This window comes from bacterium (genome assembly GCA_030693425.1).
Lineage (GTDB): Bacteria > Patescibacteriota > Minisyncoccia > Minisyncoccales > GWA2-46-15 > GWA2-46-15.
In genome coordinates this window covers 114,153-226,791 of record JAUYAM010000002.1, presented here as the reverse complement: position 1 = coordinate 226,791, position 112,639 = coordinate 114,153, and the positions used below count along the sequence as shown (strand labels likewise).

At 45.2% G+C, this 112,639-nt stretch carries 112 protein-coding genes and 9 tRNA genes (1 of these 121 running past the window's edge); 83 read left to right on the top strand and 38 right to left on the bottom strand.

Annotated features, from left to right (window positions below; translation table 11 throughout):
• The 3 genes from Q8N16_01605 to Q8N16_01595 all read left to right on the top strand — a co-directional run.
• Positions 1-597, top strand: partial view of a M50 family metallopeptidase gene (locus tag Q8N16_01605; protein MDP3093435.1) — the 3' portion only. The gene continues 474 nt to the left of window position 1, outside the view; 597 of the gene's 1,071 nt are visible here — the last part of the coding sequence; the start codon falls outside the window, past its left edge; it ends in the stop codon at positions 595-597.
• Between the two features lie 851 nt (positions 598-1,448).
• Complete coding sequence (locus tag Q8N16_01600; protein MDP3093434.1) at positions 1,449-3,158, top strand: proline--tRNA ligase; 1,710 nt, start codon at positions 1,449-1,451, stop codon at positions 3,156-3,158.
• Positions 3,155-4,225, top strand: a complete 1,071-nt coding sequence (locus Q8N16_01595; GenBank protein ID MDP3093433.1) for a rod shape-determining protein — start codon at positions 3,155-3,157, stop codon at positions 4,223-4,225. The genes Q8N16_01600 and Q8N16_01595 overlap by 4 nt, the downstream gene beginning before the upstream one ends.
• Before the next feature lie 564 nt (positions 4,226-4,789).
• On the opposite strand, the gene Q8N16_01590 is transcribed toward Q8N16_01595, so the two are convergent.
• The 5 genes from Q8N16_01590 to gatC form a co-directional block, all read right to left on the bottom strand.
• Positions 4,790-4,862: transfer RNA gene (locus tag Q8N16_01590), tRNA-Met, on the bottom strand.
• A gap of 279 nt (positions 4,863-5,141) precedes the next feature.
• Positions 5,142-6,482: an Asp-tRNA(Asn)/Glu-tRNA(Gln) amidotransferase subunit GatB gene (gene gatB, locus Q8N16_01585; GenBank protein ID MDP3093432.1), complete on the bottom strand. Its 1,341-nt coding sequence runs from the start codon at positions 6,480-6,482 to the stop codon at positions 5,142-5,144.
• Between the two features lie 96 nt (positions 6,483-6,578).
• Entirely contained in the window at positions 6,579-7,925 is a 1,347-nt protein-coding gene (gene asnS / locus Q8N16_01580) for an asparagine--tRNA ligase (protein ID MDP3093431.1), read from the bottom strand.
• A 1-nt stretch (position 7,926) separates the two neighbouring features.
• Positions 7,927-9,345 (bottom strand): Asp-tRNA(Asn)/Glu-tRNA(Gln) amidotransferase subunit GatA, encoded by a 1,419-nt coding sequence (gene gatA / locus Q8N16_01575; protein MDP3093430.1) that lies wholly within the window; start codon positions 9,343-9,345, stop codon positions 7,927-7,929.
• Positions 9,338-9,634, bottom strand: coding sequence for an Asp-tRNA(Asn)/Glu-tRNA(Gln) amidotransferase subunit GatC (gene gatC / locus Q8N16_01570; protein ID MDP3093429.1), 297 nt, complete (start codon positions 9,632-9,634; stop codon positions 9,338-9,340). The genes gatA and gatC overlap by 8 nt, the downstream gene beginning before the upstream one ends.
• 59 nt (positions 9,635-9,693) lie before the next feature.
• Between gatC and Q8N16_01565 the strand changes: the two genes are divergently transcribed.
• The 13 genes from Q8N16_01565 to Q8N16_01505 all read left to right on the top strand — a co-directional run bounded on the left by Q8N16_01565 (position 9,694) and on the right by Q8N16_01505 (position 19,243).
• Positions 9,694-10,209 (top strand): hypothetical protein, encoded by a 516-nt coding sequence (locus Q8N16_01565; GenBank protein ID MDP3093428.1) that lies wholly within the window; start codon positions 9,694-9,696, stop codon positions 10,207-10,209.
• A gap of 6 nt (positions 10,210-10,215) precedes the next feature.
• Positions 10,216-10,286: transfer RNA gene (locus tag Q8N16_01560), tRNA-Met, on the top strand.
• Positions 10,287-10,354: 68 nt separating this feature from the next.
• Positions 10,355-10,426, top strand: a tRNA-Met gene (locus Q8N16_01555).
• A 108-nt stretch (positions 10,427-10,534) separates the two neighbouring features.
• Positions 10,535-10,610, top strand: a tRNA-Asp gene (locus Q8N16_01550).
• Positions 10,611-10,707: 97 nt separating this feature from the next.
• On the top strand, positions 10,708-10,893 hold the full coding sequence (locus Q8N16_01545; GenBank protein ID MDP3093427.1) for a hypothetical protein: 186 nt from the start codon (positions 10,708-10,710) through the stop codon (positions 10,891-10,893).
• A gap of 125 nt (positions 10,894-11,018) precedes the next feature.
• Positions 11,019-12,059 carry a phenylalanine--tRNA ligase subunit alpha gene (locus Q8N16_01540; GenBank protein MDP3093426.1) on the top strand — a complete coding sequence of 347 codons (1,041 nt, stop codon included), beginning with the start codon at positions 11,019-11,021 and terminating at the stop codon, positions 12,057-12,059.
• A gap of 30 nt (positions 12,060-12,089) precedes the next feature.
• Positions 12,090-14,135: a phenylalanine--tRNA ligase beta subunit-related protein gene (locus tag Q8N16_01535; GenBank protein MDP3093425.1), complete on the top strand. Its 2,046-nt coding sequence runs from the start codon at positions 12,090-12,092 to the stop codon at positions 14,133-14,135.
• Entirely contained in the window at positions 14,132-16,276 is a 2,145-nt protein-coding gene (gene gyrB / locus Q8N16_01530) for a DNA topoisomerase (ATP-hydrolyzing) subunit B (protein ID MDP3093424.1), read from the top strand. The genes Q8N16_01535 and gyrB overlap by 4 nt, the downstream gene beginning before the upstream one ends.
• Positions 16,277-16,294: 18 nt before the next feature.
• Positions 16,295-16,492: a preprotein translocase subunit SecE gene (secE, locus tag Q8N16_01525; protein ID MDP3093423.1), complete on the top strand. Its 198-nt coding sequence runs from the start codon at positions 16,295-16,297 to the stop codon at positions 16,490-16,492.
• A gap of 95 nt (positions 16,493-16,587) precedes the next feature.
• The gene (gene nusG / locus Q8N16_01520) at positions 16,588-17,133 is read left to right on the top strand and encodes a transcription termination/antitermination protein NusG (protein MDP3093422.1); all 546 of its coding nucleotides are present in this window, start codon (positions 16,588-16,590) and stop codon (positions 17,131-17,133) included.
• Between the two features lie 16 nt (positions 17,134-17,149).
• Positions 17,150-17,572, top strand: coding sequence for a 50S ribosomal protein L11 (gene rplK / locus Q8N16_01515; GenBank protein ID MDP3093421.1), 423 nt, complete (start codon positions 17,150-17,152; stop codon positions 17,570-17,572).
• A 16-nt stretch (positions 17,573-17,588) separates the two neighbouring features.
• Positions 17,589-18,425, top strand: coding sequence for a deaminase (locus Q8N16_01510; GenBank protein ID MDP3093420.1), 837 nt, complete (start codon positions 17,589-17,591; stop codon positions 18,423-18,425).
• Entirely contained in the window at positions 18,422-19,243 is an 822-nt protein-coding gene (locus Q8N16_01505) for a thymidylate synthase (GenBank protein ID MDP3093419.1), read from the top strand. Before Q8N16_01510 ends, Q8N16_01505 begins: the two co-directional genes overlap by 4 nt.
• On the opposite strand, the gene Q8N16_01500 is transcribed toward Q8N16_01505, so the two are convergent.
• Positions 19,244-19,687, bottom strand: coding sequence for an HIT domain-containing protein (locus tag Q8N16_01500; protein ID MDP3093418.1), 444 nt, complete (start codon positions 19,685-19,687; stop codon positions 19,244-19,246).
• A gap of 3 nt (positions 19,688-19,690) precedes the next feature.
• A complete protein-coding gene (locus Q8N16_01495) occupies positions 19,691-20,230 on the bottom strand; it encodes an adenylyltransferase/cytidyltransferase family protein (GenBank protein ID MDP3093417.1) in 540 nt (179 codons plus the stop codon).
• 69 nt (positions 20,231-20,299) lie between these two features.
• Between Q8N16_01495 and Q8N16_01490 the strand changes: the two genes are divergently transcribed.
• From Q8N16_01490 to deoC, 3 genes are read left to right on the top strand one after another with little or no spacing between them, the layout of a single operon-like run.
• Positions 20,300-20,788, top strand: a complete 489-nt coding sequence (locus Q8N16_01490; GenBank protein MDP3093416.1) for a dihydrofolate reductase — start codon at positions 20,300-20,302, stop codon at positions 20,786-20,788.
• Entirely contained in the window at positions 20,785-21,504 is a 720-nt protein-coding gene (locus tag Q8N16_01485; GenBank protein ID MDP3093415.1) for a hypothetical protein, read from the top strand. The genes Q8N16_01490 and Q8N16_01485 overlap by 4 nt, the downstream gene beginning before the upstream one ends.
• A gap of 19 nt (positions 21,505-21,523) precedes the next feature.
• Complete coding sequence (gene deoC, locus Q8N16_01480) at positions 21,524-22,219, top strand: deoxyribose-phosphate aldolase (protein ID MDP3093414.1); 696 nt, start codon at positions 21,524-21,526, stop codon at positions 22,217-22,219.
• Between the two features lie 11 nt (positions 22,220-22,230).
• On the opposite strand, the gene Q8N16_01475 is transcribed toward deoC, so the two are convergent.
• From Q8N16_01475 to thrS, 3 genes are read right to left on the bottom strand one after another with little or no spacing between them, the layout of a single operon-like run.
• Positions 22,231-23,733: a DUF5667 domain-containing protein gene (locus tag Q8N16_01475; GenBank protein MDP3093413.1), complete on the bottom strand. Its 1,503-nt coding sequence runs from the start codon at positions 23,731-23,733 to the stop codon at positions 22,231-22,233.
• Between the two features lie 59 nt (positions 23,734-23,792).
• Positions 23,793-25,370 carry a hypothetical protein gene (locus Q8N16_01470; protein MDP3093412.1) on the bottom strand — a complete coding sequence of 526 codons (1,578 nt, stop codon included), beginning with the start codon at positions 25,368-25,370 and terminating at the stop codon, positions 23,793-23,795.
• A gap of 8 nt (positions 25,371-25,378) precedes the next feature.
• A complete protein-coding gene (thrS, locus tag Q8N16_01465) occupies positions 25,379-27,208 on the bottom strand; it encodes a threonine--tRNA ligase (GenBank protein ID MDP3093411.1) in 1,830 nt (609 codons plus the stop codon).
• A 22-nt stretch (positions 27,209-27,230) separates the two neighbouring features.
• On the opposite strand from thrS, the gene Q8N16_01460 reads away from it, so the two are divergent.
• The gene (locus tag Q8N16_01460; protein ID MDP3093410.1) at positions 27,231-27,401 is read left to right on the top strand and encodes a hypothetical protein; all 171 of its coding nucleotides are present in this window, start codon (positions 27,231-27,233) and stop codon (positions 27,399-27,401) included.
• Between the two features lie 513 nt (positions 27,402-27,914).
• Here Q8N16_01460 and Q8N16_01455 read toward each other — a convergent pair.
• Positions 27,915-31,085 (bottom strand): DNA polymerase III subunit alpha, encoded by a 3,171-nt coding sequence (locus Q8N16_01455; GenBank protein MDP3093409.1) that lies wholly within the window; start codon positions 31,083-31,085, stop codon positions 27,915-27,917.
• Between the two features lie 163 nt (positions 31,086-31,248).
• Between Q8N16_01455 and Q8N16_01450 the strand changes: the two genes are divergently transcribed.
• The 7 genes from Q8N16_01450 (at position 31,249) to trmD (ending at position 36,252) form a co-directional block, all read left to right on the top strand.
• Positions 31,249-31,911, top strand: coding sequence for a ribonuclease HII (locus tag Q8N16_01450; protein ID MDP3093408.1), 663 nt, complete (start codon positions 31,249-31,251; stop codon positions 31,909-31,911).
• 358 nt (positions 31,912-32,269) lie between these two features.
• Positions 32,270-32,515, top strand: a complete 246-nt coding sequence (gene rpmF, locus Q8N16_01445; GenBank protein MDP3093407.1) for a 50S ribosomal protein L32 — start codon at positions 32,270-32,272, stop codon at positions 32,513-32,515.
• An 87-nt stretch (positions 32,516-32,602) separates the two neighbouring features.
• Positions 32,603-33,499, top strand: a complete 897-nt coding sequence (gene nusB, locus Q8N16_01440) for a transcription antitermination factor NusB (GenBank protein MDP3093406.1) — start codon at positions 32,603-32,605, stop codon at positions 33,497-33,499.
• Between the two features lie 5 nt (positions 33,500-33,504).
• Positions 33,505-34,200: a ribonuclease III gene (rnc, locus tag Q8N16_01435; GenBank protein MDP3093405.1), complete on the top strand. Its 696-nt coding sequence runs from the start codon at positions 33,505-33,507 to the stop codon at positions 34,198-34,200.
• Positions 34,201-34,344: 144 nt separating this feature from the next.
• Complete coding sequence (gene rpsP / locus Q8N16_01430; protein ID MDP3093404.1) at positions 34,345-34,881, top strand: 30S ribosomal protein S16; 537 nt, start codon at positions 34,345-34,347, stop codon at positions 34,879-34,881.
• Positions 34,882-34,986: 105 nt separating this feature from the next.
• A complete protein-coding gene (locus Q8N16_01425; GenBank protein ID MDP3093403.1) occupies positions 34,987-35,310 on the top strand; it encodes a KH domain-containing protein in 324 nt (107 codons plus the stop codon).
• Between the two features lie 174 nt (positions 35,311-35,484).
• Positions 35,485-36,252, top strand: coding sequence for a tRNA (guanosine(37)-N1)-methyltransferase TrmD (trmD, locus tag Q8N16_01420; GenBank protein MDP3093402.1), 768 nt, complete (start codon positions 35,485-35,487; stop codon positions 36,250-36,252).
• A 49-nt stretch (positions 36,253-36,301) separates the two neighbouring features.
• On the opposite strand, the gene Q8N16_01415 is transcribed toward trmD, so the two are convergent.
• On the bottom strand, positions 36,302-36,559 hold the full coding sequence (locus tag Q8N16_01415; protein ID MDP3093401.1) for a hypothetical protein: 258 nt from the start codon (positions 36,557-36,559) through the stop codon (positions 36,302-36,304).
• A 184-nt stretch (positions 36,560-36,743) separates the two neighbouring features.
• Between Q8N16_01415 and glmS the strand changes: the two genes are divergently transcribed.
• On the top strand, positions 36,744-38,582 hold the full coding sequence (gene glmS / locus Q8N16_01410; protein ID MDP3093400.1) for a glutamine--fructose-6-phosphate transaminase (isomerizing): 1,839 nt from the start codon (positions 36,744-36,746) through the stop codon (positions 38,580-38,582).
• Here the strand turns inward: glmS and Q8N16_01405 are convergent, their stop codons facing one another.
• The 4 genes from Q8N16_01405 to Q8N16_01390 all read right to left on the bottom strand — a co-directional run bounded on the left by Q8N16_01405 (position 38,583) and on the right by Q8N16_01390 (position 41,616).
• Entirely contained in the window at positions 38,583-39,428 is an 846-nt protein-coding gene (locus Q8N16_01405; protein MDP3093399.1) for an EamA family transporter, read from the bottom strand. It lies immediately after the preceding gene.
• 81 nt (positions 39,429-39,509) lie between these two features.
• A complete protein-coding gene (locus tag Q8N16_01400; GenBank protein MDP3093398.1) occupies positions 39,510-40,010 on the bottom strand; it encodes an iron-sulfur cluster assembly scaffold protein in 501 nt (166 codons plus the stop codon).
• Position 40,011: 1 nt separating this feature from the next.
• Positions 40,012-41,187 carry a cysteine desulfurase family protein gene (locus Q8N16_01395; GenBank protein ID MDP3093397.1) on the bottom strand — a complete coding sequence of 392 codons (1,176 nt, stop codon included), beginning with the start codon at positions 41,185-41,187 and terminating at the stop codon, positions 40,012-40,014.
• A gap of 42 nt (positions 41,188-41,229) precedes the next feature.
• Positions 41,230-41,616 (bottom strand): Rrf2 family transcriptional regulator, encoded by a 387-nt coding sequence (locus Q8N16_01390; GenBank protein ID MDP3093396.1) that lies wholly within the window; start codon positions 41,614-41,616, stop codon positions 41,230-41,232.
• Between the two features lie 138 nt (positions 41,617-41,754).
• Between Q8N16_01390 and Q8N16_01385 the strand changes: the two genes are divergently transcribed.
• The 11 genes from Q8N16_01385 to Q8N16_01335 all read left to right on the top strand — a co-directional run bounded on the left by Q8N16_01385 (position 41,755) and on the right by Q8N16_01335 (position 53,464).
• Positions 41,755-41,973, top strand: coding sequence for a hypothetical protein (locus Q8N16_01385; protein MDP3093395.1), 219 nt, complete (start codon positions 41,755-41,757; stop codon positions 41,971-41,973).
• A 243-nt stretch (positions 41,974-42,216) separates the two neighbouring features.
• Positions 42,217-42,288: transfer RNA gene (locus Q8N16_01380), tRNA-Thr, on the top strand.
• A 50-nt stretch (positions 42,289-42,338) separates the two neighbouring features.
• Positions 42,339-42,500: a 50S ribosomal protein L33 gene (gene rpmG / locus Q8N16_01375; protein ID MDP3093394.1), complete on the top strand. Its 162-nt coding sequence runs from the start codon at positions 42,339-42,341 to the stop codon at positions 42,498-42,500.
• 94 nt (positions 42,501-42,594) lie between these two features.
• Positions 42,595-43,560 (top strand): GTPase ObgE, encoded by a 966-nt coding sequence (gene obgE / locus Q8N16_01370; protein ID MDP3093393.1) that lies wholly within the window; start codon positions 42,595-42,597, stop codon positions 43,558-43,560.
• 35 nt (positions 43,561-43,595) lie between these two features.
• A tRNA-Trp gene (locus Q8N16_01365) sits at positions 43,596-43,667 on the top strand.
• 65 nt (positions 43,668-43,732) lie between these two features.
• A complete protein-coding gene (locus Q8N16_01360) occupies positions 43,733-44,038 on the top strand; it encodes a hypothetical protein (GenBank protein MDP3093392.1) in 306 nt (101 codons plus the stop codon).
• Between the two features lie 62 nt (positions 44,039-44,100).
• A complete protein-coding gene (def, locus tag Q8N16_01355; protein MDP3093391.1) occupies positions 44,101-44,604 on the top strand; it encodes a peptide deformylase in 504 nt (167 codons plus the stop codon).
• Between the two features lie 16 nt (positions 44,605-44,620).
• Positions 44,621-45,346 carry a protein-L-isoaspartate O-methyltransferase gene (locus Q8N16_01350; protein MDP3093390.1) on the top strand — a complete coding sequence of 242 codons (726 nt, stop codon included), beginning with the start codon at positions 44,621-44,623 and terminating at the stop codon, positions 45,344-45,346.
• Complete coding sequence (gene mltG / locus Q8N16_01345) at positions 45,346-46,392, top strand: endolytic transglycosylase MltG (protein ID MDP3093389.1); 1,047 nt, start codon at positions 45,346-45,348, stop codon at positions 46,390-46,392. The genes Q8N16_01350 and mltG overlap by 1 nt, the downstream gene beginning before the upstream one ends.
• A gap of 209 nt (positions 46,393-46,601) precedes the next feature.
• Positions 46,602-46,943, top strand: coding sequence for a peptidoglycan-binding domain-containing protein (locus Q8N16_01340; protein MDP3093388.1), 342 nt, complete (start codon positions 46,602-46,604; stop codon positions 46,941-46,943).
• Between the two features lie 38 nt (positions 46,944-46,981).
• The gene (locus tag Q8N16_01335) at positions 46,982-53,464 is read left to right on the top strand and encodes an alpha-2-macroglobulin family protein (protein MDP3093387.1); all 6,483 of its coding nucleotides are present in this window, start codon (positions 46,982-46,984) and stop codon (positions 53,462-53,464) included.
• Positions 53,465-53,466: 2 nt separating this feature from the next.
• On the opposite strand, the gene Q8N16_01330 is transcribed toward Q8N16_01335, so the two are convergent.
• Positions 53,467-55,602: a transglycosylase domain-containing protein gene (locus Q8N16_01330; protein MDP3093386.1), complete on the bottom strand. Its 2,136-nt coding sequence runs from the start codon at positions 55,600-55,602 to the stop codon at positions 53,467-53,469.
• A gap of 40 nt (positions 55,603-55,642) precedes the next feature.
• On the opposite strand from Q8N16_01330, the gene Q8N16_01325 reads away from it, so the two are divergent.
• From Q8N16_01325 to rplL, 3 genes are all read left to right on the top strand, one after another.
• A complete protein-coding gene (locus tag Q8N16_01325; protein MDP3093385.1) occupies positions 55,643-56,182 on the top strand; it encodes a DJ-1/PfpI family protein in 540 nt (179 codons plus the stop codon).
• Positions 56,183-56,570: 388 nt separating this feature from the next.
• Positions 56,571-57,092, top strand: coding sequence for a 50S ribosomal protein L10 (gene rplJ, locus Q8N16_01320; GenBank protein ID MDP3093384.1), 522 nt, complete (start codon positions 56,571-56,573; stop codon positions 57,090-57,092).
• Between the two features lie 68 nt (positions 57,093-57,160).
• A complete protein-coding gene (gene rplL, locus Q8N16_01315; protein ID MDP3093383.1) occupies positions 57,161-57,574 on the top strand; it encodes a 50S ribosomal protein L7/L12 in 414 nt (137 codons plus the stop codon).
• A gap of 38 nt (positions 57,575-57,612) precedes the next feature.
• Here the strand turns inward: rplL and Q8N16_01310 are convergent, their stop codons facing one another.
• Both Q8N16_01310 and Q8N16_01305 read right to left on the bottom strand, forming a co-directional pair.
• Positions 57,613-57,876 carry a hypothetical protein gene (locus Q8N16_01310; protein ID MDP3093382.1) on the bottom strand — a complete coding sequence of 88 codons (264 nt, stop codon included), beginning with the start codon at positions 57,874-57,876 and terminating at the stop codon, positions 57,613-57,615.
• 132 nt (positions 57,877-58,008) lie between these two features.
• Positions 58,009-60,030 carry a hypothetical protein gene (locus Q8N16_01305; protein ID MDP3093381.1) on the bottom strand — a complete coding sequence of 674 codons (2,022 nt, stop codon included), beginning with the start codon at positions 60,028-60,030 and terminating at the stop codon, positions 58,009-58,011.
• Positions 60,031-60,416: 386 nt separating this feature from the next.
• Here Q8N16_01305 and Q8N16_01300 point away from each other — a divergent pair.
• Positions 60,417-60,488, top strand: a tRNA-Val gene (locus Q8N16_01300).
• Between the two features lie 64 nt (positions 60,489-60,552).
• A complete protein-coding gene (locus tag Q8N16_01295) occupies positions 60,553-60,747 on the top strand; it encodes a hypothetical protein (GenBank protein ID MDP3093380.1) in 195 nt (64 codons plus the stop codon).
• Between the two features lie 127 nt (positions 60,748-60,874).
• Here Q8N16_01295 and Q8N16_01290 read toward each other — a convergent pair whose 3' ends face one another.
• A complete protein-coding gene (locus Q8N16_01290) occupies positions 60,875-63,640 on the bottom strand; it encodes a UPF0182 family protein (protein MDP3093379.1) in 2,766 nt (921 codons plus the stop codon).
• 422 nt (positions 63,641-64,062) lie between these two features.
• On the opposite strand from Q8N16_01290, the gene Q8N16_01285 reads away from it, so the two are divergent.
• From Q8N16_01285 to Q8N16_01255, 7 genes are all read left to right on the top strand, one after another.
• Positions 64,063-64,470 (top strand): hypothetical protein, encoded by a 408-nt coding sequence (locus tag Q8N16_01285; GenBank protein ID MDP3093378.1) that lies wholly within the window; start codon positions 64,063-64,065, stop codon positions 64,468-64,470.
• On the top strand, positions 64,463-67,003 hold the full coding sequence (locus Q8N16_01280; protein MDP3093377.1) for an ATP-dependent Clp protease ATP-binding subunit: 2,541 nt from the start codon (positions 64,463-64,465) through the stop codon (positions 67,001-67,003). The genes Q8N16_01285 and Q8N16_01280 overlap by 8 nt, the downstream gene beginning before the upstream one ends.
• Positions 67,004-67,244: 241 nt before the next feature.
• Complete coding sequence (gene mraZ, locus Q8N16_01275) at positions 67,245-67,691, top strand: division/cell wall cluster transcriptional repressor MraZ (protein MDP3093376.1); 447 nt, start codon at positions 67,245-67,247, stop codon at positions 67,689-67,691.
• 29 nt (positions 67,692-67,720) lie between these two features.
• Positions 67,721-68,662, top strand: a complete 942-nt coding sequence (gene rsmH, locus Q8N16_01270) for a 16S rRNA (cytosine(1402)-N(4))-methyltransferase RsmH (GenBank protein MDP3093375.1) — start codon at positions 67,721-67,723, stop codon at positions 68,660-68,662.
• The gene (locus Q8N16_01265) at positions 68,659-69,000 is read left to right on the top strand and encodes a hypothetical protein (protein MDP3093374.1); all 342 of its coding nucleotides are present in this window, start codon (positions 68,659-68,661) and stop codon (positions 68,998-69,000) included. Before rsmH ends, Q8N16_01265 begins: the two co-directional genes overlap by 4 nt.
• A 14-nt stretch (positions 69,001-69,014) precedes the next feature.
• On the top strand, positions 69,015-70,697 hold the full coding sequence (locus tag Q8N16_01260; GenBank protein ID MDP3093373.1) for a penicillin-binding protein 2: 1,683 nt from the start codon (positions 69,015-69,017) through the stop codon (positions 70,695-70,697).
• Between the two features lie 114 nt (positions 70,698-70,811).
• Positions 70,812-70,884: transfer RNA gene (locus tag Q8N16_01255), tRNA-Glu, on the top strand.
• Positions 70,885-71,678: 794 nt separating this feature from the next.
• Here Q8N16_01255 and Q8N16_01250 read toward each other — a convergent pair.
• On the bottom strand, positions 71,679-72,161 hold the full coding sequence (locus Q8N16_01250) for a hypothetical protein (protein MDP3093372.1): 483 nt from the start codon (positions 72,159-72,161) through the stop codon (positions 71,679-71,681).
• On the opposite strand from Q8N16_01250, the gene Q8N16_01245 reads away from it, so the two are divergent.
• The 13 genes from Q8N16_01245 (at position 72,160) to Q8N16_01185 (ending at position 83,911) form a co-directional block, all read left to right on the top strand.
• A complete protein-coding gene (locus tag Q8N16_01245) occupies positions 72,160-72,843 on the top strand; it encodes a hypothetical protein (GenBank protein ID MDP3093371.1) in 684 nt (227 codons plus the stop codon). The genes Q8N16_01250 and Q8N16_01245 overlap by 2 nt on opposite strands.
• Positions 72,844-72,850: 7 nt before the next feature.
• Positions 72,851-73,594 carry a ZIP family metal transporter gene (locus tag Q8N16_01240; protein ID MDP3093370.1) on the top strand — a complete coding sequence of 248 codons (744 nt, stop codon included), beginning with the start codon at positions 72,851-72,853 and terminating at the stop codon, positions 73,592-73,594.
• A 49-nt stretch (positions 73,595-73,643) separates the two neighbouring features.
• Positions 73,644-74,489 (top strand): radical SAM protein, encoded by an 846-nt coding sequence (locus Q8N16_01235; protein MDP3093369.1) that lies wholly within the window; start codon positions 73,644-73,646, stop codon positions 74,487-74,489.
• 126 nt (positions 74,490-74,615) lie between these two features.
• Positions 74,616-75,833, top strand: coding sequence for an ArgE/DapE family deacylase (locus Q8N16_01230; protein ID MDP3093368.1), 1,218 nt, complete (start codon positions 74,616-74,618; stop codon positions 75,831-75,833).
• Between the two features lies 1 nt (position 75,834).
• Positions 75,835-76,353 carry a hypothetical protein gene (locus Q8N16_01225; GenBank protein ID MDP3093367.1) on the top strand — a complete coding sequence of 173 codons (519 nt, stop codon included), beginning with the start codon at positions 75,835-75,837 and terminating at the stop codon, positions 76,351-76,353.
• A gap of 175 nt (positions 76,354-76,528) precedes the next feature.
• The gene (locus Q8N16_01220) at positions 76,529-78,079 is read left to right on the top strand and encodes an MFS transporter (protein ID MDP3093366.1); all 1,551 of its coding nucleotides are present in this window, start codon (positions 76,529-76,531) and stop codon (positions 78,077-78,079) included.
• Between the two features lie 10 nt (positions 78,080-78,089).
• On the top strand, positions 78,090-78,746 hold the full coding sequence (locus Q8N16_01215; protein MDP3093365.1) for an SdpI family protein: 657 nt from the start codon (positions 78,090-78,092) through the stop codon (positions 78,744-78,746).
• 106 nt (positions 78,747-78,852) lie between these two features.
• Positions 78,853-79,698, top strand: coding sequence for a bifunctional DNA-formamidopyrimidine glycosylase/DNA-(apurinic or apyrimidinic site) lyase (gene mutM / locus Q8N16_01210; GenBank protein ID MDP3093364.1), 846 nt, complete (start codon positions 78,853-78,855; stop codon positions 79,696-79,698).
• 284 nt (positions 79,699-79,982) lie between these two features.
• Positions 79,983-81,095 carry an aromatic amino acid transport family protein gene (locus Q8N16_01205; GenBank protein ID MDP3093363.1) on the top strand — a complete coding sequence of 371 codons (1,113 nt, stop codon included), beginning with the start codon at positions 79,983-79,985 and terminating at the stop codon, positions 81,093-81,095.
• Between the two features lie 9 nt (positions 81,096-81,104).
• Positions 81,105-82,052 (top strand): sodium:calcium antiporter, encoded by a 948-nt coding sequence (locus Q8N16_01200; GenBank protein ID MDP3093362.1) that lies wholly within the window; start codon positions 81,105-81,107, stop codon positions 82,050-82,052.
• Positions 82,053-82,099: 47 nt separating this feature from the next.
• Positions 82,100-83,113 carry a DNA recombination protein RmuC gene (locus tag Q8N16_01195; protein ID MDP3093361.1) on the top strand — a complete coding sequence of 338 codons (1,014 nt, stop codon included), beginning with the start codon at positions 82,100-82,102 and terminating at the stop codon, positions 83,111-83,113.
• Positions 83,114-83,206: 93 nt separating this feature from the next.
• Positions 83,207-83,521 (top strand): 50S ribosomal protein L21, encoded by a 315-nt coding sequence (rplU, locus tag Q8N16_01190; protein MDP3093360.1) that lies wholly within the window; start codon positions 83,207-83,209, stop codon positions 83,519-83,521.
• Between the two features lie 3 nt (positions 83,522-83,524).
• Positions 83,525-83,911 (top strand): methyltransferase domain-containing protein, encoded by a 387-nt coding sequence (locus Q8N16_01185; protein MDP3093359.1) that lies wholly within the window; start codon positions 83,525-83,527, stop codon positions 83,909-83,911.
• A 253-nt stretch (positions 83,912-84,164) separates the two neighbouring features.
• On the opposite strand, the gene Q8N16_01180 is transcribed toward Q8N16_01185, so the two are convergent.
• From Q8N16_01180 to Q8N16_01150, 7 genes are all read right to left on the bottom strand, one after another.
• On the bottom strand, positions 84,165-84,731 hold the full coding sequence (locus tag Q8N16_01180; GenBank protein ID MDP3093358.1) for a hypothetical protein: 567 nt from the start codon (positions 84,729-84,731) through the stop codon (positions 84,165-84,167).
• A gap of 146 nt (positions 84,732-84,877) precedes the next feature.
• Positions 84,878-85,501 (bottom strand): recombination mediator RecR, encoded by a 624-nt coding sequence (gene recR, locus Q8N16_01175; protein ID MDP3093357.1) that lies wholly within the window; start codon positions 85,499-85,501, stop codon positions 84,878-84,880.
• A gap of 2 nt (positions 85,502-85,503) precedes the next feature.
• Positions 85,504-86,865 carry a replicative DNA helicase gene (dnaB, locus tag Q8N16_01170; protein ID MDP3093356.1) on the bottom strand — a complete coding sequence of 454 codons (1,362 nt, stop codon included), beginning with the start codon at positions 86,863-86,865 and terminating at the stop codon, positions 85,504-85,506.
• Positions 86,866-87,176: 311 nt separating this feature from the next.
• Positions 87,177-88,595: a cysteine--tRNA ligase gene (gene cysS / locus Q8N16_01165; protein MDP3093355.1), complete on the bottom strand. Its 1,419-nt coding sequence runs from the start codon at positions 88,593-88,595 to the stop codon at positions 87,177-87,179.
• A gap of 103 nt (positions 88,596-88,698) precedes the next feature.
• Entirely contained in the window at positions 88,699-88,905 is a 207-nt protein-coding gene (locus tag Q8N16_01160; protein ID MDP3093354.1) for a hypothetical protein, read from the bottom strand.
• 144 nt (positions 88,906-89,049) lie between these two features.
• Positions 89,050-89,430: a hypothetical protein gene (locus Q8N16_01155; protein MDP3093353.1), complete on the bottom strand. Its 381-nt coding sequence runs from the start codon at positions 89,428-89,430 to the stop codon at positions 89,050-89,052.
• 129 nt (positions 89,431-89,559) lie between these two features.
• Entirely contained in the window at positions 89,560-89,865 is a 306-nt protein-coding gene (locus Q8N16_01150; protein MDP3093352.1) for a hypothetical protein, read from the bottom strand.
• Between the two features lie 99 nt (positions 89,866-89,964).
• Between Q8N16_01150 and Q8N16_01145 the strand changes: the two genes are divergently transcribed.
• The 7 genes from Q8N16_01145 (at position 89,965) to obgE (Q8N16_01115) (ending at position 94,176) form a co-directional block, all read left to right on the top strand.
• Positions 89,965-90,558, top strand: coding sequence for a GtrA family protein (locus tag Q8N16_01145; GenBank protein MDP3093351.1), 594 nt, complete (start codon positions 89,965-89,967; stop codon positions 90,556-90,558).
• Positions 90,558-91,730: a DNA polymerase III subunit gamma/tau gene (gene dnaX / locus Q8N16_01140; protein ID MDP3093350.1), complete on the top strand. Its 1,173-nt coding sequence runs from the start codon at positions 90,558-90,560 to the stop codon at positions 91,728-91,730. The genes Q8N16_01145 and dnaX overlap by 1 nt, the downstream gene beginning before the upstream one ends.
• A 95-nt stretch (positions 91,731-91,825) precedes the next feature.
• Positions 91,826-92,062: a GIY-YIG nuclease family protein gene (locus tag Q8N16_01135; protein MDP3093349.1), complete on the top strand. Its 237-nt coding sequence runs from the start codon at positions 91,826-91,828 to the stop codon at positions 92,060-92,062.
• Positions 92,063-92,085: 23 nt separating this feature from the next.
• Positions 92,086-92,156 (top strand) — tRNA-Gln (locus Q8N16_01130).
• Between the two features lie 120 nt (positions 92,157-92,276).
• The gene (locus tag Q8N16_01125) at positions 92,277-92,528 is read left to right on the top strand and encodes a GIY-YIG nuclease family protein (GenBank protein MDP3093348.1); all 252 of its coding nucleotides are present in this window, start codon (positions 92,277-92,279) and stop codon (positions 92,526-92,528) included.
• A 77-nt stretch (positions 92,529-92,605) separates the two neighbouring features.
• A complete protein-coding gene (locus tag Q8N16_01120) occupies positions 92,606-92,881 on the top strand; it encodes a hypothetical protein (protein ID MDP3093347.1) in 276 nt (91 codons plus the stop codon).
• Between the two features lie 332 nt (positions 92,882-93,213).
• The gene (gene obgE / locus Q8N16_01115) at positions 93,214-94,176 is read left to right on the top strand and encodes a GTPase ObgE (protein ID MDP3093346.1); all 963 of its coding nucleotides are present in this window, start codon (positions 93,214-93,216) and stop codon (positions 94,174-94,176) included.
• Positions 94,177-94,182: 6 nt separating this feature from the next.
• Here obgE (Q8N16_01115) and Q8N16_01110 read toward each other — a convergent pair whose 3' ends face one another.
• Positions 94,183-95,373 carry a DEAD/DEAH box helicase gene (locus Q8N16_01110; GenBank protein MDP3093345.1) on the bottom strand — a complete coding sequence of 397 codons (1,191 nt, stop codon included), beginning with the start codon at positions 95,371-95,373 and terminating at the stop codon, positions 94,183-94,185.
• Positions 95,374-95,562: 189 nt separating this feature from the next.
• Between Q8N16_01110 and yihA the strand changes: the two genes are divergently transcribed.
• The 9 genes from yihA (at position 95,563) to Q8N16_01065 (ending at position 103,784) form a co-directional block, all read left to right on the top strand.
• Positions 95,563-96,150: a ribosome biogenesis GTP-binding protein YihA/YsxC gene (yihA, locus tag Q8N16_01105; protein ID MDP3093344.1), complete on the top strand. Its 588-nt coding sequence runs from the start codon at positions 95,563-95,565 to the stop codon at positions 96,148-96,150.
• Positions 96,151-96,256: 106 nt separating this feature from the next.
• Positions 96,257-96,772, top strand: a complete 516-nt coding sequence (locus Q8N16_01100) for a VTT domain-containing protein (protein ID MDP3093343.1) — start codon at positions 96,257-96,259, stop codon at positions 96,770-96,772.
• Between the two features lie 441 nt (positions 96,773-97,213).
• Complete coding sequence (locus tag Q8N16_01095; GenBank protein ID MDP3093342.1) at positions 97,214-98,455, top strand: M20/M25/M40 family metallo-hydrolase; 1,242 nt, start codon at positions 97,214-97,216, stop codon at positions 98,453-98,455.
• Between the two features lie 261 nt (positions 98,456-98,716).
• On the top strand, positions 98,717-99,208 hold the full coding sequence (locus Q8N16_01090; GenBank protein MDP3093341.1) for a hypothetical protein: 492 nt from the start codon (positions 98,717-98,719) through the stop codon (positions 99,206-99,208).
• Complete coding sequence (locus Q8N16_01085) at positions 99,190-99,750, top strand: isoprenylcysteine carboxylmethyltransferase family protein (GenBank protein ID MDP3093340.1); 561 nt, start codon at positions 99,190-99,192, stop codon at positions 99,748-99,750. Before Q8N16_01090 ends, Q8N16_01085 begins: the two co-directional genes overlap by 19 nt.
• A 17-nt stretch (positions 99,751-99,767) precedes the next feature.
• Positions 99,768-100,322, top strand: a complete 555-nt coding sequence (locus tag Q8N16_01080) for a non-canonical purine NTP pyrophosphatase (GenBank protein MDP3093339.1) — start codon at positions 99,768-99,770, stop codon at positions 100,320-100,322.
• Between the two features lie 167 nt (positions 100,323-100,489).
• On the top strand, positions 100,490-101,986 hold the full coding sequence (locus tag Q8N16_01075) for a carboxypeptidase M32 (GenBank protein ID MDP3093338.1): 1,497 nt from the start codon (positions 100,490-100,492) through the stop codon (positions 101,984-101,986).
• Between the two features lie 109 nt (positions 101,987-102,095).
• The gene (locus Q8N16_01070) at positions 102,096-102,692 is read left to right on the top strand and encodes a peptidylprolyl isomerase (GenBank protein MDP3093337.1); all 597 of its coding nucleotides are present in this window, start codon (positions 102,096-102,098) and stop codon (positions 102,690-102,692) included.
• Positions 102,693-102,710: 18 nt separating this feature from the next.
• Positions 102,711-103,784 (top strand): PH domain-containing protein, encoded by a 1,074-nt coding sequence (locus tag Q8N16_01065; protein MDP3093336.1) that lies wholly within the window; start codon positions 102,711-102,713, stop codon positions 103,782-103,784.
• 52 nt (positions 103,785-103,836) lie between these two features.
• Here Q8N16_01065 and Q8N16_01060 read toward each other — a convergent pair whose 3' ends face one another.
• From Q8N16_01060 to amrS, 8 genes are all read right to left on the bottom strand, one after another.
• On the bottom strand, positions 103,837-104,403 hold the full coding sequence (locus Q8N16_01060; protein ID MDP3093335.1) for an elongation factor P: 567 nt from the start codon (positions 104,401-104,403) through the stop codon (positions 103,837-103,839).
• Positions 104,404-104,447: 44 nt separating this feature from the next.
• Positions 104,448-105,419 (bottom strand): methionyl-tRNA formyltransferase, encoded by a 972-nt coding sequence (fmt, locus tag Q8N16_01055; protein ID MDP3093334.1) that lies wholly within the window; start codon positions 105,417-105,419, stop codon positions 104,448-104,450.
• 17 nt (positions 105,420-105,436) lie between these two features.
• Complete coding sequence (locus tag Q8N16_01050; GenBank protein MDP3093333.1) at positions 105,437-105,904, bottom strand: hypothetical protein; 468 nt, start codon at positions 105,902-105,904, stop codon at positions 105,437-105,439.
• Positions 105,897-106,463, bottom strand: coding sequence for an AMMECR1 domain-containing protein (locus tag Q8N16_01045; protein MDP3093332.1), 567 nt, complete (start codon positions 106,461-106,463; stop codon positions 105,897-105,899). Before Q8N16_01045 ends, Q8N16_01050 begins: the two co-directional genes overlap by 8 nt.
• Before the next feature lie 149 nt (positions 106,464-106,612).
• Positions 106,613-106,960 carry an MGMT family protein gene (locus tag Q8N16_01040; protein ID MDP3093331.1) on the bottom strand — a complete coding sequence of 116 codons (348 nt, stop codon included), beginning with the start codon at positions 106,958-106,960 and terminating at the stop codon, positions 106,613-106,615.
• 51 nt (positions 106,961-107,011) lie between these two features.
• Positions 107,012-107,530 carry a YerC/YecD family TrpR-related protein gene (locus Q8N16_01035; protein MDP3093330.1) on the bottom strand — a complete coding sequence of 173 codons (519 nt, stop codon included), beginning with the start codon at positions 107,528-107,530 and terminating at the stop codon, positions 107,012-107,014.
• A gap of 140 nt (positions 107,531-107,670) precedes the next feature.
• Entirely contained in the window at positions 107,671-108,306 is a 636-nt protein-coding gene (locus tag Q8N16_01030; protein ID MDP3093329.1) for a class III extradiol dioxygenase subunit B-like domain-containing protein, read from the bottom strand.
• The gene (amrS, locus tag Q8N16_01025) at positions 108,293-109,357 is read right to left on the bottom strand and encodes an AmmeMemoRadiSam system radical SAM enzyme (protein MDP3093328.1); all 1,065 of its coding nucleotides are present in this window, start codon (positions 109,355-109,357) and stop codon (positions 108,293-108,295) included. The genes Q8N16_01030 and amrS overlap by 14 nt, the downstream gene beginning before the upstream one ends.
• A 40-nt stretch (positions 109,358-109,397) precedes the next feature.
• Here amrS and thpR point away from each other — a divergent pair, with 40 nt between their 5' ends.
• The 3 genes from thpR to Q8N16_01010 all read left to right on the top strand — a co-directional run bounded on the left by thpR (position 109,398) and on the right by Q8N16_01010 (position 111,872).
• A complete protein-coding gene (thpR, locus tag Q8N16_01020; protein MDP3093327.1) occupies positions 109,398-109,994 on the top strand; it encodes an RNA 2',3'-cyclic phosphodiesterase in 597 nt (198 codons plus the stop codon).
• Between the two features lie 52 nt (positions 109,995-110,046).
• Positions 110,047-111,525: a Mur ligase domain-containing protein gene (locus Q8N16_01015; protein ID MDP3093326.1), complete on the top strand. Its 1,479-nt coding sequence runs from the start codon at positions 110,047-110,049 to the stop codon at positions 111,523-111,525.
• 71 nt (positions 111,526-111,596) lie between these two features.
• Complete coding sequence (locus Q8N16_01010) at positions 111,597-111,872, top strand: hypothetical protein (GenBank protein MDP3093325.1); 276 nt, start codon at positions 111,597-111,599, stop codon at positions 111,870-111,872.
• Between the two features lie 224 nt (positions 111,873-112,096).
• Here the strand turns inward: Q8N16_01010 and Q8N16_01005 are convergent, their stop codons facing one another.
• Complete coding sequence (locus Q8N16_01005; GenBank protein MDP3093324.1) at positions 112,097-112,519, bottom strand: hypothetical protein; 423 nt, start codon at positions 112,517-112,519, stop codon at positions 112,097-112,099.
• Between the last annotated feature and the right edge of the window lie 120 nt (positions 112,520-112,639).

The following is a 112,639-nucleotide window of genomic DNA, read 5'->3' as shown; positions in this document are numbered from 1 at the left end:
AGCGCAGAGATTACCGTCAATAAGGTAAAAGAGGTTCAGGAATTCATCGACGCCGCCAGAGGTAAGAATATTGTTTTGTCTTTGAAAAGAGGCGGCAAAGTTTTTGAAGCCGAGGCCATTCCAAGAGAATCTCCGCCGTCCGGACAAGGAGCTTTGGGAATCGGCTTGGCCAGGACCGGGCTCAAAAGCTATCCCGTTTTTTCATCCGTATTTGAAGGAATAAAAGCCACTTTCAGGGTGACGGAATTGGTAATCGTCACTTATGCCAAGAGCCTGGGGCAGGTTTTCCGCAGACTTCCGACCGGACTTCAACTGGTCGGTCCGATCGGCATCGTTGGTTTGCTGTCACAGGGGGTTTCCATGGGCGCCAGCTACTTTCTCCAGATGATCGGTTTCCTGTCGATCAATGTCGCCGTCATCAATCTCCTGCCAATACCGGCATTTGACGGCGGCAAGCTTTTCTTTTTAGGGATTGAGGCGATCAGGAAAAAGCCGGTTTCCCAAAAGCTTGAAGAAAAGATAACCTTTGTCTTTTTCAGCCTCTTAATCATTCTGATGGTTTTTGTTAGCATAAAGGATATAAGAAACATATTTTAAATGAGGCAATCGAAACTTTTCCCGAAAACAAAAATTGATTGTCCTGATGGTGTTAGTCGCTTTCAAAGATCTGCAAAAAAATTCTGATTATACGTTTCTGAGATCGTTTCTGAAATCAACGAATTCCGGAGAACAAATTTGTCAGTATGCTGCTACGTAGCAGTGGAGTGACATTGATTCAGTTTTCATTTTAGCGGAACTTAGACCGGGTTTTGATCTGCCAGAGATCTTGACATATTTTGTAGCTTGGGATATAAATAAAACATAATAAAAGGAATGAAGGGGAATAGTATCTGCCGATTGGTGGAGAACCCGCCCCAGACCTGCCAGCGATGAGCTGTGCCGGAAGCCCAACCGTAAAAACAGGGACGCCGATTCAAAGGGAGTCGGTTAACAAGATTCTGCTAGCAATAGCGGGATAAAACAAGGTGGTATCACGGAAGCAAACCGTCCTTGGAAAGTTGTCAATTTGTTTTGACAATTTTCTCGGGGCGGTTTTTTGTTCCCGGCCTCGGGAGAAAGGAGATTGAAATGACCGCCACCCAAAACCATGTCTGCCAAGGAGTTTTCCATGTCTGCTACTATTGCGGCAAACAAGGCTGCGAAAATTGTATGAGCATGGTTACTTTCCCGGTCCGCGACGACCAAGGAAAAGTAAAATCATGGCAGACAGTCTGGGCCCATCATTGGTCCGAGCATCACTGCGTGAAGAAGTGGCTCGAACTAAAGATCCCACCGCCCAGATAAAAAAAAGAAAGGGGTCGGTGTTACCAGTTTGCGCCGGTTACCTGACCCCTTTCCACCCTAACAGGTTTTGCTTTTTTAGTAAAATTAAGGTAAATTAAATAAATATGAGGCAGTCAAACCTTTTTGGAAAAACACTGAGGCAAGCTCCTAAAGAAGCTCAATTTAGCAGCCATCAGTTGTTATTGAGAGCCGGTTTTATTACCGAGAGCTGCGCCGGACGGTATTATTTTTTACCACTTGGTTGGCGAGTTCACGAAAAGATCAAGGAAGTTATCAAGAAAGAAATGGATTCCTCGGACGCCCAGGAGATGATTGCGCCGGTTCTCCATCCGCTTGGATTGTGGAAAGAAACAAACCGGACTACCTCTACGGGTTTTGAGCTTATGAGAGTAAAGGACAGAAATGGAGCAGAATTCGCTCTTGGCGGCACGGCCGAGGAAATGTTTGTTGATCTGGTGAGAAAATTTAAGCTGTCTTACAAGGATCTGCCGTTTAATCTTTACCAGTTTTCAACTAAGTTCAGGGACGAGTTAAGGCCGAGAGGCGGGCTTTTAAGAGTTAAAGAGTTTGTGATGAAAGACGCTTATAGTTTTGACAGGGATGAAGAGAGTTTTAAAAAAACTTATCAGAAGATGTGGAAAGTTTATGAGAAAATTTTTAATCGTTTAGGATTCGAAACCATGGCGATTGAGGCCGATAACGGCTATATCGGCGGGGAATACTGCCACGAATTTGTTGTTCTTTCTAAAATAGGCGAAAGCAAATTCTTAACTTCTGGGGACGGCAAATACGCTGCCCACGAAGAGGTTGCCAAGTTTTATTGCGAAGACAAAAACAGTAAAGAGAAAATACTGCCCTTAAAAGAGGTGGCGGCAAAAAGAGGGCCGACCATGGATGACGGGGTTAAATTTCATCATTTACCTCCTTGGCAGCAGATGAAAGATTTAATGGTTGTCAATGAGAAAGGCGAACTGATTTTGGCAGTGACAAGAGGCGATCTTGAGGTCAATGAAATAAAACTTGCCCGTTTAACTAAATCTTTGACATTGCGCCATGCTACGGAAAAAGAGATAAAAAGCGTTGGTTCCTGGCCGGGGTTTATTTCACCGGTTGGCCTTTCAAAAAAAGTCAAAGTGGTAGCTGATCATTCTTTGAGGACAATCAAAAACGCTTATACCGGCGCCAATAAAAAATACTGCGACTTATTGAATGTTAATATCGGCCGCGATTATAAGCCTTATCTTGAAGGCGACATTGCCATGGCTAAAGAGGGATATTTGGCCCCTGATGGAAAGCAAAAACTCAAAGCGGGAAAGGGGATAGAAGTGGGCAATATTTTCCAGCTGGGTTACCATTATACTCATTTGATGAAAGGAGCTAATTTTACAGACGAGAATGGAAAAGAAAAGCCTTATTATATGGGGTGTTACGGCATCGGCATTGGCCGGACAATGGCAGCGATTGTAGAAAAGTACCACGACGACAAAGGCATTATTTGGCCAAAAGTGGTTTCGCCTTTCCAAGTTCATTTGCTGCAACTGGAGAATGACAACAAGATCAGGAAAGTAGCGGGAAAGCTTTATGAAGAGCTTGAAAAACAAGGCATAGAAGTTCTTTTTGACGATCGGCCCGACAAGACTGCCGGCGAGAAATTCGCCGACGCCGACTTAATCGGCATTCCCTTGAGAATCGTGGTCAGCGAAAGAAGCCTGGCAAAAGATTCTTTTGAGTTCAAGCAAAGAGGCGGAAAAGAAATAGAATTAGTTCCAGTTCTAAAGACTTTAGCCAAGATTAAATCTCTTGAATTATTATGAAGAAGTTCCGGAAAGCCATAGAGAAAATCTTCAGGAGTTTTTCCCAGGACATTGCCATTGATTTGGGAACCGCCAATTCCCTGGTTTATGTCAGGGGAAAGGGGATTGTCATGACCGAGCCCTCGGTGGTAGCCATCAACCAAAAAACCGGCCAGGTTTTAGCTATCGGAGAGGAAGCCAAAAAGATGGTCGGCCGGACTCCGGGCCACATCGTTGCCACTAGGCCTTTGGTCAAAGGGGTGATTTCCGACTTTGAAGTGACCGAACAAATGCTTAGGTATTTTATAGATAAGGCTCAAAAAGACAAGCTTAGGCTTGGCATCAGGCCGAGAGTTATTATAGGAATCCCCTGGGGAGTGACCGAGGTTGAGAAAAAAGCGGTTCAGGATGCGGCTCACAATGCCGGCGCCGGCCAAGTTTTTTTAATTGAAGAGCCCATGGCCGCGGCTATCGGTTCCAGGCTTGAAGTCCAAGAAGCCGGGGGGAACTTTGTTGTTGATATCGGCGGCGGCACCACTGAAGTGGCAGTTATTTCTTTGGGGGGAATTGTCATCGCCAAAAGCCTGAGAATTGCCGGAGACAAACTCAACGAAGACATTATCCACTTTGCCCAAGAGGAATTCAAGCTATTGATTGGCGAACAGACTGCCGAAGAAGTGAAAATCGCCATTGGGTCTGTTTACCCGCAGAAAGAGAAAAGGGAAGCTCCTTTGAGAGGCAGAAACTTGGTCACCGGCCTCCCCGAAGAGATTATGGTTTCTGACGAAGATATCAGGAAAGCAATGGAAAAATCAGTCAAGCAGATTATTAACACGATTAAGATGACTATTGAAGAAACTCCTCCCGAGCTTCTGGCAGACATTATGGCCAAGGGCATCTGGCTATCAGGAGGAGGCTCTTTGTTAAGAGGTTTGGATACCTTAATTACCAAAGAGGCCAAGATCAAGGCCAGGGTGATTGAAGACCCGATGACAGCCGTGGCCAGAGGGGCAGGCATGGTTTTGGAAAACCTGGATGACTTGGCCGAGGTGCTGGTGGAAACAGAAGGCCTGGAACCGCTGAAATAATATAGTATTTAGTATCTAGTAGCTGGTATCTAGTATTCGGACATCGCATGTCCGATTTTTTTGCTAGTGGATATACGATAAACCTACGATCGTGAGTTTATCGTGAGTTTGAATTGTATCTTTAATCAAAAAACATTGTCAAATGAAAAATGCAGTATGTAGAAAGCAGTAAGTAGTAAGGGATAAGTTTTGTGCTTAGCTTGGCTAAGCACAAATTAGCTAAGCATAAATTACAAAAAGCTGTCACCATTACGCACGATCGTAGGTTATATTGACAGCTTTTGTTTTATTTGACAGCTTTTGTTTTATTAACTTCTGGGATTAAATAAAAAATCGGAGAGCGGGTCTCCGATAGGACTTGTTTTGGCAAAATAAAAGCAGCCCGAGGTCTGACCTCGGGATAACCTTTAGGTGACAGTCACCTTTAAATATCACGCCTTATCATTGCTATAGCTTTGGTTAAGCGTTGTTTTTTGGGCACCCAAAAAAATTTCTCTAGGAAAATAAAAAAGGCGGTCAACTCTCCGGAGAGTGTCAATCTGAGAGAGAACCGACCGCCTTAGGTAGCGGGGGCAGGACTCGAACCTGCGACTGGAGGGTTATGAGCCCCTTGCTCTGCCAACTGAGCTACCCCGCGGCGGGCAAGGTAACAATGTTTTACCGTTAAAACAGCCACTGTTGCCTTGCCACAACCAAAGAGAAGGAGCGAAACGCATTTTTAAGATACCTTATTTGCCGTTTTTTGTCAAAGGCTCAATCAGTTTTCTCCGAACAAGGCAAAAATATCCCGAGGTCAGACCTCGGGATAATAATACGATAAACCTACGATCGTAGGTTTATCGATATTTCAATTTAATAGGTTTTATGAGTTATTTCGTATTTTGGTTGCGGGAAGCTAAGCTCCCCATAAGTTGAATCAAATTCTTAGTTTTTCTGCCAGTTTTTGCTGGACAAGTTTTTTGTCTATAGAGGGATTGGTGACTGAAACTACTTTGCCGATTAAAAACCCTAAAACGCTGGTTTTGCCCTTCTTGTAATCTTCAACTGCTTTAGGATTTTCAGCAATGACCTTAGCAATGATTTTTTCCAAGTCGCCATCGCTGATTTCAAACACTTGCCGGGATTCGGCAATGGTTTTTATCAATTCTTCAGGGGAAGTTTTGCTAATATCTAGTTTTTTGTTGATTATCCAGTTGGCAATTTGGGCAGGGGAGAGATCTTTTTTGCCGGCCTTGACGGTTTCTTCGAAGTAATCGGCGATGGGCTTTTCCTGGCATAAAATCTCCACATTATATTCGCTTAAATCGTATTTGGCAATAAACCTTTTGATTTTGTCGTCGGGGAGTTCGCCTATTTGACTTTTGATTTTTAATATTTGATCTTGGCTGAAAGCCATTGGCGGGATGTCAGGTTCGGGGAAATAGCGATAATCATGGGCTTGTTCTTTTTCTCTCTGTAAAACCGTTATTCCCTTGGTTTCATTCCAGCCCCGGGTCTCTTGAACCAATCTCTCGCCCTTTCCCAGTGATTCTATCTGCCTTTTGATTTCGTAGTCGATCGCTTTTCTGACAAACTTGAAAGAGTTGATGTTCTTTACTTCAATCTTGTAAGGAGGCAATTCGTCTTGGACATGCGATGTCCAAAGGACATCGCATGTCCTAACCGAGATGTTCGGTTCCAGCCTCATTGAACCTTTTTCCATGTCCGCTTGGGAAATTCCCAAATACCGGACAATCAATTGGAGTTTTTTCAGGAACTCGTCAACCTGTTCGGCGTTTTCAAAGTCCGGTTCGGTAACAACCTCGACCAGGGGGACGCCTGACCTGTTAAAATCTATTAAGGTTGCTTTTTCGCCCTCGATTTCGGTATGGATTAATTTTCCGGTGTCTTCTTCAAGGTGAACCCTCCTGATGGCGATCACCTTGCCGTCTTTCAAAGCTATTTTGCCTTCGATAGACAATGGCTTGTCGTACTGGCTGATCTGGTAGCCTTTCGGCAAATCCGGGTAAAAATAGTTTTTCCGATCGAACTTGGATTCCTCGGGAACCCGGCAATTCAAAGCCAATCCCAGCATGATTGACCAGTCAACCGCTTTTCTGTTGGGAACAGGCAAAGCCCCGGGCAGCCCCAGGCATACCGGGCAGCAATGGGTATTGGGTTCCACGTTAAAATGAAAGGCATCACAGCCGCAAAACATCTTGCTGGCCGTGGCAAGCTCAATATGAATCTCTAATCCTATTACTGGTTTATACTTCATATTTTGTTTTCGTGTTATTTCGTGTTCTGTTTCGCGTTTTTTTCGTGTGATACGCGAATCTACGCGAATAAGAAAGCGAATCCAGGCGAACTAAAATTAAGGGCTAAAGCGGTACAATGTTCTCGGAAAGGGGATGGCTTCCCTGACGTGTTCCAGTTTGCAAAGCCAGGCAACTAAGCGTTCCAGGCCGAGGCCGAATCCCGAATGGGGAACCGAGCCGTATTTTCTCAAATCCAAATACCATTCATAATCAAGGCTGTTGACGCCGGCCTCTTTGAGCCGTTTTAAAAGCTCTTCATAATCATCTTCCCTTTGGCCGCCGCCGGTAATTTCGCCGTAGCCTTCGGGAACAAGCAAGTCAACAGATAAAGTCAATTCTGGTTTTTGGGCGTCTCTTTTGAAATAAAAAGCTTTGAGGTTAGAGGGAAACTTCATAATAAAGAGAGGCTGTTTGAAATGGGTCATTAACAAGGTTTCGTCGTCATTCCCTAAATCCTGGCCGTATTTGATGTCAGAACCCAGGCTTTTAAGTTTTTCCACAACCTGATCGTAAGTCAGTCGCGCAAAAGGCAATTTTATTGCTTCCAGGAGTTCGGTGTTTCTTTCGAGAATTTTAAACTCATCGGAGCACTTTTCAAGAACTTTCTGAATGACAAAGTGGATCAGCTGCTCCTCAAGTTCCAAAAGCCCGTCGTATTCCATGAAAGCAGCTTCGGCGTCCATCATCCAGAATTCGGTTAAATGTCTTTTGGTCTTTGATTTTTCGGCCCTGAAAGTCGGGCCAAAGTCGTAGACCTTGCCAAAAGAAGCGATAGCAGCTTCTAAATAGAGCTGGCCTGACTGGGAAAGATAGGCATAAGGCCTTTTCTCGTCTTTTTCTAGCCAGGAAACGAAATTCTGGTCGTTTTCTGGCCAGCTGGGCAGATAGGGCAAGGGGAAAAGTGTGGTCGTGCCCTCGCAGGCCGAAGGAGTGATGATCGGAGCGTCAAAGCGCAGATAGCCTTGGCTCTGGAGAAATTCATTGATCGCCAGAGTTGTTTCGTTTCTAATTTTTAAGATTGCCCACTGGCTTTGGCTTCTCAGCCAGAGATGGCGGTTTTCCAAAAGAAAGTCAATTCCGTGCTCTTTAGGGGCAATGGGGAAATCTTGGCTTAGAGAAATAACTTTCAAATCCTTTGCCTGAAGCTCAAAGCCGGAAGGGGATCTTGATTCTTGTTTGACAAGACCTAAGACAGCAACAGAAGATTCTACCGTCACTTTTTGAGCAGTCGCAAAGATTTCCGGTGAAACCTCGTTTTTGGACACGACTGCCTGGATAAAACCAGAGCCGTCTCTGACCTGCAAAAACAGAATTGAGCCAGAAGAACGGATGCTGAAAACCCAGCCCTTGATCTCTACTTCTTTCCCGATAAAGTCTTTGGCGTTTTTTATGAAGAATGGCATTTTAGTTTAGATTCGGTTTTCTTTTGTGCCAATCGGTAACTTGTTGGTAGGCGTGGCCGGCGGCAAACAACAATGATTCTGATAACTGGGGGCCGATCAGTTGGAAACCAATCGGCAGGTTATTTTTGGTAAAACCGCAAGGCATAGCCAGAGAGGGGATGCCGGCTAAGTTTATCGGCCCAGAATAGACGTCGCATAAGTACATTGCCACTGGATCGTCTGTTTTTTCCCCGATTTTAAAAGGAGGCGTCGGAGTGATCGGCGCAATAATTGCGTCAACTTCGGTAAAAGCCTTGTCAAAATCTTTTTTGATAAGGTTTCTGACTTTCATCGCCCGTTTATAATAAGCGTCATAATAGCCGGCAGATAAGGCGTAAGTGCCAAGCATAATCCGCCTCTTGGCCTCGGCTCCGAAAGAGTCGCGAGAGTGGCCGAATCTTATCCCGTCGTATCGCGCCAGATTTGAACTAGTTTCGCTGGGAGCGATAATATAGTAGGTCGGCACGGATCTTGCGGTGGCCGGCAAACTAATTTCAATTGTTCTGGCGCCCAACCCTTCAAAGATCCTGATTGTTTCATCAATAGCTTGGCGAATTTCTTTATCTAAACCGGCTCCATAGTATTCTTTAGGCAAGCCCAGAACGATGTTTTTAAAGCCCTTGGTTAAACAATTGATATAGTCTGGAGGCGCGTCTAAGACGGCGGTAGCGTCAAGGTCATCCGGCCCAGCTATTTTTTGCAAAACAAGAGCGCAATCATCAACGGTTTTAGCTATTGGCCCGACGGTATCTAGGGAACAGGCAAAGGCAATTGCGCCGTAACGCGACACTCTGCCATAAGTCACTTTCAAGCCGGTGACGTTGCAAAAAGCGGACGGTTGCCTGATTGAACCGCCGGTATCTTCAGCGATTGAGAAAAACCCCATACCGCAGGCAACGGCTGCGGCCGATCCCCCGCACGAGCCGCCGGGCACGTAATCTAGGTTCCAGGGATTTCTGGTGGGAAAAAAATCAGAATTTTCGGTTGAGGCGCCGTGCCCCCAAGCATCGCAATTGGTTTTACCGATAAGAATGGCGCCTTCTTGCTTTACCCTTTTGATCGGGGTGGCGTCATAAGGAGGGAGGAAATTTTTAAGGACATTTGATGAAGCCGTAGTTTCAACGCCCTTAGTGCAAAATACGTCTTTGGCCGTAAAGGGAATGCCGCAAAGAATGGGCAGCTCATCGGCCGGGGTCTTGGCGATTAATTTATCGGCTCTATTAGCCGCTTCTAAGGCTTGGTCTGCACAGACGGTGACAAAGGCATTGATTTTAATATCTTCCTTTTGGATCTTATCTAAAGTCGCCAAAACTAATTCTCTGACAGAGAACTCTTTGCTTCTCAACTTTTGGGCAACTTCTCTAATAGTTAGATCAAACATTAAAAACGGCTTTGGTTTTGAAGTAACCTTTAAAGGTCGCCGGAGCGTTGCTCAAAACCTGTTCCTGAGCAAGAGACGGGGAAACCAAATCTTCCCTAAAGATATTTTTCAGGCCGGTCGTCTGGCTCAGAGGCTCAGTTTTGGAAGTGTCGATCTCTTGAAGCTTGCCAATGAAATCTAAGATCGCCGAGAGTTGTTTTTCAAACTTTTTCACCTCTTCATCAGAAAGGCCGATGCGGGCCAGTTCGGCGACGTGCCTTACTTCTTTTGAGCTCAGCTCTTTTGACATATTTTTAAATCTTAACACAATTTATTGATTTTAGTAAATTTCTTTGCTATATTCTAACTATGGACTTAGCCAGCCTTCTTCTGAATCATCCGACAGTTCAATACATAATCGGATTGGCCCAAAACCTCGGTCCTTTTGTCTTTCTGTTATTCTTGTTTTGGGCTATTTTTTCCCTTTTTCAAAAGCCAATGAGTTTCATCAAAATGGGTTTTTGGATAGACTGGACGGAGTTCTTTAGGCAAAGGGGATACGAGAGCGGCAGGATAGAAAAGAAATGGACGATTGTCTCCAGAAGGCTGGAGAATCCCAACATGGCTGATTGGAAGCTGGCCGTCATCGAGGCCGAAAGCCTGCTCGAGGGAGTTCTGATAAGAATGGGGTTCGGCGGAGAAAGCTTTGGCGACAGGTTAAAGAAGATCAGAGAGGACCAGGTGCCAAGCCTCGACGATCTGGTCAGCGCCCACCAGACGCGCAACAACATTGTCCACGACCCAGATTACAGGCTGGACATGGAAGAAGCGACCAAAACTCTGTCTATTTACGAAAAGGCTTTGCGCGAGCTGGACGCTCTCTAGTTACATCGCGGGGTGGAGGAGTAGTACCTCACGAGGCTCATAACCTTGGGACGCCGGTGCAATTCCGGCCCCCGCAAATGGATAGCGACTAGCGGCTAGGAATTAGCGTCTAGTTGATACGTCAGTGTGGTTCAGCGGGGAGTAGGGCTGGGTAGCTCAGTGGTAGAGCACAGGACTCATAAGCCTGGTGTCGTGAGTTCGATCCTCACCCCAGCCACCCTAAATCGACTTCGTCGATCGGGTGCCCGACAGTTCGATTACTGTCTAGGGCATAGGGAAGCGGGCGTGATCCCCGCCCCTGACACCAGAGTTGGGAATTATTATTGGGCCGGTAGCTTAGTCTGACTAAAAGCGCCTCCCTGTCACGGAGGAGACCACGGGTTTAAATCCCGTCCGGCCCGCCCCATATTGTAACTTGCGACGCTAAGGCATCTTGCCAGTTTTTTAGAATTGTGTTAAATAAAATATCCCAGAATTCGTTTCTAGTTATGGAAGGAGGTGATAGCCGTGTGCAATCTCGATACCATTGGCAAGCTTAAGACCCTGCCTGAGGTTCGGCGGGAGATCGCTAGGGCTGAAAAAGAAATAGAAGCCACTGAGAAAGACGATTCGCGCCGCGCCGAGCTTAAGACAGAACTCGAGGCATTGCGCAAAAAACAGGGGGAGCTGGAGGACCCCCAATAAAGATATACGATTAAGGCGGCTCCACGGAGCCGTCTTATCATTGTTGTGTTTAGTTTTCCACACCTGTTTTGCCTTGCCTTTATCTTAATTTTAAGGTAAAATAGAGGTATAGAAGTTAAGGGAATATGCCTGGAATCGACCTAAAATCGCTGAAAAATAAAGCGGAAAAAGAGATTGTTGCGGCAAAAACCGTGGCTGATTTAGATCAGCTTTTCTCAAAATACCTCGGAAGCAAAGGAGAGGTCAAAAAGCTTTTTAAGGGAATAAAAATCCTGCCCGAGACAGAGAGAAAAAGACTCGGAGGGGACATCAATAATCTCCAGAAGGGGATAATCGGCTTAATGGAATCGAAAAAAGGAACTCTGGGCGTCGGCCATTTGCAAGATGCAATGAAAGCTGAAGCCGAAACTCTGGGATATGAACTGCCAAAAATCGGCCATCTCCATCCGATCACCCAGACTATCAGGATGCTCAATAAGATTTTTATTGAGATGGGCTACAGCGTTGTCGACGGGCCGGAGATCGAAACCGACGAATACAATTTCAGAAGGCTGAATGTGCCCAAGGACCATCCGGCCATGGACATGCAAGATACTATTTATATCCAGGAGCCTGATTTTCTTTTAAGAACCCATACTTCTTCGGTTGAGACAAGAACCATGGCTAATTTTAAGCCACCGATGAAATTTGTCTGTCCAGGCAGAGTTTATCGCAATGAAAAGGTCAACAAGAGCAACCATTTTATCTTCCATCACTATCAGGGAGTTGCCATTTTAAACAGGGTCAGCCTGAAAGACCTTTTTGGCACCTTTAGCCTCCTTTTCAAAAAGATGTACGGGCCAAGAGTGGTTGTCAGGTACAGAAACAAATACTACCCAGAGGTAGAGCCAGGGGTTGGCCTTGATATCCTCTGTTTCAACTGCCAGGGCAAAGGCTGTTCTCTTTGCAAAAATGTCGGCTGGATTGAAATGGGAGGCGCTGGCATCATTCATCCCAATGTCATGAAAATGGCAGGCATAGACAGTAAAAAGTGGATGGGTTTTGCTTTTGGCTTGGGATTAGACCGCTGGGTAATGGCCAAATACAAAATTTCCGATATCAGAACTCTGTTGGGCGGAAACCTGGCCTATAAATATCACGAAGGAGAGAATGCTCTAAATAACTAATTGACCTAATTTCTAATTATTCTAATTAAGGTGAAACTATTATACAGCCAATTAAAGAAGTTTGTTCCAGGATTGAAAGCAACGCCAAAGCAGATTGGAGAAAGGTTTACCATGACAGGCTCAATGATGGACGGTTTAAAAGAGGTCAGGTTCCAGGGCAAGAAAGATTATTTGATTAGCCTGGAAGTCAGGCAGAACCGGGCTGACTGTTTGTCAGTCATGGGCTTGGCAAGGGAAACAGCTGCCTTTTACGGTTTAGCTTGTAAGTCCCCAGTCCCTGCCAGTAATGCGTTTTTCACGGCCGTGAAAAACGCGTTGCGTGGTTACGACGGCTCCGAATTCCGAGCGAAGCGAGGAATCAAGGTTCTGCCGAGCGTTAGCGAGGCAGGTTCTTATATTAGAGTTGAAGCAAAAAAACAGGTTAAGCGGGCTTTAGCTTTTGAAATTACCGGAGTGAAAAACAAGGAATCTCCGTCCTGGCTGAAGGAGTTTTTAGTTTTTTACGATATTAACAGCATTAATCTTCTGGTCGATCTTTCAAATTACGCCATGATCATTACCGGATACCCCTCTCATCTTTTAGACAAAGACAAAATGGCAGGCAGTCTCTGCTGGTCTGTTAACAAGATTTTCAAAGAAATTACCACTCTTGACGGAACTCAAGTAAAGCTATCCGGAAGAGAAGTCATCCTCAAAGATGAAAAGAATATCCTGGGCCTGGCTGGGATTGTCGGCGGGAAAATTGCCGCTATTGATAAAAACAGCCGGAATCTGATTGCCGAAATGGCGATCTACGACAGGGTTTCCATAAGGAGAGACGCCAGAAATCTGAAGATCAACACCGAAGCCAGCACTAGATTAGAAAAAGATCTTGATTCTCAAGGACTGGATTTTGCCATGAGGTTTTTAATTTCTCTGATTCTTAAAGAGGCTGGCGGCAAGATTATTGCCAAACCCTTTAGCTTTTATCCGAAAGAGCAGCTTAATTCAAGGATTAAGTTTGATCCAAAGCTTGCCAGTATTTTTGCCGGCATTAACATTCCTGAATCCCAGTCTCTAAAAATCCTCAAAACTTTGAGATTCAAGGTCTTGAGGTCAAAAAATGCCTGGTTCGTTATGCCTCCGCAAGACCGGACCGACATAGTTATTCCAGAAGATGTGGTTGAGGAAGTTATCCGCATCTTTGGCTTTGAAAAGATTCCCTCAGATCAGGCCCCAGCCTTTTCGGTGGTAAGCTCGATTACTCCAAAAACAATCGATATTTCAGAAAAAACCAGGGACATTCTGGCATGCTTAGAGTTTGACGAAATCCTTTCTTGGCCATTGACCAAAAAAGACATTAATCTAGCCACTAATTATCAGGATTGGGAAAACATCTCCACCCAGAATTCTGTCAACGAAGAATTCCCGGATCTCAGGCAGTCAATCGCTCCGAGCCTTCTTTCGCAGTTGGCTGAATACAAAAAGAAGAATGTTGAGAAAATCAGCATATTTGAGATAGGCAGGGTCTTTGGCAAAAAAGGGCAAGACTTTCTTGAAGAAGACAGCCTCGGCATCTTAATTAAAAAAGAAAAAGGCAAAATCGTCCAAGACTTAAGAAGGACGATAGAAGTCTTGTTAAGATCTTTGGGTCTTGGCGACATTGATTACCCTCTGGCTAGAACAAAACCAAGGATTGCCAATCCTTTCTCCTGCTGGGACATTTCTGTCAGAGAAAAAATTGGCATATTATACAAAATCAATTCTTCTGAGCACAAAAACATCGCTTTTGCCGAAATCAGCCTTTCCAAGATAAGCCGTCTTTGCCAAGACTTTTCTTTAAATCCGGTGGTCGAGCTGACCGAAAAATTGGTGGTTTTGGACGCCAATCTCGAACTGGGTCAAAAAGAAAACATCAATGAGCTCTTGAAGACGATAAAAGCCAAGATTGGCAAAAACAATCTTTGGAGTCTTGAGGTGATTGATAGATTCCCTTTGAAGAACAAGATTCGCTATACAATAAAAGTTTCTTATATGGGGCTTACTGACAAACAAGCCAAAGAAAGCCATTTAAAGATATTTGGAATCAAACCATGATAAAGAAGAAAAAAACAAAACCAAAGCAGAAAAAAACAAAGGCGAGACCGAAATCAAAAAAACCAGTCAAAACCGGAAATCCGGCAGTAAAACCGACGGCCGAAAAAGAAGTCCTCCCGGCTAAGGCGGATAAGAAAGACAGCTATACTGCCGCTGATATTTACGTTTTGGAAGGCCTGGAACCGGTCAGAAAAAGACCGGGAATGTACATCGGATCCACCGGGCCCGATGGCCTGCACCATTTAGTGTGGGAATGCGTTGACAATTCACTTGACGAAGCGATGGGAGGTTACGCCAAGAATATAGAAGTGACTCTTTTTCCGGGAAACAAAGTCAGAACCATAGACGACGGCCGGGGAATTCCAGTCGAAATTCATAAACAGACAAAAAAATCCGCTTTGGAAACGGTGATGACGACCCTGCACGCCGGAGCCAAGTTCGGAGGCAAAGCTTATCAGGTGGCCGGCGGACTCCACGGAGTCGGGGTTTCTGTGGTCTGCGCCTTGTCTAGCTGGATGAGGGTCGAGGTCTGCCGCCAGGGCTTCAGATACGCCCAGGAATACCAAAGAGGCAAAGTTAAAACCAGAGTCCAAAAAATCGGCCCTTGCCGAGGCAGCGGCACCACCGTTACTTTCGAGCCCGACCCGGAGATCTTCAAAGAAATCAAGTTTGACTTAAAGAGAATCTTGAACCATCTCCGCCAGCAGGCTTATCTGACCCGGGGAGTGAAAATCGAGGTTTCTGACGAAAGGAACGAGCAAAAACTGAGTTATAATTTCTATTTCGAGGGAGGAGTCAGCTCTTATGTCAAATACCTAGTCCGCGGATCAAGCCTCAGGCACCCGAATATTTTCTACTGCTCGGGCGAGAAAGACGGCGTGATGGTCGAGTCTGCCTTTCAGTACACCGAAGAAGTTGAGGGCTATGAAGAGGCTTTTGCCAACAATATTTTCACCCAGGAAGGCGGTACCCACATTACCGGCTTCAGGGGCGCCTTGACCAGGGGGTTTAACGATTACGCCAGAAAAAACGGCTTCCTGAAAGAAAAAGACGAAAATTTATCCGGCGAGGACATCAGAGAAGGCCTGGTCGGAGTGATTTCGGTGAAGATCAAAGAGCCTCAGTTTGAGGGGCAGACTAAGGCAAAGCTCGGGAACGTCGAGGCCAAAGCCGCAGTCGAAACGATTGTCATCGAAGGCTTGAACGATTTTCTGGAAAGGAATCCCAATGACGCTTCGGCAATTATCGACAAATGCATTTTATCGGCTAAAGCCAGGAAAGCGGCCAAAGCGGCCAGGGAAACCGTCTTGAGAAAAGGCATCTTAGACGGCCTGTCTTTGCCGGGAAAGCTGGCTGACTGCACTTCCAGGGAGCCTCAGGACTCCGAACTTTATATCGTCGAGGGAGAATCAGCCGGAGGCAGTTCTCGCCAGGCAAGAGACCGCCATTTTCAGGCCATTCTGCCCTTGAAAGGCAAGATCCTTAATGTTGAAAGGGCCAGATTGGACAGAATGCTCGATTCTAAGGAAATCAGGGCTTTGATAATTGCCATGGGCACTGCCATTGCCCAGGATTTTGACATTGAGAAATTAAGGTACCACCGGATCGTCATTATGTGTGATGCAGATTCTGACGGAAATCATATTAAAACTCTGCTTTTGACGCTGTTTTACCGCTATTTCAAGGTTTTGATCGATAAAGGCTATATCTACATCGCCCAGCCGCCGCTCTACAGGATTCAGGCGGGCAAAGACATAAAATACGCTTATACCGAGGACCAAAAGGAAAAAGTAATAGCAGAACTTAGGCAGTTTAAAGCGCAAACCGAAAAGCGAAAAAAAGGCGTTAAGAATTTAAAATCAGATGAGTCCGGCGAGATGGCGACTACAGAAGAAGAGTCGGCCAACGAGCAGAAGGTTGCCGGTTTGAACATTCAGCGCTATAAAGGGTTGGGAGAAATGAATCCGGAACAGCTCTGGGAAACGACTATGAGCCCGGAAAACAGGGTGTTAAAGCAGGTGACAATTGAAAACGCCAGAGAAGCGGACAGGATTTTCGACATCCTGATGGGCGATGAAGTTTTCCCGAGAAAGAAATTCATTTTGGCCTATGCCAAAAAAGTTAAAAACCTAGATGTCTAATCGTTAAAACCGCACAATATGAAGATATTTGATCGCATCATAAGCTTCCTAAAGGAGGTTTTAGTAGAAACGAAAAAGGTCAACTGGCCGACCCAGAAAGAAGTTTTGAATTATACCCTGCTGGTCATAATCCTTTCGGTGATTTTGGCCGTATTCTTGGGCGGCATCGACTTTGGGTTTACGAGACTGTTAAATAAGGTTATACTACGGCAATAAATAACGATGTATTTAGTATCGAGTATTTTGTATTCAGTATACGATTTAAGCGTTAGATACCAGATACCAGATACAAGATACCAGATACAAGCATAGTGCCAAAACAAAAACTGCCTCAGCAAAAGAACTGGTACGTCATCCACACCTATTCGGGATATGAGGACGCCGTCGCCAGGAACTTGAAACAAAGGATCGAGTCTTTGGGAATGGAAGACAAGATTTTTAACGTCGTCGTCCCCAAAGAAAAAAAAATCAAGATAAAGAACGGCAAGAGGCGGGTCGTCGAGGAAAAGATTTATCCCGGGTACGTCCTGGTCGAAATGATCGTTACCGATGATTCCTGGTACGTGGTCAGGAATACTCCTAACGTCACCGGCTTTGTCGGCGCCGGCACAACCCCGATTCCGGTTTCACCGCAGGAGATCGAAACGTTGAAAAAACGGATGGGAGTTGAGGAGCCGCGTTTTAAAATCGACGTCAAAATTGGCGACTTGGTAAAAATCACTGATGGGCCCTTTAAGGACTTTGACGGCAAGATCTCCGAGGTTGACGAAGAAAGGGGGAAAGTCAAGGTTTTGATCAATATGTTCGGCCGGGACACGCCGGTAGAGCTGGATTCATTACAAATAAAGAAAGTCTAGGTTAACTGAAATTAAAATGGCTAAAAAAATAAAGGCAGTCCTGAAACTACAAGTGCCGGCCGGCCAGGCAACTCCGGCGCCGCCGGTGGGACCGGCTCTGGCCCAGCAGGGCGTCAATATCGCCGAATTCTGCCAGAAGTTCAACGAACAGACAAAATCGCAGATAGGATCTAAATTGCCGGTCGAAGTCACCGTTTTTGAAGACAGATCTTACATCTTTAAGGCGAAAACGCCTCTGGTGACTGAACTCCTGAAAAAGGCAGCTGCCATAGAAAAAGGTTCTGGCACGCCAAATACTGTCAAAGCTGGCAAGATTACTAAAGCCCAGCTCAGGGAGATCGCCAAGACTAAGTTTCCGGACCTCAATGCCGATACCATAGAAGCAGCCGAGAAGATTATTGAGGGCACGGCCAGAAATATGGGGGTTGATATAGAGTAAATAAATATTCCTCCCGATGGAGAAAAGAATTCTTATTGCTCATGTTCCCGTTCTGCATCAAGGATATTTAGATTTTCTAAAAAAGAACAAAAAAAGGATCTCTTCAATTTTTCTTCTTGGCAACAGATTGGTTAACAGGCTTTCGAGATTTGAACCGGATATCACTTCCATAGAGGCGGCTGACTGCAAGAAATTATTGAGAATCATGGGTTTTGACAAAGTTCAAACCTTTTCTTTAAATACTCTTAAAGAAATCTATGGTAAAAAGATTCTTCTTATCAACGACGAGGTTTCTAGAAACCTGAATGAAAAGTATTTTAAGGGGGGAGACGTGAAATGGGCTTCGGTTTTCCTGCGTTGGGACAAAGAATCTATCGTGGCTGAAATGCCGGTCAAAAACGTACCTTTTTCCAAGAATCCTTTTGACATTGCCATAATGAAAAAGGCCTATGACGAAGCGCAAAAAAGCAGCGATTGGTGGCGCCAGGCGGGGGCGGTGCTCCTGAAGAACGGCGAGATAATACTGCGGACCTATAACCAAGCTCTGCCTACGGACCATTCTATTTATCAGGTCGGCGGCGTCAGGGATTTCTTTGCCGCCGGAGAAAGACAGGATTTAAACAATATCATCCATGCGGAGCAGAGAATTATCGCCGAAGCAGCCAAAAACGGCTTGTCGCTAAACAAAACCGCTCTTTATCTAACGCATTTTCCATGTTCGGTTTGCGCCAAGCTTATTGTTTATTCCGGCATCAGGAAGATTTATTTTTGTGAGGGCGCGTCAACCCTTGACGGCAGAAAAATGTTAAAGTCAGCCGGCATCAAAATAATCCGTTTGCCAATGTTAAAATGAAACAATATCTGGACTTACTGAAATACGTTTTAGAAAACGGAGAAAGAAAAGGCGATCCTCAAGGCATTGGCAACCTTGCTGTTTGCGGCTACCAGATGCGTTTTAAGATGGATGACGGCTTCCCTCTCTTGACTACAAAAAAAATGCCCTTAAAGTCAATTATCTATGAATTGCTCTGGTTTTTGCGGGGGGATACAAACGTGCAATATCTTCACGATCACGGGGTGACTATCTGGGATGAGTGGGCTACGCCCGAAGCTTGTGCCAAGTACAATCTTCCTCCAGGAGAATTGGGACCGATTTACGGCGAGAAGTGGAGGCGCTGGAAAACCAGAGACGGCAAAACGATTGATCAAATCAGCGATGTCATTAAGGAAATAAAGGCTTTTTCAGATTCACGACGACTAGTCGTAACCGCTTGGGATCCGGAAGACGTTGATAAGGTTTTTGTCGCTCCCTGCCACTGTTTTTTCAAGTTCTTCGTGGCCCAGGGCAAATTATCCCTGCATTTATTCCAAAGAAGCGGCGATGTTTTTCTCGGAGTTCCCTTCAATATCGCCTCCTATTCGCTGCTCTTGATGATGGTTGCCCAGGTTACCGATTTAAAACCATACGAATTCATCCACACCATCTCTGATACTCATATCTACCTTAATCATATTAATCAGGCAAAAGAGCAGCTTTTGCGTCAGCCAAGACCGTTGCCAAAAATGATTCTCAACCCCGAAATAAAAAATATCTTCGAGTTTGACTACGAAGACCTCAAATTAGAAGATTACGACCCTCATCCTTCAATAAAGGCCGAAATCGGCATCTAGCTAGCCTATTGGAAAAAAGACCGCTTTGGCACGGCCGGTTTTTTTGTTTTCTTGAGGAGAAACTATGTGAAAATGAAGGTGGGTGACCGAAGTCCCTGATAGCCTTGAGTCACCGAATCTTGCCATCAAGCCGCCCCCTTTTATTCGAAATCTCCTGATTGCCCAGCCGGCCAAAAAGATAACAGATTCCATGTCTGCTTTCGTCAATTCAGAAATAGTTTCCTTATGTTTTTTAGGACAAATGATGAAATGGTAACGGGAATTCTTGTACGGCCAAGAGTTTTCGGTCAAAAACCAGTTGTTCTTCCGTTTAAGGATGGGTTTTTTATGATATCGAAAATTTTCAGGACAGAAAGGACACTTTTTATCCAGTTTTATCCGAGAGATAACTTTCTTGTAATCCTTCCTTTTGGCGTTATTGATGTCAACAAAACTTTTCGCCATAGGCTATTTTTTAGCGGTCATCGCCGAAGCGAGAAATTTTAAGTGCTTTTTGACTGTTTTTTCAATAAATTCGGTGGTGGAAGTCTGGCCGGCCTGACGCGTAAGCTTAAGGACTTTGCCGGCGTATAATCTAAGTTTTTTGATTTGCTCTTTGCTATAGCTGTCAGTGGTAATGAAAAAATCCGGCCTGATTGCCTTGACCAATCCGTACTGCCAGTTTCCCTTTTTATCAATATCGTCAATCAGAGTGGCATAATCAACGCATTGCTGGTATTTAAGCATCTCCAGCCTTTCTTTTTGCGGTATCACCGGCCGCAGGTTGTTCTTTTTGTAAAGCTTGATGCCCCTATCGCTGTCTGCGCCGACGACGAGGACGTCGCCGTGGCTTTTAGCTTTCATCAGATATCTCAAGTGGCCGATGTGAAGCATGTCCCAAGATCCAATAGTGCAGACAATTTTATGGCCAAGGGCTTTATGGGCTTCGACTATTCTTTTAAGTTTGCCGTAATCTAAAATAATCATCTTTTCCTCTTTTTTCTTCATAATGTTTTCCTGGTTATGCTATAATATGTTTATAATAGGATATCATAGACTAAAAACTCTGTAAAATAGATGATTGTTTCGATAATAGCCGCTATCGGCAAAAATCGCGTTATCGGAAATGATAACAATTTGCCTTGGAGGTTGCCGGCAGACATGAAGCGTTTTCGGGAAATAACTTCTGGGAAACCGGTAATTATGGGGCAAAAGACATTTGAGTCGATAGGCAAAGCCTTGTTTGGCCGTACCAACATTGTTCTCAGCAATGACTCTGGTTTTCGGGCAAAAGATTGTCTCGTCGCCCATTCTCTAGAAGAAGCGCTGAATGCGGCTAAAGAAGAAGAAGTGATGATTGTTGGGGGAGAGTCGGTCTATAAGCAGTTTCTGCCTTTGGCCGACAGAATGTATCTAACTTTGATAGATGAAGAGTTTGCCGGCGACGCCTATTTTCCCGAGTATAATTCTGAGGAATGGGAGGAAAAAGAACGCAGAAACTGTCAACCAGACGACAAAAATCCTTATAATTACGCTTTTGTTACTCTCCAAAGGAGAAAAATATGAAAAACAGCCTTTATCCGGGAAAACTCATTATTTTTGACGGCTTAGACGGTTCCGGCAAATCAACCCAAGCGAACCTCTTGATAAGCCACCTGCGAAAGGAGGGATATCCGGTGGCCTTTTTTGATTTTCCTCAGCATGGCGAAAGATCGGCAACCCTGGTAGATGACTATCTAAACGGCAAATACGGCACCGCTCTTGAAGTCGGCCCCTGGCGAGCTTCTATTTTTTACGCCTGCGACCGGTATGACGCCAGCTTTAAAATTAAAAGATGGCTGGCTGAAGGAAAAATTGTCGTCTGCGACCGCTATGTGGGGTCTAATATCGGCCACCAGGCGGGCCAAATAGAAGACTTGGCGGAAAGAAAGAAAATTATAGAATGGATTTTTGACCTGGAATACGGGATTTTTAAGATCCCCGAGCCCGACATAAACTTTATTTTAAAAGTAACCCCGGAAATAGCAGTGGAACTGTCTGATTCGCGTAAAATAAAAGACCAACAGAAACTCTTCAAGAAGCAATCTTATTTAGGCGAAAAACCTAGAGACATGCTGGAAAAAGACATAAATCATCAAAAAAACGCCCTTGATTCTTATTTATGGAGCGCCAAAATATACCCCGGACTTTTCACGGTCATAGAATGCGTTGAAAGCGAAAAACTGCTGCCACCCGAATCAATTCACGAAAAAATCTGGGCTGAGATTAAAAAGGTTATCTAAAGAATAAAACAATAATCATATGCTCATAGAAAAAGAGGTGTTAAAAGAGGTTTCCAAGACTATTGACTATACCAATATCGGCAAAGAGGCGAAGGAAGAGGATATCAAAAAGACCTGCGAAGAGGCCAAGCTTTACAATTTCCGGGGAGTCTGCGTCAACCCCCAGTGGATAAGAATGATCAACCAAGAGCTCTTGGGGACCGACATCAAAGTCATCTGCCTGATCGACCCGCCGATGGGCACCAGCCCGCATAAGTTGAGAATCCAAGAGTGCGAAAGGGCCAGGCTCGACGGCACAGACGAGCTAGACGTTGTCATGAACGTTGTCGATCTGAAATACGGACGCTACCTGAATATTCTTGGCGATTTAAAGGTCATCACTCAAATCCTGCCCACCAAAGTCATTATTGGCTCGGGTTATCTGACGGATGCCGAAGTCAGAAAAGCTTCAGAACTGGTGAAAAGCTCCGGAGCCATCTGCGTCAAAACAGCTACCGAAAAAGACCCTTTAGGGCATTCGGAGCTCGCCGAAAAAGCCAAGCATTTGAAAATCATGAAAGAAGCCGCTCCCGGCCTTTTGATTAAAGCTGCCGGCGGCATCAGAAATTATGCCGACTGGCAGATGATGAGAGAAGCCGGAGCCGACATTATCGGCACCAGCTTCGGGGTTGAGATTATGGAGGAAGTCAAGGCTGAGAGACGAACTTCTGAATAAGCCTGCTTGCCTTACTCAATCTCTTGGCCGCAAGTTTCCCGCTTAATCAGTCTGTCTTCGCAAGAACTGTACCAGCCCTCTAGTTTTGTGCCAATGTTTTTGCAAACAGGCTGGCAATCTTTGCAGTTGTCCCATTTAAGAAAATTTCCATTACAATCGTGCCAGCCTTCTGACCTTGTGCCGATTGCAAAGCAAACAGGTTTGCATTCTTTTTCAATAAGAACGCATTTGCCTGTGGCGTCTGGATAGTCACCTTCATACTGGCAGCGGTAACCTTGTTTACAAATGATTCCCTGAATGCCGCCGCATTCAGGAAGGTTGGTTTCCGAGTTCAGCGATTTCAAACACTCTGCTTTTGTCTTGAAAGTCCGCAGACCCAGATACATATAAGCGCCGCAGAAACTCTTTACTTGGCATGTTTTCTGATTGTCATCATACCACCAGAGATTCTGGCAGCCGGGCTTGACTAATCCTTCGCACTCTCCCTTATAGGCGACATCGACTCCTGCGGCCTTGGCAAAACAATCGTTGGAATAGGTCTTATTATCTGTGCCGCAAACCGGGTCCCAAAGAGTAATGCACATAATGCCCTTTTTGACCCGCTCTAATCTTTTTTGAGTGTCTTCGGACTTAACTTCTTGCTTTAAGTTTTCAATGATTTCCAGCTGTTGTTCCTTGTCTCTGCCGATAACCTGAAGGTAATTGCCGATTTTTTCCTGCTTTTCGGGGGGCATATTTTCAAAAACGTCTTTAAAAAGCTCCATCTTTTTTTCGGCGGCTTTCCTGATAGCCTCCCGGGCTTCCAAGGGAAGTTTCTCTTCAAGCTTTCTCAAAAGCTGAAAGTCTTCCAGGGATTTGAAATCGGTGGCTGTCTGCTTTTCCAGGGCTTGACTGATTCTCTCTGCGATTTTTTCTTTATTGTTCTCCAGTTTAGCCATAACCTGACCGAATTTTTCGATGTGCTGCTCGCGGGCAACCTCGATTTTTTCAAAAACCTGGGGCGGAACCTGATTTTCCAGCTTTCCCAAGATTTTTTGCTGCAAAAGATTCTGCTCCGTAAATTTCTCGAGGAATTGATTAACCTTGGGGTTGGTTTGGGCCGTATCTTTAATCTTTTGGATCTGGCTGTTTAACCTCTCAATTCCTTTCTGGTAATTCTCGGTTGCTTTTTTAAGCGTTTCCGGATCTTGGGTTTTTTCAGAAAGTGTTTTTAATTCTATTAATTTCTCGTTTAAAATCGTCTGTCTTAACTCGGCTTTTTTGACCGGATTAAAAGTGAAGCCCAGTTTTAAGTTCCTTTGCCATTCTTTAAGGAAATAGAATTTGTTGTCTGGCAAAATGTTTGGAGTTGCCACTCCAAGATCTTGGGCAGTGACATCTTCTTCAATATTCTCAACAGTCACTGTTGGAGACGAGGCAGGGGCTGGCGTTTCTTCGGCTAAGGCTAAACTAAATATAGCCATCGCTGCTATCAATAGAGAGCAAAAAACGAGTTTCTTGTAAAATGAGTTCATTTTTTTAAACTTTAGTTGATTTAAGCCGACTTTGTTTTACTATATGACACTGGGATCTGCTATTCAAGCTCTTCTTTCTTTGCCTTCAAGTAGCCTCGCCAGCTCTCGAGGAACTCAAAAAATACCTGCAAAGGCGCTTCAAAGAAAAGATTGAGAATGAGGATAATCAGGTTGTATTTCTGGAGCTGTCCGGAAAGCCACTTGCCGGCGTTCCTGAAGGGCAGAAAGAAAACGTCGGCGATAAAGCTGACAATATCCTCTTCCTTTTCCCGGTCGCTGGCCTTCAGCTGTTTGGTCGAGGCTTCGATTTTCATCCCCGAGAAAGCAATCAAAGAGAAAAAGGCCAGGAAAATGAGGATGCTCAGCCAGCTGAAATTGATTCTCGAGAGCAGGTAGATCACTCCGGTGAAAACAGCGGCCGTGCTGATCAAAAAGATCGTTTTTAAGATAAAGGTTATCCAGCCCTTCTTTTCCGGAGGTTTTTTGACCAAAATGCTTTCCAAACGCTCTCCGGGATAGACGATTTTCATAGTTTGATCGCAAACGATTCTTTTGTTCTCCTCTTTAGGAATCCTGATTGAGGCAATGATCAAAAACATCAGCAAAGGCGGGACAAGAAGGTTGACCCCGGCTGCCAGGGGAGAAAAGTTGTTAGTCAGGCGGTCATAGGGAACCTCGATCAGGAAAGCCAGCAGCATCTTTGACAAAAGGATTGAAATGACCCATCTGCCGCCCCAGCGGCGGTTCTGCTTTTTCATCTGCCGGTATCTTTTCTCGTAGGTAAATTTCAGGCGCGGCTCAAGGGAATCGGGCTTTTCAAAAAGCTCTCTTGTCTGCTTGGGATCGTCGCAAACTATGTCGTTGATAAGAAGGAAGCCAGGAACAAAACGGCAGACAACTGCCTGGATCCTTTTGACTAAGGGGTGGCTGATCTCCCCATCAATCTCCCTTTTTAGAAACGGCAGGTTCTGGGAAAAACTGGCCAGAAAATCAAAATCGGGGGAGTTGGCGAATTCCGGAAGCTTCAGCTTGAGCAGCCTCCAGCTCAAAAGCGCCTGGTCGGCTTTCAGAAGCCCTTTTTGGCAAGCGATGAAAACCAGCTCTTTTTTCCTCTGATCCTCGATGAAAATATCCGGGAAGGCCAGCCGCTTCAAGAGTTCTTCGACCATGTAGTTAAGAAGGGAAGATTCTTTTCTCTGGGGAGCCAGCTTTTCCTCGATTTCTGTCGCCGCCAGTCTTTTCAACCATTCGATCAGGCCGTCTTTCCCAGACGTCGCCGATAGGCTCTCAATTAAAAAAAGGTATTTCCCCAGAAGCTTTTTGACCTCTTCGATTTTTGTTTCCGGAATCTTGTCGTTGGCAAAATAGCCGCCTCTTATCAACTCGAAAATCAGGGGTTTTGAGATCTCTTCGGGATCCGTAGAAAGCAAAAGTCGCCTTTTTAGGACTCTCTCGATGGTGTTTTTCCTCAATAAGTGCTCCTCCTGGTAGTCGATCACCTGGCGGAGCTTTTCGTAGAGAGTGGCTATTTTAGAGGCGACGTAGTCAACGTGGATTTTTGGGGCATCGACTTGGCTTTCTTCAAGACTAAAAGAGTCTACTTGCTGAAGATACTTTCTAGTCGGATCAGATATCATAAAATTATTTACTTCTTCTGGTCAATCTCTTTCCTTATCTTAGCGACAAAATCATTGAGTTTCATCGTCCCCAGATCTCCTTTTTGTCTTTGCCTGAAGCTGATATTTTTGGCCTGAATCTCTCTGTCGCCGACAACCAGAAGATAGGGGATTTTCTGGAGCTCGCCGCTCCTGATTTTTTTGGAAACCGTTTCTTGTTCGTCTTTTAGTTCAACTCTTATATTAGCGTCTCTCATAACCTGAACGATTTTGCGGGCGTAGTCAAGATGGCGGTCAGCCACGGGAATCACCTGGACTTGGACCGGGGACAGCCAAACCGGAAAAGCGCCGGCATAGAACTCAATCAAAAAGGCCATGGTTCTTTCAAAGGCGCCGATCGAAGAGCGGTGGACAACGACCACCTCTTTTTCCTTCCCAAGATTGTCGGTGTAAGTGAGTTCAAAACGTTTGGGCATGACAAAATCGTACTGAACCGTGAATGCGGTTTCTTCCTGGCCGTTGACTTTTTTGACCTGGATGTCTATTTTGGGGCCGTAAAACGCCGCTTCTCCTTTTGCTTCAAAGAAAGGCGCTTCTATCTCTTTTAAAACCTGGCGCAAGATATTTTCAGCCGCATTCCAGGCCTTATCGTCTTTATAATACTTTTTGTTGGCGTCTTTCCGGTCGCCCAAAGAGAGACGGTAGCGGTAGTCAACGCCTTTTTTCAACCCAAAGACCGAATTAGCATAATCAATTAGCTTCAGAACTTCCATAATTTCGCCCCGGGCTTGTTCTTTGGCGCACATTATGTGAGCGTCTGCCAGACAAAACATTCTTACTCTCGTCAATCCGGAAAGCTCGCCGCTTTTTTCGTATCGGAATTGGGAGGCGATCTCTGCAAAACGCACCGGTAACTCTTTGTAGCTTCGCGGTTGCGATTTGTAGAGCATAAAGTGATGGGGGCAGGTCATCGGCCGCAGAATCAGTTTTTCTTCGTCTATCTGCATGGCCGGGTACATAGTGTCTTTGTAATACGGGTAGTGGCCTGATTTTTCATAGAGTTCCACTTTGGCGAGCGGCGGGGTAATGACGTGCTGATAGCCGCGTTTCGTTTCTTCCTCTATCACAAATTTTTCAAGTTCTTTTCTGATTATTGTTCCCTTGGGAGTCAAAAGCGGCAGGCCCTTGCCGATAATATCGGAGAAAACGAAAAGGTCCAGTTCTTTTCCTAGCTTGCGGTGATCCCGTTTTTCCGCTTCTTCTTGTTGTAAAAGATATTGTTCTAGTTCTTTTTGAGTTGGAAAGCAGGTGCCGTAAATCCTGGCGAGCATTTTGTTCTTTTCCGAGCCGTGCCAGTAGGCGCCGGCAACAGACAGAAGTTTAAAAGCGCCGATTTTACCAGTTGAGCTGATATGGGGCCCGGCGCAAAGAGAAACAAATTCCTTGCCGGTCCAGTAAGCCGTTGCTTTTTCACCGCGCTTTTTGATATCTGCCAGTAATTCCCGTTTATAGGGATTACTTTTGAATAATTTTTGGGCCTGGACAAACGAAAACTCCTCTCGCTTAATAGGCAGGTTTCCCTTGATTATCTTTGCCATTTCCGCCTCTATTCTGAGAAAGTCCGCTTCAGAAATCTTAAGCGGTTGGCCGGACTTGCCCGATAGTTCCGCATCAAAGTCAATATAAAATCCCTCATCGGTCGCCGGCCCCATTGCCTCTTTAAATTGAGGATAAAGCCGAATCATTGCCTGATGCAGGACATGCTCGCAGCTGTGGCGCATTTTCCAGAGCTCTTTTGCCCTATACTCCTCGGAGGAGTCGGGCTTTTTTGCCTTTTTAGAGGTTGATTTCTTAGACATAGGCGTAATATGCTATTTTAGCATGTTTAAACTCTTATTAAAAGACCTTGAAATTAAAATGCCTCCTTTAGCAGGAGGTGTCTTGGTAGCAGAACTATTAACTGACAACTACGAAAACATCTCCCGCCAAAGGCAGGTAGTGGTGGTCGTAGTAGTGGTTGAAACACAGAATTTATTCATAGTTAGAGGATAGCAACTCAAAACCTTTTGTCAAGGTCTTGTACTGATTCAGATGATATTACTGTGTCATGTGTTGTGCGAACAACAGTTTGGTTATAAAAACCTGTCAACAATACACACGATCGGGTGTAATGGTGACATGTTTTAAGGTAAGTTAAACAGCCGAGAAAAGAGTTGGTAAATATCTGTTGAGGTCTAACCTCAACAGAAAACTGACATTTCTAATTCCCGCTGCCCTGACATTATCATTTCCTTTCAACATGGCTTGCCGAATCCTTGACTTTTAAGGGGTTTTTGCTATAACGGAGGCGCATTTCATCGTATTCTTTGTGGAAGGAGGAAACCAATGGAATGGATTGTGAACATGCCCCGGGAGGGGCAAGCCCTGTTGCTTGTTTTCTTTTCGGGACTCATCATCGCTGCTCTCCTATGGTGGCTTGAGTGGCGGAGAGAAAACAAACAGGGTTAAATCCCAACTTAAGGACGGCCAATGGTCGTCCTTTTGCATTTAAAACAAGGTTATTTTTTAAGCTTCCACTATTTCCTGGATGTCATCGCAGATAATCTTGGGCAGATTGTCTTTGAAGCTGACTCTGCCGGTTATAAAGACAATCTTGTTTTCTCTGAAAGGCAGGGGATTCCTTTCCAGGATAGACGGGAAGACGACTATCTCGATCTTGTCGGTCAGGTCCTCCAACTTCACGAAAAGCATGGGCTTGCCATTCTTGGTAATGATTTTCTTTAGGCTCGAAAGAATGCCAGCCACCTTTATTCTTTTCCCTTCAATTTCCTTGGTGATTTTTGCCAGAGGAGAAGCTTTTTTTTCTAAAATCATCCTGAGGCTCTCTAGAGGATGAGAGGTGACGAAAAGGCCTAATAATTCTTTTTCCCATTCCAGCTTTTCTTTCGAAGAAGCAGGGGAAGCCGAGGCCAGCCTGATTTCAGAGCCAAAATTGATCTTGCCCCCAAAAAGATCTCTCTGGCCAGAAGCTCTTTTTCTCTGGCGCTCTCGGTTGAACTCCAAAATTTCCTCGATGTTGGACAGAATCTGGTTTCTTTCAACCAGGGAGTCAAAAACTCCGGCTTTAGCCATGCTTTCAAGTGATTTCTTATTCAAATCCTTGGAGCTTATCCGCGAGAGAAAATCGCCCAGATTCTTGAATGGGCCGTTGGTTTTCCTCTCATCGGTAATCGCTTTGACGACGTTGGCGCCGACATTCTTGATGCCTAAAAGTCCAAAACGGATCTGTTTTTCTTTGGGAACAACGGTAAAGTTAGTCAGGCTTTCGTTAATGTCCGGCGGCAAAACCTCAATTTTCATTCTTTTGCATTCTTCGATCAAGAAAGCGATTTTTTCGACATCGTGCTTCTCTGAAGTCAACAGGGAAGCCATGAATTCCACCGGAAAGCGGGTTTTTAAGAAAGCCGTTTGGTAAGCAATCAGGGCGTAACCGGCTGCGTGCCCACGGGGGAAGCCGTATCTAGCAAAAGGTAAAATCCATTCCCAGAGCCTTTCGGCGGTTTTTTCTGGGATATCGTTTTTAATCATGCCGCTGACAACTTTTTCCTCCTGTTCGTCAAGCAAAGACTTGATTTTTTTGCCGACAGCCTTTCTTAAAACGTCGGCTTCGCCCATAGTGAAACCGGCCAAGTCCCGAGCGATCTGGAGCAGCTGCTCCTGATAAATACATATTCCGTATGTTTTTTCCAGAATGGGTTTGAGTTTTGGATGGAGGTATTCAACCTTTTCTTTTTTGTGTTTTCTTTTGATGAAAGAGGGGATAAATTCCATCGGCCCTGGCCGGAAAAGGGCGATCATGGCAATCAAATCCTCCATTTCTGTGGGCTTTAAGTCCACCAGATAACGAGTCATCCCCGACGATTCCAGTTGAAACAGGCCGGCGGTCCGGCCGTTCTGCAAGGTCTTATAAACTTCTTTATCGTCAAGAGGGATATTGTCAATATCAACTTTCAAGCCGTCGTGGACAGCATAAATGCGGGCCAGGGTGTCTTCAATGACGGTCAGGTTCTTTAGTCCTAAAAAGTCCATTTTCAAAAGGCCGAGTTCTTCAATAGAGTGCATTTCATACTGGGTAACAATGTTTTCGTCATTCTGGGTCGGATGCTGCAAAGGTACCAGGTTTTCCAGGGGTTCGGCGGAAATGACCACTCCGCAGGCGTGAGTCGAGGCGTGCCTGGCTACTCCCTCCAGCTTTTTAGCCAAATCCACCAACTTTTCAGCCCTGGCGTCCTGGCTATAAAGGTCTTTAAACTCCTTAATTTTGTTTAGAGCATCGTTAAGGGTAAAGCCGAAAGGAATCATTTTGGCCATCTGGTCGCAGAAAGAATAGCTGTAGCCTAGGGCTCTGCCAACATCCCTAATGACAGCCCTCGAGGCCATGGTTCCAAAGGTGATAATCTGGGCGACTCTGTCGCGGCCGTATTTTTGAGAGACATAGTCAATAACTTCATTTCTCCGGCGGTCGGTGAAATCGATGTCAATATCGGCCGGCGAGATTCTCTCTGGATTTAAAAACCTTTCAAAAAAAAGATTGTATTTGATCGGGTCAATATTAGTGATGTTAAGGATGTAGCTGACCAAAGAATTATTGGCAGAGCCGCGGGCAGAAAAAATAATCCTTTTTTCTCTGGCCCAGTTGGCAAAATCCTGGACGATCAGAAAATAAGAGGCGTAACCGACTTTTTGGATAGTTGCCAGCTCAAAATCAAGCCTTTCCAAAACCGCCGGAGCAGGCGCATTTCCGTATTTCTTTTCCAGGCCTGCGAGGCAAAGGGTTTTTAAGTATTCGTCTGCCGGTTCCTTATTCGGGGTTTCGAATTTTGGCAGTTTCCACTTGCCCAAATCAAATTTAAAATCGCATAGATCAACAATCTTTTGGGTATTTTCAATCGCCCCTGGGATATCTTTGAAATATTCTGCCATTTTTTCCGGAGAGGTCATGGAAAAATCATCCTGTTTCATGGTCAGCCTTTCAGGATCGTTAGCGTCTGCTCCGGTATTAATCAGCATTAAAATATCCTGGGCGTCGGCGTCCTCGGGCCTTAGATAATGAAGATCCTGGGTCGCCACCAAGGGAATGCCGGTTTTCTTAGACAGAGAGATTAATGCCTCGTTTATAATTCCTTGTTCTTTGATATTTTGGTGGTGCTGAAGCTCGAGGTAAAAGTTGCCCTTGCCGAAAATCTCCTGGTATTTCAAAGCCGTTTCTTCAGCCTCTTTTAGTTTTTTGGCCAGTATTAATCTAGGGATCTTGCCTTGAAGACAGGCAGAAAGGCCAATCAGGCCTTGACCATACTCGGCTAAAAGCTCTTCATCGATTCTCGGCTTATAATAAAAGCCCTGTAAATGGGCTTTGGTGATTAGCTTAACCAGGTTTTTGTAACCCAGTTCATTCTTGGCCAATAAAATCAGGTGGTATCTCTTGTCGTCGACATTCGGACGCTTATCGGTCATCTTGTTGTTGGCAACATATACTTCGCAGCCGATAATCGGTTTTATCCCTTTTTTGACCGCTTCCTTATAAAACTCAACGGCGCCGTATAGGACGCCGTGGTCAGTGAGGGCTAGCGAATCCATGCCAAGCTCTTTGACGTAATCTAAAAGATCCGGGATTTTTGGCAAACCATCCAATAGAGAATACTGGCTATGCACGTGGAGGTGAGTGAACTTTGTCATTATCGTAGATGGACGCTTGCCTCGTTAGCCGCCGAAAGCGGTTTTACGGGATGGAGATGGATGAATTTTAAGGGTGTAAATTATACCATTTTACCTTTTGCCAAAAGGGGAGTCAAATAGATCGTTTTTTATCAAGATCCCTAAGCATGTTATAATCTAAAATATGAAATATCCTAATCTTTATCAAGAAAAAAAGCTTTGGAAAAAAGGCTATAAAACAGTCGTTGGTTTAGACGAAGCAGGTCGCGGCCCGTTGGCTGGCCCGGTCGTCGCCGGCGCCGTCAGCATACTAGATACTAAATACCAGATACTAAATACTAAAACCAAAGTTAAAGATTCTAAACAATTATCTTCTTTGCAAAGAGAAATAATTTATAAAACTATTCTCAAAGATACTCGGTTGCGGTGGGGGATAGGAATAGTGAGCGAAAAAGTGATCGACAGAATCAATATCTTGGAAGCAACCAAGCTAGCCATGGTCAAAGCCTTGAGAAACCTAAACAACAAATTACATAAATTACCAAAATCACACGATCGTGAAAAATCTGTAGGCTTAAGTTTTTTGATTTTGGACGGAAATTTCAAATTAAATCTGCCGTTATCGCAAAAGTCAATTGTCAAAGGTGATGAAAAGGTTTTTTCCTGCGCCGCAGCTTCCATATTAGCCAAAGTCACCCGGGACAGAATCATGGTTAATTATCACAAAAAGTATCCGCGCTACCGTTTTGATTTGCACAAAGGCTATGGCACAAAACTCCATTTAAAGCAGCTTAAAAAGTACGGCCCCTGCAAGATTCATCGGAAAACCTTCCGACCGATTACCTAAAAAGTTGACAACCCTCTTTTTTAATGATATACTCAAAGCAGATTTACTTCTTAGGGTTTGCCCTCTCGAGTCCGCACTGAGTTTATAGGCGGAGCTATAGGTGGAGCTACGCGGTCCGCGGGCGCGGGAAGCGGGGACTTAGGGGACTTATATTATGTCTCGCGACCATCTCGAGAGGGTTAAAAAAAGTCTGCCTTCCTTGTTTCTTGGGGAGGGCAGTTTTTGTTGTCAGACCTATTGCTGTCTTGTATGGTCAAGATAAGCATTGCCAAAAAATATAGGTTTTGCTATCATTTAAATTAGAATTTCCGTTAGAAGAATACTAACTACTAAATACTAACTACTAGATACTTTACGTATGGGTGGCGTACCAAAACAACGGCATACTAAGTCAAGAAGGGATAAAAGAAGATCCCAGATTTTTTTAGTTCAGCCAAGCCTGACTGTCTGCTCCCATTGCAAAAAGCCGAGCCTTCCCCATACCATCTGCAAGAACTGCGGCTATTACCAGAACAGAGAAATCATCAATGTTTTAAAGAAAGCTGAAAAGAAAAGAAAGAAAAGGGCAGAAAAAGGCCTGGAACCTAAACCAGAAACATCCTAACATTCTAACATTCTAACATTTAAGCATTTTAGCATTCCGACAAATCAGCTGTTTGAATGTTAAGATGATAAAATGTTTAAATGATTTATGGCCAGCCGTCATTTATCACGATCAATTGCCATGCAATCCCTTTTCGAGTGGGATTTTTATGGTAAATCAGACAACATTGACGAGATCGTCGATCAGAATCTCAAAGAATTCGGACCGGGCTTAGAAAGCCAGGATTTCGCAAAGCAATTGGTCAAAGGAGTAACAGACCATTTATCTAAGATAGATAAAATCATTATCGAGTCCGCCCCTGAATGGCCTCTAGAACAAATTACCATGGTTGACAGGAATGTCCTGAGGATCGGGCTTTTCGAGCTTCTCTACGCTAAAAAAGAGGAAGTGCCGCCAAAAGTAGCTATCAATGAAGCCATTGAGTTGGCAAAATCATTCGGCGGCGAGAGTTCGGGCAGATTCGTCAACGGAGTCTTGGGGACCGTTTATAAGGGGATCGAAGATATCGAAGAAGAGGAGATTGCCAAGGCTGGCGACAAAATCCCTTTTGAGCTTTTGTCCGGAGGGGTGGTCTATCGGAAAAAAGACGGTGTTTGGCAAATCGCCCTTTTGCTCGACGTCTTTGGCCGCTGGACTCTGCCCAAAGGCCACGCCGAAGGAAACGAGACTCCGGAAGAAACCGCTCTTCGGGAAATCAAAGAGGAACTAGGCTTGACTGAACTTAAGATTATAAAGAAGATCGGCGAAAGACAATACGTGGCCCACGAGCCGGACAAGGGCCTGATAAAAAGGCAGGTGACCGATTTTCTCCTGGAAGCTCCGGAAAACGCCGAGCTCAAAGTAGAGAAAAGCAGCGGCATCAAAGACGCAAAATGGTTCGGCCTAGAAGAGATTTCCGATTTGAAGCAGTATCAGCGGGTCAGGTCTTCCATAGAGGAAGCAATTAAGACTTTGAATCAAGAAAATAACAACCAAAATACTTAATCTTCATGAAGGATTTTGCAAAACTGGAAAAGGACCTGAATTTGAAGTTCAAGAACAAAGATTTGCTGACTCAAGCTTTCTGCCACAGGTCATATCTCAACGAGAACTCAAAGTTTAATTTAGAGCACAACGAAAGGCTGGAGTTTCTGGGGGACGCCATCTTAGAACTGGTGGTCACGGAGTTCCTTTACCTTGATTATCCGAAGAAAACCGAGGGAGAACTGACTTCTTGGCGGGCGGCTCTGGTTAATTCTGACAGCTTGGCCGAAACCGCCAAATCCCTGAACTTCAACGATTACTTGCTGCTGTCTCGAGGCGAGACAAAAGACGCCGGAAAAGCCAGGTCGTTCATCCTGGCAAACGCTTTTGAAGCCTTTATCGGCTCCCTCTATCTTGACCAGGGATATAAAATCTGCCAAACTTTTATCAAAAAACACCTGACTAACAAGCTTCCGGAAATCATCAGCAAAGGCCTTTTCAAAGACTCAAAATCCCATTTCCAGGAGGAGGCCCAAGAAAAAGTGGCCGTCACTCCGACCTACAAGGTGCTCAAGGAATCCGGACCAGACCATGTCAAATACTTTCAAATCGGAGTCTTTCTCGGAGAAGAGATGGTTGCCAAAGGCGAAGGCTCTTCAAAGCAGGAAGCCGAAGAGCAGGCGGCCGAACACGCCCTAAAAGTCAAAAAGTGGAGTGAGTGAAACGAACGCAACCCCGCCCTCTATGCTTTATGTATTACGAAGCTTATCAATTTGAAAAACTCGCCAGAGACAGAGAAAGAAAACTTAAGAAAAGATTAATTGCTTAGAGGGCGGGGTGTCTCTCGTCCTTCTAGGACTCAAGCCATGCTAGTCATCAGATTATTTCGAGTCGGTAAGAAAAATCAGCCAGTTTTCAAAATCGTCGTCACCGAAAAAAAACATGCTTCGAGAGCTGGCCGTTTTGTCGAAGAGGTCGGTTTTTACAATCCTCTGACCAAAGAAAAGATTCTAAAAGCTGACCGTTTAAAATACTGGCTGGGAGTCGGCGCCATAGCTTCAGACACAGTCCATAACCTCTTGATATCAGAAAAGGTTATTGAAGGGGCAAAAAGAAAGATTACCATCAAAAAGTCAAAGAAAGAAAAACCCGAAGCAGCCAAAGAAGCAAAACCGGCGGAAAAGCCAGCTTTAGAGAAAGAACCGGAGCCAAAAGAAGAACCGAAGCCTGCTGAAGAACCAAAACCCGCCGAAGAGCCAAAACCTGGAAAAGCAGAAGAAACGGAAAAGCCTGCAGAGGAGCCCAAAGCAGAAGAAAAACCAGAGCCGATAGCTGAAACAAAGCCTGCAGAGGAGAAGGCCGAACCAGAAACAAAACCGGGGTTGACAGAAGAAAAACAATAGATATACTTTAATTAGCGCGGTTCTCCTGAATGACTTTCATCTATCTAGAGAATCGAGAAAGAAAGGTCGATCAATACGGAAGATCCTTTTAACACCAAAAGAAAAATGGAAAAAGTAATCGCAGATCAGGACTTTCTGGAATTCCTTATCAAGGCCTTGGTTGATCACCCCGAGGACGTCAAGGTTGATAGAAGGGTTGACGAAATGGGAGTTTTGCTCTCATTGAAACTCAACCCCGAGGACATGGGCCAGATCATCGGCCGGGGCGGAGCCACGGCAAGATCCATCAGAAGCCTGGTGAGAATTGTCGGGCTGAAGAATCACGCCCGGGTCAACCTCAAGATCGAGGAGCCCGAAGGCGGCAGAGTTCCCAGACAAAGAACTCAAGAGGGAGAAGTCAGCGCCACCCTGGAAGACCTGAAACTCTAAACAAAGAATATTCCGGTTAATTTTACAATCGGCGAAGACGGTGCTACCCTGAAAAGTGTCACCGTTTTTGTTTATACTACGGATCAACACGGATCTGTTACGGATTCTGACGGATTCACGGATTAGTGTATCAGTGGAAATCTGTCAAAAATCTGTGTTGATCAGTTTCTAAAAATGCTTACTTTTGACATTATCACCATTTTCCCGAAATTCTTTGACTCATTCCTGAATGAGTCGATTATAAAAAGGGCGCAAAAGCAAAAACTGATTAAAATCAGGGTTTTTGATTTAAGAAGGTGGGCCAAAGACAAGCACAGAACGGTTGACGACAGGCCTTTTGGCGGCGGAAGGGGGATGGTCATAAAGATTGAACCGATCTATCGCGCGCTCACTGCACTGAAAATTAAAAATCACCCTGTCATCCGACAGGGTGCCCCGTCGAATGACGGGGCAAAATTCAAGACTATTCTATTTTCTCCAAGGGGAAAGAAATTCAACCAGAAAACAGCCTATCAATATTCCAAGCTCAACCGAATTATCATGGTTTGCGGCAGATATGAGGGCGTGGACGAGAGAGTGGCAAAATATCTGGTTGATGAACAGGTGTCTGTCGGCGATTATGTTATGATGGGAGGGGAGGTGGCGGCCATGGCGGTGATGGAATCCGTATCGAGATTGATTCCCGGAGTCTTGGGCCATTCAGAGAATCTTCCCGAAAGGATTGAAAAAGGCGGGGGATTCACCGAATTCCCCCAATATACCAGGCCGGAAATCTTTAATCCCCGCCTTCGCTCCGCCTCCGCTAAAGCTTCGGCGGACAAGCAAGGCTACGGCGGGCAGGCTAAAAAGGGAATAAGCTGGAAAGTGCCCAAGGTGCTGTTAAAAGGAAATCATAAAAAGATTGAAGACTGGAGAAAGAAGCGTTTAAAAACGATTCATTAAAAAAACCGCACAGCGATGTGTGCGGGTATAATATCATGGAGAGCTATTGTCAGGAACGATTCTCTGCTCTCCATTGTTTTGCCCCCTTTTCTCCCGCTTTGGTAAACCGGTTGACGTCCGAGCGGCTCCGGTTGGTCACTCTAGTTCTGTAGCTGATTGCCACAATGCACGCAGAAGCGGTTAGGCTGGACATTTCGTCGTCCGCATTTCTTGCAGACGACGCGATCGGGCTTAGGCGTTCGCACCATTCGTGTTCCGCATTTGGAGCAGAAAATCTTTGCGCCACGATGCCCAGAACTCGTCTCATGACAATTTGGGCAATTAAAACCGACTGTCCAGATCGCTATTTCCCAAATTACCATGAAAACCGCACAGACGCCAAGAGTGACAAAAAACGCACCTGTGAGCGACATACTTGGATTAAAACATATTAAATTTTCTCAGTCAAGGTCAATTTTTAACTTTTCACTTTTAATTTTAGCAGTAGCATCATGTGTGGAATTGTCGGTTATATCGGTAAAAAACAGGCTTTGCCAATAATCATTAAGGGATTGGAGAACTTGGAATACCGTGGATACGACTCGGTCGGGATTTTAATCTATGACGAAAACAAAAAAGAGACTTACGTTGAGAAAAGCCCGGGGAGAATCAAGGACTTTATCAGGATTATCAAGCCTGACGCCGAGGGCAGTTTGGGCATCGGCCACAGTCGGTGGGCGACTCACGGCGAAGTGAACAAAGAAAATTCCCATCCCCACTGGGACTGCGCCAAAAAGATCTTTGTCGTCCACAACGGCATTATCGAAAACTTTGAGACTATCAAGAGTCTCCTGATTGAAAAAGGCCACGTTTTTGCTTCAGAAACAGACACCGAAGTCTTTCCTCATCTGATTGAAGAGCTGATGAAAGAAGGGCTTGTTTACGAAGACGCGGTCATGAAAGCCCTGAGACAAGTCAAAGGCAGTTTCGCCTTTCTTATCTTCAACAGGGATTATCCCGAGCTCATGATCGCTTCAAGGTTTTCCAGTCCTTTGATTCTCGGCACGGGCAAAGAAGAGTTTATCGTTGCCTCTGACCAGACGCCAATCGCCTCGCTGACAAAAGAAGTGGTCTATCTCAACGACGGCGACGTCGCTTTCGTAAAAAGGGACGGTTTTAAGCTAAAATCTTTTCTGAGAGAAGGAACAAAAGCCGAAAACGGTATTATCGATTTCGTCGCCGCGGAAACGGAAAAGGGCAGCTTTGACGACTATATGATCAAAGAAATCTTTGAAGAGGCGAAAGCCGTCGAAAACACTCTGAGAGGAAGGCTGCTGCTTGAGCAGGGAACGGCAAGGCTCGGAGGCCTGGAAGGGATTTTAGAAAAGCTCAAAGATATAGACAATATTCTGATTTGCGGCTGCGGCACCGCTTTTTACGCGGCCAAGCTGTCTGAGTATTTTTTTGAAGAATATGCAGGAATTCCCACCAAGGCCGATCTGGCTTCCGAATTAAGGTACCGAAAGCCGGTGATGACTCAAAAAACCCTTTTACTGGCAGTCTCCCAGTCAGGAGAAACTGCCGACACCCTGTCCGTAGTCAAGGAAGCCAAAGATAGGGGAATTCTGACGCTGGGCATAGTCAACGTCGTCGGCTCTTCGATCGCCAGAATGGTTACAGCCGGCATCTATTCTCACGCCGGCCCGGAGTTGGCCGTCGCTTCAACCAAAGCTTTTCTGGCCCAGATTACAGACTTGATTTTGTTAATGGTCTTGATGGCCAGGCAGAGGAAAATGCCTCAGGATTTGGGAAAAGAGATCCTGGAAGAGCTGAACGAGATCCCAAAGAAAATCGAAAAAATCATTTTGGACTGTGCCCCGACAATCGAGGATTTGGCGGCAAAATGCCTCTCTTACAAAAACTTCCTTTATCTAGGCAGAAAATACAGCTTTCCGATCGCTCTCGAAGGCGCCTTAAAACTTAAAGAGATATCTTACGCCCACGCCGAAGGCCTGGCTGCCGGCGAAACCAAGCACGGGCCCATTGCCCTGATTGATGAAAACTTTCTGACCGTGGCCATCGCCCCGCAAGATTCTGTCTATGTAAAAACCGCTTCCAATCTTGAAGAAATAAAGGCGAGAAGAGGCAGGATTATTGCCGTGACTACCGAAGGAAATAGAAAAATGGAAAGGCTGGCGCAAGATGTAGTCTATGTCCCAAAAACCCTAGAGCTGCTGACGCCATTATTAACGATCGTCCCTCTCCACCTTTTTGCTTACTATTTTGCCAAAAAACTCGGCCGCGATGTAGACAGACCGAGAAACTTGGCAAAATCAGTAACAGTAGAATAACTATCTTATCACCATCACTCCTGCCATCGTCATTAAGGCGGCGACAATTTTCGCCGGCAGGTTGCCTTTTTCTTTCAAAAAGATTACTGCCAGCAGCACGGTTAGGATGACTTTTGACTGAGAGATCGGAGAAATCTGGGATGCCAAGGCGCCTTTTCCAATGGCCGTGTTAAAAGCAATGGCGGAAACTGCCCAAACAAAAGCCAAAAGAAACATAGTCTTGGCCGGCTTTGGCTTTAAAAGGCCTTTCAGTTTTTTAAGCGAACTTGGATAAAGCAAGGACAACAACAGTCCCGGCAGCAAAAAGCCTATAACCGTATATGAGGTCGGATCTGAAAACTTCATTAGATAGGCGTCGTTTACCACGGCCAAACCCCCAAGGATAGCGGCAATCAAGGCATAAAGAGCGCCCTTGTTTATGGAAAAGTCCTTTAATTCGGAAACCAAAATAATGGAAATAATAATCAAAGCCGTTCCTAAAAGCCTTTGGGCAGTCAGGGATTCGTTGAGAAAGAAAGCGGAAGCGGCTATGGTTACAACGCTGCCAAAGCTCAAAATGATCGTTCCTTTGGAAGCTTCAATCAGCTTTAAGGCTTTGAAAGCAAACAGGGTGCTGAAGGCATAAAGCATTGCTTCCAGGACAAAGTTCAAAGGATATTCCTTGATAGGCGGCATTTTAAAACCATTGATAAAAGCGAATGCCAAACATATCAAGGCTCCGGAAAACGCGAGAGCGATGGTATAGGAAAGGGGATCACTGTCCTCGTCCTTCATCAAAACTCTCTGCAAAATAGTGATGAGAGAAGCGGTAAAAACCGATATGATTGCGTAAATCAGCCAGGTCATAATCCTATAGTTTTTTAAGTTTTAACTTTTCTCGAAATACTTTTATTCCGTAATTCTTCATCAATATTTAAATATTTTTAATCATTCTTCATGCAATACCTCTTCTAATTTTACCAACTCAGCATGTTGCCGTTCTATCTCTTTTTTCTCCTTTTCTATTCTTTCGTGTTTTTCCTGAAACCCTTTAGGAATAGGCTGGTTGCTTTTTAAAAGATAATCGTAAATAGCCTCGGCCAAAGCGTCAACTGCCAACAAGGAACAGTGAATTTTAAAAACAGGAATCTCTCCCAATTTCTTTATCAAATCATCTTTGGTAATTTTCATCGCTTCTTTTAGAGTTTTACCCTTAACCATCGTAGTTAAAAGACTAGTATTGGCTATTGCGACCGTACAGCCAAAAGTTTCAAACTTTATATCTTTAATTATCTCTTTGCCTCTTTTATTCTTTTCAACGTTTATATAAAGATACATAATATCACCGCAACGCAAATTACCGGCCTTGCCAAGACCTGATGGATTCTTTATTTTTCCGACATTTTGGGGATTTTTAAAATATTTTATTATCTCTTTGGAATACAACATATTAAAATTTAAAACTTTTTTTAAAAGGAGAAATCCTTCTTAAAATCTTGATTTCCTCCGGTAAAATCTTTAAAAGATATTCGATTTCTTTTGTGGTTGTCCACCGGCCCAGGCTTAATCTCAGAGACCCGTGGGCATCTTGCGGTTTCAAGCCAATGCCCAAAAGCACATGGCTTGCCTGCAGCTTTGCCGAAGAGCAGGCCGAACCGGTTGAGGCGCAAACCCCCTTAAAGTCAAGGCTCAAAACCAAAGACTCGCCTTCAATGAACGAAAATCTGAAATTGATATTATTGGGCAGCCGCTTTGAGGGGTGGCCGTTGAGATAAGAATGAGGAACTTTTTCAAGAACATCTTTTATAATTTTATCGCGAAGACCGGCCAGATAAAAACTTTCTTTCTTCATCAGTTTTTGGCATAATTCGCAAGTCTTGGCAAAGCCGACAATTGCAGGCACGTTAACCGTTGAAGCCCGCAAGCCTTGTTCGTGGCCGCCGCCGTGCAAAATAGGCTCAATTCTTGTTCCTTGCCTGACAAAAAGCAGAGCCGCCCCTTTTGGCCCGTACATTTTATGAGAAGAGCCGGTGAGCAAATCGACTCCGCTTTTGCCGACGTTTACCGGGATTTTCCCCAGAGATTGGGATGCGTCGGTATGAAACAGAATTCCCTTTTCGCGGCAGATTCTGCCAATTTCTCTGATCGGCTGGATTGTTCCGATTTCATTTGAGGCGTGAATCACGGAAACGAGAATCGTGCCTTTTTTAGTCGCTTTTTTGACGTCTTGAGGATTGACCAGGCCGTACTTGTCAACTTTCAGACGGGTAATTTCAAAACCCTGTTTTCCCAGCCATTTAGCGCTTTCCATAATACAAGGGTGTTCAATGGAAGAAATAATAATGTGATTGCCCTTGTCGCGATTGGCAAAGGCCACTCCTTTTAAAGCAAGGTTATTGCTTTCTGTAGCAGAACTGGTGAAAAAGACATCTTGTGGCTTTGCGCCGATCAAACTGGCAACGGTTTTTCTGCTCTGCCCTAAAGCGTGTTTTGCTTCTTGCCCCAAAGAGTGAAGCGACATAGTATTGCCGAACCTTTCGGAGAAATAGGGGAGCATAGCCTTCAAAACCCGGGGATCAACCGGGGTAGTGGCAGCATAGTCTAGATAAACAAGTTTTTTAGCCATATTTTTAGGTTAGTTTGGCAGAGGACATTCCTCTGCCGTTTGCTATTGTTTAATTAAATCTGCCAGGGTAGTGGAGCCCATTGAGGCCTCAAACGATTGCTCCATTTCCCGCCAAAAGGTTTTTGCTGAGCATTGACGCGCCATTGGACAACTTGCCTGGCATTTGGTTAAAAACGCTTCTTTTTCAAGCGCTATGACAATATCGCCGGCTTTAATCTCTGTTGCGAGCCGGGCCAAAGAGTAACCGCCGCAGCTGCCCTTATGAGAGATCAAAAAGCCGTCAGCTCTCAACTCCTGGAAAATCTTTTCTAAGTATTTTCCCGGGATCTTTTCTTTGGCGCTGATTTCTTTGACCGAGCAGGATCTTTTTTCTTTGGCTAGGCGTATCATCGCTCTCAAGCCGTAATATGTTTTTGTTGATAATTTCACGGTATTTTGGATACTCAGACTATTTTGGTCTGATTTAACTATCTTAACCAAAGCCAGAACCCTTGTCAAATCATTCGCAGGTGTTATTATAATACCGTATTTTATCCGCTGTAAATTTTACAAAGAAAGGAGGAAAAAATGGTTCGCTCAAGTCCGCACGACGCGTTGGTAGGACAGGTTTTGGTCGCAACAAAACGACTGCCAATACTCATCAATAAGATGATCGGACGCCTTGAAGAGAAAATTACGGAAACTACCTCGGAATTTGAGAAAACCGAACACCGTCTCGGTATACTCAAGGCGGAACTCAGTGCGGCACAGGCCGCACTGGAAATCGCGGAGCAAGAACAGAAATAACCAAGCGAAAAGCGGGACGAGGAGATCCCGCTTTTTTGTTTATTAGTGATTTGGCAAAGATTAGTTCTCTGTTGAATGAATACCCTTGATTTTAGGCTCTCTTTGAATTAAGATTAAGAAAGTTATGCCTGGGTAGCTTCCTCCTTCGCCCTCATTACATTCGGGCTTCGGACGGACGAGCATCAGATATTTCTTTGCTCTGCTCGCCCATCGAAGCTCTGATGTAAATCAGAGCGTAGTTGGGCCTGGGTAGTTCAGTGGCAGAACGCTTTCTTGGTAAGAAAGAGGTCGAGAGTTCAATTCTCTCCCCAGGCTCCGTATCCGCATTAATCAGCTTAATCAGTATTAACCAACGTCAAATAAATATGGCAACAAAAAAACCGCACACAAAATTACAGTGTTCAGTCTGTAAAAGAGTAAATTATTTCACCAAAAAGTCTAAGAATATTGCTGAGACTAAGTTAGAATTAAAAAAACACTGTCGTTGGTGCCGCAAACACACTTTACATAAAGAGGGAAAGAGATAGGCACCAACGACCCTGAATTTATTGAAGGGTGAAGGGCAAGTGGTGCAGAGCCCACCTGTTTAACCTCAGGGGTTAAACAAGGTTAGTAAAATATATGCTGATTGATGATGTTAAAATAACAGTTAAAGCTGGCAAGGGCGGAAATGGAGCCGTGGCTTTTAACAAAATCCGGATGGCTTTGGGTCCGACCGGAGCTGACGGCGGAAGAGGCGGCAACGTTTATCTGGAAGGTATTTCTAACTTAAACAGTCTTAATCAGTTCCGCTACAAAAAGGTTTTGGCGGCAGAAGACGGCATGAACGGCAAGGGCCAGTTTAACGACGGCCGGGATGCCCCAGATCTTGTTTTAAGAGTGCCTGTCGGCACAGTTGTCCATAATTTGACCACTAACGAAATCCAAGAAATTATTACTATTGGCCAGCGCCTATTAATAGCTAAGGGCGGCCAAGGCGGCAAGGGCAACTTTAAATTCCGGTCTTCGACTAACACCAGCCCGAGACAGTTCCAAGAAGGCCTAAAGGGCCAAGAGTTTGAATTAAGGCTTGAGCTAAAGCTGATCGCTGACGTGGGCTTAATCGGTCTGCCCAATGCCGGCAAGTCAAGCTTGCTCAATGAATTAACTAATGCTAAAAGCAAGGTGGCCGACTATCCTTTTACCACCCTTGATCCGAATCTCGGAACCTACTATGAACTGATTTTGGCTGATATCCCCGGGCTGATTGAAGGAGCTTCGGCTGGCAAGGGATTGGGAATCAAGTTTCTGCGCCATATTGAACGGACCAAAACGCTTTTCCATTTGATCTCAGTTGAATCCTCTGATTTAATAAAAGATTATCAAGTGATCAGAAACGAACTGGCTGCCTACAATCCAGAACTGTTGTTAAAGCCTGAATACGTCTTTCTCGCCAAAGCCGATCTGTTGAAGCCGGAAGAACTTAAAGAGAAATTAAAACAATTGAAAAAAGCAGGCAAACAAGCAATGACTGTTTCCATTATTGACGAAAAAAGCCTTGAGTCGGTAAAGAAAATCCTAAACCAGTTTATTAAGGAAAACCATTGAAAAACTGTTCTTTTGTGACATAATATTAACAGAAGGGGGACGTGGTGAAACGGCTATCATGGGAATCTCCAAAATTCTTGTTCCTGGTTCGAATCCAGGCGTCCCCGCTGGAGGTTAAGTTCTCTCAAATTTTGGTTCCGATTAAGTTTCTCTTGCCCAAAAGGAGGCTCATATGGGAAAAAGTGTTAGTTTGTGTTGGAAAATTGAAACAGAACTCAACCTGCTTGAAGACGATCGGCCGAGACGCATTGTTCTTTTCACCTATCCTCGTCTGGATGACCTTGCGAGAGAAAGGGGAATCACTCTATACGATGCCCGCAGAAAGATCGCGCCGAAAGCGATTGAGTTCGTAGCACAGGCTCTGGGGATAAGCCCTGATAACCTATGTTGGCGCGAAGGAGGAAGAAATATTATTATCGAGCCAAGATACGGCTGCCGATTTCCGCCTAAAGGAGAAGTTCCATTCCGAGCCGAATAAATGGAAATGCCCCGAAGCAAAACGCTTCGGGGGCTTTTCTTTTTATGTTAGTATTAATTAATATGAGTCTTGAGATTAAAAAATATCCGGATCCGGTTTTAAGGAAAAAAGCCGAGCTGATAAAGCAAGTCGGGCCAGCGATTTTCGAATTGATCCGCCAGATGAAAGAAACTCTTACTCCTGAAGGCAACGAAATCAGGGGAGTAGGCTTAGCCGCCCCCCAGGTCGGAATATCCCAAAGAGCGATTGTGGTTTTAATTAATAAACGATTGAGGGGTTTTATCAACCCGACGATTACCAGGGAGAGTCGAGAGAAAGTCAAAAAAGTAGAAGGTTGCCTAAGCTTTCCCGGCCTCTGGTTGGAAATCAAGAGGCCAAAGTGGGTAGAAATAAAAGCGATTGATGAGGAAGGGCGGGAAATTGCGTTTAAGGCCGAGGGTTTTCCAGCTGGGGTTTTCCGGCACGAAATAGATCATTTAAACGGTGTCTTGTTTTTTGAAAGACTACCACTGTGGCAGAAATTAAAGATAAAAAGAAAATTAAATTCTCAGTATGCTGCTACGTAGCAGTAGAGTGAAAAAGATGGGACTTATTGATTATTTAATTGCCAAGGGTTGGCTGAAAACGCCCGAGATCATCAGGGCTTTTAAGGCGATAAAAAGGGTTGATTTCTTGCCAGACGACCTCAAGGACCTGGCCGAAATCAATGAAGCTTTGCCGATCGGCAACAACCAGACCATTTCCCAACCCTTAGTGGTTGCCTTTATGCTGGAATTATTACAGCCAGAGCCGGGACAAAAGATATTGGATATTGGCTGCGGTTCCGGCTATACAACCGCCCTTTTGGCTCGCATCGTCGGAGGAAATGATACCAGATACAAAATACTAGATACTAAATACAAAAGTAAAGTAGTTGGCGTTGAGATAATTCCAGAGCTAGCGAAGTTTGCAAGAGACAATGTCGCCAAGTATAACTTCGTTGAAAATGGGATAGCTGAGATTATCTGTGCCGACGGCTCAAAAGGGTATGCCGAGGAATCTCCTTACGATAAAATTCTGGTTTCTGCCAGCCTCCAGGCTGAAAGTCCTGAGCCGAGTCGAAGGAACGAATTGCCAGAAGCCCTTATACCCGGCTGGGTCGGGCCCGGCGCCAGAGCGCCTAGGGCCTGGAAAGAACAGTTGAAAATAGGCGGCAGGATTGTCACGCCCATAGGGAATTCCATCTGGCTTTTTATAAAAAAGGGTAAAGATGAATTCGAAGAGATTGAATACCCTGGCTTTGTTTTTGTTCCCTTAGTGTCAAAATAATGAATCTCATGAAAAAGACCTTGATTCTATTATCCCTTCTCGTTTTGGCAATCCTTATTGGAACTTGGCTAGAAATGAACCTTGCTTATGATAACGCCTCAACCGAAGAAAAACTCTTTTCTGTTGAAGAAGGGCAAGGCCTTTTTGCAATAGCCAAGAATCTCAAAAAAGAAAATTTAGTCAGACAGGAATGGTTTTTTGACATCGTTGTTTTCTTGGAGGGCGGGGCAAGAAAACTCCAGGCAGGGGATTACCGATTCTCTCAAGCTATGACGCCTCGGGAAATGGCAAAAAAAATCATTTCTGGGGACATTGCCAGGCAAACCATAACCATACCCGAGGGCTGGAATATGCGTGAAATCGGCCAATACCTGGAACTAACCGGCCTCATGCCTGCTGCAGATTTTATTAGAGCTGCTGACGAGGACTTTTCCAAAGAGTTTTTATTCCTGGCAGACAAGCCGAAAACCGCTTCTCTGGAAGGCTATCTTTTCCCCGACACCTATGAATTGAAAATAGGGGAGGAGACGAATATTTTAGTCAGAAAAATGCTGGTTAATTTTGATGAAAAACTGACTCCGGAGATCAGGTCAAAGATTAAAAGCCAAGGGAAAACTATTTTTGACATAGTCACCATAGCTTCTTTACTCGAAGAAGAGGTAAAGACTCTTGAAGACAAAAAGATTGTCTCCGGCATCCTCTGGAAAAGGTTGAAAACCGGCATGCGGCTTCAGGTTGACGCCACTATTGTTTATGCCCTAGGCGCTCTGGCGCCGGGCCCGACCCGGTCGGGTATAAGGGCTCTAGGCAAAAGTCCGGGAAAGCTCACTTATGACGACCTGAAAACCGATTCTTTTTACAACACTTATAGGTACGCGGGCCTGCCGCCGGGCCCCATTGCCAATCCGGGCCTGGAAAGCATCAAGGCCGCCATTTACCCAAAACAAAGCAGTTATTGGTATTATCTGTCTGCGCCTGACGGAACCACTTATTTCAGCCAGACCCTTGAAGAGCACAACCTAAATAAGGTAAAATACCTTAAATAAGTAATAATCTCGGGCTTAGAAATATGAACAAGGAGGTATTAATTAAAACATGCCGGTCAATAATTTTTGTGACGAGGCGATCGTATTTGTTCTTATTGACGGCTATCGGACTGTTTTTCGCGCTCGGCGTTATGTCCACCGAACCTATTTCGACTTACCCCATTCCTTTACCTACGCCGCCTTCATACTGGGGGAAACCGATTTCGGAGATGAACGAATGGGAATTAAAAGAAACGATCCTTCTTAAAAAATGCGAGTTTCAAAGGCTTATCCGCGAATCAGTAAAATCGCAAGTGAAATCTTTCGAGAGCAACCTTTCTTTTGGAATGCGAAGCGAGAAAGTGAAACAGCTGCAGCTTTTTTTAATAGGCGCGGGGGATTTAGATTACGGTTTAGACACTGGTTTTTTCGGCACGAAAACTAAACAGGCCCTGGTAAAGTATCAAAAAGACAGGAATATTATGCCAGCCTCGGGCTACTTTGGTCCAAAAACAAGGGTTCTGGCAAACGCTTTTTTACTTGATAACAAACCTGAACCGTTTTGTTGGTAAAAGTAAAATACCTTAAATAACACCCTAAAACAAATAAGATGCTCAATAAATTTAAAGAGTTTCTCAACAGCCAAAAAAAGTTTATCGGCCCCGCCATTCTGGTAATCCTGGCAGTTCTTCTGGCTGCCTTTTTTTATTTCCAGCAAAGAGGGGTGCCTCGGCAGGAATACCGAGAAAGTTATCGCCTGGTGCCGGAAAAGATCTCAAAATCGGCAGCCATCCCGATCTTTCTGCCACCGAAAACAGACAAGGCCAAAGCCATTGAAAACATCAGCTTTGAACCGGCAATTGAAGGAAAATGGCTCGTCCAGGAAAACAAGAAAAATATCCTCGCCTCGGTTTTGTCAAACGCACTCCCGGAAACCGAAAACGCAGTCTACTTTAGACCGGACTCGGAGCTGAACCTGAACCGGCACTACTCAGTCAGGCTGGCAATGGCAGGAGAAGTGTCTCTGAGCGACGACTTCCTGGCGACCGAAGATCCGGAAATCATCGGCATTTTTCCGGCAAAAGACTCTGAAGCTCCAGAGCTCTCGGAAATCACTATTATCTTTAACCGGCCAATGGTTCCTTTGACTACTCTCGGGTATCTAGAAGAAAAAGAGGTGCCGGTGGAAATTACCCCCAAGACCCCGGGAAGATTCAAGTGGATCACCACCAGAAATCTCCAGTTCATACCCGAAACAAGGCTGCAGAGATCTTCAAACTACCAGGTAAAGATAAAATCTGGGCTTATTTCAATGGACGGTCTGGAGGTGAAAGGAACGACCAATAACTTCTATACCAGAAAATTGAGATATGCTGGCCTGTCCCAGGGACAAATTATCTACAACCAGCCGATTGCCATTCATTTCAACCAGCCGGTAGATCTGGAAAAAATTAAAAAGGAGATGTCTTTGACGAACGTTAGCGGCCAAAATGTATCTTTTGTCGCCCAGCATGCCGAAGAGGAGAAGGGCGCTGACAAACCTTTCTGGTCAATTGAAAACTGGAAAAATCTCCTGACCAGGCCCCTGTCTGAAACAAAATCGTCTTCTACTAAAGACCAAGCTCTATCAACCATCCTGATCTATAAAGAAAAAGACAGGTTTGGCAGAGAAAAACTCTGGGATTTCAACGAAAGTTACTCTCTGAAAATAAATAAAGCTTATCCCCTTGAAGGCGACATTATCTTGGGGCAAACTTCGCAGACAAGCGTTAATGTTTCGGGCGTCATCGAAAATATTACTGCCACATCGGAAAGGACGGGTTACGCCCGGCAAAACTTCTTTGATCCCCAGGGAAAGCTCCTGGTTAGCTTTTACGAAGAAATCGACCTGGAAAAATCGGAAATAAGAATTCCTAAACTAAACACTATTGCTTACGCCAAAGACTGCAAAGACAAAGACCAAGCTTTTTACAATCCAGAAACCTGCGAAAAAGCAGACAATAAAAAAGTTTTGGAAATCACTTTCAAAGGCCAAGAGGTTGGGCTTGGTGAGACTTTAGAAATCAATTTTGAGAGAGTCGTCAATGCTCAAAGTCTGACTATCAACAAAGACCCGGTTAAAGTCAGCGTCGTTTCTTATCCCAAGTTCAAAATCTTGAAGACTTTCCCATCAGACAATAGCCAGGACGCCAGCGTCAGGGATTTCATTATCTGCTCCAATTCACCTCTCAAGGTCCCGGCTAAAGAAGATTTTAAAAAATACCTTAAAGCAGATTTAGACTACACTGTCACTTATTGGCCGGCCTCCTATCTGATAGATTATATCTATTCCGGTTCCAATCAGCAATGCGATCTCAAACAGTTCTATACCAGCATTAGCTACGGCTTAATGCCCAGATCGCGCTATTTGCTCGAGCTCAACCTGGAAGACGTTTTTGGCCAGAAAGCCAGCCGCTCTCTTGAATTTGCCACCGGCGACATACCTTCTGCCTACTTGAATTTCTACCATTTCCAAAAAGACTACAGCGTCACCTCTCCTTCTAAAACTAAACTGACCTATGCCATCGAGAATATGGAATATGTCAATATCGATATCTGCAAGCTTTCTGCTCACGATTTTCTACGCTATACGGTTAAAAGGCCAAAATATTCTGACTCGCCAGAAACCCTGACCGGCTGCCAGGAAAGAATTGCTAAAACCATTGAGCTGCCCCAGAAATTCTGGTGGAAGAATTATTTCCAGGTGGACATCAAAGATTATTTCGAAGACCAGCTCGGCTACTACATTGTTACTTTTTCCCATCCCAACTACCGGACGAGCTACTGGGTTATGGAAAATAACAAATGGCTGGAAAGAAAAGGACAGCTTTACGAAAGGACTCATTTGAATGTGACTAACTTGGGTGTGGCTGAAAAAAGGATCCAGCCGGAAACTGCTTTTTACGGCACGGGCCAGCCTCTGACCGAAAAAGAATTAAACTCTCTCCGCAATCTCTACTGGGTGACCAACCTGGCGGATCTGACTCCTGTCAGCGGGGTTAAAGTGAGCCTTTACCAAGGCGATGATTTAAGTCCCGCCGGAAGCTTCTTGACCAATGACGATGGCGTCGCCGAAACCAAAGTTGTCGCTGGCTTAAGAGGCGCCATCATTGCCAACGGCCAAGATAGCACCGTCATCCCCCAATGGGGCGCCGAATTAAACTGGGCTAGCCTTGCTTCCGTAGCAAAAAGAATCTACCTCTATACCGACAAGCCCATTTACAGGCCTGGCCAGGAAGTCTTTGTCAAGGGAATCATGAGATTGGGATACGACGGCAATTACGAAATCTGGCGCGACAAAAAAATCGATTTCAAGGCTTACAACTCCAGAGGAGAAGAGATCTTCGGCCAAAATCTGGAAGTTAGCGACTTCGGAACCTTTGACGCCAAAATTCTGCTCGACAATAACGCTCCCCTGGGAAGCTACCGGGTCTGCGCCGACCAGTTCAGCTGCATCCTGGTTGACGTCCAGGAATACCAGGCTTCGGCTTTCCAGGTGGAAATGACCGCTAATAAGGAGGAGTATATTTCCAAGGATATCGCCAGTCTGGAAATTCAAGCCAATTATTACTTCGGGGTCCCCTTAGAAAAAAGCAGGATCAATTATACTTTCAGCAGCCAGGATTACTATTTCGACAGATTTCCAGTTTCCGGAGAATACTTCAGAGTCGGTCCGGAAAGAGACTATTGGCTGCCATATTCCTACAACGACAGGTTTTTGTTCAGAGGCGAAACCGAACTTGAACAGGGCAAGGCGAAAATCTCTAGTTTGCTGGATCTGGCAAAACTATTGAGGTCAGATGAAAAACCCCAGAGCAAAATCATTGTTGTCGACGCCACCCTGACCAATCCCCAGGGACAAAGCGTTTCTATTCAGAAATCTTTTATCCTGCACGCCGGAGAATTCTATCTGGGAATCAGCTCTGACAAATACTTTCTCGGGAAAAACGAGGAAGCAAAGATAAAAATCAAAGCCGTTGACGTTCAGGGAGCTCCCAAAAGAGTTGGCAATATCAATCTCAATGTTTACAAGATCGACTGGATTTACTCGAAAAGGCAGGAAGCGACCGGAGGATATGGCTACAAATGGGAGAAGAAAAAAGAATTGGTTAAACAATACAACTTCAGTACCGATGGTCAGGGCGAGTATATCCAGCCCTTGAAACTTTCCAAGGAAGGGGAATACGAAATTGAGGCTTCTGCCAGAGACTCTAAAGAGAATTCCATAGTTTCAAGCTATAACATCTATGTCTGGGGAGAAGGCCAGGTCAGCGTCAGGCCGACTGAAGGAACAGATCTTGAAGTCAGGGCAGAAAAAACAAATTTAAAAGTCGGTGAGGAAGCGACCGTTATTATCAAGTCGCCCTATGTAAAAGCCACCGCCCTAATTTCCATCGAAAGAGGCAGGATTTTCGACTACCAAATAAAGGAAATCGAAGGCAGCCTTTCCAGGTTCAGTTTTAAGATCGAAAAAGAATACGTTCCCAACGTTTTTGTTTCGGTCCTGCTCCAGTCTTCAACGCCTGAAGTCAAGTTCGGAAAAGCAGAGTTTAAAGTTGACACCGAAACCAAAGAGCTGGAGATCTCGGTCAAAGCCAACAAGACCAATTACCTGCCCGGAGAAGAAGTTTCGCTGGACATTGAAACAAAAGACGCCGCCGGATCTCCGGCTGAAAGCGAGCTGTCGATAGCCGTGGTCGATTTGAGCGTCTTGGCTCTCAAGGGAAACCCCAAGAAAGATCCTTTGGTCTTTTTCTATGACGGCTTTCCCTTGACGGTTTCCGCCTCTTCAAACCTGAAAAATATTCTTGTTGAAACGGAAATTGTAAAAAGCAAAGGCGGCAGCGGCTTGGCTTCAGAAGCCCCGGGAAAAAAGGCTAGGGGAGTTTTTAGGGAAACCGCTTTTTGGCAGGCGGTTGTCAGAACGGATGTTTTAGGAAAAGCCAATGTCCGATTTACTCTCCCTGACAACCTGACCACCTGGCAAACGGAAACCATCGGCCTGACAAAAGATACCAAACTCGGCGTCAACTACCAAGAATTCATGGTCAGGAAAGAATTGATGATTGTTCCCATAAAGCCGAGGTTCACCGTTCCCGGCGACAAGTTCTTCATCGGCGCCAAAATCTTCAACCAAAGCCAAGAAAACCAGAAACTCGACCTTGTTTTTGAAAGCCAGACTCTTTTGTTGAAAGACGATGCCGCTCAAAAACAAGTGAGAGTTGACAAGGGGCAGACGCAGACCGTCTACTTTCAGGTCCAGTCTCCAGAACAGATGGAAAGCGGAGAGCACGTTTTTAAGATTTCTGCCAAGAGCCAGAGCCTGGAAGACACGGTCATTCAATCTATAAAAATCACGCCCAACAACACCTACGAAACCACTTCGACCGCAAACTATACCGCAGACAAAACCGCCAAAGAGTACGTATTCCTGCCCGAGGAAGTGGTCAGGGAAAAAGGATCTCTGACAATAAATAGCTCGGCCACTTTGGCCGTCTTCCTTTCCGACGCCCTGAATTACCTCATCCAATACCCCTACGGCTGCACCGAGCAGATCGGATCCAAGCTCAACGCCATTGCCATCGTCAAAACCGGGCTCAATCTTCCCAACCTCGCCGACAAGTTCAAACTAGAAAAAGTTAAATACAATGACAAGGAATATTCGATTGATGAAATCGTCGAGATCGGGCTGGCCCAGCTCTACGACAACCAGAGATACGACGGCGGCTTTAGCCTTTGGAGAGGGGGGGATTCCAACTACCACGCCAGCCTCCAGGCTGCCGAAACCTTAAACAACCTTTCTCTGGCCGGATACAATATAAACCAAAACAGCTTGAAAAGAGTGGCCGACTACCTCTACCAGCAAATCACCGCCAAAGAGCGTCTTTACAACCAAAGAGATAACATTATCCTGGCCGCTTACACTCTGTCGCAGCTGCCCGATTGGGACAAAAGAGAAAACTTGAGGAAAAAAGTTATTGAAATTGCCAACGACGATCTCTTTATCAAGGAAAATATCAGCAACGCCTCGCTGGCGTATCTCGCAATTCTAACAACAGACAAAAAGAACGATTTCCCCTTGATTCTCAAGCGAAAAATCTTTGAGACTTTGGAAAACCGCGTCGACATCGATTCCCGGGGCGCTTTCTTGGAGCCGAACCAGAATCTGCTCTGGTACTATTACGAAACTCCGGTCAAGGACACGGCTCTTTACTTAAAAGCCCTGGCCAAAGACAAAAGCAAAAGCCCGATCTTGGACAAAATAGTCAGATGGATTCTTAATTCCAGAGAAAAGGACGGCGCCTGGGGATCAACCAACAACACTCTGGCGGCGATTGAGGCTTTCACCGATTTTCTCAAGTGGAAAAGGGAAACCGAATCAAATTTTGTCCTCGGCCTCCAGATCAATGACAACCTTAAAGATAGCTTCCACTTCGAACCTTCAACTATTCTTAACCAATTCAGAAAAATCATTCCCCTAAAAGACCTGAAGTTCGGCGAAACCAATACTGTCGTTTTCAACAAGGAAAATGTCAACCTATCTGCTAACAATTTCTATTACGACATGGCTCTGAAGTATTATCTTCCGGCAGACCAAATTGCCCCGCGAGATGAAGGCTTCTCCATTGTCAGGGAATTTTTCCGCCTAGACGATCTGGAAAATAAAAACCCGGTCAGCGAGGCTAAAACCGGAGACGTTTTGAGAGTCCGCCTCCAAATAATGGTTCCCAAGTCCAGGCACTTTGCCACTGTTGAAGACTACATTCCGGCCGGCCTGGAAATCGTTAATCTTGACTTGGCTACCGAACAAAAATCTTTAAGGCTCCAGGAAAAAGAGCTGAACAACTTTGAGTTCAGGCCGACTTTCAAAGAACTGAGAGACGACCGGGTCTTCCTGTTTACGGAAAACCTGAGCCCGGGAATCTACGAATTCAACTACTATGTTAGAGCCATTGCCAAAGGAGACTTCCTCCATCTGCCCGCCTTGGCTTTTGAAATGTATTTTCCGGAGAACTTCGGCCGCACCGCCGGCGGCCGCTTCCTAGTTGAGTAAGACTAGTTACTTTCGACGAAAATCGTCAGCTCCTGAGTCAGGCCAGATTCAGAGACGGCTTTGATTTGATAGACGGAGGAGACCCGGTCTCCTCCGTTTCCAAAAGCCTGCGGCGAAAAAATCCAGGTTTTGCCGCAGCCTAAAAATTGATTATTAGCAAACCAGTCAACTTCCTGGCTGGCGCGCAGAATGATTCTAGTATTGAGTTCGAGCAGAAAAGAATCGTTGTCGTGCGGAAGGAGAATCAGGGATTCGTCTTTTTCGGTCAGAAGATTTAAGGCCTTCTGATAATCGTCGCCCTCAAGGCCGTAGTTAAAATCCCCGTCGTTCCTGAACTCTTTGACGAGGTCAAACTCAAAAGCGGTTTTTTTGTTGTAGCTAGAATTTAAAAGCAGCTCCATGACTTCAGAAAAGATCAGGCCGGCTCCTTGCTGACCGGAAACACCTTTGGTCGGAGAGGCGTCGGCATTGCCGACCCAAACTCCAACCAGAAAATCAGGGGTGTAGCCGACAACCCAGCTGTCTTTAAAGTCCCTGGAGGTGCCGGTTTTTAAAGCGTAGTTTTCCTGGAAAAGATTGAGTTCGCTTTTCATTCCGAACTGATCAATCGAGGTTTTCCGATCGCTCAATATCTTATTGACCAGCTGGATATAGCCCGGTTTAACTACAGGCTGTAGAATTACGGAGACCGGGTCTCCGATAGTTTTGTGGGAGGTCCGACCTCCCACGTTTTGGCATTTGAGTATTGAAAGGTCTTTCAAAATGCCCTGTTGGGGAAAGATCGTAAAATACCTTGCCAGATCAAAAAGGCTCAAATCTAAACTGCCGAGGGCGATTCCCAATTGATAGTTTTCCCAGGGCTGCAAGGGCTTTATGCCCAAATCGTTCTCCAAGAAATAGTAAAAGTCATTTAAGCCGACGTACTCTAAAACCTTTACTGCCGGCACATTTAAACTGTTGCTCAAGGCGTAATGGAGATTGACCTGACCGCGGTACCGATAGTCAAAGTTTTTCGGGTAAAGAGGAAAGCCCAAGGCGGTAATGTACTTGTACTCCCTGTCTTCAACTAAAGAGTAAGGCCTTAAACCCTTTTCAAAAGCCTTGAGATAAATAAAGGGTTTGATTGTCGAGCCGATGGGTCTGGGCTCAAAAAGCATATTAATTTGATAGCCAGAATCTAAGGAACCTGCGTCCGGCGAGCCGATCAAGGCCAAGATTTCGTTCTCTGGCAAGCCAATCACAACGACGGCGGCGTTCTTAACTTCTTTGTCAGCCAGATTCCCCAAGTTTCGCCTGACGGTTTCCCTGATTTTCGAGTTTAGGTTTTGGTCCAGGCTGACCCGGCAGGAATCAATTCCTTTGGCTAAAAACGGTTTCAATTCAAAGTAAGAGTCGCCAACGCGGTCGTGTTTTTTTATGTTTCCTAGAACCTCTGAAACTTTGGTTATATCGGACTCTTGCGCAGGAAATCCCATTCTTTCTGAAACAGCCAGAGTCAGCTCCTGGTTCTTCTTGCCGGCCGGGTTGTTTTCCGTCGGGCTCGAGATCGTTGCCAGAAGCTGGAAAATCTGGGCATCGGTCAGCATTTCCGGATCGACTCCAAAATAAAACCGGCTCGCCTCGAGAATTCCCTGGGCCAGGTTTCCGAAATAAATCGAATTAGCGTACATTTTTAAGATTTCCTTTTTCGCGTGAAAGACTTCTAGGCTCAAAGTATAAAAAGTTTCTTTAATCTTGTTTCCCAAATCCCTTTTGAGTTCATTCCCTAAAAGAACTTTTACCAGCTGCTGGGAAATGGTGCTCGAAGCTTTTCTCTTGCCGATGCCAAAATATCCACTCGCCGACTGGATAATGCTCAAGGGATTTATCCCGAAATGGTAATAGAAAAATCTGTCCTCTTTTTTAACCAAGAGAGCGGCGATTTTCCCGGGGACGTTCTCGAGAGGACGGTTAAAATAACCTTTAGAGTTCGGCTCCAAGGCGATCATTTCTCCGTTTCTGTCATTTATTGCCGGCGAAGCCTGAAGATTATAAAGATTTACCAGCTGCCCCTGTTGATAAAAACCGGTGATAAAACCCAGGATAATTAGGGCAAGAATGATTGTCGCCAGTTTTCTTTTTTTAAGATTAAGGTTCATTTGCCTCTAAGCTCTTATCGTCCTATTATACTATATAGAAATGTCCAAGGCTTTAGAAGAAAAAAAAATAGCTTTAATCATTGCCTTTCGAGACTTCAACGACGAAGAGTATTTGGTTCCTAGAGGAATCCTGGAATCGGCGGGTTTTAAAATTATCACCGCCAGCAACAAGCTCGGCCAGGCGATCGGCGCCTACGGCCAAGAAACAGACGTAAATCTCCTGATCGAGGATCTCAAGGTTAAAGACTTTGAAGCTGTCATTTTTATCGGGGGGTCTGGAGCTTCAAGGTATCTTGACGATCCCAACGCCCACCGCATCGCTTTGGAAACTGTTCTAGAGGATAGGGTTTTAGGGGCAATCTGCATCGCCCCGGCTATTCTCGCCAAGGCCGGCGTTCTCAAAAGCAAAAAAGCGACTGTCTGGTCTTCAAATATGGACAAAAGCTTTGTCCAAATCCTGAAAAAAGAAGGAGTTAATTATGAAAATAAACCAGTAGTTGCCGACGGGAAAATAGTTACCGCTTCAGGGCCTTCAGCTGCCCAAGACTTTGCCATGACAATCATTGACAAGCTGAAATGACTTTGCTACTATAAATCCAGAATTGCCGCAGACAGCGGGGACCCGAATCGAGCCGTAAGGCGAGGTTACAGGGTTTAATCAGCCCGCCCAGGCATGAATCGGTTTATAGTTTTTTAGAATAAACTGATAATTGTTTGTCTGCGCCAAAACGCAGATTTTTATTGGAGACCATGCCCCGTAGGAAATGATTATGTTTTCGTTGTTTTCGGACCAGAGATTTAGAGATATTTGACTTTAATCTTTCAGGAAAACCGTAAAAAATCATTCTAAAAACATAATTAACAAATATTTTCTCTTCAACTTAAATCTTATCGAATGAAATATCTATTATTTTATACAAACAGTAGATTAAGAAAACCAACGGAAAATATTTAATTTCCTACGGGGTATGCCAAAAACAAAAGCCCAAAAGCAAAAAACCATAGAGGATCTGAATGACAATTTTAAAAAGGCGAAATCAATCGTTTTTGTTGACATTCAGGGATTGAAAGCGAACGATTTGGTCATTCTGCGCAGGAAACTGAAGGAAACCAAAGGACTTCTCAAAGTGGCCAAGAAAACTCTGATCAATCTAGTTCTGAAAAACGGAGGAGACCGGGTCTCCGCCGTTTCTGCCAGGAAGATGAAGGGGGAAGTGGCCGTCCTTTTCAGCTTAGAAGACCCGATCCAGCCTTTAAAAGCACTCTACGATTTCTCCAAAGGAAACCAGAACCTGAAATTCATCAGCGGGATTCTTGACAACTTTCTGCTCGGAAAAGATGAAGTTTTGGCGATCGCCCAATTGCCTTCGAAAGAAGAACTTTTGGCAAAGCTGGTCGGCGCCATTGCCGGCCCCATCTCCGGCCTTATTAACGTCCTTCAAGGAAACGTCAAAGGTCTAGTTTATGTTCTAAGTTCAATTAAAAAATGACATCCTCTAGGTCGTAAAACGACCCAGAGTATCGTCGATTTAAAAATTAACAAATAACTCAAAGTCCCATGGCAGAATTAGAAAAAGTTGTGGTACCGGCGAAATTCAAGGATCTCGTCGAGAAAATCGAAAACCTTTCGGTCTTAGACTTGGCCGAACTGGTAAAAATCCTTGAAAAGAAATTCGGAGTTTCGGCTCAAGCCCCGATGATGGCTGCCGCTGCCCCCGCCTTTGCCGCGTCAAACGCGGCTGCGGAAGAAAAGAGCGTCTTTAACATCGAGCTGAAATCAGTTGGCGGGAAAAAGATCGAAGTGATCAAGGTAGTCAGGGATATTACCGGCAAGGGCCTGAAAGAGGCCAAAGACCTGGTTGACGCTGCGGTTGCCGCCCCCCAGATGGTAAAGGAAAACGTCAAGAAGGAAGAAGCCGAAGACCTGAAGAAAAAGCTTGAGGCCGCCGGCGCCACCGTCGAGCTGAAATAGAAAAACTTTCTATAAACGGAAACGCCATCGCTTTGATTTTAGCGACGGCGTTTTCTAATTGGAACAATTGTGATTTTCAGGTAAGGACGAACGTACGCGCCCTGACCTGTATCCCAGTCGCAGGAGCCGTAGATGTCACGCTGCTTTATGCGACCCGGCTGACCGCGCTTTCTTTTAGGCGCAAACGCCCATTTCAGTTCAATCTTCTGCACCCAGGCGTTCATGAACAGCGGACAAGTCCGACGATGATGAAGGCCCGGCTTGCCGCTCTTCCGCATACAGGAACACAGTTTTTTGTCCATTCTTCCTCCTTCAGAATAAATATAAGCACAATGTCAGAATAAAAACAAGAAGGGGAATTATTTTAAACTCAGCAGCAGAACATCTATCAGTTTAACTATTCATTTCGGCTTGGCTCAGCCAAGGAGATTTGATTAGCGCAAATCTAATTGGTAAGCTCTTAAGCCGCTGAGAACATAGAGGAATCTGCCGTCTTTGGAAAAAGCCGCCGCTTTAAGGTTGAGGAATTCTTCGCTCCGGAACTGCCTGATCAAAGAGCCCTGCCTGTCGATTAAAATGATCCTGCCTTGCGACGGCTCCAAGACGGCCAGACCGGAAAGGGAAGGCAAAGCCGTTATCTTTGCCAATTTCTGGGGAAAGGGAAAGACGGACAAATAGGTTTTATTCAGCAGCAGGCCGCCGCGGTACTCCCAGACAGCGTTGTCGTCGGCCAGAACATAGACCGATCCTGTCACTTCAAGAGATTTTGCCCCCAGAGCCTTCTTCTCCTGGGCCTGAATCCAATATCTTGGCTGATCTGCGTTTTCGAAAAACGGCTCCCGGTATTTAATAATCTTGCCGGTGCCTTTTTCCAAGAAATAAAGGCTATCCTTAAACGAGGTCATGGCTACAAAAACCGTATCGGGCTTGGGCAGTTCCAGAGCAAAAGCTGGCTCGAGGCGGCCGTCTTTGAGGAATGAGATCTTGTCCGGCTTGCTGAAAAGGGCCAGGCCGAAGCTGGTGGCAGCCGCCAAATTGAATCCATAATCTGCGTTAATTCTCTCTAAAGTGTCTCCGGACGTCCTGATAATGCCTTTGTAGTAGGGGCTGAAATAGTAAAGGCTGTTTTCAAAGGCAATCAGGTGCTGGGGAACAAAATCGCTGTTGGCAAAATCAAAAACCAGCTTGGGATCCTTGACGTCTTCAATTTTATTTAAAGCCGTCAGGTTATCCTCGATCAACGCCTGAACGGCTAAAGCTTCTTTCCTGATCGGGCTGCTGCTTTTGGCCAGGACCAAAACGTCCTTGAAAGCCTCTTTTAAAAGATTGTTCGCTTTTTCCTCCTGATTGAGGATCAGGTAGCCCTGGGCTTTGACCGTTTTTTCCTGAACATCGATCAGCCGGTTCCGGAAATCTATCATTTTTATCTCTGCCTCCCTTTTCGAAAAGAGAAAACCGAGAATCAAAAGAGCGGCAAATAGAGAAATCAGGAAAAGGTTTTTCCTCGCTCTCTCGTCTTTTAAATCAATTGAAAACTTCAGCGACAGCCTCGGCAGAGAAAACTTCGGCAACCTTATCTTTTTGACGTCAAAAAGTTTGAGTTTTTTAAGATTTACCGCAGGTTTTCCCAGCCTTAACTTTAGTTTTGGCAAAGAAATTTTGGGTAGGGCTTTCAAAAGCTTTACCATGGCTTTTCTCAAAGACAGTTTTGAAAGAATCCGCCGAACCGGAGCGAAAACCTCTTTTAAAGATAGGGGAGTGATTGCTTTTTTAAAAGTCAGGGCGCTCTTTGGAGAAGATTCTTTGGACATGAAGATCAGAAAGCAGATGCCGCAGATGTCGGAAAATTCTTTTTCCTTGTCCTGAAATAAATCTTTTAACTCTTTCTGGTCATGGGCATTGGCAATTTTGTCTAGAAAGCCAGCCTTCAAGAACAGGTCGAAGATCTCGTCAGTCAGAACCATAATTTTGTCGTTCTCCAGGAATTTACCGCTGATAATGTTGGTGAAAATCTTTAAGGGGTAGGGTTCAAACTCCTCGATCTCAAGGGTCTTGCCGATGTCGGTGATCTGGCTCGGCCTCAGTAAAATGGTCTTTAATTTGCCGTCTTTGCTGAAAGCAACCTCATAATCGTTAAGGCTGATGGCTGCCAAAGACAAATTCCCCAGCCAGCTGACGTTGCCGGTTTTCGTCCTCTCGGAAAGGAACTCGTTGGCCTTTTTAAGAGCCTTTTTTAGAGCCTGTTCAGGAGAGTTCCCGAAATAGTACTCTCTTTTCAAGAGAAGGGCCAGATTCTGAATTAATCTAGAGTTTTGGGGAATGGCGTTTTTGAGCTCGGCAATAACGTAAAGGCTGCCGAGTTTCCTTTCTTGGCTATTGCTCGGCTCATAGCAAAAGCTGTCAAAAATGAAATCTGGCTTTGATCCGGGATTAAAATGAAATTCAAAGATTTTCATTGTTTAATTATAACTAATTTGCGGCCTTTACAAAAGATGAGAAAAGGTTAGAATATTAGAAAATCTTATCTTGAGGAGAGAAGTAATGACAAAGAAAAGGAATGATCAAGTTCGACGACCGGTTCCGGTTGAAAAGCTGCACGTAAAAAATCGGCGCCCGGCCGACCACGATTGCAAATGTGGAAACTGTAGGGGGGTAATTAAAACAGTCAAAGTCGGGAATGAATATGGGTTTCCGACAAACTGTCCGCATTGCGGTGTGGAATTGAAAACAGAAGGATGACTCAACTTAAGATTTCTGAACCAGAGGCGTTCCGCTAAAAGCGGAACGCCATTTGTTTCCAGGCTGGACAATAAGCCCTTAAAAATATAGAAATAATAAATGAGCGCGTGTAGCTCAGGGGTAGAGCGTCCCGTTCACATCGGGAAGGTCCTTGGTCCAAATCCAAGCACGCGCACTGATGCGCAGTCAATCAATATATAGTAGACTGCGTCCAAAAAGTTCTTTTTTAGGAGGAAAATATGGCCCAAACAAAGAAAGTAAATCGGTCCAGAAAGAAACCTAAGGTCCTCGCTGTCATAACGCCCTTGGACGAAAACGGACAAAGATTGCCGATCAGTTTTCTGGAAATCGGCTGGCCGGCAATTTTCAGAAAAAGACAAAAGCTGCGACAGCCGAAACAGCCAAAGGCCATAAGCGGAAAAGAGGCGACTTAAACAGCCGCCTCTGCCGTTTTTTAACATAGTTGCTTAACCCGGTTAAGCAACTGCCAATTATTTCTTAAAAACAAAACAAGGGGATCATTGCTGATCCCCTTGTTGATGTGTGTGCAAACCTCCTTACTTAGCGGCACTGGGATGCTTGGAGGAGAGTTTCCTCCAATTTCTGCATTGCAGTGCCATAGCACGCCCAGTCGCTATTCGCATAGCACGACTGAGCCTGCTGAAAATATGTGTAGGCGGCGTTGGCCAACTCGGAGCATGTCGCCACTACGCCCGTTGTCGTAGGCGGTGAAACGACAGTTTCCGTAGTCTGGCCGCCGTAAAGGACAGCCAACGCATCCTGTAGGGTGGCCTCAACGATAAGACGATCGCCGGCCCAGAGGATTACTCTAGTTAGGGCCGGAATCTTTCCTTGCTCAGCAAGAATAAACAGTGGCTTGACGTATACCACTGATCCATTGCCGTCGTTGAAAACGGGTAGGGCGAGCAGGTTGCCCCAGAGAAGCGTTGATCCGCGTTGGCTCCAGAGTGTGATGTTGCCGGACATGACCGGATCCTGGTTGATCAGGCCCTCGACTTGCATGGGCCCGATCACCGTCTGATCCCTCGGGAAAAGCCAGAGTTCCATCTCGCCGTAATGAGGAGCGTCCATGCGGACGCACAGCCATCCGACGAGATTCTGCTTGTTGGCCGGCGTGAACGGCACGACCAGGACGAATTCGTTCTCGTCCTCGCCCGGCAGACGCATAGAGATGAAGCGTGGGTCCATGGTCACGGCCGCATCCAGGTAAGCCTCTTGAGGAATCATCCACAGATCCTCGCGGTTGTAAAAACTGGTTGTATCGGTCATGTGAAACAGAGCCAGTTTCTCGGCCTGGATAGTAAAGATATCGGCCGGATAACGCAGATGCAATTTGATGAATTCCGGCATTTCGTCCATGGAGCGGAATAAACCGGGGAATACATTCATCCAAACGCGCAGAACAGGATCTTCCGGATCGGCAACGTAGAACCTGACGTTCCCATCATAGGCGCCGATGACGATTTTCACCGAGTTGCGGATGTAATTGATGTCATCGTCCGTTGGATCTGAATATGGGAATGTCTTTGCCGTAGTGCAAGCATCCCAGATCCAGTAGACCTGATCTGAGCCGACAACGGCGTAGGGGTCGCCATCATAGGTGAGCATGGGCGCGATCTTCTCGACACGATCGCCGATGGCACGATCGAAAATGATCCTGCTGTCGGGGGTGATGAACTTGGAAATCAGAATTTTCAGGTCGCCGAGGTGAATGGCAAATGCCCACCGGTTCAACGATGTTAATCGGATCCCTGATGTTCCTTGGTAGCGCTCATACTCGGCGCCGGCGCCTGAAGGCTGGCCAAATTCATCCAAGGTGGTGTTCACGGCGATCCAGTCCGAGGTAAGTTCTCCGAAGTAAATCTCGGTGTATTCCGTAGAGAACTCTTCTGGCCCTTCGGGCGGGATGTTTTTAACCGTGTAAACGGGCAAGCCCTGACTCTCAACCTGACTCACCTCAGCCACGGTGAACCCTTCTCCATGGGTGTATTGCAAGTGTTCGTTGCTCCAGGTCTGCGCCTGCGTGGGTAGCTGATCGATGCTTAGTTCGCGCACCCCGACCATGTACTCCGTACCGACGTACCGATCTATATCCGTGTCATTGAAATCGTAATAGACACGGATTTCCTGGAGCGTATCATTGGCATCTAAGAGAGGCCGCCAGTCCATGACGCGCGCCCGAGACAAGGTTGCGTCGTTGGCCTCATACTCTTCCGGATCGAGGCCTGGCTGGTATGCAACTTCATGAGACTCAACCGCGTCCAGGCCATAGGCCGCTCTTGTCATATTGATGTAATTCGTGATGTAGGGCGCTTCTTGGATCATCTCGGACGGGTTGACCTTGAGCCACTGGGTTATTCCTGGCGCAATGGCAAGAAGGATAGTGGCCATGAGCAGCCAGATTCCTCCGGCTGTGGCCAAAACCTTCCAGTTGCGGATGAACACATTGACGAGCAGGACCGCGCCGACGAGAATCGCTACCCAGGCCATGACATTCAGGTTTCCCATCAAGACATGGACATCTGTGTAGCCAGCGCCGACGAGACGGTTGCTATTGCCGTCAATGAGCAGGTTGAAGCGCTGCAGATTATACTGCCAGGCTATAATCCAAACCAGAAATGCGCCCAGGACTGAGGTATGGGCGAAGATCGGCCGGCCTATAGAGTCGTCCTTTGTCATGAGACCGTAGATTGCATAGACTACTCCAGCTACTACGGCGGCTCCTAAGACCAGAATGAGCAAAAAACCCTTTGCCCAATTCCAGAACGGCAGGCCGAAGATATAGAACGATAGGTCCAGGCCGTGGACTGGATCGGTCATGCCGAAAGGCGTGGCGTTGAAAAACTTCAAGATCTCGTCCCAGCCAGACAAGGCATAGAGGCCGAAAAGCGCGGCCACAGCAAGGCAGGCCCACTTGACCCACGGCGTTCCTTTTACCCAATCTTCTTCGTCTGGGATGTTATAGCCGCGGCAGTCTCCGATTCTGCGCAGAGTCGCTTTCCAGGCAGGCATCGCGTTAAGGTAGAAGAAAACCCATGCGATGATCGTCCCGCCGAGGTACAGCGCGACCCTGAGTTCAAGACGCTTCAGCCACACCGAAGTGTAGCCAAGCTCCTCAAACCAGAGAAAATCTGTGTAGACGTTGGCGGCGATATCGATCACCGCCCCGATGCCCAGGAAGATGAAGAAAACAGTCAGGCCCAGCTTGATAGGAGGCCAGGCCTTATCTTCGTCTTGCCGGTTGTACTTGATCACAGCGGCGATTATGCCGATGATCAAGCCGATGATGGTCAGAATGCCAGTCATTTTGAGCTCCTTTTCGAATAGGGTGAACAAGATTGATATGAGAATAGAAAAACAGTGTGTGTATTTTGTTTATTTTTCTCTCCTATTGTGAACGTTGAATTTTTCTCGGCTGCTCTTATTCGAGCGTGGCCGGGATATGAGCTCTTGTCATCTTTAAAAGCCCGTATTCCGGCTACGCTCGCTTCTTGTATCTTTATTGCTACTTGTCAAAGATCTTTCCTTAATTTTTAATCAGTTCTTCTAAACAAAAACTCTACCTCTTGCTTGGAACAAGTAAAAATCAACCTCCTTAAAACGTTGACGGGGTTAAAGAAGAGCTGAGAATCCTCCTTTTGCTCGATAGAAATAATTAACACAAAGGTGGGGTTCTGTCAAGAGGAAAAAATATTTCTCTTTCTGCTCCAATTTGCTATAATCAAACAATGCTTAACATCTTACTTCAAAAAAATCTGTTTATTCAATGGTTCGTCTGGTATTTCCTCGAAGCCCCCAAGGGAATCTTGAGGGGCTGGAAAAATATCCTCGTTTTTAACCTGAACTACTTTTCGGTGCCCCTGCTCCTGAAAACCCTGTTCTCCCACTGGCATCAATATCAGTGGTACTATCCGAGAGGATTTGATCTCGGAAAATACCTTGAGGTCATTTTCTCCAACACAATCTCAAGAGTCCTGGGAGCGATCGTGCGCCTGATAATGATTGTCTTGGGAATTGTGATTGAGATTTTGATATTCTTTGCCGGAATCGCCATTATTATAGTCTGGTTTCTGATGCCGGTCCTCGTCTTCTTAGCGGCTGGGCACGGCCTCAGGCTCTTGCTCAAAAATGGTTAACTTCTACTTAAGAAAAAGTCCGGTTTTCCAGGCGGCCCAGTTATCAAAATGGTTCTGCTTTAAATACGCCAAATTCTTTAAAAAGATATTCTTTATCGCCTTTCTGCCCCTTTTCTTGGCCTTCCTTTTCGGCTTCTTCACCAATGAGTTCTCGATAACGGCCCTTGCCCATCTCTTGGGAGCCTCTCTTTTACTGATGTCTTTGGCGGTTATCTTTTGGCAGCTGGACCTTTTCTTCAATTTAAAGGTTGGGAGGCCTGAACCAAAAGCCAGCCTCAAAGAGGTTATTTCTGATATTGAGAATTTCAACCTGGCAGATTTCATAGAGCTTGAAGCCGCCCTGATGTTCAAAAGAGCCGACAATATCTGTCAAATCAAAAAAATCTCTTTTCATACCACCGTTCTTTTCTATTCCTTGCTTTCCGAAAACCCGCCCCTAACTTCTTTTGTCTTTTCCAGGCTTCTGCTCAGCCAGACAGAAATCCAGAGATCTCTCGAAGAGAAAATCAAGCAAATTCATGCCGGAGAAAACCAGAATCCAGTTGATTTCTTTATTGAAGCCTTAAATAATGCCGACAAAAGAGACAACAAGCTCATTAGCTGCGGCAACGTCCTGACCGCCCTATCAAAATACGATCCTCATTTCCGGGAGCTGCTCATTGAGTCAGATCTCCGGTCAGAGGACATCGACAACCTGACCTGGTGGTGGGAGACTAACCAAAAGAAGATGGCCGAAAGGAAGAAATTCTGGGAGTATAAGAACCTGATCAAAATGGGCTCTGTCGGCAAAGAGTGGTCTGCCGGCTACACCGTCACCCTCGACCGCCACTCCACCGACTTGACCGAGGTTGTCAAAGACCAAGGATTTGCGGAAATCGTCGGCCATCAAAAAGAAATCGAGCAGATTGAAAGATCTTTGGCCAGAAGCGAATTCAGCAATGTTTTGCTTGTCGGAGAGGCGGGATCGGGCCGGGGAGCGATAATCCAAGCCTTGACCCAAAAACTTCTTTTCGGCGAAAGCCTGCCGGAACTCAATTACAAAAGAGTGGTTGAGCTGGACCTGCCTTCCTTGATCAGCAGCTGCCAAGGACAGGAAGGAGTGGCCCAGCTTTTAGAGAGAATCTTTCAAGAAATCCTGATGGCGAAAAATATCGTTCTGGTCATCCAGGACTTCCACAACTTTCTCGGCGGCGGCAAAACCCAGGGGCCGGGGAAAATCGACATCTCCGGAGTTATCGCCAGATATCTCCAAATCCCCAGCTTTAAATTCATCGCCGTCACTAATTTTCCCGAATTCCATAAAACCGTCGACACCAGCCAGGTAGGCCAATTCTTTGAAAAAGTGGAAATCTCGCAAATTTCCCAGGAAGAAACAATTATGCTTTTGGAGCTGTTCGTTCCTTACTGGGAAGCAAAGTACAAGAAATTCATCAGCTATCCCGCCTTGAGAGAGCTAGTAACCAAAGCTGACAGGTATTTGCCGGCTCTGCCTTTCCCGAAAAAAGCGACCGACCTGATGGCCGAGACCATAATTTCCATTGCCCAGACCAAAGAACCGATTTTACTGCCAAAGCACGTTGCCAAACTGATCTCCGAAAAAACCGACATCCCGGTCGGCCAGCTGTCAATCAAGGAAAAACAGGTTCTTCTTGACCTCGAAAGCCTGATCCACCAAAGAATCATTAACCAGGAAGAAGCCGTCAAAGAGGTTTCGGCGGCCTTGAGAAGAGCGAGATCCGACATCACCGTCAGAAAAGGGCCAATGGGGACTTTTCTTTTCTTGGGGCCCACGGGCGTAGGCAAAACCGAAACCGCCAAAGCCTTGGCGGCAATCTACTTTGGCTCGGAAGAACGAATAATCAGGCTCGACCTCTCCGAATACCAGAATGTCCAGGATTCAAAAAGGCTGATCGGATCCACCGAAGAGCAGAGCTTTTTCGTCAACCAGGTCAGAGAAACTCCTTTTGCTTTGATTCTTCTCGATGAAATTGAAAAGGGCCATCCGAATATCCTGAATCTGTTTTTGAGAATTCTCGACGAAGGCTTTATGACCGATGGCCTGGGGCGGAAGATCAGCTTTCTCAACACTGTCATTATCGCCACTTCCAACGCCGGCTACCAGGTGATTTTAGAAGCCTTGGCCAAGGACTTGGCCATGCCGCAGATCAAAGAAAAACTTTTGAGCCACGTTTTCGAACAAGGGCTTTTCAGGCCGGAATTCATCAACCGCTTTGACGCCGTCGTCGTCTTCAAGTCTTTGACCAAAGAAAATCTTCTGGCGATCGCCGGTCTCCTGATGCAGAAATTGAAGAAAAACCTGATGGAAAAAGGAATTGAGCTGGTAATCACCGACGCCCTGAAAGAGAAAATCGTCGAATTGGGATATGACCCGGTTTTCGGCGCCAGGCAGATGCGGAGAGTCATTCAAGACAAAGTCGAGAATATCTTAGCTTCCGCTCTGCTGTCGGGCCAGTTAAAAAGAGGCAGCCGGATTGAAATTACGGTGCCGGATTTCAAATTAAACTTGCTGTAAGAAGATTCGTTAATATCGCTTTCAGCTACGATCGTAGCTGAACCACACCTTACTTCTTAATCCTTGAAAACAGCCGCCGAAAGGCGGTTTTAACGTTCTACTACCCTGTGGAAAACCTGTGGGGAAGACCGCTATTTTCTCTGGTTGACGGTGGTATCTGGGTGGGCTATAGTGGACTCAGTGGGGACAATTGTGGATAAGTGTGGGAAAACCACTTAAAATAGGGGATAACTCAAACCCAATGACCATATTTACCGGCGAATACACATATTCAATTGACGAGAAAAAACGTTTGGCTATTCCCGCAAAAATGCGTTCATTTTTGGGCGCCAAAGGCGTAATTACTCGAGGCCTAGACAAATGCTTGTATCTATTCACTGCCAAAGAGTGGGAAGTGATGGTGGAAAAAATCTCAAAACTGCCTCTGGCCGGCTCTGATTCAAGAAGCTTTGCCAGATTTTTTTTAACCGGGGCCATGGAAGTTAATTTAGACAACCTGGGCAGAATCTTAATTCCAGACTTTCTCAAAAAATATGCCGGCCTAAACCGGAAAGTAGTCGTCGCCGGCGTCAATAATCACATTGAAATCTGGGATGAAATCAAATGGCAGGAATACCGGGACAAGACCGAAGTTGCCAGCGAGGAAATCGCCGAAAGACTATACGAAAACAAAGAACTGGGAATATAAACAAGTTTGTTTCTAACGAAATAAATAGAATGCACATCCCCGTCCTTTTAAAAGAGGTTATTGATTATCTTGACCCTAAAGCGAACAAAAACTTTATCGACTGCACTCTGGGGGAAGGCGGCCACGCCCTGGCCATCTTAGAGAAAAACGGACCTAAAGGAAAGGTCCTCGGCATAGAACGCGACTCGGAAATTTTCAAGAATACTAAATACAACCCTTCGACAAGCTCAGGGTTGTCCCGAGCGGAGTCGAGGGACAAGATACTAAATACCAGATACAAAAACCGCCTAATCACCGTCTGCGATAACTTTGTCAATTTAAAAAAGATTGTTAATGAGCAGAAATTCAACGAGGTCTCGGGCATCCTTTTCGACTTAGGGCTTTCCAGCTGGCACTTACAAGAGTGTGGCAGGGGATTCAGCTTCTCCAAAGATGAACCGTTGAATATGAGATTAGATGGTCAGCAATTCAAAAATGAATTAACGGCTTACCAAATCGTTAATTGCTGGTCAGAAGAAGAAATCGAAAGGACTTTGCGCCAATACGGCGGGGAAAAATTTGCAAAAAGAATTGCTGAAAGAATTTGCCTCGCCAGAAAGGCAAAACCAATCGAGAGCACCAAACAGCTGGCCGAGATCGTCAAGAAAGCCGTCCCTCCAAATTACGAAAAGGGAAGAATAAATCCGGCCACCAGAACCTTCCTGGCTCTAAGGATCGTTGTCAACCAAGAACTGGAAAACCTTGAAGAGACTCTGCCGCAGACCCTGGATGTCCTTGAGAAAAACGGCAAGGTTCTGGTCATTTCCTTCAACTCTCTCGAAGACCGCTTGGTCAAAAACTTTTTCAGAACCAAAGAAAAGCAAGGATTAATCAAAATCTTAACCAAAAAGCCGGTGGTCGCCGGCGGCAAAGAATTAGAAGAAAACCCCCGCTCGAGATCAGCCAGCCTCAGAGCGGCAAAAAAACTATGACTAGCCTAGCTTTCCCGTACCGATTAACAAAATTTCCATCGTTTGCTTTTCCCAGGCTTAATCAGAATTTAATTCTCGGCCTGGAATTGGCTTTCATAGTTTTCCTAACTTCGCTCTGCCTCTGGCAAAACAATCAATTTGTCGCCAGAACCTACCAGTCCCAAAATCTTCAGCTTAAAGTAGCCGGGCTGAAAAAAGAAAACGAGTCTTTGGAAATGAATTCCCTCAGAGAAAATTCCCTTTCGAATCTCGAAATATTAGTCCGGGATCTCGGCCTGGAGAAAACGGGGGAAGTGACCTTTATCCGGTCTCCGGGAACAATCATGGTTGCCAGATAGTTTTTTAATAAAAAATGAATGACCGCCGGCTAAACTTAATTCTTATTGTGCTGGTTCTATTAGGAGCGACCGTTATCGGTCGCTTGTTTTCGATCCAGGTTCTCAAAGGCAAATTCTACCAAGCTTTGGCTCAAGGCCAGCAGAAGTTCTTTTCCCAAGTTTTGGGAGAAAGGGGAGAGATCTTTTTTGCCGGCGGCCAGAAACTGGCTACCAACCAGGCCAGAAGTTTCATCTATATTTCGCCGAGAGATATTAAAGACCCAGAAAAGACAGCCGCGGCCTTGAGCCGGATACTCGACCTGGAAGAATCTTTTGTCCGGGAAAAACTAGCTAATGACAGCCTTTATGAGCTGGTCAAGAATAAGGCAACTGGGCCAGAAATAGAAAAGCTCGAGAGGCTGGGTCTTGCCGGCGTCTATGTCGGCGAAGAAAGAGTCAGGGCTTTTCCCCAAGGGAGTCTTGCTTCCCAGACTATCGGCTTTGTCGACTCTGATAAACAGGGGCAATACGGCCTGGAAAGCTATTATCAAGAAGCCCTCGAGGGAAAGCAGGGGCTCCTTGAAGGAGAAAAAGGATCAAAAGGCCTGCTGCTTTCTTTTTCTTTGCCCGAAGAAGTCAGAAAAGGGAACGATCTCGTCTTGACTCTGGATTACCAGGTCCAGTTTGAAGCTGAAAGGCTTTTGAATAAGGCTAAGCAGGATTTGAAGATCGATTCGGGAACGATCATTGTTCTAAGGCCCGACTCAGGCGAGATTGTCGCCTTGGCAAATTATCCTAATTTTGACCCGAACAGTTACGAACAGGAAAAAGATTGGGGCATTTTCCAAAACTCCGCCGTCCAGAAGATCTTTGAACCCGGTTCTGTCTTCAAACCCATCACCATGGCCTCGGCTATTGAAGAAAAGAAAATTACTCCCCAGACAACCTACATTGACGAAGGAGTAGTTAAAATCGGCAGAATCCCGATTTTCAATTACGCCAACCGCATTCACGGAGAAACGACAATGACTCAAGTGTTGGAAAAGTCAATCAATACCGGAGCGGTCTGGGCCTATCAGCAGCTGGGATCAGGCCCTTTTTTAAAATATCTAAAGAAGTTTGGCTTCTTTGAAAAGACCAACATCGACGTTCAAGGCGAGGTTTTTTCCCAAAACAAGGAGTTCAAAAAGGGATATGAGATCAATTTTGCCACCGCCAGTTTTGGCCAGGGAATCGAGATGACCCCGATCCAGCTGGTCAGGGCTTTTTCGGCGATCGCCAACGGCGGAAAATTAACAAAACCCCATCTCGTTAAAAAGATTATTGACAAAGACGGCCTGGCTAAAGAAATCTTGCCCGAGTTTTCGCGAAACATCATTTCTTCAGAAACCAGCGCCCAGGTAGTTTCGATGATGGCCAGCGTTGTCGAAAACGGCTATGGCAAAGCAGCTAAAGTGCCGGGGTATTTTGTCGCCGGCAAGACCGGAACCGCCCAGGTTCCCTGGGCCTCTCTAGGGATAGACAAATCAGGCTACTCTGACAAAACCATCCAGTCTTTTATCGGCTTTGCTCCAGCTTTCAGCCCAAAGTTCCTGATCCTGGTCAAGCTCGACAATCCCGAAACTAAAACAGCCGAATACTCTGCTATCCCCGTGTTCCACAACCTAGCCAAATATATTATCGACCTCTGGCAGATCCCGCCTGATTACCAGCCCTAAACCAATTTACAATTTTCAATTTTCAATTTAGAATCTGAGTAGCGCTCTATACAAGATTTCTTCCAGGAATCTTGTCGAGCTCGACAAAGACTTCATTGGAAGTCTTTGTATAGAGCCGCTATCGTCTAGTGGTTTAGGACATTAGCTTCTCAAGCTAGTAACCGGGGTTCGAGTCCCCGTAGCGGCGCAAAGTTTCGGCGAGTAGGTCAAGTTGGAAACACGAGTTCGCCCCGTCATTCGACGGGGCGCCATATCGAATGATATGGCGAGTCCCCGTGGGGGCATTATAGTAGGTTCGTGGAGTCATTCGACTCCACGCCCGATCGGATGATCGGGCGAGTCCGGTTAGGGGCGCAAAGGGGTTTTTAGTACATTTTTATCAACCCCGCTTTCAGTAGGGAAAATATATCACATCATGGAGAGGAAAAATGTCTGCTACCACAAATACCTGTAGTGATTGCAACCTCATTCCTAAAGGATGTGCGGAATGCGACAGCGCTCCGCCAGAGCCTATCCAGGTTGTCTTGAAAATTCAGCCTCGCCGGCAACGGGTTAACCGGGTTAATACCGTCTGCCCTGCCTGCGGGAAAAAGACAAAAGGGGGCAGTGATTACCTGTCCAAGTTGCGGGCGACAGGTCCCGCGAGGATCCGTCAGTTAGCAACTTTTTTTGTGTGTGGGTGGGGCGGAAAGCAAATCCGCCCCTCTTTTTTTGCGTGAACCCCGCACCAATTTTACCGATACGCTTCTAGCGCAGTGCGGGCAGCGAATAGCTGCACCCCGAACTGGAGCGAAGCGCTGCGCCCAATTACGGGGGTTGCCTATTCGGCAAGCGCACTTCGCAGGATAATTCTCTAGTAAAATTGGTACGGGGTGAAAGATGCGTTAGCTAAAGAAAACTGCTAGAATGATCGGAGACGCTTTCATCTATATAACATGGTTAATTCCGTCAAGGCCACCAAGAAATATTCCAAAAGCCAACTCATCTCCAAAACCAGTTTTTTATGTGGCCGAGCTGATAGAGATCGTCGACAATATCAAAAATAAAGTGAAAAAGAATCGCTCCGAAAGCAAGGATGCCGCCATCATACTTTCGGCAAATGGAAACGGCAAAAAAAACTAGAAAAACAAAAAACCCTGAAAAGTTATGGAGGAGCAAACGATTAAACTTTTTATGATGAATCGTGGCTAAGGTAGCCATTTCTTTAAAACGCCGCGTCTTGAAAGCGATGATGATTTCTCTGGTTTCAGGAAACGATATATGATTTATACCGGTTGAAATAATACTATCTAAATCTATCAGATAGGTAAAAACCAGGAAAATGACAATGTTTTTAAAAGTAACCTGGAAACGGGAAAAAACCCAAAGCAACGAAAAACCCAATATCGCCACTAAAAAATGCTGAGCATAATGCCGTAAGGGTTTATTTTTGCTAAAATAATTAGTGTATAGCTCCGCCAACATGGGAATAATCAATACAATTATCAGATCAAGGGACGACCTTATCGGTCCGAGCCAGAAAAGCTACTGGGGTTATGATTTGGAAATATCCCTCGTGAATACTGAAGAGATTTCTCAAAAAGACGATCTCTTGCCCTCGGAAGCGAGGACAGTCGCCCAAGAGCTTTCTGGCAAAGAGCCTGTCAAACGCGTCATCGTCCTCAAAAACAGAAACAAAGAACTGGGACGGTTGACCACCAGCCAACTTAAGGAAATCTTTGACGATATGGGTTTTAATGTTGATACGATAATGTCCGGAACCCATCTTTCCGACTTCAATTGTGTCATGAACATCTCCGGTTTCATTATCCCAGGTTGGTATTATATTGCCAAGTTCCTGTCTAAGATATTCCGGCTTAGCGAAAAGCTCCTTCTCACCAAACTTGCTCCCGGAATAAAACGACTTCACGCAAGAATATTTGAAATGAATGACGGAAGTTGGTTGATTACGGCTCATACGGACTGGAATTGGATGAGTTTAAACTTCCCGCGCGTTTTTAAAGCCCATCTTGTCACCGGAACGGGAGATTATGAAGCAGGCACTGAAATTATGGGAAAATTGCTCTTAAGTTTTGCCGAATATTTGAAGCAGGGAAAAATCTTTCCTTACAGCGAAATTAAAAGAATCATTTCTCAAACGAATTAGATATAAAATGATTTGGCTCTATTCATTGATCAGCGTTACCGTTGTCAGCCTGATCTCCCTGGTCGGGGTTTTTAGCCTTTCCTTTGGCATAGAAAGAATAAAAAGAATTTCTCTTTTCATGGTCAGCTTTGCAGTTGGCGGCCTTTTCGGAGACGCTCTCATCCATCTCTTGCCCGAAACCTTCAAAGAGCTGGGGTTCGGACTGCTGCCGTCTCTCTTAATTGTCTTGGGAATCTTGTTATTCTTTATTCTGGAAAGATTTTTAAGATGGCGGCATTGCCACGAAATTGACTGCCCTGACCATAAAAAAGCTGTTGCCGGCATGATTCTTATTGGCGACGCTGTCCATAACCTGATCGACGGCATGGTTATTTCTGCCAGTTTTATGACCAGCCTGCCTCTCGGCCTAGCCACCAGCCTGGCCGTAATCTTCCACGAAATCCCGCAGGAAATCGGCAACTTCGGCGTTCTTATCCACGGCGGCTTTGCGCCAAGAAAAGCGCTTCTGTTTAATTTCTTGACCGCTCTGACGGCTATTCTGGGAGCCGTCATCACTCTTTTTGTCGGATCAAGGATCAATAACTTTTCTTTATTTTTATTGCCGGTGACAGCCGGCGGTTTCCTCTACATCGCCGGATCAGACTTGCTGCCGGAACTTCACCGCGAGGTCCAACTTAAATCCTCTTTAGCTCAATTATTTTTTATAATTCTCGGTGTCGGAATCATGGCTCTTCTCGCCTTTCTTGGATAAACCGATAAACTCACGATCGTAGGTTTATCGATTAATTTTGTTCGCAAATATGACTCAAAAGCTGAAAATTAAAGAAATTCAATGCAAATCAGCTATTGGCAAATGCGGGTTTCCCGGCGGGGGCTTTGCTATCAATCCCTACGTCGGCTGCGCTCACGCTTGCCGTTATTGCTATGGTCGTTTTATAAAAAGATTCACCGGCCACCAAGAACCGTGGGGAAGCTTTGTTGACGTGAGGATGAACGCTGCCGAGGTTTTGGAAAAACAAATGAAATCGCCGAAATTCCGCGGCCAGCAGATTTACATCGGCACGGTCACCGACCCTTACCAGCCTTTGGAAACCAAATACAAATTAACGAGGCAAATTCTTGAGGTTCTCATTAACTACGATAACCCCGTTGTCATTATGACCAAATCCGCCTTGGTCCTACGCGATCTCGACTTGCTTAAAAAACTAAAAAGCCCCGAAGTTTGTTTCACCATCGCCACCCTTGACGAGAATTGGAGAAAATTGAGCGAACCAGGTTCTGTCAGCGTTAAGGCGCGGCTTGGAGCCGCCAAAAAACTAGTAAGCTACGGCATTAAGGTTGAAGCAATGATGGGGCCTTTTTGGCCCTATTTTACCGATCCAGAAAAACTCTTGCCGGAGTTTAAGAAAGCGGGCATCGCCAAGGTCCATACCGAAAGCTTAAACACCATTGGCGGAAACTTTACGGGCGTGGAAATGGTTCTGAAACAAAATTATCCCAAACTCTTGCCCGAGTTCAAAAAGATCTTCTTTCAGCCGGGAGAATTTTATAAGTTCTACGACACGGCTAAGCAACAAATTGAACTCTTGTCTAAAAAATACCTGATTCCGACCACTATTCATTTCGGCAGGGGCCACGCCAGGTAGTGAAAATTCGACACGACGAGCGACTCTCGTCGCTCGTCCCATCCCGTTTCTAGCGGGACGGAATAGAAAATTAAGTCGAATTTCTACTCCCTGGCACGCGGCCAAATTCAAATCCTAATTTAAAAGATGACAAAAGACATCAAGTCAAAAATCATTAGAGAGATTGACAGAACAAAGAGCGAGCAGATTGCTTTTCTTCAGAAGCTGGTCCAGACAAACTCTGTCAATCCATATATCGAAGACCCTCTCAAATCAAGTCCTTATGAGCCAGTTGAGTTGGCAGTGGCAGATCTTATCTTTAAAAAGCTCGAGTCAGTCGGCCTAAAGCCGAAATTGGTGGGGCTTTCTCCCAAGCGTCCGAATGTTGTCTGCCAGCTCGGCAGCGGAAGCAAAACCATCATCTTTAATGGCCACATGGATACCATTTCCCCAAGCCGGAACTACGATTTCGATCCCTTTGCCGGCCTGATCAGAAAAGGAAAGCTTTGGGGCGTAGGCGCTCTGGATATGAAATCTGCTCTTGCTTGTTATGTCTTCATGGCAAAAGCAATTTTAAAATTTGCGGATAAGCTTAAGGGAAATATCCTTCTTCAATTCGTAGTTGATGAAGAGCCGATGGCCGCCTCCGGCTTTGGTACCAGCTACCTCCTTAAAAAAGGCTATCTTGGAGACGCCGCAATTATTGGCGAACCTGGCAGTCATAAAATCACTATCGGCAACAGAGGCGGCTACCGTTTCAGACTCGAGGTTTTTGGCAAAGCTGTCCATTCTGGCTCGCGCGAATGGGAACAGAAAAAAGAAGGAAAAAACGCGATCCTGGAAATGGCCAAGGCAATTGCCGCTTTGCAAGATCTGAAACTTCCCGACAAAAACTTTCCTGTTTTCCCGGGCAGAAAAAACGTCTTTACTTTCCCGACGACAATCAGCGGCGGCAAAGCCATAAATATAGTTCCTGATTACTGCTCTGCCTTGGGAGATGTTAGAACTCTGCCGGGGATAACCCAAAAAGCCATTGAAAGCAAGATGAAAATAATTCTCGGGAAAACCGGAATCAAATACAGGCTGACGCCGATAGTCTATGTTCCCTCTGTCTTTGTCAAAGAGAAAGAGCCGATCGTCCAAGCCTTAAAAAAGAATGCTGAAAAAGTCCTGAACAAAAAGCTTTATGCCGAGGGTTCCGGACCCTGGAGCGACGTCTGGATGTTTATTAAAAACGGGATTCCGGCAATCAACTTCGGCTGCAAAGGAAATGGCATGCACGGCAAAAACGAGTATGTGGAGATAAAAAGTCTTTTTGAAGTAACAAAAATCTACGCCTTAACCACGATTGATTTCTTGAAATAACATGCTTCCGCCGGGACACCTAGCTGTTTCATATATTTTGGTAAAGTCGGCCGAACTCGCTGGCTTTAATGTTTCTTTCCCGGAAACTTTGGTGATTCTAGCCGGCAGCATAATTTTAGACTTTGATATTGTCTTTGCTTCTTTTCTCAAGAAATCTCACCACGATCTCGCCACCCACACGCCTTTGGGCGTTTTTGGCATCTGGCTGAGCTTTGTCCTGCCATTTGGCAGCTACTTTTCTACAGCCGCCAAAGTCCTGATTCTCCTCTGTCTTCTGCTGCATCTGGTCTTGGACGAAACCGGTTTCTGGCTCTGCAGACTAAGACTCCAGGAAATATCCGAAGAACCGCAGATAAACTGGCTTTATCCTTTGACTAAATTTCCTGATGGCAAGACAGTCTACGAAAACCATCCCTTTGATTTTTCCTGGCTTGACGACTATATAAGAAAAGCAAAAGCTAATGTTTTTTTGGAAATAGTTCTTTCTCTTATCGCCTTACTAGTTTTCTGGCTGACGTAAACTGCCAGGAAATCAAAATTTTCAAAATCACGCCAAACTCAAAATTTACGAACAAATTTGTTCTTAGCGATCATGGTGACAGTCACCTTTCGCAATGGTGACAGTCACCTTTCGCAAAGTTACACAACCCCACCCGGAACTTAGAACAGAAGTGATTTTGTGTTAAAATATGTTCATGAAAAGAAAATCTCTTTTCTCGGGCATAAACGGACTTTTGACCAGCGTTTTCCTGTTGGATTTCGGTTTTTCTCTGGCCGGGATTTTCATTCCCCTTTATATTTTCAAAATAACTCACAGTTTTGTCTGGGTCTTTGCCTTTTACCTGCTTTTTGACCTGACGATTATTGTTTTCACTTTGCCGGCCGCCCGGCTAGTGGCTCGCTTTGGATCAGACAAAATCTCTTTTACTGGAACCATTTCCAGGTCATTGTTTTTTCTGTTTTTGATCTTGAGCGGCAAAAATATTCTGTTTTTGGTTCCGGCTGCCGTTCTCTGGGGCCTGGCCATCCCTCTTTACTGGCTACCGTTCCACCTGAGCGTGGTCGGCTCAGACCAGTCTCTTGCCTTTGGGAAAGACTCGGCAAAAATCAATCTTGTCTCAAAGCTGGCGACCATTGCCGGACCGGTCCTTGGTGGCGTCATTATTCAAACTTCAGGATTTACCAGCCTCTATTTGTTCGGCTTTGTCTTTTTGATTGCTTCCGGCCTGCCCTTATTTTTTGACAAATACGAATTCAAATTTCCGGATATTTCCTTAAAAACCCTCAAAGAAAATCTGCCGATCAGGCAAATGCCAAGATTGTTCCTGGGGTTTTTTGGCACCGGGCTGATTGACAGATTCTACGGCCTTACTTGGCCTTTTTATGTCTTTCTGTTGATAGGGTCATATAAGTTCTTGGGCTCAATCACCTCGGCCGGGCTTTTCGCCTCTTTTATCCTTTTGATTATCGTCGGCCGCCTGGCCGACCGCTTTGGCAGTAGAATCCTCCGCCTAACCATTCCCCTGAACTTCTTTAATTTGATTGGCCGAATTTTCCTGACTGGCCGGCTTTCCTTATTCCTAGTAGACCTTGTTTACCAGCTCGTTTCAATCTTCATCTGGGTTCCTTTAGACCAATTGAGCTATCAGACCGCTGTTCAAACCAAGAAATTAGAATTCTTTCTCAGCCGGGAACTGGCAATCCATTCCGGATCCTTGCTGGCGGCCTTAATACTGATTTTGAGCCTCAGTTTTTTTGGCCTAAATTGGCCGTTAGCTTTTGCCCTGGCGGCTTTCAGCCTTTTGCTGATCGGCCAGCTCGGTTTTGCCAAAGAAGAGGGAATTAGGTCGGCCGGAGTGGTCCTAATCAGGAAAGACGGCGCTATCCTTATGCAAAAAAGAGACAATAAAAGCAATATTGTTTTCCCCGATCACTGGTGCCTTCCCGGAGGCAAAATCCGCATTGGAGAGATCGCCCCCGAGGCTGCCTCCAGAGAACTAAAACAAGAAACGGGCTACCAAGCCAAATCCCTGAGTTTTCTGACTGAAGAGAGTTACTCTTTGCCAGCCGGAGGCAAGGTCACCCGCCACATCTTCTGGGCAGAATACGATAATTTCCAGAAAATCAAATGTTCTGAAGGAGAGAAAATGGAATTCCTAAAGCTGGAAGACTTTACCGAAAAGAAAATCTTTCCCGGCCACGAAAATCTCTGCCGCCTGGCTCTGGAAAAGTTTTTAAAAATATAAATAAACCAAAATGCGCAAAAGTTATATCATAATTCTGGCAATTATCAGCTTTTCGTTCATAATCGCTATCTCCCTCTATCAAATCCCATGTTATCCCGAAAAAGTCGCCTCGCACTGGAACATCAAAGGCGAAGTTGATGGCTACCTGCCAAAGTTCTGGGGCCTTTTTTTAATGCCGGTTCTTTCCCTGATTCTTTTCGGACTCTTTGTTTTTCTCCCCAAAATCGACCCCTTAAAAGAAAACTATCAGCACTTCCGGAAATACTACGACGGCTTCATCGTCCTCTTAATCATCTTCCTGTTTTCCCTCTTTTTATTGACAGTCCTCTGGAACATCGGATTCAGGTTCAATATGGCCGGTCTTATGACGGCGGCTATGGGAATATTTTTCTTTTACCTGGGAATCATGGTTGAGAATGCCAAAAGAAACTGGTTTATCGGTATCAGAACACCCTGGACATTGAGCTCGGATTCCGTCTGGGACAAAACCCACAAGCTAGGCGGAAAACTCTTTAAAATCTGCGGCTTAATTGCCCTTGCCGGGATCTTTCTGCCTCCGCCAATCGGTTTTTGGCTTGTGATTGGCCCTGTAATTTTAAACTCGCTTGCCGTTTTCGCTTATTCCTATTTTGTCTACCGCCAAGAAAATAAAACTCCGCAAACATAACGACTCGTGATATCGTCAATCATTATGCCTGAACTGCCAGAAGTAGACCCCGAACCAATCCTCGTTTCACTCGGATGGTACGGGGCAAGAACAATCAGAAAAATTTATGCCAGAGTTACCAGAGGTTGAGACAATTAAACGTTACTTACAGAAGGCGATTGTTGGGAAGACAATCATCGGTGTTGAGGTTTTGTCAGAAAAACAGTTTCCCGACAATCCAAAACAGGTCATTGGCCAAAAGATTTTAGCCGTTGACAGGCGAGCTAAAGTCTTGATCATAAGGCTGTCGAACAAAAAATCCTTACTGGTGCATTTGAAACTCTCCGGACAGCTAATTTGGGCGAAAAAAGCAGGGGAGAAAGCGGTTTTCAGAAACGAGATCCCTTTTGCCGGAAAAGAGCTTCCGGCAAAGACCACCAGAGTCATTATTTCTTTAAGCGGCGGCAAGCTCTTTTTCAATGAAATGAGGAAATTCGGCTGGATTAGGATTTCAAATGAGGATCAGCTTAATTCGGAACTGAAAAGATACGGCCCAGAGCCTTTTGCCAAAGATTTTTCAACAGAGTATCTCCAAAGTATTTTCCAAAAAAGCTCAAAACCGATTAAAACGGTTTTGCTGGATCAGGAGAAAATCGCCGGCATTGGCAACATTTACGCCAACGAAGCCTTGTTTAAAGCTAAAATTAATCCGGCCAGGCCGGTCAAAGGCCTAACCGTTGACGAGATTCAAAAACTGCGGCAAGCAATCCTGCTGGTTCTAAAGCAGGGGATTAAATACGGAGGAGCAAGCGATGTTTTCAATGTCAAACCCGACGGCAGCAAGGGACGATACCAGGAGCACTTCCTGGTTTATCGCCAAAATGGGCAAAAATGCCCAAAATGCGGCACAACTATAAAAAGAGTGAATCTGGGAGGCAGGGGAACCTTTTTCTGTCCAAAGTGCCAAGTATAAAAAATTGTGCGAGACTCAACCTGCGTTATTTTTGCTGTCTTTCTAAAATCTGTTATCATAAATATATGCCCCGTAGGAAATGATTATGTTTTCGTTGTTTTTCAAGCCAGAGATTTAAAGACATATGACTTTAATCTTTCAGAGAAACCTTAAAAGATCAATTCAAAAACATAATTAACAAATATTTTCTTTTCAATTTAATTCTTATCAAATGAAACATCCCTTACTTCATATAAACAGTCGATTAAGAAAAATGACGGAAAATATTTAATTTCCTACGGGGTATGTCTGACGCCAGAAAATTATTGGTGGCGATTGCCACTCTAACCAGCGTCATTATCGGCACCGGGTTTTTCACCCTGCCTTATGTCGCCAGCCAAGCCGGAATCTGGATAACTTCCGGTTATTTTTTAATTCTGGGCGCTCTCGTTTTGCTGATACATTTAATGTTTGCCGAGGTGGCTTTAAAGACGCCTGATTTCATGCGCTTGCCCGGTTTTGCCCAATTCCACTTGGGCAAATGGGGAAAGAAAATGGCTTTGGCTTCCATGGCTGTTGGTTCTTTCGGCACGCTTTTGATTTACCTGATTATGGGAGGCGAGTTTTTAACCAATCTGCTCCAGCCCGTATTCGGAGGAAACCAATTGTTTTACACCCTGGCCTATTATACCTTTGTCGCTTGTTTTATCTATTTTGGCATCAGGCCTTTGGCTAAAATTGACTTTGTGGATTTGGCGGCTTTTGGCATTGCGCTTTTGATTATTTGGGCCGGCGGACACCAGCTTTGGCGCGTTGGGAATTTCTTGACGCCGGCCAGTTTTGGCAAATTTTTCCTGCCTTACGGACCCCTGCTTTTTACTCTCTGGGGCGCGACTATGATCCCGGAAATAGAAGAGATGCTCGGCGACAAAAAAGGAAAGCTTCTGAAAAAAGCGGTTTGGGCGTCAATGATAATCTCGGCAATTTTTTATTTCCTTTTTATGGCTCTGATTTTGGGAATTAGCGGCAAGGCCGCCACCCCAGACGCTTTTTCTGGGCTAAAACCGTTTCTGGGACAGGGGATTGCGGGACTGGGATTTCTTTTGGGAATTATCACGATTTTTACTTCTTTTGCCGCTATCGGAATAACTTTGGAAAAAGTCTTTCGCTATGACTTCAAAATTCCCAAAAACTTGGCTTTCCTACTGGTAACCGGCGTTCCCTTAGTCCTTTTTTCCCTCGGGATGCGGAATTTCCTTGAAATCATTGGTTTGGTGGGGGGCGTGATGATGGGCATTGAGGGCATCCTGATTCTTTTAATGTACAAAAAAGTCCATCCCAAAAGATCCTGGGTTTATCCTTTAATTTTGATTTTTCTCGGCGGCATTATTTACCAAATAATATATTTTGTTAAGTAGCTCAAAACAATGTTATTTTTTCATATTTTAATCTTTGTTGCTTCCTCTTTGTTGCTGGCTTTTTCCGGAAACATTGTGGTCGATAACCTCATCAGCCTGGCCAAACGATTGAAATGGCGGGAGTTTGTCGTTGGTTTCCTGATCATGGCCATAGCCACCTCTTTGCCCAATCTCTTTGTCGGCGTCAATGCCGCTCTAAGGGGCATTCCCGAGCTTTCTTTTGGAGACGTTGTCGGCGGAAACGTTGTTGACCTTACCCTGGTCACCTCCCTGGCTGTCTTGGTCTCTGGCGGCATTATTGCTGAAAGCAGAATGGTCCAGACCAGCTCTTTGTTTACTCTGTTGATCGCCGTCTTGCCGCTGCTTTTATCTTTAGACGGCCAACTGGGAAGGATTGACGGCCTGGTTTTGATATTGGCTTTTTTCCTTTACGCCGCCTGGCTTTTTGCCACCGAGGACAGATTCCACAAGGTCTATGGAGGCAAAGAAAAAAAACAGGGTTTCGGAAAAAGCGTCTTTCTCCTGATAGCCAGCCTGGTTTTGCTGGTAATCGGCTCTCAGGGAATGGTTACCTCTGCCTTATTTTTTGCCGAGTTTTTGGGAATGTCGATAGGCTTAATCGGCATTTTGATTGTCGGCTTGGGCAACTGCATGCCAGAGATCTATTTCAGCATCATTTCTGCTAAAAAAGGACAGTCATGGCTGATTTTGGGAGATTTGATGGGAAGTGTTATTAATTGCGCCACCCTGGTTTTGGGAATAGTCGTTCTCATTTCTCCGATCATAATAACTGATTTTTCTCCGTATCTGATGGCCAGGATATTCCTGGTGATTTCAGCGGTTTTCTTTCTGGTATTTTTGAGGTCAGGAAAGAAGATAACCAGAAAAGAGGCCTTTTTCCTCCTCGGAATTTATATTGCCTTTTTGCTCTCTGAAATTTTCTTAAGGCGCGGATAATCTCCTCCGAGCTTGAAATGCGGAATGAGCTTTGCTAGAATAGGCTAATGCCGGTTTTTTATTTTGCCCTTGCAATCGTAGCCGTAATCATTGCCGCTGCAGTAGTGGTTTTCTTCCTTATTAAAAATTCTCAAACCGACAAAAATCAAAGCGAATCGATTTTAAACCTTGAAAGAAGGCTCACCGATCTAATGAGCCAGCAGTTAAAAGAGATCAGGGGGAGCGTTGACAACACTTCCAAAGAAATGCACGACCAAATACGCTCTTTTACCAAAGAAGCGACAGAAATAAGTGAAAATATAAAGCAGATTCAAAACAAAGTTTCTGACGTTTCAAGTTTCCAGGATATTTTCAAATCTCCAAAATTAAGAGGTACTTGGGGAGAAGCCCAGTTGGAACATATTTTAGCCCAGCATTTTCCCAGAGAGCTTTATCAAAGCCAATATCTGTTTAATTCCGGAGAAGCAGTGGATTTTATCTTAAAACTGCCGAATGGCAAAGTCGTGCCGATTGATTCCAAGTTTTCTACAGAAAACTTCCAGAAAATGGTAGCTGCCGCCACCGACATTGAAAAGGAATTCTTCAAAAAAGCGTTCCTGGAAGATATTAAAGCTCAGGTCTTGTCTATTTCCCAAAAGTATATTATACCAGGGGAGGGCACCACTGATTTTGCCCTAATGTTTATCCCGGCTGAAGCCATTTATTATGAAATGATCAATAACGTTGCCAAGGAAATTGATATTACCGGCTTTGCCTGGTCAAGAAAAATTATTATTGCTTCGCCAAACACAATTTATTTAACTTTAAGAACAATTGAACATTGGTTCAAAGATACCCAGATTTCAAAACAAACCCAGCAAATCTTAAAAAGATTAGGGAAAATCTACCAGGACGGGGAAAAACTAATGGAAGATTTTCGCAAACTTGGCAGCCACTTGAGAAACGCTTCCTCAGCCTATGACAGCTCGGAAAAAAGGCTGACTCTGTTTGAAGAAAAGGTTGAAAAACTAATTGAAATTGACGAAACTAAAAAATTAGAAAGTAATAATCAAAAAGAATAATCTTTTATGAGCAACTCAACATTAGCTGTGATAAAAACCCCGAAGGATCCCGTCTCGGCGGGACCTACGGGGCAGGCCGGCGGCAAAAACAAGATAGATTTTGCCGTGATAAGAACCGGCGGCAAGCAATACATAGTCAGGCCCGGACAGAAACTAAAGATCGAGAAAATCGAAAAAGAAGTCGGCCAGGAAATCGTTTTCAACGAAGTTCTTCTGGTGGTTGAAAACGAAAAAACGAAAATCGGCACGCCTTTGGTGGAAAATGCCAAAGTTAAAGCCAAAGTTTTGACGCAGGGAAAAGGCAAGAAAGTGATTATTTTAAAGTTCAAGCCCAAAACCAGGTACCATAAAAAAATGGGCCACCGCCAGCCCTATACCGAAGTCGAGATTGAAAGCATTGAAAGCTAAAATATGCAGACAGTTTTTATTGCGACCGGCATTTTTCTTACCTATCTTTTCCTGGCTCATTATTTCAGTTATACAATCCTCAAAAACAAAACTCTCAAGAAAAGAAAGTGGGGTTTGAATATTTGCTGCGGCAGAACGGACGGTGGCGGAGTCAACGCCGACATCAAAAAACATAAAGATTTACCCGATTTTGTTTTGATTAAAGATGTTTATAACCTTCCTTTCACCGACAAACAATTCAAATACGTTCTTTGTTCACACACGATTGAACATGTCGACGACCCGAAAAGATTTTACCAAGAACTCAAAAGAGTGGGGGGAGAACGTTATTATTGTTGTCCCGCCCCTTTGGGATATTTTCGCCGCTTTTCTTGCCATTCCTACACATAAATGGCTGTTTTTAACTTTCAGAAAAGAACATCAAAACCTGCCCAGGTTCGTTCCTCTAATTTACGCCCAATTCTATCAAAAACTCTTCGGCCAATCCGTTTAGGTTTAATAACCGTCTCGCTCTTGCGTCTTTAAGACCTTCGCTTGCATCTTTAAAATCTTATTTTCCATTGTATTTTTATATCCCTTGTACAAGCATATGCGTGCACAGAAGAATATCTAACATAATAATACGGAGGATTTCCACGACTTTTTACAATAATCTGAAATGCCTTTTTAACCTAAGATCATTAGAAATTCTCTCTGTTTCTACGATATTGAGATAAGAATATATATCAAAAAATTCGGCTAAAAATTCTACTTCTTTTTCGCAGGGGTATGGAATAATCCAAGCGCTTTTTTGGAACTGATAAAAACCCAAGTCTTTCAGTCTTTCCCTTAAGGCGTCTCTTGCGCGACCGAATCTATTGGGAATATCAAAAATCACAATCCGCCATTTTCCATCCCAGGTTTGCGGTTTTTCAACCTTCAGACCATCGAGTTGGATTTCTTTTGTTTTTCTCTTTCCCTTTTCGGTAAGCTCGACGGTAAATTTGCCTTCTTTTTCCCGAAGAATTACTAAACGGTTTTTCTTTAATTTTTCAAGCGCTCTCTTAAATTTTATTTTCTCCCATTCTTTTTCAAAATATTTTTGGTTCCGTAAAACTTGCTTAGCAAGATTCAATAAAAAATATGGCGAGGTAGCCGCCACCGCCACAGCACCGGCAATAACCAGTCCCGTCAAAATATCCTTAGCAAGTTCTCCGTATCTTTCTTTCATATATTCATTTATTCATTATAAACTTGTTCATTTCCTGTGCAAGCATATGCTTGCACAGGAGAACAAAATTTTTATGCCTATTTATATCGATTAGACTAACCGATTAATCTAATCGATTAGTTTGTCCGAATGTTTTTTTATCTTTGCTATTTTCTACCTTCCAGAGCAGAAGATAAAGTTTCTTCGTCGGCGTATTCGATTTCAGCTCCAATCGGCAAGCCCTGGCCCAAGCGGGTGATTTTTTTATTCAGGGGCTTTAAAACCCTTTCCAGATACAGGGAAGTGGCAATGCCTTCGGTCGTGTAGCTGATGGCAATAATAATTTCCTTGAAATCGGCCTTGGACAAGCCAAAACTGGCCGGGTTTTTCAGCCTTTCCAAAAGGCTGTCGATTATCAGTTTTTCCGTTTCTCTCTTTTTCAGAGGAGAAAGCAGGCCCCCGAGTATGAAATAGAGGCCTCGGTATTTCCTGGTTTTCTCCAGCAAATCAAGATCTGCTTCTTTTTCGACCAGGCAGAGCAGGCTTTTGTCACGGCCGGGATCAAGGCAAATCGGACAGAGAAGCTCTTTGGCTTTCGGTTCAAAAGGGTTCAGGCAGAATTGGCAGATTCTGACAATTTTCTTCAAGTCGGCAATCGATCCCAAAATCTCCTCTATCTGGGATTCCGGCTTTCTTAAAAGATAGAAAACAAAACGCGAGGCGGTTTTCGGCCCCACGCCCGGAAAATGGGAAAAGATTCCGATCAGCTTTTGAATCTTTGGAGAAAACATTTCTAAGTCAAAAACTCTCTTTCTTCCTTTGCCAAGCTCCTGAAGCTGACTATCCTTTCGTCAAAATAGAGCTCTATCTTGCCGACCGGGCCGTTTCGGTGCTTAGCAATAATAATATCAGCGATGTTCTTTTTATCGCTGTCTTGGCGGTAGCGATCCTCTCTGTATATAAATAAGACCACGTCCGCATCCTGTTCCAGCGAGCCTGACTCTCTTAGATCGGCCAGCCTTGGTATTTGGGGAGACCTTTGCTCAACTGCCCTTGAAAGCTGGGAAATAGCCACTACCGGCACATTCAATTCCCGGCCCAAACCCTTTAAAGATCTGGAGATTTCGGTGATCTGCTGAACCATGCTCTCTGTTCCGGTTCTCGGCTCAACCAGCTGAAGATAGTCAATGACTAACAGGCCGAGCCCGTGCTCTGCCTGCAATCTTCTGGCCATGGCCCTCATTTGAAGAACATTGGAAGTGGCAGCGTCGTCAATAAAAATAGGGGCTTCAGCCAAAACTCCTAAAGCTGCCTGGATTTTGCTAAAGTCGTTGTCCTCTCCTTTTGAAGAAAGCGTCCCTGTCCTGATTTTCCAGAGATCAACTCCTGACTGGGAGGCGATAAGTCTGTCAACTACCTGGTCCATTGACATTTCCAGGCTGAAAACGCCGACGGGCAGTTTTTCATTTACGGCCACGTGCTTGACAAAATCCATGGCCAGAGAGGATTTTCCCATTGAAGGCCGGGAAGCTAAGATTATCAGGTCAGACTTCTGGAGCCCGGAAAGCATGTTGTCTAAGTCAACAAAGCCGGTCGGCACCCCTCTGGGGCCGCCTTCGTGTTTGGAAAGCCGGTCGATCCGGTCAAAAGCTTCCTCAAGACTGGCCTTGATAGGCAGGAATTTTTGGGTCAGGGATTTCTGAGTGATGCTGAAAATTCTTTTCTCGGCCTGATCGAGCAGAATCTCGACGTCCTCGGATTCGTTGTAACCCATCTGGCCGATCTCGTGGCTGGCGTCGATCAGGTCCCTTAAAATCCTTTTGCGCTGGACTATTTTGGCATAATTTAGAGTATGGGCCGCCGTCGGCACGGTATTCACCAGCTGGGTCAAGTAGGCATTGCCTCCGACTTCTTCAAGCTTGTCAGTTTCCTTAAGCCTGATGGAAACCGAAAGCAGATCAATCGGCTCGCTCTTCTCGAAAAGCTCGGCCATCACCCGGTAAATCTCCTGGTGGTCTGGCTTGTAAAAATCCTTTGGTTGCAAAAAATCAATCACCTTGACGATGGCGTTGTTGTCGATCAAAAGACTGCCCAAAACTGATTGTTCGGCCTCAAGATTCTGCGGAGGAAGTTTGTCTGAAAGCTGGTCCGGCATGATACTTTAAAACTAACAAAACTAGAAGCCTTTGACAACTAAAAGAAATCCCCTTATAATCCACACATACAATCCCTAGTCAGAAAAAAGGAGGCCTGTTATGTTCCAAGAGCTCTGTGACATCTTGTTGTTGCCGTTGGCTCTCATCATCTTCGCCTTTATCGTTTTACTCCGGTGGCGGTTACTCAAAAAACCGGACGCGAACGAGGCGGAAAATAAAACAGCACCAAGAGAGGAGAAATAAGGAATAACCTATCGTCGTCAGACAAAGCAGGACAGAAATAATCTGTCCTGTTTTGATTGGAAGCAATCTACGATTTTGGTTTGATCTTTGGTCCCTCGGTCGCATCTTCAATCTGCCAACCGAGTCTTTCCACCTCTTTTCTGATTTGGTCTGCTTCCTGCCATTGTTTTTCTTTCCTCAAATTTTCTCTTTGTTCAACTAATTTTTCCACTTCTGACGGTATCACAATAGGCGGCATCGAAGGAGACGGTCTGCTATTCTCCGCAATTCTGAGACCAAATACTTTATCAAAATTTATTGACAATTCATATCTATCTTTAAACGAAAGATTTTTGTCCTTTAAAACTTTCCAGATCAATCCAAGACATTTTGCCACATTCAGATCATCAGATAAATAGGCAACAAATTCCTCTGTATATTTTTTTCTTAATAATGGATTATCTTTTGGCGATTTGGAACCAGAAGATTCTTCCCATAAACGAGCTGCCGTCATATATAAACCGATCAGTGCTTTTTCTGCCCCCTTTAAACTCCGCCAGGTAAAGTTTAACCCCTGGCGGTAATGGGAAGTCATGATGAGATATCTCAGAGCTAAAGGATTAAAGCCTTTGGCAATTAGGTCTGTGACTAAAACATTATTTCCCAAGCTCTTTGACATTTTCTCTCCTTCCAACGTCAGCCACTCGTTATGGAGCCAGAAATTAGCCGTCCGCTTGCCGAAGGCGCCGAAAGCCTGGGCGATCTCGTTGGTATGGTGGATCGGGATGTGCTCTTTGCCGCCGGTATGAATGTCAAAAACTTTGCCCAGGTGCTTGGTTGACATGGCCGTGCATTCAATATGCCAGCCGGGAAAACCGCGGTTCCAAGGGCTATCCCATTGCATAATGTGGTTCGGTTGGTTGGTCACCCACAAAAGGAAATCCCAGGGTTTTTTCTTTTCTTTGTCAATTTCGGTCCTGGCGCCGGCAAATTGGTCTTTGAGGTTGAGCCGAGCAAACTTGGCATATCCTGGAAACCTTGAAGTGTCAAAAACCAAACCGGTTTTGGTTTTATACGCAAACCCATTTTTCTCAATTTTCTTGATTAAATCAATCTGCTCTTTGATATGGCCGGTTGCCCGGCAAAGAATATCGGGCCTTTTAATATTCAGCAAGTCCAAACTTTCTGTGAATTGCTTAATGTATTTGTCAGCGATCTCCCAGACGGAAAGATTCTCTCTTTTGGCGCCTTTTTCCATTTTGTCTTGGCCGGTATCTTCATCAGAAGTCATGTGGCCGACATCAGTGATATTCATCACCCATTTAGTTTTGAACCCGGAATAGCCTAAAAATCTAATCAAGGCATCCCACTGGACGTAAGCGTACATATGGCCGATGTGCTGATTCCAGTAAACCGTGGGCCCGCAAGAATAAATGCCGACAAAGCCATTTTTTATAGGCTTGAAATCCTCGAGCTTTCTGGTGAGAGTGTTGTAAAGTTTGATCATTTTACCTAATTTTACTATATTAACCCGTTTTAATCAAAGATAGTCGTGAAAAAAAATAGAAGCGCCGACTCCTTTGGGGTCGGCACTCTACTAATGATGAGATCTATGCTGCCACGAGGTCTCCCTCGGTTTCCTGCAGATATTTCTCAAGGGCTTTTATGGTGTCAAACCATTCCAGTTTGTCACCGATGTAAGCGGCCACGGCATCGCCTGCCTTGCAATGATAAATAGCGCGATGCAAACCAACTATAAGTTTGGTTTCCGTCTTGCCAATCACATGATTGTCCATATCACTAGTCACGTCACCCATGGGGCACCTCCTTTGTGTGCTAATTTGGTCATACCCCCAAAAAAGTATTTTGTCAAGTTCCTGTATTGGTTCAATATTGTGCGTTCATAAAATGCAAAACCCTCTTCACGCGTTGGCGAGAGGGCTTTGATCCAATAAACATTCTTATGGTTTTTGCGCATAGAGCGCATCGAGACGCGTGAACATTTGTTTAAACCCCCGCGCGTGTGTAGGCATATAGAAACCCACGCTCGCACCGGCAGCAAGGCACCTTTGTTTTAAGTCGCCGCTACCTCCTCGCTTAATCAGAGCGACGAGGACAGCTCGACCGTTACTTCGCCTCACTTCCTCGATCACTGCCGGCCCCCTTGCCACGTAGGCGAATATGATGTTTGCTCCATGCTGGCTGTCCCACATGATGCCGCCTTTGCAAGACACTTGCTCAGCTATGAACGCACCCTCTATGTCTGGAAAGGGTTTCCAGAGATAGAATTTCAAAACCTTATTGTCCATCTCGCACCTCCTTTTGTGTGCCACTTCGGTCATACCTTTTCTGTGAGCATTTTGTCAAGCGAATAAAAAAGTCGGACATGCGATGTCCAACTAATACTTTATCTATTTAGAAACTAAAACTCCGCCATAGTGGCCGGAGTTTTGTCGAAAATTGATTCGTGTTCACCTGAGGAACCGGACTGCGTCTGACGGATCCCAGGCAACGTGATCCGCGCCCTGGGAATGGAACTCTTCTGATATCGAAAGTCCAATTGCCTCGGAACTGTACCATATCACAATCGTCAAATAAGTCTTCGTCAGATGACGATCGCCAGCGGCTCGACCCAAATAACTCAAACCGACATCTAGACTGCCAGAAGCGATCACGAACTGGACAAAATCAACATTGACACGTGAAACCTCGACCCTCTGCCGCAGGTAACTGCGCTTATCTTCGTCAAGCGAACCGTAAAAAAGAGCTTGTGGCATTAGGACCTCCTTCGTGAATAGAAAACCGGATATTTAAACGCATGCGCAGAATAGCAAATGCCTTTATTTTTCGCAAGAGGCGTGATATCCTAGAATAATATGACTTTAAACATTTCTTCAAAGAAAAAAGATCTTATTGCCTCCCTTGCCATCGGTGAAATCTCGGCCTGGCTGGCACTGGCCATTTCCAAAAACCTCGTCCAGGACTTCAAGTTTTGGTGGCTGCTGCCGATTACTTTCCCGATCCTGTGCGGCGGGGGAATGATCGTTGCCCTGCTCTTTAAAGAAAAACTGTTGACTCTTTACCAGTTTGCCAAGTTCTTCCTGGTCGGAGGCATGAATACTTTGGTTGACTTAGGAATTTTAAATCTTTTAATCCTTGCTGCTGGAATAAGCTCTGGACTTTGGTATTCTGTTTTCAAAGGCGTTTCCTTTCTGATTGCCACCACCAATTCCTACTTTTGGAACAAACTCTGGACTTTTGGATCCGGCAAGGGCAAATTCCACCAGTTCCTGGTTATCAGCGTCATCGGTTTCTTTATTAACGTCGGCGCCGCCTCCTTTATAGTCAATCTGATCGGGCCGCAAGCGGGCCTGACAGTTAAGACCTGGGCTAATGTCGGTGCTTTAATGGGCAGCGCTGCCGGTCTCATCTGGAATTTCTTAGGTTACAAATTCATCGTGTTTAAATAATGAACCAGGTTTTTTACAGAAAATACCGGCCAAAGACTTTTGGCGAAGTTATCGGCCAGGAGCACATCGTCAAAACCCTGACTAACGCCTTGAGCTCAAAAATTCTTTCCCAAGGATATTTGTTTTCTGGTCCAAAAGGATCGGGGAAAACCACAATAGCCAGATTGTTCGCGAAAGCCCTTAATTGCGAAACTAGAAACAAAAAAACCGCAGAAGCAGAATCAAAAAGAATACCAGATACTAAATACCAGATACTAGATACTAGTTTCGAGCCTTGCAACAAATGCTCAAGCTGTCTTGAGGTTAATGACGGCAGAGCCATTGACTTGATTGAGATTGACGCTGCTTCTCATAGGGGTATTGACGAAATCAGGGAATTAAAAGAGGGGATTAAGTACTCCCCAACAAAGTCAAAATACAAGGTTTTTATCATTGACGAAAGTCACCAGCTGACAAAAGAAGCCTCAAACGCCCTTTTAAAAACTTTAGAAGAACCTCCTAGCCACGCTATTTTTATTTTAGCCACCACCGAAATCCATAAAATGATCCCGACCATCATTTCCAGATGCCAGAGGTTTGACTTCAAAAGGCTGAAAATGCCCGAGATTATAAAACGCCTGGAAATCATTTCAAAAAAAGAGGATCTAAAGATAGAAAAATCAGCTTTGGAGCTCATCGCTTTAAACTCCGGAGGCTCTTTCAGGGACGCAGAAAGCATTCTTGACCAGGCCGCCACTTTTTGCTCAAAACAAGGCAGGGAAACCGTCATCAAAACAGAGGATCTGAGGGAAATGCTGGGAATGGTGGGCATCCAAAAGGTTTCAAGATTTGTTGGTTTCATCTTGGACAAAGACGCCAAAAACGCCTTAAGCTTTTTAGGTCAGGTTTTTGAAGAGGGGATAGACCTGCAGGAATTTGTTTCAGAAACGGTGAAGTACCTCCACGCCAGCCTGATGTTCAAAATCGGAGGAGAAAGCCTACACAATCCTTTGACCGACGGCTTGACCGATGAGGAATTCAAAAACCTCAAAAACCAAGCGCAAAAGTTTAAAGAGGAGGATTTAAGAAAGCTCATAAATCTGTTTTTAGACGCCCAGAACCGAATGAAATCTTCGCCAATCTTGCAATTGCCCCTGGAGCTGGCAATTGTCGAGTATTGCGGAGTTGAATAGTTTTTGGTATTTGGGTTTTGACATTGCCGGGTCGCCCGCCTCGACTCGCATTCGCTCGTCGATGCGAGGCGGGTCTAATGGTAGGACCAAAAAATATGTTTATCGTTTATCTGCTCAAAAGCGATATTGCTAATAAAAGCTATATTGGAGTAACTAATGATATTAAGAGAAGACTAGAGGAACATAATTCTGGAAAACATGCTTACACAAAAAGATACATGCCGTGGACAATTATTTATACGGAAAAGTTTAATAACTTCATTGGTGCCAGAAAAAGAGAAAAATACTTGAAATCTGCCAGCGGCCGTAAATTTTTAAAGAAGATATTTTGATGCTTTAAGTGCGCAATAGATATTGCCGGGTCGTCTAATGGTAGGACGGAGCTCTTTGAAAGCTCTAATGAACGTTCGATTCGTTCCCCGGCAGCTCTTCAATTTTCGCTTCTGCTCAAATTTCAGAGTCTACATCCTTCGCTGCACTCAGGATTTCGACCAATTTAATATACAGAAAATTGAAGACACTGAGGAGCCTTGGCGACGAAGTGCCATGTCATATTACGTTTACATAGTTGAGTGCGCAGACCAGTCATTATATGTTGGATGTACGAATGATTTAACAAAACGGATAAGACAACATAATAATTCAAAATGGGGCGCGCATTATACAAAATTAAGAAGACCTGTGGTTTTGAAGTTTTCAAAGGAGTTCAACACCCTTAAAGACGCTAGGCGCTATGAATCAGAAATAAAGGGGTGGCGCCGTGAGAAGAAACTTAATTTGATAAAAAATCAGAGTTGACACTATTTTTCTTCAGGGTCAACCCTGAGTTTATCGAATGGGTTGACATGTATATATGGTAGATATATAATCGATATATGACAAGCAAAATGATTTTCAGCATTGATTCGCAAATCAAAGAGCGCGCCATGAAAAAAGCGCAAGCCGATGGCGTGCCTTTTTCAATGATTCTTAAGCTTGCCGCGAAAGCGTACGCGGAGAATAAGCTCAATATTATCTTGGGTCACGATCTTGCGTTTAATCAAAACACCAAGCAAGAAATAGAACAAGCGACTCAAGACATCAAAAGGAATAAAAATCTTTCTCCCGCTTTTAAAGACGCGAAGAAAGCCCTGACATATTTGAAGCGTTAGAATCATGGAGGCTGTTTTCCATAAAAATTTCAAAAAGAAGTTTAGTAAACTGCCGAATAATATCAAGACGCAATTCCAAAAACGCCTCGATATATTTCTAAATAACCCCTTCGATCCATCCCTTAACAATCATTTTGTAGGGCGGGCGTTCCCCGGATGCCGAAGCATCAACATAACAGGGAATTACAGAGCGATTTTCCAAGCCAAAGAGAAAATCTCCATATTTATCACCATTGGATCCCATTCAGAACTTTATTCATAGATTCCCACGGGCTTGCCCGTGGGAATCTGTTTTGTGTTAAAATTCAAGAATTCAAGGTGACACAAAAGCAATGCTTATTGACGACGTTGAAATAGAAATAAAGGCTGGCCATGGCGGAAAGGGCGCGGTGGCGTTTAATAAAAACATGAAAAGCCTCGGGCCGGTCGGAGGGTCGGGCGGCAAGGGCGGCAGCGTCTATGGCGAAGGCGTCTCCGATCTCACGGCGCTCCGGCAGTTCCGCTTTAAAAAGGTGTTTTCGGCGGAGGACGGCCGGGACGGCCGCGGTCAGTTCCGCGACGGTTACAACGCAAGTGATCTCGTCCTGAAACTTCCAATCGGAACCGTCGCCCACAACCTTACAAACGGCAGCGAAATTAACTTTGAAAAGACCGGCGAGCGGATCCTCCTCGCCAAAGGCGGCCTCGGCGGAAAAGGCAATTTCCAGTTTCGTTCTTCACGCAACACCACGCCGAAACAAGCGCAACCGGGTCTGCCCGGAGAGCATTTTGCCTTCCGGCTCGAGCTCAAGTTTATTGCCGATATCGGTTTCGTGGGACTTCCAAATGTCGGCAAATCAAGCTGGCTCAATGAGCTTACGAATGCCAAAAGCAAAGTAGCCAATTATCCATTTACCACGCTTGAACCCAACTTAGGCGCATACTACGAACTTATCCTCGCGGATATTCCCGGGCTCATCGAGGGATCATCAAGCGGTCGAGGGCTGGGTATCAAATTCCTCCGCCACATTGAGCGGACGCATATTCTTTTCCACTTTATTTCAACGGAATCTGCAGCTCCCCTGAAAGACTACCAGATCATCCGCCAAGAACTAGGCGCGTGGAACATGGCGCTCCTTAAAAAACCAGAACGTCTTTTTCTAACAAAGAGCGATCTGGTAATGCCGAAAGATCTCAATAAAAAATTATCGGCGCTCAAAAAAATAGATCCCTATGTGATAGCGATTTCTGTGAACGATACGGAAAGCATAAAAAATGTAGAAAAGATCCTGAACGACATCAAGGCTAAAAAATGACAAGAACTATCTCTGTCGTCTGAACCGTCCCGGCCTTGAATATCTTGGCACAAATATGGCCGGGCGGACGAGTGGAAGCTGGGGAAGTTTCGAGAGCGGTAAAGTTTCTCGGATCAGCCGCTCGATCCCCCAGACATCGCTTTTCTCCTCTGGCATGGCAAAAGAGATAGCATGGCCAGCATCACCTACCCGTCCCGTCCGTCCGATGCGATGAACGTAGTCCTCCGGGCTATGGGGAAGATCGTAGTTTAGCACCAGCTCGATGCCCCTCACGTCTATGCCGCGAGCGGCAATGTCGGTGGCCACGAGAATTCGATAAGTTCCGTTCCGAAATCCTTCGAGTGCCTCCCGGCGCTGGTTAAGCGACCTATTTGAGTGAATTTCTGCCGCGGTCTGGCCCAAAGCGCGGATGTTTCTGGTAATTTTTCTCGCGCCGAATTTCGTGCGGGAAAATATAAGCACGGATCCGCGATATTCCGTTAAAATTTTTTCTAGAAGCCGCGGCTTGTCCTGTTTCTGCACGAAGAAAAGTTCTTGCGTAATCTTCTCGGGCGGAGTACCCGGTGGAGCGATCTCAATACGAACAGGAAATTTCATATACGAGCGCGCCATAATAACGATGTCTTGAGGCATTGTCGCCGAGAAAAGCATGGTTTGCCGATCGCGAGGCAGTACCTGGAGTATCCGCTTCAACTGTGGCGCAAAACCCATATCAAGCATCCGATCTGCCTCGTCGAGAACCAGAACGGCAATGGATTTGAACGAAACCGTCTTTTGCCCAAGATGATCGATGACCCTTCCCGGGGTGCCAATCACAATCTGAGGATTCCTACGGAGCGCTTGAATCTGGCGGCCAATGGGTTCGCCGCCGATCAAAACCGCCGTCCGCACGCCGAGGGGAGATCCGATCTTATGGAAGACTTCATTTATTTGGAGGGCGAGCTCTCTTGTCGGCAAGACGACGAGCCCCTGTTTTCCTCGGAGCGCGGCCTGAATCATGGGCACGCCGAAAGCCAGCGTCTTTCCGGTGCCGGTCTGGGCGATGCCGATCATATCTTTTCCCTCTATCGCCGGAGGAATCGATTTTTCCTGAATAGGAGTGGGAACTTTGAAATTAAGTCTATCAAGTATCTGTAATATGTTTGGGGCGATGCCAAGGCTGTAAAAACCCAAAGATTGATCCATATAGAGTACCATATCACAAAAAAGAACGGCGGAGAAATCTTCAGCGCTAAACCATGACCGGTTCGAATCCGAGCCCCGCACACGCCGAAATACCGCTTTCCGTGTCTCATTTGCCTCATTTTGTGCTAAAATCCTAATATACATAGAGAGTGTTTTTCGTTTCGATAGAACAGGAAGGAATGATAGGAAGAAATTATAAATATGAAAATATCAAAAGTAGAATTTGTCAAAGGTGTTATCGGAGACAATTACGGCATGGAAGATAATTTGCCGCATATCGCTTTTTTTGGCCGTTCCAATGCGGGGAAATCAAGCGTAATTAACTCTTTAGTCGGTAAAAAAGACTTTGTAAAAGTGAGCAAGACGCCGGGGAAAACGCGTGAAGCGAATTTTTTCCGCATCAATGATTCTTTTTATTTAGTTGATTTTCCCGGATACGGATATGCGAAGTGTTCGATATTGGAACGCAACAAAATGATCAAAAGGATTCTTTGGTATGTGGAGTTTTCCAAAGCGAGGCCAAAGGCAATTTTTTTAATTATTGATGCCAACGTCGGTTTGACTGCCCTTGATCGGGATATGATAAAAATTCTTGAAGCAAACAAACACCAAGTTATCATTATTGCAAACAAAATTGATAAATTAGCTAAAGGCGCCGCGGAAAAACAGCTTTCGTTAATCCAAAAAGAAGCGCGAGATATACCAGTTTTGCGATATTCGGCCAAAACAAATGAAGGAAAAAATGAATTAACCAAAAGAATTACTGCAGACTTAAATTTATTGAAATAACCCACGACCGAAACGCGTCATTAGGGAATAGCTAAAATCGCTAAAATTCCCCTTTCCCGGTAGTAGTCCTTCGATAAACTCAGGGCATTCGGGCAATTTTGAGATAATGAGCAAGTTAGCAAAAATTTTCCAATCGCGAAGATTTAAAGAAATAACCATTATCTTGGGTATTTTATTTTTTGTTTTAACTCTTGTCATCTCGCTTGATCCAAAGCCGTTTCTGAAATTTGGCTATAGCGGCGTTTTTGTTTTCAACTTGTTCGGCCCCGGGACTTTACTGGTATTTTCGCTAGCCAAGCACATGAACATTTTTTGGTTGGCCCTGGCCTCGGCTCTGGGAATGTCGTTAAACGACAGCGTCAGTTGGCTGGTGGGCAGAAGCGGGGACGTGATTATGCCCCGTTCCAAAAAAGTGGAGAAAATAGAAGCAAGCATCCACAAATTTGGCCCGATCGCTTTTTTTGTTTGGTCTTTGATTCCAATACCTTACGATATAATCGGCTTTGTCGCCGGCTATTTGGAATTTCCTTATAAAAGTTTTGTTCTTCCTATGTTTTTGGGCAAATTCGTTCGGTTTATTATATTGGGATTTGGCATCGTATCGTTTGGAAAGATTATTTAATAATAACCTCCGAACAAACGATGTCCGATTGCTACGCCCAAAACCGCCGGGACTGTTGACAAACTTTTTGGAATTTGCTTGTGTAAATATAGCTCCTTAAACATATCGTTGGGAGAGTCGCAAAGTGGTCGTCTTTTTAGCTAAAGGTGGCTAATTTGTGGCTCTCTCAATGTTGATTCTTTTCCGAGGCTCCGGGCGTGGAAGTACCATTTGAAGTACAAGCGCACGATGAGCATGTCGACCAAACGCCCGCCAGCGCGGAAAAGAGAAGTTGGGAGAGTCACTTTTTTTTAGTGACTCTTTTTTTGTTTTCTTTAGATTTATTCTATAGACAACCTTGTTTTTTTGACAGGGTTTTTTGTAATTGACTCTTGACTGAAAGAACTTTTTCTGTTTGGCTAGAGATAGCTCTCAGACGAGCTAGAAAAGGAGATGTGCCCAATGGCACAAATAAGTCTTTTAGATCTTTTTTTACAATACGTTTGGATTGACACCAGGTCTGTCATGGGGAGCAGTCAACACCCAAGCTCAGCCGGGCAGAAAGTTCTTGGTGAGTTAATCCAACGCCAACTTCTTGAAGCGGGTTTGGGATTCGATCAACTCATACCCCTTCGGGATGGTTCGTTCCTGGTCAATTTCTCGGCCACGCCAGGTTCACAAGGAGCTCCGCATGTTGTTTATGCGGTTCACCTTGACACTCACTATAGCTTTCCCGGCAAAGCTTGCCCGATCGTTCACTATTACAGAGGCGGGGATATTGTTCTTCCTCAAGGAGGAGTGATAATTTCGGCGAATGATCTTGCCGGGCTAGGAGGAGGCAAAAGGATCGTCACCGCTGACGGCAGCACGCTCCTTGGCGCGGATGACAAGGCTGGCGTTGCTGCTCTCGTCGTGGTTATTCGATCACTTCTGGCTGACAGCATCGAACACGGGCCTCTCACGTTTTGGTTTTGCGTAGATGAGGAAACCGGTGGCCTGGACTTTGAAGCCGTGCCCGCAGAAACGGTTAGGTCCTGGAGTATATTTTGGACCGTAGATGGGGAACAGGCAGGGTTGATTGACGTCGGCTGTCTTGCCAGCCATCTGACCGTAATCAGCTTCAAGGGCGAAACGGCGCATCCTGGTCTTCAGGGCGATAGAATCAAACCAGCTCACTACGCTGCCGCCAAATTTGTAGCAAGGCTGGCTGAGGAGTATCCGACGCCAATGACCGCCAGCGGACAACGACCATTTTATTATGTCGTGGAGATAAAGGGCGACGCGACTCTGGCATCAGTCACCTGCGTGCCTCGATCGTTTGACACGGCAGAATTAGAGCAGATGGCACAAACGCTCCGGACGCTTGCCGAACGCTGCGCTCACCGGTACGGGTGTACGGCTACTGTTGATGATAAACTAAGCTGTATTAATACCCGCCTGGCCGTTGACAAGCACATGGACCTGGTTCAGCCGGCAATTGATGCCCATCGCGCCTTGGGCCTTGAACCAAAGTTGGGTGATGTCCGTGGGGGAACGGACGGTGCTGCCCTAAACATGCTCTATCCGGACCTGCCGGCTCCCAATATAGGGGCAGGGGCCAGGAATTTACACGGCCCAAAGGAGTTCCTGGTCGTTGATGAGCTCGAGCTGGTGCCTCCAATCATACTTAATATGATCAGGCGCTACTCCAGAATGAGCATCTAAATTTCATGAAGATCATAGATAACTCGGTGCGATGGAGGACGCACTGAGTTTTTTGTTAGAGATGATAGTGAATGGGTAGTGAATGGGTGACAGTCACCTTTCAAATAATTCCGCCTAGAGAAATTCTTCTGATTATTGTAGAATTAAATCAGGCATTTTGGAGTTTCGGGTTTATGGCTAAAATGAATACTTAAAAGTTTAATCTTATATCACTTGATATCTTTCCAAATTCCAAAAAAACAACTTCTTTAATATCTAATCATGGGAAAAACCTTTATTCCAAGTAAAAATATAGGGCTCTTTTTCGGAATCAAGAAAGCGATCGCTTTAAGAATAGGGAACTGGGAAGAGACCGAGAAAGAAAGTCTTGTTATCGTCGCGCCGGAAACCACTCCAAAAAAGAGGATTAAGACCGCCGAGAGCAAAAGAGGAAAGTTTTTGAAGAAAGATAAGGTCACTGTTAAGTTTATCGAAAACATTTCGAATAAAGCCAGCCTTGAAAAGAATTTAAAAAGACTGGAACAGGGGATTGAAGTAAGGCATTTTCCTCATCACGGATTCAGCGTTTCTGTCCGCGACAGAAAGACAGTTTTGCTCGAATTTCCGATGCCAAAGAACGAACTCTTAAACATATTGATAAAAGACAGAGATTTCGCAAAGATGACGGCCGCCTACTTCAATAATATCTGGAAGAAATCCCAGCCGCTGGATAAGAAGCTAATAGAAAAGTTGAGGTGGAAATTCCGAAGATAATTTTTATTCTATTCATAACCGCCTATTGGCTCCTGGTCAGGATCCCGCTTATTATGGGGAAAAAACGCCGCCAGAAACCGGCTGAGAAAGAGAAACTGAAGATAATCGGGGAGCTACCGCTATTCCTGTCAATATTATTCTATCTTCTGGCCATCTGTCTGATCATGCCGAAATCCCTGGAGATCTGGCCATTCCTAATCGGGATGACGTTAATCGTTTCTGGCGTTCTGTTCAATGAATGGGCGAGAAAGATTTTAGGAAAGCAATGGAGCGGCCCGGCCAGAATAGTCAAAGATCACGAATTAATAACCAAGGGTCCGTACTCAATAGTCAGACACCCGATGTACTTTGCCAATATGGTAATGCTCCTCGGCTGCCTGCTCGTGGTCCGCTCATACGTTCTGCTTGGGTTGGCCGCGCTGATATCCGGACTGCTGATCTACAGGGCCAGAATCGAAGAGCAAGAGCTGAATAATAAATTTGATAAAGAATATCTAGACTACAGGAAAAAAGTTGCCTTAATTATTCCTTTTATATATTGATTCCGTCCTAAAATAGCATGCGGCTCTGTTTTGTCACTTCAAGCGAAAATAAACTCAAGGAAGCGGAAAGCATCTTGGGCTTTAAAATCGACAAAGTCAATTTGGATATCAAAGAAATCCAGAGCCTTGACGTTGAAGAAATAGTCAAAGACAAGGCTGAAAAAGCGTTTGATCTGGCAAGAAAACCGGTGATGGTTGAAGACACCGGTTTTTATATTGAAGCGTGGAAAGGCTTTCCCGGAGCTTTGATCAAATGGGTTCTCAAAACTCTGGGAAACGACGGTCTTTGCCGGCTTCTCCAGGATAAAAATCGGACAGTCATAGCTAAAACCTGCGTTTGCCTGTATAACGGCAAAGAATCAATGGTCTTTTGCGGGGAAATTAGGGGCAAGATGCCGGAAAAACCTCTGGGCCAGAACGGCTTTGGCTGGGATCCGATTTTCATGCCCCAGGGGCTTACTAAAACCTTTGCCCAAATAACCCCGGAAGAAAAGGACAGAATATCGATGCGCAAAATCGCCCTCGTCAAGATGAAAGATTTCCTGGACAAAAATCCGAGTTCCCTAAATTAGTCCCATCAAAGATCTATTTTTCTGTTTGACACTTTAGTCAGACCGTTTTAGTATTTTATTATAGGGATCGCGTTCACGATCCTGAAAAAGGAGGCTTATCAGCCCTTTCGCATAACAAGATTCTCAAAAAGACACCTTATCTCTTAGATAACAGATCGGAGGATGAAATGACTAAATGGGAAGAATTACTACTTCTCTTGAAAGAGGTGGCCTATTACGGCCACACCCTGTCCCTCTTTGACGCAGACAGGGAAACTATGCTGCCAAACAATGCCGGCCCCGGGCGCGACGAAATCAAGGCTTTCATGGCAGGAAAAGCAGCCGAAATGTTCACCCGGCCGGAAATCGGAGAAGTGCTGGCTCAATTGGCCAGCGTTACCGATCTTGACCCAGGCCGCGCCAATCTTGTCCGGATGATTGAGCGAGGCTATACGCGAGCCAAGGCAGTTCCGCTACATCTCGTCAGCGCCCTTGCCAAGGCCACCTCCCAGGCCCATCGTGATTGGACACAAGCTAAAGATAGAGCCAACTTCGACGTCTTTCTGCCCAGCTTGAGGCAAGTCCTTAACCTGGCCAAAGAAAGAGCCAGCGCATTGGGCTCTGGACATCACCCGTACGACGACCTCGCACCCGACTTTGAGCCTGGCATAACAGCGGAGGAAACGAAGAGAGTCCTATTTCCGCTGCGACAGCCTCTGACTGACCTGGTCAGAAGGATTGCTGAGGCGAAGCCAGTGGACGAATCCTGTATACAGGGATTCTTTGCGCCCGACCGCCAGGAAATATTCAGCCGGCTCATCCTGGCTCGCATGGGATTTGATTTCGGGTCCGGCAGACTGATCGCCGTTCCTGGCCATCCAATGACCATCACTGTCGGCCCCAACGACATCCGGCTCACAACCAAGATCAAACCCAACGACATAAAGATCTGCCTTTTTGGCACCATGCACGAGGGAGGACACGGCCTCTACTGCCAAGGGGCAGCCTCTGACTTTGACTGGCTCTGGTTTGACATCGGCGGCCTTGCTTACTCCATGGCCACGCATGAGTCCCAGTCGCGGTTCTGGGAAAACGTCGTCGGCCGCAGCATGGCTTTCTGGGAATACTTCTTCCCGTTCCTCAAAGCCATCATGCCGGAGTTCCAAGAGGTGCCGCTGGACGCCTTTTGGAAAGCGATCAATGCTTCCAAACCCTCGCTCATCAGGACGGAGGCGGACGAGGTTACATACGGCCTCCATATCCTTCTGAGATTTGAATTGGAGCTTGCTTTGCTTTCCGGCGAACTGGACCCTGCTGACCTGCCTGCGGCCTGGAACGCCAAAATGAAAGAATATCTTGGAATCACGCCCGAGAATGACGCCGTGGGTTGTCTCCAGGATGTGCACTGGTCGGTCGGCTACATCGGCTACTTTCCTTCCTATTTGCTGGGCAACCTGATGACTGCCATGATCCGCGAAAGGATGGAAACCGACATGAGCCTCACGGCTGAAATCGGGTCAGGGAAACTCTTGGCCGTCAAAGCGTGGCTGAAAGATCATATCCACGACTGGGGCATGGCTTACGAAATGCCAGCCCTGGTCAGAAGTCTGACCGGGGAAGATCTGAATCCCGGTCCCTATCTGGCATACTTGGAGGAAAAGTACAGCCAAGTCTACAATCTCTAGGAGAAGATGAAAGACCTAAGGGGCGGACAAAACAAGTCCGCCCCTTAAAGTTCAGTATTCTAATTTATGCAAGACTGAGTTATTATTAAGAAAATATAATTAATCTCCCATGGGAAAAAACAAACTTGTTAAAACAGTCCTGATCCTCGCCTTCTTTTTTGCTGCCGGCGCTTTAAGCTGGCGAGCTTTGAATCAGGAGCCGCAAAATAATCAACCGGAAAACACGCCAAAAAACATGAACATCGTCAAAATCAAGACCAATATGGGCGAAATCAGGATTCAAACCTATGATGACGACGCCCCGAAAACCGTTGAGAATTTTATCAAACTCGTCGAGAAAAACTTTTACGACAACCTGACTTTCCACCGGGTCGTTAAAGACTTTGTCATCCAGGGCGGAGATCCCAATGGCGACGGCACCGGCGGCCCGGGCTATACTTTTGAAGACGAACTGAATCCCGAAACCGAATCCTACCAGACCGGCTACAAAAAAGGAGTGGTGGCGATGGCCAACGCCGGCCCAAATACCAACGGCAGCCAGTTTTTCATCGTCCTCAAAGACGCTTCTTTGCCGCATCTCTACACTATTTTCGGCAAAGTAATTTCAGGACAGGAAGTGGTCGATGAAATCGGAGAAGTCCTGGTCGGACCAAATGATAGACCTCTGACGCCGGTAGTTATGGAAAGCGTCACCGTCGAGAAATAACCAAACTGGAAGAAAACTATGGATCAAATATATTGCAAAGAAGGGACTCTTTGCCATCAGTATCCGCTGGAGAAAAGAAAAATCATTAAGGATCTTATCAAGCCTTTTCTGGGAATGGGTACGATAACCTCGGTGATAATATCTGGCCTGATGGTCGTCTGGATATTAGGGCAAATGGGACCGGAAGAGATATCCAAATTCGGCCCTAACGAGTTAAAGTCTTTCCTCGCCCTTCTTTTCATATTGAGTGCTGCGCTGCTGGGAAGTTATGTTTTGGACCGGCTCAATTACCGCTCTGTGTTTTACGATATCAAAGACAACATGCTTATTATTAAAAGCGGTTTGTTTTCAAGAAAAGAAATTATTGTGCCTCTAACAAAAGTTCAAGATGTCTATCTTGACCAAGATATTGGAAACAGGATTTTTAAACTCTATGACATCCGGTTTTCGCTTAATCTTGCCGGTTCTTATCTGCAAGCACGCATTGATGGCTTGAACGCCACAAACGCCGCCGCTTTAAAAGAAAAGGCGGTCGAAGAAATCAGACGGGCGTCAAGCCAAAACAAAAAACCCGCGCCTCGAGACTATACCGGACAAGAAATTTTGAGTTATCGCTACCCGCGAGAAAAACGGGTAATTGCCAAGAGAATATCTGGCCGATCAGAGACATATTTGATATTTTTCGGCTGGCTCGCCTGGGCTTTGATGATAATTTCTCCTTCGGCAAGCAAGGGGGCACTGAATTTACCTATCGTTTTGTTCGCCGCCTTTCCGCTAGTCTTTTTTGGCGTTTATTTACTCGCCAAATTGTTAAGGGAAAAATCGTCCTACAGCTCATATTTTTACGACCTGACACAAGATAAAAACATAATCATTCGCCAGGGAACGACCAAAAAACAAGAAACTTCCGTACCCTTGTCTAGAATCCAGGCAATTTACATCAGCCGAGATATTTTAGACCGGTTTCTCAAGATTCACAGCGTCAATTTTGCCACGCCAGAATCGAATAGCGGCATCGACGGATTCAACTTGGCCAACGCCAATGCCTTTGTCAGTCTTTTAATTGAAGAGTTGAATAACGTTTCCGATTAGAACATAACAAAAACGTCCCGCTTGAAGCGGGACGTTTTTGCTTAACATAATTTTATTCATTTGCTCTCTTGGCATATTCTCCTGTTTCGGTGTTGACTTCAATAAGATCTCCTTCTTCAATGAATAGGGGAACATTAATGGAGGCTCCGGTTTCCAAAACGGCTGACTTGACTCCGCCCTGGGCCCGATCGCCCTGAACGCCCGGAGGGGCTTCGGTCACTTTTAACTGGACTTTGATCGGCAAAGAAACGGTGATAATCTTTTCTTCAAAGATGATGGTGTCAATGACTTGCCCGGCCTTCAGAAACCTTGATCCCTGGCCAACTTGTTCTTGACTCAACTCAAGCCTCTTGCTCGAATCTTTCTCTTCGGAAAAGAAAAACCTGCCCCGGTGATTGTAAAGATACTTTGCCCTCAATCTCTGGAGATCGGCCTCCTCAAAGTGATCGCTCGAATGGAAACCCTGCTCAATAACCTTGCCGGTAATTAAGTTTCTCATTTTCACTTGGGCAATTCCTTCTCGCTGGGCTTTTTTCATCTGGTTGAAATCTAAAACCTCGTAAGGCTGGCCTTCATAAATGAACTGGATGCCTCTTCTTAAATCGAAATAACCCAACATAAATTATAGTATATAGTATTTAGTATCTGGTATTTAGTATGAAACTATTCCAGGGTGGCACCGACAATGTCCCGGTGTCCCCTTAAAAAGTCTTGGACGGGCACGGGCTTTTTCCCTTCGAGCTGCAGAATCTCGACAACCAAAGAGCCTTTCTGGGCCTGAACCGCCAACTTGCCGTCTCTGGTCAAAAAAACAAAACCTGCTTTTCTCTCCGGTTCATTCTCATTTATAGCGTGCGACGATATATCGGACATTCTGTCCGTTATAACATGGGTTTTCAGGATTTTCAAGATCTTTTTTTCAAAAAACGTATAAGTTCCCGGCCAGGGATCAAAAGCTCTGGTCTGCCTTTCAATGTAGTCGGCCGGACAATCCCAGTTAATTCTACCGTCTTCTTTTTTAAGCTGGGGGCAATAGGGCGTAGGGGATTCTCCTTGGGGCCGGGGAAAAATCCCGCTTCCAACCAGAGCAGAAATGGTTTTCACCAAAAGGCTGCCGCCCAAACCAGCCAGTTTATTTGTTAGTGTTAAAGCCGTGTCTACCGGCAAAATCTCCAATTTTTCCTGAGAAAGGATGTCGCCCTGGTCGATTTTTTCCGACATTCTGATAATAGTCACTCCGGTTTCCTTTTCGCCATTTAAAATCGCCTGGGGAATAGGGGAGGCGCCCCGGTACTTTGGCAAAAGAGAGGGATGAACGTTGAGGCAACCGTACTTTGGGATATTCAAAATCTTTTTGTCCAAGAAAGGCGGGCCAAAAGCGGCCAAAACAATAAAGTCTGGTTGAGAATTAAAAAGGACCTGGCGGAATTCGGGAATGTCAAAAGATTCCGGCTGCAAAACCGGAAGGCCGTATTTTTGCGCTTCAATCTTGACCGACGGGGGAGTTAGCTCCTGCCGGCGACCAATGGGTTTATCCTGAGAAGTCACAACCAAAACCGGCTTGAAATTATTTTTGACAAGTTTCTCTAAAATAGTGGCCGCAAAATCCGGCGTTCCGAAAAAAACAATCTTCATCTTACTGAAATCTTTGGCTATTTGACGATTCTCCACTCAACTTCGTCGTCTTTGCCGGCGAATTCCAGCCAGTCGCCGTCTTTGGTGACAACGTACCATTTTCTTTTGCTTTCCGACCAAACCATCGGATCTCCCTGGAAATAAGGTTTCTTGACGATTTCCTTGGGCTTCAGCTTGTCCAACTCCAGCCATTTCTTAAAAACAGTTTCTATGGCATAGTCCAATTTCCTTGATTTTGCCCAGTCGGCGACTCTGGTAATGGCGGCTTTGGCCTTTCTGACAGATCCGGCCAAAATCAACAGCTGCTTTGCCGGCCGGGTAAACCTAGAATAGATGATTTTCTTTTTTCTGGCGTCTTTCTTGATCCGCTCCAAAGTCAAGCCTTTGGTATAGAAATAGTGGTTGACGATCTTTTGGATCTCGGTTTCCTCTTTTCTTTTCTTTCGGCGTTTTTTCTCAAGACGTTGGTTGGTTTTCTCAGTCATGGTATTTTTCGACTTCGAACCGGTAAATTAAGATTTCTTCTTTTTTGAGGTCAATGCCAGCTTTCTGGGAGGCGATATAAATCTGGGCGTCAACGCTGTCAATGCCCTTAAGGCCGGGGAGCAAAAGTCCGGTTTTTGAAGGAAAATCTCTGGCCTTCACTATAATACCATACTTTTTCGGATCGAGTTCTTCAAGCCTTTCCATTTGTTTCGGTTCTCCCAGGATATAAACGGAGTAAGAAAGCTGGCCTAAGTCTTCTTTTGAGACCGGAGAAAACCTGGGATCCTGGCTGGCCGAAGCAACGGCGTTATGGATCGTTTCCTGGGCAATGTTTTCTCTGACAGGCAAATAAGTGCCGACACAACCTCGTAATTCTTTTTCAGCGTCGGTTCCGCGTTTTTGTTCAGCGTCAGTTCCGCGTGGAGATCGAAAGATCGACACGAAAACCCCGGCTTTTTCCATCAAGAATTCCTCCGGAAGGTTTTTCGGAATATCTGCAACCTTGCCCTCTCTAATATATGTTTCAACCGCTATTCTCGCTAATTTGGCTATGTTCATTTAGGCTGCCCCGTAGGAAATTAAATATCTTCCGTGGTTAGAATGTTTAAATTTTCATATATCATAAGGCATTATTTAAAAATAGTTAGAGGGGTTTTCAGACGAAGATATTTCGCTTCTTGGAATTCCACGAAAACCCCTGTGTTTTCCTAACGGGGCTGCCAATAATGTTTTTTAAGGTTTGCCTGATTTTCCTTCAAGAACTTTACTCCTTCTTTTTCTAATCTTCGTTTCTGCTCTTGCCAGCCGCCGAGAGAATAGTCTTTGGCCAGAGAACCGTCTTTTTTAACCACCCTGTGGCAAGGAATTTTAGAATCTTGGTTTCCCCAAAGAGCGTAGCCTACTAACCGGCTGTCTCGCAACCCTAAAAATCTAGCGATCGCCCCGTAAGTCGTTACTTTGCCCTTAGGAATTCTGGCCACAACTTTTCTGATTTTGTTAAATAAACGTTCCTTTTCCACAATCTCCTTCTTTACTTCTATACGATTCGAACTCACGTTCCTTGCCGTCTCTCATCAGTATACTGCTACGTAGCAGTATACTGACGACTATTTCAGCAAACGATTAATCCGCCTATACAGGCTTGATTTATAATCAATTTTAGCCAACGCCGCTTTTATTTTATCTTTTTGTTTTCTATCCATTGTTTTAATAACATCCTTGATCAATAACTCAGGCCAGAACATCAGAGGATGACCCTTTTTAAAATTATCCCACTCTATCTTTCTCAATTCGGCAGAACCGGTAATTTGCTTGCGTTTCTTGTCTTTTGTCCTCTCCGCCACCAGCTTAAAGCCCTCACCCGACTCCATCAACCACTGGCTCACCTTGGCAATCGTAGCATGGCTCACTTTTAGAAGGCGCGCTATTTCGCGGTAATCTTTGCTGGCTAAGAGAAGTTTAGCGATTTTTATTCTTTTTGCCAAAGCGATAATTTCCTGACGCCCTAGCAGATCGGTAAGAAATTTCATTGCCTCGTCGGCAGTTTTTAAAACTGCTAAGGCTTCGCAGAAATCGCTAAGTAATTCTTGTTTTTCTTGATTAGTAATTTGCGAATATCTAGCCATAGTTTTCTATTTTACTTTTAAACCTAATTTAATATCGTCCTAAAATTATAATGACACAATCCTCACTTCACTGCTACGTAGCAGTGAAGTGAGAAAATTAAATGGCAGTCTTTTTGATTTGACAAAACGGCTTCTTTTCTTCAATTAAGTTTAAAATTGGCGACGAGGTAGCCGACTCCCAAAGGACCCTCGTAGGACAAGATCTCCGATTGCCAGTCTATCCCAGAGGCTTCAAGAATGCCCAGGATAAAGGAAAAAGATCTCAAGCCGCATTCTGCGGCATTGGGATAAATCTCAGCTAGACTTAAGATCTTTTCAATGTTTTTCTCTTTCAAATAGCTGATCAAGTCTCTGTCAAATTTTGGGCCTTCGGCATGAAGGCCGTAGGGACCGTCTTTTTTCAAACAATGGGAGGTATCCCCGGAGGCAATTAAGGCAACCTTAGACTTTAAATTAGAAATCTTAGATCTATACAGTTTTTCTGCTTCTTTGAAATAAAACCTCGGAGGTTCCGATTCCAGCAAGTAAGGAGTAGTCTTTCCTTTAAAGTTGTTGGCTAAAAAATAAAGGGGAACGTTAAAGCCCCAGTCAGAATGAGGAGAGGAAATGACAATCTCGTCTATTTCAGCTTCCTTAAATTGTTTCGCCAAAGACTCTAGGGCCTGGAGCGTCTTTTTGACCTTAATCCTGTCGTCAATAGAGCCGATGTAGGGAAGCAGAAGCGGCGGATGAGGCGAAAAACAGGCGAAGGAAATCATGGAATTATAATTTAACATTTAAATCCTCTTGGCAATTTGAGCAACAGCCATTTTTGTCTATGCCAACCAGCTTTGGCTGCCAGGCAGTTCTTTCTATCGCCAGCTGGCCGCACTTCGGACAAAAGGTATTGCCCTGGGCATAGAGGCCTCCGGGTAAATTCTGACCCGGCGCCCAGATATAGATAAACTTCAATCCCGACTTCTTGCCGATGGCCGCAGCCTTGTCTAAATCTTTAACCGAAGTCTGGGGCAGGGCCTGAAAGCTTTTGTCGGGAGCAAGATCCGGGTCAAAACGGCTTAGATGCCAGGGAGTCTTTGGGCCCAAGTGCTTTACCATCCATCTTGTCATTTCTTCCAACTCTTCCTTGCCGTCGTTGATTCCAGGAATCAAGAGAGTGGTAATCTCAATAAAGATTTTGTGTTTTTCCTGGGCGTACTTTGCCATCTCGGGAACCTGCCCGAAAAAAGCGCCCATTTTGCTGTAAGTCTTATCAGAAAAGCCTTTGAAATCGATGTTGGCGGCGTCAATGAACTTGCCGATCTTATCTAAGGTTTCCTTAGTCCAGGAGCCGTTGGTGACAAAGACGGTAAAAAAACCTTCCTGTTTTGCCAGCTTTGAAGCGTCTAAAACGTATTCTGCCCAGACAACCGGCTCGTTGTAAGTGAAAGCAATACTTTTGTAACCGGCTTTTTTAAAATCAGATATAAGCTGCTCTGGTTTAATTATTTCAGCCGGTTCACCCGCCAGAATTTTGCGGAGCAAAATTTGGGCGGGCTCGCCCCAGGAGCACCACCAGTTCAGGCACTGCTTGCACCTAAAATTGCAGCCAAAGTTTCCGATCGAAGGAACCCAGGCGCCCGGACGGAAATGGTAAAAAGGCTTTTTCTCAATCGGGTCCAATTGGACTCCTCGGATCAGGCCGTAATTCAGGCTGACTAGTTTTCCGCCTTTATTTCTCTTTGTCAAGCAAAAGCCGGTCTTGCCCTCTGCAACCAAACACCGCCTCTGGCAAACCTGACAGCGGACCAAACCTTCTTTCAGTTTTTCGTAAACTAAAGCTTCTCTCATTTATTCAATTATAATGCTTTTTCTGCTATAATTCAAAAATATGGGACACAGAATTTTTATCGCCGTCAACTTCCCAAAAGACGTCAAGGAAAGCCTGAACAGAACCAGAGACGAGTTTCCGGAACTGCCCTGCAGGTGGACAAAGAAGGAGAACCTCCATTTAACGCTCTTGTTCTTAGGGTACGCCAGCGACGAAGAACTCCTGGAAACCTGCGAAATCGTCAGGAAAACTTGCTCAATACACAAACCTTTTGTCTTTGAGCTGAACAGGATCTCTTACGGACCGCCGGGGAATCCCGAAAAGAAGCAAGGCCTCCACGGGGCAGGAAAGCTGCCGCGTATGGTCTGGGCGAGCGGAAAAGCAGTCAAAGAGCTTTCTGCTCTTCGGCAGGACTTAGAAAACTCCCTTTTTGAAAAAGTGGTGAAAGACTCCAAAGACAATCAATTTTCTCCCCACGTCACTCTGGCCAGAATCAAACAATGGCAGTTCCGGGAAATGGAATTGGAAGAAATTCCGGAAATCGACAAGGAAATTTCTCTGAAAATCCCGGTTGAATCAATTGAAGTCATGGAAAGCGAGCTGGCAAAAGAAGGGCCGGAATATTCAATTCTTGAAAGCTGTCCGCTCTCAAGCTAAGGGCAAAATCATAATTTAAAAGTCAAAACTCCAGTTCTAAACTTTCCGCTTTATGAGAGTTCACTTCATTGGCATTGGCGGCATCGGCGTTTCAGCTCTAGCCAGATATTATCTTTCACAAGGCCACCAGGTTTCAGGGTCTGATTTGGCTGAGTCTGAAATAACCAAGGCCTTAGAAAAATTAGGAGCCAGAGTTCGAATCGGCAAACACAACCCCCAATGTTTAACCCCTGAGGTTAAACAGTTGCCGGATTTGGTGATTTACAGCCCGGCGGTTCAACCAAACAACCCAGAGTTAAAAGCGGCGAAGGAATGGAGGATTAAGCGCCAATCATATCCCGAAGCGCTTGGCAAGCTGACTAAACAATACTTTACCATTGCCGTCTGCGGCACTCACGGCAAAGGCACGACCACCGCGATGATTTCTTTGATCCTGATAAAGGCCGGCCTTGACCCGACCGTGATCATCGGCACAAAACTAAAAGAATTCGGCGATAGTAACTTCCGCCTTGGGAAAAAATTCGGATACAAGATACTAAATACTAAATACAAAATACTCGTCATCGAAGCCGATGAATACGCCTCTTCTTTTTTGAACTACTGGCCCCAAATCATCGTTCTGACAACGATTGATAAAGACCACTTGGATTACTTTAAAACCTTAGGCAATATTATCAAGACTTTCAGAAAATTCGTCGGGCATTTGCCAAAACATGGCTGGCTGGTAACAAACATAAATGAGAAAACCATCTTTTTCACGGCCGTGAAAAACACGGTATTATTTGATAGAAAATTGAAAGAAGCAGAAAAACTAAGAAAAATACTGAAAATACCTGGCGAACATATAGTTGCTGATGCTTTGGCAGCCCTTTCAGTTGCCAGAATCTTAAAAATCCCGGACAAAACCAGCTTTCAGGCGTTAAGCGAATATCGCGGCGCCTGGCGCCGCTTTGAAGAAAGAACTATTAAACTAAAAACTATAAACTATAAACTAATTTCCGACTACGCCCATCACCCAAAAGAAATCGAAGTCACTCTTAAAGCTGTTAGGGAAAAATATCCGAAAAAGAAAATCTTTTGCGTTTTCCAGCCTCACCAATATCAAAGGACATATTATTTGTTCAAAGATTTTGTCAAAGTTTTGGCTGCGGCTCCTATTAATAAGCTCATTTTGGCGCCAATTTACAGCGTGGCTGGCCGCGAAAGCCAGGCTATTAAAAAGAAAGTCGATTCTCAAAAGCTCGCCGTCGCCGTCCAACAAATACTAGATACAAAATACGATATACGAAATACAAAGATCTTTTATATTCCGACTGCCCGAAAAATTGTCACTTACTTAAAGAAAAACCTGACAGGCAACGAAGTTCTGGTTATCATGGGGGCAGGGGATATCTATAACTTATCGCTTTTATTGACAGGCAAAACAGAAAAGAAGAAAATGAAGCTCCACGCGCAAGCGCGTGGTATCTTCTCCGCTACGGGATTCCTCCCACGCTTACGCGTGGAGCGGAATCCCGCACCGTCCCGCTAAAAGCGGGACTGGTGCGCGGATAAAATATAAAGGGTCTGTTGCTTAACCGGGTTAAGCAACTCACAAAAAACATGACACTTTTTTTCTTAATCCTTCTGGCGGTTTGTCTGACTATCTTTGCTTTTCAGCGTTTCCAAAGAAAGCAAAAACCAATTATTAAGCCCAGCTTGCCGAAAATAAAGGCTGAACCTGTCATGGAGTCAAAACCAGAGAAAACACCCGAGCTCGCAAAGAGGCAGGTGAGCCAGGCACCAACGCCAGCGCCAGTTTCTTTGCCGGCTGGCCAAGAACCTCGGCTATTAGCCTCAAAAGACCCCGAACCGCCGGGCAACCTGCCGACTGAATAAAGACCGGAAGATGAAATGCCAAGATTACAAAAAATCCACGATCGTGGATTTTTTGTATGGTTGTTTTTGAAATGATCTTGTACGAAGTGAAGTTTAACACAACGCGCCCCGGCGGCGTTGTAATAAAGAGGAACTGTCTGATCGAAATGCTAATGAAAAAGTGCCCGCCGCATACGCTTTGGGCATATACTTTGGGCACTTTTTTTCTCATTTGAGCTACCTTCCTAGCTCTTTGGTTTCAGCCACCCTCCTACTAGTGGCTGATTGAGAAGGGGAATCTCGAGCCGGAAACTATACTCCGGTGAATTCGCTGGATCCACCGCGAGAATCCGTCCCGGGAATGTCAGGTACCCCATCAGTGGTTTCCCCACTAATTCCGGGGTAACCTGACTTGGGAGAGAACTGCCGGTGGGCTTGAACTCCACGTTGTTGATATACATTGTGGCGTTCAAGAACTCCTGCCGGAAATATGGATTGCCGCTGACCTCCAGAAAATCGATCTGGAAGTGGAAGACGATCGTGCCGTCGTCCATGGCCTGGACTTCTCTCGGCGTGATATTCGCTGAGAAAGACCCGCACCCGTCGTAGCAGCCGGCCCCATCGGCGAAAGTGATGGTCCCGACGAGGTAATTTCCGTCAGGATCCACCACCTGGTATTGGCCGGACAGGGCGGGCGGGAGCGACAGGGGCGCGAGAGGTGCGATCCCGGGATCAGATGTCCCGGGCTGGGGCTGGGCCCCAGAATCAGGTTGAGGGACCACGGCCGG

Excerpts from the sequence above, each read along its gene's own strand:
- Q8N16_01600 (MDP3093434.1), top strand. The coding sequence starts at position 1,449 with ATGAGGCAGTCAAACCTTTTTGGAAAAACACTGAGGCAAGCTCCTAAA.
- Q8N16_01595 (MDP3093433.1), top strand. The coding sequence starts at position 3,155 with ATGAAGAAGTTCCGGAAAGCCATAGAGAAAATCTTCAGGAGTTTTTCC.
- gatB (MDP3093432.1), bottom strand. The coding sequence starts at position 6,482 with ATGAAGTATAAACCAGTAATAGGATTAGAGATTCATATTGAGCTTGCC.
- asnS (MDP3093431.1), bottom strand. The coding sequence starts at position 7,925 with ATGCCATTCTTCATAAAAAACGCCAAAGACTTTATCGGGAAAGAAGTA.
- gatA (MDP3093430.1), bottom strand. The coding sequence starts at position 9,345 with ATGTTTGATCTAACTATTAGAGAAGTTGCCCAAAAGTTGAGAAGCAAA.
- gatC (MDP3093429.1), bottom strand. The coding sequence starts at position 9,634 with ATGTCAAAAGAGCTGAGCTCAAAAGAAGTAAGGCACGTCGCCGAACTG.
- Q8N16_01565 (MDP3093428.1), top strand. The coding sequence starts at position 9,694 with ATGGACTTAGCCAGCCTTCTTCTGAATCATCCGACAGTTCAATACATA.
- Q8N16_01540 (MDP3093426.1), top strand. The coding sequence starts at position 11,019 with ATGCCTGGAATCGACCTAAAATCGCTGAAAAATAAAGCGGAAAAAGAG.
- gyrB (MDP3093424.1), top strand. The coding sequence starts at position 14,132 with ATGATAAAGAAGAAAAAAACAAAACCAAAGCAGAAAAAAACAAAGGCG.
- secE (MDP3093423.1), top strand. The coding sequence starts at position 16,295 with ATGAAGATATTTGATCGCATCATAAGCTTCCTAAAGGAGGTTTTAGTA.
- rplK (MDP3093421.1), top strand. The coding sequence starts at position 17,150 with ATGGCTAAAAAAATAAAGGCAGTCCTGAAACTACAAGTGCCGGCCGGC.
- Q8N16_01510 (MDP3093420.1), top strand. The coding sequence starts at position 17,589 with ATGGAGAAAAGAATTCTTATTGCTCATGTTCCCGTTCTGCATCAAGGA.
- Q8N16_01505 (MDP3093419.1), top strand. The coding sequence starts at position 18,422 with ATGAAACAATATCTGGACTTACTGAAATACGTTTTAGAAAACGGAGAA.
- Q8N16_01500 (MDP3093418.1), bottom strand. The coding sequence starts at position 19,687 with ATGGCGAAAAGTTTTGTTGACATCAATAACGCCAAAAGGAAGGATTAC.
- Q8N16_01495 (MDP3093417.1), bottom strand. The coding sequence starts at position 20,230 with ATGAAGAAAAAAGAGGAAAAGATGATTATTTTAGATTACGGCAAACTT.
- Q8N16_01490 (MDP3093416.1), top strand. The coding sequence starts at position 20,300 with ATGATTGTTTCGATAATAGCCGCTATCGGCAAAAATCGCGTTATCGGA.
- Q8N16_01485 (MDP3093415.1), top strand. The coding sequence starts at position 20,785 with ATGAAAAACAGCCTTTATCCGGGAAAACTCATTATTTTTGACGGCTTA.
- deoC (MDP3093414.1), top strand. The coding sequence starts at position 21,524 with ATGCTCATAGAAAAAGAGGTGTTAAAAGAGGTTTCCAAGACTATTGAC.
- Q8N16_01475 (MDP3093413.1), bottom strand. The coding sequence starts at position 23,733 with ATGAACTCATTTTACAAGAAACTCGTTTTTTGCTCTCTATTGATAGCA.
- Q8N16_01470 (MDP3093412.1), bottom strand. The coding sequence starts at position 25,370 with ATGATATCTGATCCGACTAGAAAGTATCTTCAGCAAGTAGACTCTTTT.
- thrS (MDP3093411.1), bottom strand. The coding sequence starts at position 27,208 with ATGTCTAAGAAATCAACCTCTAAAAAGGCAAAAAAGCCCGACTCCTCC.
- Q8N16_01460 (MDP3093410.1), top strand. The coding sequence starts at position 27,231 with ATGTTTAAACTCTTATTAAAAGACCTTGAAATTAAAATGCCTCCTTTA.
- Q8N16_01455 (MDP3093409.1), bottom strand. The coding sequence starts at position 31,085 with ATGACAAAGTTCACTCACCTCCACGTGCATAGCCAGTATTCTCTATTG.
- Q8N16_01450 (MDP3093408.1), top strand. The coding sequence starts at position 31,249 with ATGAAATATCCTAATCTTTATCAAGAAAAAAAGCTTTGGAAAAAAGGC.
- rpmF (MDP3093407.1), top strand. The coding sequence starts at position 32,270 with ATGGGTGGCGTACCAAAACAACGGCATACTAAGTCAAGAAGGGATAAA.
- nusB (MDP3093406.1), top strand. The coding sequence starts at position 32,603 with ATGGCCAGCCGTCATTTATCACGATCAATTGCCATGCAATCCCTTTTC.
- rnc (MDP3093405.1), top strand. The coding sequence starts at position 33,505 with ATGAAGGATTTTGCAAAACTGGAAAAGGACCTGAATTTGAAGTTCAAG.
- rpsP (MDP3093404.1), top strand. The coding sequence starts at position 34,345 with ATGCTAGTCATCAGATTATTTCGAGTCGGTAAGAAAAATCAGCCAGTT.
- Q8N16_01425 (MDP3093403.1), top strand. The coding sequence starts at position 34,987 with ATGGAAAAAGTAATCGCAGATCAGGACTTTCTGGAATTCCTTATCAAG.
- trmD (MDP3093402.1), top strand. The coding sequence starts at position 35,485 with ATGCTTACTTTTGACATTATCACCATTTTCCCGAAATTCTTTGACTCA.
- Q8N16_01415 (MDP3093401.1), bottom strand. The coding sequence starts at position 36,559 with ATGAGACGAGTTCTGGGCATCGTGGCGCAAAGATTTTCTGCTCCAAAT.
- glmS (MDP3093400.1), top strand. The coding sequence starts at position 36,744 with ATGTGTGGAATTGTCGGTTATATCGGTAAAAAACAGGCTTTGCCAATA.
- Q8N16_01405 (MDP3093399.1), bottom strand. The coding sequence starts at position 39,428 with ATGACCTGGCTGATTTACGCAATCATATCGGTTTTTACCGCTTCTCTC.
- Q8N16_01400 (MDP3093398.1), bottom strand. The coding sequence starts at position 40,010 with ATGTTGTATTCCAAAGAGATAATAAAATATTTTAAAAATCCCCAAAAT.
- Q8N16_01395 (MDP3093397.1), bottom strand. The coding sequence starts at position 41,187 with ATGGCTAAAAAACTTGTTTATCTAGACTATGCTGCCACTACCCCGGTT.
- Q8N16_01385 (MDP3093395.1), top strand. The coding sequence starts at position 41,755 with ATGGTTCGCTCAAGTCCGCACGACGCGTTGGTAGGACAGGTTTTGGTC.
- rpmG (MDP3093394.1), top strand. The coding sequence starts at position 42,339 with ATGGCAACAAAAAAACCGCACACAAAATTACAGTGTTCAGTCTGTAAA.
- obgE (MDP3093393.1), top strand. The coding sequence starts at position 42,595 with ATGCTGATTGATGATGTTAAAATAACAGTTAAAGCTGGCAAGGGCGGA.
- Q8N16_01360 (MDP3093392.1), top strand. The coding sequence starts at position 43,733 with ATGGGAAAAAGTGTTAGTTTGTGTTGGAAAATTGAAACAGAACTCAAC.
- def (MDP3093391.1), top strand. The coding sequence starts at position 44,101 with ATGAGTCTTGAGATTAAAAAATATCCGGATCCGGTTTTAAGGAAAAAA.
- Q8N16_01350 (MDP3093390.1), top strand. The coding sequence starts at position 44,621 with ATGGGACTTATTGATTATTTAATTGCCAAGGGTTGGCTGAAAACGCCC.
- mltG (MDP3093389.1), top strand. The coding sequence starts at position 45,346 with ATGAATCTCATGAAAAAGACCTTGATTCTATTATCCCTTCTCGTTTTG.
- Q8N16_01340 (MDP3093388.1), top strand. The coding sequence starts at position 46,602 with ATGAACGAATGGGAATTAAAAGAAACGATCCTTCTTAAAAAATGCGAG.
- Q8N16_01335 (MDP3093387.1), top strand. The coding sequence starts at position 46,982 with ATGCTCAATAAATTTAAAGAGTTTCTCAACAGCCAAAAAAAGTTTATC.
- Q8N16_01330 (MDP3093386.1), bottom strand. The coding sequence starts at position 55,602 with ATGAACCTTAATCTTAAAAAAAGAAAACTGGCGACAATCATTCTTGCC.
- Q8N16_01325 (MDP3093385.1), top strand. The coding sequence starts at position 55,643 with ATGTCCAAGGCTTTAGAAGAAAAAAAAATAGCTTTAATCATTGCCTTT.
- rplJ (MDP3093384.1), top strand. The coding sequence starts at position 56,571 with ATGCCAAAAACAAAAGCCCAAAAGCAAAAAACCATAGAGGATCTGAAT.
- rplL (MDP3093383.1), top strand. The coding sequence starts at position 57,161 with ATGGCAGAATTAGAAAAAGTTGTGGTACCGGCGAAATTCAAGGATCTC.
- Q8N16_01310 (MDP3093382.1), bottom strand. The coding sequence starts at position 57,876 with ATGGACAAAAAACTGTGTTCCTGTATGCGGAAGAGCGGCAAGCCGGGC.
- Q8N16_01305 (MDP3093381.1), bottom strand. The coding sequence starts at position 60,030 with ATGAAAATCTTTGAATTTCATTTTAATCCCGGATCAAAGCCAGATTTC.
- Q8N16_01295 (MDP3093380.1), top strand. The coding sequence starts at position 60,553 with ATGGCCCAAACAAAGAAAGTAAATCGGTCCAGAAAGAAACCTAAGGTC.
- Q8N16_01290 (MDP3093379.1), bottom strand. The coding sequence starts at position 63,640 with ATGACTGGCATTCTGACCATCATCGGCTTGATCATCGGCATAATCGCC.
- Q8N16_01285 (MDP3093378.1), top strand. The coding sequence starts at position 64,063 with ATGCTTAACATCTTACTTCAAAAAAATCTGTTTATTCAATGGTTCGTC.
- Q8N16_01280 (MDP3093377.1), top strand. The coding sequence starts at position 64,463 with ATGGTTAACTTCTACTTAAGAAAAAGTCCGGTTTTCCAGGCGGCCCAG.
- mraZ (MDP3093376.1), top strand. The coding sequence starts at position 67,245 with ATGACCATATTTACCGGCGAATACACATATTCAATTGACGAGAAAAAA.
- rsmH (MDP3093375.1), top strand. The coding sequence starts at position 67,721 with ATGCACATCCCCGTCCTTTTAAAAGAGGTTATTGATTATCTTGACCCT.
- Q8N16_01265 (MDP3093374.1), top strand. The coding sequence starts at position 68,659 with ATGACTAGCCTAGCTTTCCCGTACCGATTAACAAAATTTCCATCGTTT.
- Q8N16_01260 (MDP3093373.1), top strand. The coding sequence starts at position 69,015 with ATGAATGACCGCCGGCTAAACTTAATTCTTATTGTGCTGGTTCTATTA.
- Q8N16_01245 (MDP3093371.1), top strand. The coding sequence starts at position 72,160 with ATGGGAATAATCAATACAATTATCAGATCAAGGGACGACCTTATCGGT.
- Q8N16_01250 (MDP3093372.1), bottom strand. The coding sequence starts at position 72,161 with ATGTTGGCGGAGCTATACACTAATTATTTTAGCAAAAATAAACCCTTA.
- Q8N16_01240 (MDP3093370.1), top strand. The coding sequence starts at position 72,851 with ATGATTTGGCTCTATTCATTGATCAGCGTTACCGTTGTCAGCCTGATC.
- Q8N16_01235 (MDP3093369.1), top strand. The coding sequence starts at position 73,644 with ATGACTCAAAAGCTGAAAATTAAAGAAATTCAATGCAAATCAGCTATT.
- Q8N16_01230 (MDP3093368.1), top strand. The coding sequence starts at position 74,616 with ATGACAAAAGACATCAAGTCAAAAATCATTAGAGAGATTGACAGAACA.
- Q8N16_01225 (MDP3093367.1), top strand. The coding sequence starts at position 75,835 with ATGCTTCCGCCGGGACACCTAGCTGTTTCATATATTTTGGTAAAGTCG.
- Q8N16_01220 (MDP3093366.1), top strand. The coding sequence starts at position 76,529 with ATGAAAAGAAAATCTCTTTTCTCGGGCATAAACGGACTTTTGACCAGC.
- Q8N16_01215 (MDP3093365.1), top strand. The coding sequence starts at position 78,090 with ATGCGCAAAAGTTATATCATAATTCTGGCAATTATCAGCTTTTCGTTC.
- mutM (MDP3093364.1), top strand. The coding sequence starts at position 78,853 with ATGCCAGAGTTACCAGAGGTTGAGACAATTAAACGTTACTTACAGAAG.
- Q8N16_01205 (MDP3093363.1), top strand. The coding sequence starts at position 79,983 with ATGTCTGACGCCAGAAAATTATTGGTGGCGATTGCCACTCTAACCAGC.
- Q8N16_01200 (MDP3093362.1), top strand. The coding sequence starts at position 81,105 with ATGTTATTTTTTCATATTTTAATCTTTGTTGCTTCCTCTTTGTTGCTG.
- Q8N16_01195 (MDP3093361.1), top strand. The coding sequence starts at position 82,100 with ATGCCGGTTTTTTATTTTGCCCTTGCAATCGTAGCCGTAATCATTGCC.
- Q8N16_01185 (MDP3093359.1), top strand. The coding sequence starts at position 83,525 with ATGCAGACAGTTTTTATTGCGACCGGCATTTTTCTTACCTATCTTTTC.
- Q8N16_01180 (MDP3093358.1), bottom strand. The coding sequence starts at position 84,731 with ATGAAAGAAAGATACGGAGAACTTGCTAAGGATATTTTGACGGGACTG.
- recR (MDP3093357.1), bottom strand. The coding sequence starts at position 85,501 with ATGTTTTCTCCAAAGATTCAAAAGCTGATCGGAATCTTTTCCCATTTT.
- dnaB (MDP3093356.1), bottom strand. The coding sequence starts at position 86,865 with ATGCCGGACCAGCTTTCAGACAAACTTCCTCCGCAGAATCTTGAGGCC.
- cysS (MDP3093355.1), bottom strand. The coding sequence starts at position 88,595 with ATGATCAAACTTTACAACACTCTCACCAGAAAGCTCGAGGATTTCAAG.
- Q8N16_01160 (MDP3093354.1), bottom strand. The coding sequence starts at position 88,905 with ATGGGTGACGTGACTAGTGATATGGACAATCATGTGATTGGCAAGACG.
- Q8N16_01155 (MDP3093353.1), bottom strand. The coding sequence starts at position 89,430 with ATGACCGAAGTGGCACACAAAAGGAGGTGCGAGATGGACAATAAGGTT.
- Q8N16_01150 (MDP3093352.1), bottom strand. The coding sequence starts at position 89,865 with ATGCCACAAGCTCTTTTTTACGGTTCGCTTGACGAAGATAAGCGCAGT.
- Q8N16_01145 (MDP3093351.1), top strand. The coding sequence starts at position 89,965 with ATGACTTTAAACATTTCTTCAAAGAAAAAAGATCTTATTGCCTCCCTT.
- dnaX (MDP3093350.1), top strand. The coding sequence starts at position 90,558 with ATGAACCAGGTTTTTTACAGAAAATACCGGCCAAAGACTTTTGGCGAA.
- Q8N16_01135 (MDP3093349.1), top strand. The coding sequence starts at position 91,826 with ATGTTTATCGTTTATCTGCTCAAAAGCGATATTGCTAATAAAAGCTAT.
- Q8N16_01125 (MDP3093348.1), top strand. The coding sequence starts at position 92,277 with ATGTCATATTACGTTTACATAGTTGAGTGCGCAGACCAGTCATTATAT.
- Q8N16_01120 (MDP3093347.1), top strand. The coding sequence starts at position 92,606 with ATGACAAGCAAAATGATTTTCAGCATTGATTCGCAAATCAAAGAGCGC.
- obgE (MDP3093346.1), top strand. The coding sequence starts at position 93,214 with ATGCTTATTGACGACGTTGAAATAGAAATAAAGGCTGGCCATGGCGGA.
- Q8N16_01110 (MDP3093345.1), bottom strand. The coding sequence starts at position 95,373 with ATGGTACTCTATATGGATCAATCTTTGGGTTTTTACAGCCTTGGCATC.
- yihA (MDP3093344.1), top strand. The coding sequence starts at position 95,563 with ATGAAAATATCAAAAGTAGAATTTGTCAAAGGTGTTATCGGAGACAAT.
- Q8N16_01100 (MDP3093343.1), top strand. The coding sequence starts at position 96,257 with ATGAGCAAGTTAGCAAAAATTTTCCAATCGCGAAGATTTAAAGAAATA.
- Q8N16_01095 (MDP3093342.1), top strand. The coding sequence starts at position 97,214 with ATGGCACAAATAAGTCTTTTAGATCTTTTTTTACAATACGTTTGGATT.
- Q8N16_01090 (MDP3093341.1), top strand. The coding sequence starts at position 98,717 with ATGGGAAAAACCTTTATTCCAAGTAAAAATATAGGGCTCTTTTTCGGA.
- Q8N16_01080 (MDP3093339.1), top strand. The coding sequence starts at position 99,768 with ATGCGGCTCTGTTTTGTCACTTCAAGCGAAAATAAACTCAAGGAAGCG.
- Q8N16_01075 (MDP3093338.1), top strand. The coding sequence starts at position 100,490 with ATGACTAAATGGGAAGAATTACTACTTCTCTTGAAAGAGGTGGCCTAT.
- Q8N16_01070 (MDP3093337.1), top strand. The coding sequence starts at position 102,096 with ATGGGAAAAAACAAACTTGTTAAAACAGTCCTGATCCTCGCCTTCTTT.
- Q8N16_01065 (MDP3093336.1), top strand. The coding sequence starts at position 102,711 with ATGGATCAAATATATTGCAAAGAAGGGACTCTTTGCCATCAGTATCCG.
- Q8N16_01060 (MDP3093335.1), bottom strand. The coding sequence starts at position 104,403 with ATGTTGGGTTATTTCGATTTAAGAAGAGGCATCCAGTTCATTTATGAA.
- fmt (MDP3093334.1), bottom strand. The coding sequence starts at position 105,419 with ATGAAGATTGTTTTTTTCGGAACGCCGGATTTTGCGGCCACTATTTTA.
- Q8N16_01050 (MDP3093333.1), bottom strand. The coding sequence starts at position 105,904 with ATGACTGAGAAAACCAACCAACGTCTTGAGAAAAAACGCCGAAAGAAA.
- Q8N16_01045 (MDP3093332.1), bottom strand. The coding sequence starts at position 106,463 with ATGAACATAGCCAAATTAGCGAGAATAGCGGTTGAAACATATATTAGA.
- Q8N16_01035 (MDP3093330.1), bottom strand. The coding sequence starts at position 107,530 with ATGGCTAGATATTCGCAAATTACTAATCAAGAAAAACAAGAATTACTT.
- Q8N16_01030 (MDP3093329.1), bottom strand. The coding sequence starts at position 108,306 with ATGTTAAATTATAATTCCATGATTTCCTTCGCCTGTTTTTCGCCTCAT.
- amrS (MDP3093328.1), bottom strand. The coding sequence starts at position 109,357 with ATGAGAGAAGCTTTAGTTTACGAAAAACTGAAAGAAGGTTTGGTCCGC.
- thpR (MDP3093327.1), top strand. The coding sequence starts at position 109,398 with ATGGGACACAGAATTTTTATCGCCGTCAACTTCCCAAAAGACGTCAAG.
- Q8N16_01015 (MDP3093326.1), top strand. The coding sequence starts at position 110,047 with ATGAGAGTTCACTTCATTGGCATTGGCGGCATCGGCGTTTCAGCTCTA.
- Q8N16_01010 (MDP3093325.1), top strand. The coding sequence starts at position 111,597 with ATGACACTTTTTTTCTTAATCCTTCTGGCGGTTTGTCTGACTATCTTT.